A 110,339-nucleotide genomic window follows, 5' to 3' on the forward strand; every position below is an offset into this window, starting at 1 on the left:
CGCCGACGATGGACAGGGGCAGGACCACGCGCAGCGCGGCCAGGGCGTAGGGGAGGCTGGTGGGCAGGCGCAGCTTCAGCAGCACCTCCAGCCGCGAGGCGTGCAGGGTCCGGAAGACGTGCAGGACCGGGCCCGAGACCGATCGCAGACCCGTGGTGACGTTGATCAGCACGGGGAAGAAGGTGACGATCGCGGTGACCACCACCTTCGGGGTCATGCCGAATCCGAAGGCCACCACCAGCGCCGGGGCGAGGGCGACCACGGGGGTGACGTTCAGGACCACGGCGAGCGGCATGACCGCCCGCCGCAGGACGGGGATCTCCGACATCAGCAGGGCCAGGACGAAGGCCGTCCCCGCGCCCCAGGCCACGCCCAGCAGCGCGATCTGGAGGGTGGACCAGGCGTTCTCCACGAACAGCACCGGGTCGGAGACCAGGGTCCGGCCGACCTCGCCCAGCTCGGGCAGGATGTAGGGGTTTCCGGCGGCGACCCACGACCACGCGGCGCCCACCAGGGCGATCGCGACGACGGTGGGCAGCCACACGCGGGGGGACAGCGGGGAGCGGCGCTTCCGGCCGCTCCTGCGTCGCCCGCGGGGCGGCGGGCTCTGGGGGCGGACACGGGGGTCGTTACCTGCTGTTTTGTTGACGGTGGCCACGTTCTCTCCTCCCGTCACAGCGGGATCAGGTCGTCGGGGGCGGCGCCGCTCTCCCACGCGCCGCGCAGGGAGGCGCGGACGCGGTCCTCCAGGGCGCGTCCGCGGGGGCCGGTCACCTCGTCGCCACGCGGTCGGGGCAGGTCGACGGGGATCACCTCGTACACGCGTCCGGGGCGGGCGGACATCACCACGATCTCGTCGGAGAGCGTGACCGCCTCCCGGACCGAGTGGGTGACGAACAGGACGGTCGTCGACATCCGCTCCCACAGGCCCAGCAGGTGCCACTGGAGCGCCTCCCGGGTGAACTCGTCGAGCGCGGAGAAGGGCTCGTCCATGAGCAGCAGGTCGGGGCGCGTGCCGAAGGCGCGCGCGATGGCGACCCGCTGCCGCATGCCGCCGGACAGTTCGTTCGGGTACTTGCGGGCGGCGTCGTCGAGCCCGACCATCCGCAGCAGGGTGTCGGGGTCCTCGCCGCCCTTGCCCGCCCGGCGGTTGACCCGGGCGGGGAGGGTGATGTTGCGCCGCACGTTCAGCCAGGGCAGCAGCGCGGGCGACTGCGGGACGAACCCGACCGCCTTGGCCGCGCACATCCGGCGGGGTGTGGAGTCGAAGATCCGCACCGAGCCCTCGTCGTACTCCTCCAACCCGGCGACCACCCGGATGAGGGTGGACTTGCCGCAGCCGCTGGGGCCGATGAGGCTGACGAAGTGTCCCCGCGGGACGTCGAGGTCGATGCGGTCCAGGGTGGGCCGGCGCGGGTCGCCGCCCTCGTAGGTCTTGGTGAGCCCACGGACCTCGATGCGTTCACGGCTCACGCGGCGACCAGCCTTCGGAAGCGGCGGCCCTGGTAGACGAGGGGCGCGGAGTCGCCGCTGTGGACGCGCGCGACGTCGACCAGGATCATCGTGTGGTCCCCGGCGACGTGCCGGGAGTGGACGCTTCCCTCCAGCACGACGGCGGCACCCGGCAGCACGGGGGCGCCCAGGTCGCCGCGGACGAAGTCGGCGGCACCGAACTTGTCCGCTCCCCGGGTGGCGAAGAGCCTGGACAGGTGCTCCTGGCCGTCGGCGAGGACGTTCACGGCGAGTGTTCGCGCGTGGGTGAAGGCGGCGTGGCACTCGGCGGTGGTGGCCAGGAAGACACCGATCAGCGGCGGGTCGGCCGACACGGACACGACGCTGTTGGCGGTGAAGCCGTGGCGCCCGGTCGGGACCCGTGTGGTGATCACGCTGACGGACGTGGCCATGCGGGCGAGCCCGTCGCGCAGGGCGGACGGTTCGCGGTGGACGTCCGCGGTGTGTGGGATGGGATCGTGGGGCGTCATTCCTGCTCCTCAGGGGACGGACACGTGCGCTCGGCCGCCGCTGGTGGCGACGGCCGAGCCGGGGGACGGTGGGGTCTCGCGGATCACGTGCGTACCGGGAGTGAGTCGATGACCGAGGAGAGCGTCCGAGCGTGGCGGTCGTACCACCGCAGAGCGGGGTCCGTGTCGCTGCCCAGCTCCCCGAGTACCGCTTCCTGGAGGTACAGGGCGGGGGTGGGGCAGATGGCGGCGAGCTCGACCATGACCGGGCGCAGGGCCGCCTCGGGGGCGGAGGAGTGCGCGTCGGAGGCGCCGACCATGAGGGGGACGCAGACGGTGCCCCGCAGTGCCTCGGGCGGCATCCGGTCGAGGAAGGACTTGAGCAGGCCCGTGAACGTGCCCTTGTAGACGGGGCTGGCCACGACCAGCAGGTCCGCCGACCGCACGGTCTCGACAGCGGAGTCGACGTCGGCGGCGCGGGGGTCGAGCACCGCCGGGCCGTAGTCCGACAGGTCGACGGTGGTGACCGGCGCGTCGGAGCGGATCGCGGCCGACAGGAGCCGGGCGAGGTGCTCCGCGGCGCGGGCGGTCCGCGAGCCCGAGCGGGGGTTACCTACCAGCACGACCACATGGGAAGAGCCCACGGGACACCCTCCAGACAAGACTCCTCCGGTACGGAACCGGAGACTTCGACGGAGAGCGGGCGGAAGCAGGATTGTCGACGGCCCGCGGAGATCGTTGACCCGTCAAAGGTAGGGGCAGAAAATGTACGTTGTGTGAAGAACCGGTCACGGAGTCATCTCCATCTGTCGGACATTGTGGTCCTGGTCCAGCAGGAGGACGTCGATCCGGTGCGCGGCGAGGGCCTCGGGCAGCCAGGCGCCGCGGCCGAGGAGTCTGGTGAACGGTGTGCTCAGCGCCAGGACCGCCCGCGCGTCGGGGAAGGCGGCGCCCCGGAGCCAGGCGAGTTTGAAGGCGTCGGCGATGACCTTGTTGCGCTGGTTCGACTTGATCTGACCCCAGTGCAGACAGCACTGTCCGAGGATGGTCGTAGGATCGTCGTCCGCGCAGTCCACGCCCACTCTGATGCCGTTCGGGAGGGTGAACTCCCGGGGTGACAGTGCGGCTCCGAAGTACGCGGACAGCGTCGCGTGGGGTTCGGGGGAACCGGTACGGTCCCTGGTGTCCATCAGCGCGTGTCTCGGTGTGTGCCCCATGTGACGAGACGATAATGCACAGGAACCGGCCTGGGACAGGGCTTGTGCCCTTGTGCTCACTCTCGGCGAGATTTTTCTGGTACTTCGTCTCGTGTCGTCGCGCAGAGTCGCGAGGCACTCGTCACACGGCCTTTCTCCGCCTTGATCTCAATAAAAGTTGAGGTTTTACGGTCGGGATCGTCCGAGACCGTCCGAGCCTGGGAGAAAGACGTGGCCACCAGCACCCCCCGAAGCGCGACCTGGAGAGAGTGGCTCGGCCTCGCGGTGCTGACGCTGCCGCTCCTGATGTCCGCCACGGACATGACCGTCCTGTTCCTGGCGCTGCCCGCCATCGCCGCGGACCTGGCCCCCAGCAGCACGCAGCTGCTGTGGATCCTGCACGTGGCCTCGTTCCTCCAGGTCGGCGTGGTGCTCACCATGGGGTGGCTGGGGCCGAGGATGGGGCACCGGCGCCTGCTCACGGCGGGGGTCGCCGTGTACGGGGTGTCCTCCCTGGTCGCGGCGTTCTCCGTCGACCCCCTCATGCTCATCGCCACCCGGGCCGTCATGGGTATGGCCGCGGCGTCGCTGCTGCCGAGCATCACCTCCCTGCTGCGCGTGATGTTCACCGACACCCGGCAGTTCTCCGCCGCCATCGCCGTGGTGATGAGTTCCTTCTCCGCGGGCATGGCGGTCGGGCCGCCGCTGGGCGGCGTGCTCCTGGAGTACTTCTCCTGGGGCTCGGTGTTCCTCATCAACGTGCCCGTGGCGGTGCTCCTGCTGCTGTTCGCCCCGCTGCTGCCGCGCGTGCGGGGTGAGCGGGGGCAGAGCCTGGACCTGCTGGGCGTGGCGTTCTCCGTGCTGGCGGTCATCGCGGTGATCTTCGGGCTCCAGGAACTCGCCGACGACATGGCCAGCGGCTCCGAGGCCCCGACGTGGCCGTACCTGCTGTGCGTGGCGGCGGGCCTCGCCCTGGGCGCGCTGTTCGTGCGGCGACAGCTCCGCGCGCCGGAACCGCTCCTGGACCTGCGGCTGTTCTCCACACCCGCGTTCTCCGTGTCACTCGTGGCCATGCTCCTGATGCTGCTCGGTGTGGGCGGCTCGGACATGCTCCTGGCCCAGTACCTCCAGGCGGTGGAGGGGATGTCGCCGGGGCGGGCGGGCCTTCTGCTGATCGCCCCCGCGCTGGGCTCGATCGTGGGCGGCCTGCTGCCGACCGTCCTGAACCGGTGGGCGCGCCCCGGGTTCGTCATGGGGGTCGCGCTGCTGGTCGCCGGGGCCGGAGCCGGCGCGATGGTGTGGCTGGTCGGCGACGGAACGCTGCCGGGGATCGTCGTGGCGGCGGTGGTGATCCAGCTGGCGATCGGACCGCTGTTCACGTTGAGCTACAACCTCATCATCGCGTCGGCGCCGCTGCGCAAGGCCGGTTCGGCCGCAGCGATGGGCGACGTCGCGGGCGGTTTCGGCAACGCGCTCAGCCTGGCCTTCCTGGGCAGCCTCGCGGCGGTGGTCTACCGGCGGCTGCTGGACGGCGCGGGGCTGGAGGAGGTGCCGGCCGACGCGGTCGAGGCGGCGGGAGAGACCGTCGGCGGTGCGACGGCGGTCGCGCAGACGCTGCCCGGCGCGCTCGGGGCCGAGCTGCTGGAGGCGGCGCGGTCGGCGTTCACGGTCGCGGTGCAGACGGGCTACGGGTTCACGGCGGCGGTACTGATCCCGGTCGGCCTGGTCGTCCTGTGGGCACTGCGTAAGGTGCGTCTGGAGAACCTCGGCGGGGACGTGGAGTCCGGGGCGGCGGACGGGACGCCAGAGCCCGGGCACGAGCGCGCGGCGGAGGTCCCCACCGCCGAGCACCGTGAAGGGGACCCTGTCGTATCCGGCGACTAACGTCCTTGCGCATGAGCGAGAACGGATCATCGGGTGGGATCGGGCCGCTGCCGGACCGGGACGGCCACGTGGGCGGTATCGAGTCCATGACCATCGACGGGCGCCGGTACTACTTCGGCTTCGACTACAAGGGCGACATGGTCGTCTCGCCGCTGATCGGCGACCCGGACACGATGGCGGCGTTCGCGAGCGAGCACATGCTCCAGGCCGACGGCGCCCACGACGCGGACTACTGGAGGGGACTGGTCGACGACGCGGTGCGGGAGTCGGGGCTGTGCCGCGACCCGGACCGGGAACTGACCGCCGAACGGCTGGGCCGTGAGCCGATGCCCCCGCGCAACAGCCACCTCCGGTACCTGCTGGGCACGCTGACCGGCCACTGGGACGAGCGTCCGCCGGAGGGACCCCTCCCGGGGAACTGGGACCTGTTGTTCGGCCGCCTGGGCGGTCGGGCCTAGGCTGTGTTCTCCGGGTCCTCCGCGTGGCTTCGGACCGGGTTCGGGCGCCCCAAGGACAGGGTTGTTCCTCCTCGGCGTCGCCTGCCGCTCGTTCCTCGCTCGCGGCTCGCCTCGTCGTGCACCACCCTGTCGGCGCCCGGGTTGTGCTTGTTCTGGTCCTCCGCTTCGCTTCGGACCGGGTTCGGGCGCCCTAAGGACAGGGGTTGTTCCTCCTCGGCGTCGCCTGCCGCTCGTTCCTCGCTCGCGGCTCGCCTCGTCGTGCACCACCCTGTCGGCGCCCGAACGACAACCCCCTGCGGTGACCGTTCCAGAAAACCGGCCCTGGCCCGCCGTCTGACGGGCGTCCGATCAGCCGGTCGGGGACCGTACGGGCACCGCCTCCGGCACGTCGAGGTGCAGACCCAGGGCGCCGAGTTCGGTCCGCGAGGCCACACCGAGTTTGGGATAGGCCTTGTACAGGTGGTGGCCGACGGTCCGGGGGCTCAGGAACAGCCGCGTGCCGATCTCCCGGTTGCTCAACCCGGTGGCGGCGAGCCGGACCACCTGGAGTTCCTGTGGTGTGAGGCGGTCCAGGAGTTCCCCGGCCCGGTCCCGGGCGTCGGTGTCGGTCACCCGGGTCTCCCCGGTGGCGCGCAGTTCGGCACGGGCCCGGGCCGCCCACGGTTGGGCCCCCACCGTACGAAGTCATCCAACGCCGTGTGGAGCCGCTCCCTGGCCTCCGTCATCCGTCGGCGGCGGCGCAGCCACTCCCCGTACATGAGCCGGGTCTGGGCCCGGTCGAACGGGAGCGCGTCCGTCTCCAGAGCCGCCCGGTAGTCCTCCTCCGACCCGGTCAGGAGGGCCCGGCACCGCAGGGACACCGCACGGGTCCACGAGTGCTCCGTCGCCTCGGCCCAGGCCGAGTACCGCTCCGCCGCGTCGGCGGCCCGCTCCGGGCGCCCCAGTCGGACCGCGGCCTCGACCAGGACGGGCAGGCTGCCCACGACCCCCATCGGGCGGCCGCCACGCACGACCTCCTCCATCCGCGCCATCGCCGCCTCGTACCGGCCCTGCGCGAGGTCGAGGCGGCTGAGTGAGGCGGCGGCCTGCGCGGAGGCGGGTGCCACACCCCGTTCCAGGGGTTCGGCCGCCAGCTCCCGGCAGCGCCCGGCGTCGCCCAGAAGGGCCGCGATCTCGGCGCCGGCCGCCCGGAGCTCCACACGGGCGTGGTCCTGACCGGTCTCCGCCGCGTTCCTGAGGCCGTCGGCGACGGTGGCCCGCGCGTCGCGTAGGCGGCCCAGAAGGGTCTGAGTGCGGGCGAGCACCACCTGGACCTGGGGCAACACCGCCAGCGCCCCCTGGCGCCGACAGTCGCGTTCCAGGTCGGCGGCCAGCCGGTGGGCCCGGTCGAGGTCACCGCAGACGAGGTGCAGCCGCGCGTACAGCAGTCTGTCGCGGTGCGAACCGGGGGCGGGGGAGGATTCGGCGAGCAGCGAGCGCAGGGCCCGTGCCCCCTCGGCGACCGGACCGTCGTCGAGCCTGTTGGTGGCCAGCGCCGCACGGGCCAGCCGGTGGGCCCGCGCCCCGTCCGGGCGTTCCTCCGCGTACGCGCCGATGTCGGCCACACACCCGAAGTCGTTGGCGACCCACGCGGCGCGGACGGCGTCCACCAGCAGGCCGCCGGTCTCCGTGGCGGCCGTGCGGCTGCCGTCGGCGTCCAGACTCCCACCAGCCCCGGGGGCGCCCTCGTCCTCCTCCGCGGCCAGGACCGCCCCGAACAGGATCCGGTACGACTCGTCCGCGTCCCCCCGGGCGGCGGCGAGGACCGAGTACAGCCTGGCCGCGTCGGCACCCGAGTGGGGAGGGATCGGGCCGAGCAGGTCCGCCGCGCGGGTCAGATCCCCGGAGTCGACCGCCGCCTCGGCGGCGGCCACCGTGCGGCGCCTCCGCTCCCCGGGGACGGGGCTCAGCTCCGCCGAGCGTTCGTAGGCGGAGGCGACGGCGGACAGCCCGCCCCGTGCCCGCGCGCGTTCGGCGGCCTCCTCCAGGAGAGCCGCGACCTCCTCGTCCGGCGCGCTGGAGGCGGCGGCCAGGTGCCACGCACGGCGGTCGGCGGACTCCGGCCGTGCCGCGAACACCCCCGCCAGCGCCCGGTGCGCCGCCGTGCGCGCGTCCTGGGCCGCTCCCCGGCGGGCGGCCGACCGGACGAGGGGGTGCACGAACTCGATGCGCCGTTCCGATACCCGCAGCAGCCCGGCGTCCTCGGCGGGGCGCAGGTCACCGGGGCGGGCGCCCAGTTCCTCGGCGGCGCGCAGCACGGCGGCGGCCTCACCGGAGTCGTCGGCCGCCGCGACCAGCACCAGTGCGCGTGCCGGCTCCGGCAGGGCCGCGATCCGGTCGGTGAAGGCGCGTCGGACCCGGTCGGAGTCCTCCGGCCGCGGGACCGCAGCTCCGTCGCCCCCGGCCGCCGGCAGGGTCAGCAGGGCGAGGGGGTTCCCGTCGGCCTCGGCCAGCACGCGTTCCCGGTCCCGGCGCGGGAGGTCGGCGGCGTGCGTGCGCAGCAGATCCTCGGCGTTCGCGCGGGGGAGCCGCCGGACACGGAGTTCCTCGACACCGGGGGTGGCGAGCGGGGGAGCGTGCGGTTCGCGGACGGCCATGAGGACGGCGACCCGCTCGGCCTCCAGCCGCCGAGCGGCGAACAGCAGCGCCTCGGCCGAGGCCCGGTCCAGCCAGTGCGCGTCGTCCACCAGGCAGAGCACGGGCGCGTCCTCCGCGAGGCCGGCCAGCAGGGTCAGGACCGCCAAGCCGACGAGGAACCGGTTCGGTTCGCCGTCGTCGGACAGGCCCAGCGCGCGGCGCAGCGCCCTCGCCTGCGGTGCGGGCAGGGTGTCCACCCGCCGCGCGGTCCGTCCCAGCAGCAGGTGCAGACCCGCGTAGGGCAGTTCGCTCTCCGACTCGACCCCGGCGCCGCGCAGCACGCGCATGCCGTCGGCGCGGGAGCGGGCGTGTTCGAGGAGGGCCGACTTGCCGATTCCGGCCTCGCCGCGCAGCACGAGTGCGCCGCCGCGGCCGGACCGGGCGTCGGCGAGGGCCGCGTCGATCCTCGCCGTCTCCCCGTCACGTCCGTGCAGCACGCGCCCACGTTACCGAAGGGCCGGCGACTGCTGGAAGAACACCTCCTCACGGACGATCCGGCCGTCTCGGACGGTGTACAGCGAGATCTTGGCGTAGGTCCCGCGCAGGCCGGTCGGCCGGTAGGTGGAGTCGAGGGTGAACCGCACCGCGAACCGGTCGCCCCGTACGAGCGGCGCGTCGATTCCGACGGAGTGGATCTCCTCGGTGCCGCCGACCTCCGCCAGGTGCCGGTCGAGGTCGTCCCCTCGCAGTTCGACGGCGGGTCCGGTCATGTCGTCGGCGGCCACCCGAACGAAGTCCGGGGAGAACAGCCGCTCGGTGACCGTCCGGGAGTCGCGTCGGGAGACCGCCTCCACGTACTCGGCGGCCACCCGGGCCGTGGCCGCTGCCCCCTCCCCGCCGTCGCGGGGCGCCTCCGGCAGGAAGTCGGCCAGGTGGTCGGCCACCCACCGCCGGTAGGGGAGCGCGGGACGGCCGAGGACGTCGGCGACGTCGCTGGTCACGGGCTCGGGGACACGTGTCATCGTCGCCATCCGGGCCATGGTGTCCCCGACCGCGTCCTCCGGCAGCCAGGAGCGGAAGGCCGCGCGTGCCTCGTCGGGGGTCTGTTCCTCGAAGCGCAGGTCCAGACCGGTCACCTCACCGATGATCCGGACCCGGTCCGCCTGGTCCAGCGCCTCCGGCCCGGTGACCGCGTACACGGCGCCGACGTGGTCGTCGGTGGTCAGGGCACGGACGCCGACGGCGGCGAGGTCGGCCTCGTGCACCATCGACCTGCGCCAGCCCGCGAACGCCTCACGCACCACGCCCCGGGTACGCACCTCCTCGGACCAGGCCAGGTCGTTGCCCGCGAAACCACCGCCGCGGACGAAGGTCCACTCCACGCCCGAGTCGCGGATGAGCCGCTCGATCCTGGCGTGTGACCCGTTGACGGGGTCGTTGCGCCCGGTGTCGCCCGCCCCCACCGAGGACAGGTACACCACCCGCCGGACGCGGTCGGTGATCCGGGCGAGGACCTCGGGGGCGGCCGCGTCCGCCCGGAGGGTGGGCCAGACCAGGAACACGCGGGTCACGCCGTCGAGCGCCGCGTCCAGGGAGTCCGGGACGGCCAGGTCTGCGCTGACCACCTCCACCCCCGTGGGCAGGCGGGCCGCCGAGGGGTCGCGCACGAGGGCGCGGACGTTGGTCGCCCCGGTGTCGAGCAGTTGCCGTACCACCTGGCCGCCGACCTTTCCCGTGGCGCCGGTGACCAGGTACGTTCCTTCGTTCTTCTCGTTCATGGGGACGACGTTAGGGATCGGCCGCCGGGCACAGCATCAGTCGACCGACTGGCGTGTCCGGCCGGTCCCCGGGCGCACCGACCGCTGGGGTCGGTCACACCGACCCCCTCCCCACGGCCTTGGGCAGCCGCACCGACTGCCGGTGCCGGAACACGTCGAGCGGGTCCCAGCACCTCTTGACCTGCTGCAGCCGCGGGTAGGCGTCCTTGTAGTAGAGCGTGTGCCACGCGTCGTCGGAGGTGTTCCACTCGCCGCTGCCGAGGTCGCCGTCGGGGTAGTTGACGTAGCAGCCGTCGGTGATCTCGTTGATGGCGGGGACCCCGCCGCTGGCGGCGAACGTCGTGCGGTAGACGTCGCGGATCCACCGGATGTGCCGGTCGATCGCGGAGGCGCTCTCGGTGCGCTTCCAGTACACCTGGAACTGCATCTTCATGATGGAGTCGCGCTGGGGGACCGCGGTGTCGTGGCGCGGTCGGTTGATCGCGGAGCCGTAGGAGTCGATCTGGATGAGCGCCTCCTCGTTGCGGTAGTCCTTGTAGCGCGTGTTGCCGAGGTGGGCCCACATCCCGTCGATCTGCGCGGTGGTGAAGGGCTTGCGCATGTAGGCCGACTTGTACTTGCCGCACCGGTTCCCGCCCGAGCCGTCGAGCGCCTGCGTGGCGGTGAGCCAGGGCAGGACGCGCGGGGTGCGCATGTCCCGGATCGGCGTGTGCTCACCCATGGGGGAGCTCATCGGGCCCGCCCCGGGCCCGATCGCGCCGTCGACGGTGGCGAGGAAGCCGGACAGGGCCTCCTCGCCGTGGGGATCGTCGTCGTCCACCTGCGCGACCAGGCCGATCTCCCCGTTGCTCACGTGGTTGAGCTTGAGCATCGCGAACAGCTTCCCGGACGCCTCGTCGGGGTCCTGGTGGTCGCGGAAGTACTCACCGTAGGCCGTGACGAGCCTGCCGAACTCGGCCCTGTCGAACTCCGACCACTTCCAGGACAGGGCGGCGAGGCGGACGTTCCCCGGCGGTTCGGGCAGGTCCCGGAACCAGAACCGGGTGACCAGGCCGAAGTTCCCGCCGCCGCCTCCGGTGTGCGCCCACAGCAGGTCGCGCAGGTTGGTGCCCGGGTCGTCGCGGGTGGCGACGACCAGGTCGACCGTGCGGTTGGGCCGGACGACGGCGACCTCCACGGCGTAGAGGTAGTCGACGGTGAGGCCGTACTGGCGGGACAGGAGCCCGAAGCCGCCACCGGTGACGTGCCCGCCGGTGCCCACGGAGGAGCAGGAGCCGCCCGGCAGGACCTTGCCGCTGAGCGGATAGAGGTGACGGTGGACGTGCCAGTTGCTGGCGCCCGCCTCGACGCAGTACGCCTCCAGGCCGGGGTCGTGGTACACGCCGCACATGGGGCTGACGTCGAGGATGACGCGGACGTCGTCGCCGCAGACGAAGTCCTCGTAGCAGTGTCCGCCGGAGCGCACGGTGACGCGGGTGCGGTCGGGGTCGGCGGGGTGCTGGTTGACCGCCTCGGAGAGCGCACGGACCGCCCCGGCCGGGGAGGCCACCAGCCTCACGTACTCGGGGCGCGCGATCCAGCGTTGGTTGAAGCCGCGGGAGAGCGAGGGATAGCGCTTGTCCTGGGGACCGATGGTCGTCATGGGAGGGGGGACGTGTCCGTCGGTCATTGAGCCACCCGAGTCGAGACGGAGTACCAGGACGCGGCGGGTATACCCGGCAGCCGTTCACACGAAAAGTAGTCGCGTGGGCTCTGCGGGTCACGGGGCGCGGGGGGCGGACGCGGCGTCGGCCGCGGTGCCGGTGTCCCGGATCGGCGCGATCGCCCCAGCCGCTCCGAGGTCGAGGACCCTCGGCCCGTCCGCCGCGGGGACGGTGTCGGTCGGAGCGGGTTCGCGGCGGGCGATGCCACAGGCGCGGATCCGCGCCAGGGCCCCGGTCGATGCCGCGGAGGGCCCCTCAGCGCTCGGTTCCGTGCCCGGCGGCGGGCTCGCTGGTCTCCTCGGTCTCCCGTTCCTCACGCGGCGCGCACAGTTCGCGGCGCTGCCAGCCCGGCTGGGCTCGAAGGGTCCACATCAGGTCTCACTCGGCTTTCCCTGGAAGTTGCGGATGATCTGCTCCAGCAGGGAGTGGCGCTCGTTCTCGGCGGGCATCAGCAGCCAGGCCAGGATGTACACGAACACACCCCCGCCCAGGAGCGCGAAGGCCACGAAGGCGATCCGGACGATGGTGGAGTCGATGCCGAGGAAGGCGGCCATGCCGCCGCACACACCGGTCAGCAGACGGTCGGAGTCACTGCGGACGAGTCGTCCTTGGAGTTTCCCGTTCATGTCTCCAGCCTGCCCGTCACCGACGACGATTCCCATCGGGGAGAGCCCTGGGCCTCCCCTGACATCCCCCGGAGCCCCCGGGAGGGGGAGGGGTGAGGGAACGCTGGCGCGCCCCTCACCAGCTTGGACGGGGGCGCGACGCGTGTGGTTCCTGAGGCGTGGAGCACGTTCGGGGCGGTGGTGTACCGGGACCCCGGGGGAACCTTCGGAGCTTTAGTTAGTACACTAATTATTAGTACACAAACTAAAATCGGGCGGTGCGGGACACGAGCCGACGAGCGCGTGAGGCCCGTCCCGCGGAGCCGCCCGGCCAGGAGGAGACATGCGCCGGATGGAGCGGACCGGGTTCCGACCGAGTGGACGCGGTCCCACCGCCGCGGCGGTGTTCACCCTGATGGCCGGCGGTGCCCTCACGGGGGTCGCCGTCAGTCTGGCCGGATACCCGGGCGCCGGTGCGCTGGCCGGAGGGGCCGCGGTGCTCTGCGCCTGGACGGTCGCCCTGTTCCCCTCCCGCCGCACCGCACCGGAGGGGACGGTGGAGCTGCGCGGCGGCCCGCTCGACGGCCATCGGGTGAGCGGGAGGCGCCTGCGCGGGGCGGTCCGGGCGAACGGGATCGAGTTCGCCCACCGGAACGGCCGCGCACGGTACGTCCCGGACGCGGACGGACACCTGCGCCACGTGAACGGCCCGGCCTGACGCGGACGAGGGGCCGTGGTCCGGTACTCCCGGAACCACGGCCCGTGTCGCGGCCGGCGGGCCGTCACCCCCCGGCGTGCGGGTGGTTCAGGTCGAACGCCGGACGCTCGGACCGGATCCGCGGCAGCGACGTGAAGTTGTGCCGCGGCGGCGGGCAGGACGTCGTCCACTCCAGGGAGCAGCCGTAGCCCCACGGGTCGTCGACGGTCACCTTCGGCGCCTTCCTCGCGGTGACGTAGATGTTCCAGAAGAAGATCAGCGTCGAGGCGCCCAGCACGAACGACGACACCGAGGAGACCTGGTTGAGCCCGGTGAAGCCGTCGGTGGGCAGGTAGTCGGCGTAGCGGCGGGGGAAGCCCGCCGCACCGAGCCAGTGCTGCACCAGGAACGTGCCGTGGAAGCCCAGGAACAGCAGCCAGAAGTGGATCTTGCCGAGCCGCTCGTTGAGCATCCGCCCGGTGAACTTGGGCCACCAGAAGTAGAAGCCCGCGAACATGCCGAACACGACCGTGCCGAAGAGCACGTAGTGGAAGTGGGCCACCACGAAGTAGGAGTCGTGGACGTGGAAGTCGAGCGGCGGGGAGGCCAGGATGACGCCGGTGAGGCCGCCGAAGAGGAAGGTCGACATGAAGCCGATGGTGAACAGCATCGGCGTCTCGAAGCTGAGCTGCCCGCGCCACATCGTGCCGATCCAGTTGAAGAACTTCACGCCGGTCGGCACGGCGATGGTGAAGGTCATGAACGAGAAGAACGGCAGCAGCACCGCGCCGGTCGGGAACATGTGGTGCGCCCACACGGTCACGGACAGGCCGGCGATGGCGATCGTCGCGCCCACCAGGCTCTTGTAGCCGAAGATCGGCTTGCGGCTGAACACCGGCAGGATCTCCGAGGCCACCCCGAAGAACGGCAGGGCCAGGATGTACACCTCGGGGTGGCCGAAGAACCAGAACAGGTGCTGCCAGAGGATGGCGCCGCCGTGCTCGGGGGCGAACACGGAGGTGCCCAGCATGCGGTCGGCGCCCAGGGCGATCAGGGCCGCCGCCAGGACCGGGAAGGCGATGAGCACCAGCACGCTGGTGAGCACCACGTTCCAGGTGAACAGGGGGAGGCGGAACATCGTCATGCCGGGCGCGCGCATGCACACCACGGTGGTGATGAAGTTGACCGCTCCGAGGATCGACGCCATACCGCTGAGGACGAGGCCGAGGATCCACAGGTCGCCGCCCAGTCCCGGGGAGCGGACGGCGTCGGACAGCGGGGTGTAGGCGAACCAGCCGAAGCTGGCCGCGCCGCCCGGGGTGAGGAAGCCCCCCAGGGTGATGAGGCTGCCGAAGACGAAGAGGTAGAACGCCAGCAGGTTGAGGCGGGGGAACGCGACGTCGGGCGCGCCGATCTGGAGGGGCACGAGGACGTTCCCGAACCCCGCGAACAGCGGGGTCGCGAACGAGAACAGCATGATCGTGCCGTGCATGGTGAACAGCTGGTTGAACTGCTCGTTGGACATGTACTGAAGGTGCGGGAAGAGCAGTTCCGCGCGCATGAGCAGCGCCATGACGCCGCCCACGAGGAAGAAGCAGAAGGCGGCGATCAGGTACATGTACCCGATGACCTTGTGGTCGGTCGACGTCAGCCAGTTGACGGCGAGGGCGCCCCGGGGTCTGTGCCCCCGGCGGACGCCGGGGGCTGGGTCGGCTGTGACGGTCATGGGTGACCCTCCCTGCTGGTGTCGGGTGCCGGACGGTGCTCCCCGCCGGTGGGCACACGTCCGTCAGTTGATCGACTCGCTAATAATTAGCGCACTAAGTATTAGGGCGCTAAGGAACAGTAGGATCATCGCATACGGTCAGACGCCGACACATCGAGGTGCCCCATGGTCGAGAAGAACCCCGACCTCCAGAACCCGTTGGCCCTCGAACACCAGGTCTGCTTCTCCCTCGCGGTCGCCTCGCGAACCGTGATCGCGCTCTACCGGCCGGTGCTCGCACCCCTGGGCCTCACACACCCCCAGTACCTCGTGATGCTGGCGCTGTGGCAGTTCGCCCCCCTGTCCGTCCGGGAGCTGGCAGAGCTGCTCGAACTCGACTCCGCGACGCTGTCCCCGCTGCTCAAGCGGTTGGAGGCGGCGGGACTGATCCTGCGGGAGCGGCTCCCCGAGGACGAGAGGCGGCTGACCGTCGGGCTGACCCGGGCGGGGCGTGACCTGCGGGCGCGTGCCGAGGCGATCCCCATGCACATGATGGAGAAGCTCGGGCTGTCCCTGGAGGAGCTCCAGGAGCTCAACACCACGCTCAACCGGGTCACCGGCAGGGCCACACGCGCTTTGGCCCAGGAGGAGGAGCGGACCTGACCTCCGCCGGGGTTCCTCCGGGCACGCACGCGCCCCCGCACCGTCGACGGTGCGGGGGCGCGTGCCGTTCCTCAGGCGTGGAACCCCGGGGGGCGGCCGGGCCGACCCGGGCGGGCGGTTCGGAGTCAGGCGGCCGGGACGGTCTCCTTCTCCGGCTCCGCCTCGTTCCGTCCCCCGGCACTGGTGGCCAGGGGCACCTCCTTGACGAACCAGGCGAGCACGAAGCCGACCAGCACGATGGGCACGGCGTAGAGGAAGATCGGCGGGAGCGCCCCGGCGAAGGCGTCCACGATGAACTCCCGCACGGGTGCGGGCAGGCTCTGGAGCATCTCCGGAGTCATCGAGCTGATCCCGGCCTCGCCGCCCGCGAACTCCAGCCCGCCGCCGGGGAGTTCGGCCATGCGGTCGTTGAGGCGGGAGACGAAGATCGAGCCGAACACGGCGATGCCGAAGGACGCGCCGATCTGGCGGAAGTAGTTGTTCGCCGAGGTCGCCGAGCCCAGGTCGCGCCGGGGTGCCGAGTTCTGCACGATCAGCACGAGGTTCTGCATGACCATGCCCACGCCCATGCCCAGCACGAGCATGCCGGAGCCGTTGTAGAGGTAGGGCGTGTCCGCGTCCATCCGGGAGAGCAGGACCAGGCCCGCCGCGATGACGGCGGTGCCGATGATCGGCCAGTGCTTGTAGCGGCCGGTCGCGCTGATCAGGCGCCCGGTGGTGATGGTGCTGACGAGCATGCCGAACACCATGGGGAGCATGAGCAGGCCCGACTCCGTTGCGGAGGCGCCCTTCACCATCTGGAGGAACGTGGGCAGGTAGGAGACCGTGGAGAACATCGCGATGCCCACGGTGATGCCGATGAGCGCGGTCAGGACGAAGTTGCGGTCGGCGAAGAGCCGCAGCGGAACGATCGGCTCGGCCGCGCGCCGCTCCACCAGGACGAACAGGAGCGCGGCGATCACCGAGGCCACGCCCAGACCGATGATCTGCGGGCTGGCCCAGTCGTAGGTGTTCCCCGCCCAACTGGTCATCAGCACCAGGCAGACGCTGGTCGTCGCCAGCAGGATGGTCCCCAGGTAGTCGAGCCTGGGGCGGGGGCCGGACGGCTGCGGCAGACGGATCATCGTGGCCGCCGTGACCAGGGCGATCGCACCCAGCGGCAGGTTGATGTAGAAGATCCAGCGCCAGTCCAGGTGGTCGGTGAAGAAGCCGCCCAGCAGCGGACCCGCGATCGAGGAGACGCCGAACACGGCGCCGATGATCCCCATGTACTTGCCGCGCTCACGCGGGGAGACGACGTCGGCGATGATCGCCTGCGCGCTGATCATGAGGCCGCCGCCGCCGATGCCCTGGAGGGCGCGGAAGGCGATGAGCTGCGGCATGTTCTGGGCGAGCCCGGACAGCACCGAGCCCAGGAGGAACACGGCGATGGCGAAGATGTAGACGTGGCGGCGGCCGAAGAGGTCGCCGGCCTTGCCGTAGATCGGCATGCCGACGGTGGCCGCGAGCATGTACGCGGTCACCACCCAGGACAGGTGCTCCAGCCCGTTGAGCTCACCGACGATCGTGGGCAGGGCCGTGGCCACGATCGTCTGGTCCAGGGAGGCCAGGAGGATGGTCAGGATGATCGCGAGGAAGATCCAGCGCAGCCGGCCGCGGCTGACGTTCTCCTCGGACCGTTCTTGTGTGGGTGGCATGGAACTCCGTTCGCCTGAAGAACGAACCCCCGGGGTGCTCCGGGGCGTTATGGCTCTCCGTCAGTCTGTGGATGGGGTGTAGGCCTCGCCGACGTGGCGGAACGCGGCGCGGAGCACGGCGCGCACGTCCGAGACGCCCTCACCCTCACGGAATTGGAGGCACTTCACCGTGTGCCGGGTCACGGCCATGGCGGTCGCGGCGACCAGCTGCGGGCGTTCGTCCTCCGGAGAGGTGCCCGTCCGCTCGGCGATCGCCCGGCACAGCTCCTGCTCCACGTTGTGGAAGCGGGCGAGCATGCCGGGCACCAGCTGGGGTTCGCGCTCCATGAGCCGCTTGCGCAGGAGCATGGCCTCGCGGTGCGCGGCGAGCCCCTCCGAACTGATGAGGGAGGCGGCCAGCACGGTGATGAGGTCGTCGACGAACTCGCCGGTGGGGCCGCCCTCGGCGAACACCCTCCGGGCCTCCTCGTCGGGGGCCGGCGGAACGTCACCCAGGAGGGCCTCCTCCTTGGTGGCGAAGTAGTTGAAGAACGTGCGTGCGGAGACGTCGGCCTCGGCCGCGATCTCCTCCACGGTGACGTGCTCCAGGCCGCGCTCCAGCGTCAGCCCGACGGCCGCCTCCTGGAGGGCGCGGCGCGTGGCCTGCTTCTTGCGTTCGCGCAGCCCCATGATGTCCTCCCCGTGCACGGTCAATAATTGCATGCCGTGCAAGCTTTCTCAATGTGTATTGTTTCACTCGCCGCAACACAGAACGGCCCCACCCGAGGGCGGAGCCGTCGATCCGTGTCCTGGTGACTACATCTTCGTCGTGTGCAGGGGGCGGACGTACACGACCACCCTCTCGTCCTCGGGCCGGTGCCACGGGTAGGCGTCCTTGTCGAGGTACTTCTTGGCCAGTGCGTTGATGAAGGCCAGGTCGGCATCGTCCTCGACCCGGTCCACGACCCCGCGCACCTCCACGTACCGGTAGGGGTTGTCGGGGTCGATGGCGGAGATCGCGACGCGGTTGTCGCGGTTCAGGTTGAGGAACTTCTGACGGGTCCTGGTCTGGCTGAACTTCAGGAACTCCCCGTCCCAGTCGAGCCAGACCGGACTCGACTGGGGTTCCCCCTGCGGGCCGATGGTGGCCACGTGCCCGAACGCGCGCTTGGTGAGGATGTCCTGGCGGTCCTCGGGAACGGTGGTCATGGTGTGCTCCTCGTCGTCGGCTGAGCTGACGGTTCCGAGTAGACCAACCGGCCGGGGAGGCGCCAAGAAGGCGGGCGCGTCGGCGCGCCCCGGGGCCGCTACGGCGCGTGCATCCCCTGCACCGTCACGACTGTGGTATCCGGTAGGATGTTGGCTTGGTGGCGTACCCCCAGGTCAACTGCGGTGAGTCACGGGGCCTTAGCTCAATTGGCAGAGCAGCGGACTTTTAATCCGCGGGTTCAGGGTTCGATCCCCTGGGGCCCTACCGGTTTTCGACCTTCTCACCTGGGCGTTCCCCCGACATGGGGAGCGCCCTTCGTCGTTCCCCGGCTCCCGGGGCCGGGAGAGCCCGGAGCGCCGCCCGTTGCGTGCCGGGATCGCCGGAGGCTGTGGTGCGGACCGCTCCCCTGGGAGAATGCGGTATGAGCACACCGACCCTGGTCGTCGTCAGCGGCCCCGCGGGTTCCGGCAAGACCACGCTCGCCCACCGGATCGCGCGGGAACTCGGCTGTCCGGCGATCTGTCGCGACGAGATCAAGGAGGGGATGGTCCACGCCACCCCCGGGTTCGAGCCGAGCCCCGGTGACCCGCTGACCCGGAGGACACTCGGCACGTTCTTCGACGTGCTGCGCCTGCTGCTGGAGGCGGGCGTGACCGTGGTGGCCGAAGCGGCGTTCCAGGACCGTCTGTGGCGCCCCGGGCTCGAACCGCTCACCGACCTGGCCCGGATCCGTGTCGTCCGCTGCCGGGTGGACGCCGGCGTCGCCCGGGCCAGGATCCTCCGCCGGGCCGAGGGGAACCCCCGGCGGTCGGCGCACGCCGACGGTGATCTGCTCCGCGCGCTGGAGCGGGGTGAGCTCTCGTTGGATTCGTGGGCGCCGATCTCCCTGGAGGTGCCCACGATCGAGGTCGACACCACGGAGGGCTACGGCCCGGGGCTCGGCGAGGTGGTCTCCTTCGTCGACGGATCGACCGTGGACGGCACGCTCTGATGCCCCGTGTTTGCGGAGCGTGTTCCCGAGGAGGTCCCGCGCGGCGAACACGGTCACCGTGATCCCCGTCCGACGCCCGCGACTACGCCGCGTACGGCGTGAAGAACGGACGTTCCACCAGGTCGGCGATGGTGAACTCCGCGAAGGTGACGTCGGTCAGGACGCGCAAGAGGCACTCCGAGGCCGACATCGGCAAGGGCTGCCAGGAGCTGACCTCGGTCCGCGCCACCACCGGCCAGTCCTCTGGCGGCACCTCGGCGTCGGCGGCCCAGTAGAACTCGGTGGCCGTCTCCGACACGGCCCAGGGCATCAGGCCCCGTCCACCCGGACGGTAGAGACCGTACGGATCGAAGCCGTCCCGCGTGAACGGATATTTCTCCAGCGTCCGCCACAGCGACGCCAGCTTGTCCGCCACCTGCGAGTCGGCGCCCCCCGGAGCACCGTACACATGCAGGTAACCGCTGAACTCCCCCACCCCGAAACAGTGGCAGAGCTCCTTGTGGTCGGCGGGAAGCGCCGTACCGAGGCGCGCCTCGACCACGTCCCACGCGATGTCGACGTCTATCGACCGCCACTCCACGGCGTCGGCGATCCGGCTGACCCACGACACGGCGCCTCCCTGTCCGGCCGTCACGGCACGTCGTCGATCCGGGCCCTCAGTCCGCGGGCGCGGAGGCCTCCTCCTCGGCCGGGGCGGTCAGGGGCAGCCGTACCTGGAAGCGCGTGTCCCCCGGGACGGACTCCACCTGGAGGCTCCCGTGGTGCTTGTTCACCACGATCCGCCAGGAGATGTCCAGGCCCAGTCCGGTTCCCTCGCCCACCGGTTTGGTGGTGAAGAAGGGGACGAAGATGCGGTCGCGGATCTTTGGGTCCACACCGGTCCCGGTGTCCCCGAACTCCACCAGCAGGTGGTCCCCGTTCCGTGCCGTGCGCACGGTCAGCGTCCCCTCACCGTCCATCGCCGCGACGGCGTTGTCGATGAGGTTGGTCCACACCTGGTTCAGTTCACCCGGGTAGGCGGGGACCCTCGGCAGTGTCCGGTCGTACTCCTTGACGACGCGGATCCCGGTCCCGATCTTCTTGGAGAGCATCACGAGCGTGCTGTCCAGCAGGTCGTGCACGTCGGTGACCTGGAAGGGCGCGCGGTCGAGCTGCGAGTACTGCTTGGCCGTGTCCACGAGGTGCGAGATGCGGGTGGCGGAGTCCTCGATCTCGTCCATGAGCAGTTCGGTCTCCACCGTGTACTCCAGCCACCGGACGGCCCCCTCCAGGGTTCCCTCGTCCACGGCCTCCGCCACCCGCTCCAGCCAGTCGGTGTCCAGCCCGGCCTGCACGAACGTCGGCGCCAGGTCCCAGCCGCCCGCGATGCCGTGCTCGTCGAGCCAGTCGGCGAGCTCGTCCTCCCGGTCGGCGGCCTCCAGCGCGCTCAGCGGCTCGGCCTTCGAGACCTGTTCGGCGGTGCGCTCCTGGATGTCGACGAGCGTCTCCAGGGTCCGGCGCGTGTACGGGCCCGCCGCTATGATCCCGAGCTTGTGCCGCATCCCGGCCACCCGCCCGCGCAGCGCCGACGTGGCCCGCACGGCGGCCGCGGCGGGGTTGTTGAGCTCGTGGGTCAGGCCCGCGGACAGGGAGCCGAGCGCCAGGAGCCGCTCGCGCTGGTCGATCGTCCGCTGGGAGTTCTGGGTGCCGAAGAACATCCCCTCCAGCAGGTGGACGGCCATCGGGAACCAGTCCCGCATGATCGAGGCGAAGGTCTCGGCGGGCAGGACGAAGAACCGGGAGGGCTCCGTGACGCGGAGGGAGCCCCGGTAGCGCTGGTCCCCGTCCCCGCTCAGGTAGGCCTGCATGGCACCCGCGTACGCCCCCCGGTGCGAGGTGCGGATGGTCTCCACGTCGTCACCGCCGACCCGGCGCGACATCACCACCCGGCCCTCCAGGAGTACGTAGAAGCAGGTGGCCGGGTCGCCCTCGCGGTAGACGGGACCGGGCCCGAACTCCTCCACGCGGCCCTCGCGGCACAGCCGCGCCAGTTGCTCGTCGTCCAGCCTCTCGAACAGGAAGAGCGTGCGGAGCTCCTCCTCGTCGCAACGCGTCGGCCGCCCGCTCATGACTGCTCCAGGTAGCGGTGGACGAGCATCACGGCCATGGCGCCCTCGCCGACCGCGGAGGCGACCCGCTTGGCCGACTCCGCGCGGGCGTCGCCCGCGACGAACACCCCCGGCACGCTCGTCTCCAGGTGGTAGGGCGGCCGGTCCAGTTCCCAGCCGCCCGGCGGCCGACCGTCGACGGTCAGGTCCGGTCCGGCCGGGATGAACCCGCGCTCGTCCCGGACCACGGTGCCCTCCAGCCAGTCGGTGAGCGGGGCCGCCCCGATGAACACGAACAGCCACTGCGCGCCGACGAGTTCGGTGCGCCCGCTCTCCGCGTCGCGCAGGGTGAGCCGCTCCAGGTGGACGGAGCCGTGCGCGGCCTCGACGACCGTGCCCGTGCGGACGTGGATGTTGGGGGTGTCCTCGATCTGCCGGATCAGGTAGTGCGACATCGACGCCTCCAGCGAGGGGCCGCGCACCAGCAGGGTCACCGACTTGGCTCCGCGGGACAGGTACATGGCGGCCTGGCCGGCCGAGTTCGCGCCGCCGACGACGTACACGTCGTGGCCCTGGCAGGAGGGGGCCTCGGTGAGCGCCGACCCGTAGAACACCCCGCGCCCGGTCAGTTCGTCGAGCCCCGGGGCGCCCAACCGCCGGTAGGAGACCCCGGTCGCCAGGAGGACGCTGTGCGCGTAGATCGCGGAGCCGTCCGAGAAGCGGACGGTGCGCGAGGAACCGCTCACCTCCAGCCCCGACACCTCACGCGCGCTCAGGATCTCGGCGCCGAACTTCGCCGCCTGCCGCCTGGCCCGTTCCGTGAGCTGGGCGCCGGACACGCCGTCCGGGAAGCCGAGGTAGTTCTCGATCCGCGAGCTCTGACCCGCCTGGCCACCGGTGGCCGAGCGTTCCACCAGGACGGTGCGCAGACCCTCGGAGGCCCCGTAGACGGCCGCGCCGAGCCCGGCCGGGCCGCCGCCGATCACCACGAGGTCGTAGAACTCCTCCGCCGGTGTCGTGGCCAGCCCCACCAGCGACGCGAGCTCGGGGTCCCCGGGCTCCGCCCGCGCCGTCCCGTCCGGGGCGATCACCAGCGGCAGCCGCTCCGTGTCCTGCCCGGCGGCCTCCAGCAGCCGCCGCCCCTCCGGCTCCTCGCACGAGTACCAGCGGTAGGGCACGTGGTTGCGGGCCAGGAACTCCCGTACGTCCGACGACCGCGCCGACCACCGGTGGCCGATCACCTTGGTGGTGGCCGCGGTCCGGTGCCCGTGGGCCCGCCAGGCCGCCAGGAGGTCGTCCAGGACCGGGTAGAGCTTCTCCTCCGGGGGGTCCCAGGGCTTGAGGAGGTAGTGGTCGAGGTCGACGAGGTTGATCGCGTCGATCGCCGCGTTGGTGTCCGCGTAGGCGGTCAGCAGGACGCGGCGGGCGCCCGGGTAGACGTCGATGGCCTGTTCGAGGAACTCGATGCCGTTCATCCTCGGCATCCGGTAGTCGGCCAGGACCACCGCCACCTGGTCGCCGCGGAGCTTGAGCTCCCGCAGCGCGTCGAGCGCGGTCTCGCCGGACTCGGCGCGCACGATCCGGTACGCGTCCCCGTAGCGGCGCCGCAGGTCGCGGGCGATGGAGCGGGACACGCCCGGATCATCGTCCACGGTCAGAATGACGGTTCGTCCCGATCCTGTCGGCTGCGCCATGCGTCTCCCCTGTCCGATCGACCCGCCGCACCCTGCAACGCCGGAGCCGGGCCGTCCAGTCCGGGGTGCGACCGGTCACCGCACGGAAGAGTACGGTGTCCGCGCCGTTGCTCCCAGGGGCGGGTGGCCGGATCCCCGGGCGGGCGGCCCGTCCGGGACGCGGTCGGCCCTCCCCGCGCGGGGAGGGCCGACCGCCGGGAGACGGGCACGGGGAGGAGGCGGGCCCTCCCCGTGGGGCGGCTCAGCCGCTCAGGGCGCGGATGAGCGCCTCCTCGTCGTCGTGGGCGAGGTTGGTCTGGATGACGGTCGGGTGCAGGGGCTTGAACGCGCTGACCACCCGTTCGCGCGTGGCCGACTGCGCGAGCAGGAAGACCGCGGCCCGGCCCTGGTCGAGCTCGGAGCCGATCCGCTTGATCATGTCGTCGTCGATGCCGACGTCGCTGAGCTTGCCCGCGACCGCGCCCGAGGCGGCGCCCACGGCCATGCCGAGCAGCGGGTTGAGGAACAGCAGACCGATGAGCGTGCCCCAGAAGGCGCCGCCCAGCGCCCCCACTCCGGTGAGGTTGACGGTCTGGTGGATGCGGGGCCGCCCCTTGGCGTCCTTGTAGACGTAGGCCGCGTCCTCCAGCTTCAGCAGTTCCTGCTTGGCCAGATCGGACGCGATGTCCAGCGCCTCTTCGGCCGTCTTGGTGTCGGCCACGCCGAGCACGACGAGCTGCGCCATCCGTTCCTCCTGTGATTGCTTCGCGTGATTGGATGTTCACTCACAGTCTTTCCGGGTGGGCTTCGCCGTAGCGCCATCGTTCGGAAAAGCGAGCACCATGTTCGACCGGGCCCGGGTGTGACATGCCGGACACCGGCCGCCTCCGCGGTCCCGGGGCGCGGTCGGGCCCGGAGGCGTGTGCGCTGGGCCTTCGCGCGGGGCGGCCGTGCTCCGGGCGAACGGCCCCACCCCGTGGTGACCTGTGTGAACCGGGTGTTTCCGCTGTTGGGAGGCCGTACATTGCGCCGGGCGCCGTCCGTGTGGCCCGTCCCGGGGCGCCGTCGGACACGGCCGACGGCTTTTGGACGTTTCCCACAACGGATGCCGCCCAGAGTCCTCCGCCGACGACATGGCGCCGCCGGTCGACAGACGGGAGGATGAACTCTGCGGAGTGCCGCCATGGGGGCGGCGCGCACATCGTCGATCTCACAGAAGGACTCAATCGGGTGTTCACTCGCGTCGCCATCGTCAACCGTGGTGAGGCCGCCATGCGCCTCATCCACGCCGTACGTGACCTCGCCGCGGAGACAGGGGCACGGATCGAGACCGTCGCCCTGTACACCGACGTCGATCGCGCGGCAGCCTTCGTCCGTGAGGCGGACCTGTCCTACGACCTCGGGCCCGCGTCCGCGCGCCCGTACCTCGACCTGAAGGTGCTGGAGCGCGCGCTGGTGGAGACCGGCGCGGACGCCGCGTGGGTCGGTTGGGGCTTCGTCGCCGAGGACCCGGCGTTCGCGGAGCTGTGCGAGCGGGTCGGCGTCACCTTCGTCGGTCCCAGCGCCGAGGCCATGCGCAAGCTCGGCGACAAGATCGGCGCGAAGCTGATCGCCGAGGAGGTCGGCGTGCCGGTCGCCCCCTGGAGCCGGGGCGCGGTCGAGACCCTGGACGCCGCCCTGGAGTCGGCGTCGCGGATCGGCTACCCGCTGATGCTGAAGGCGACCGCGGGCGGCGGCGGGCGCGGTATCCGCGTCATCAACCACGAGGGCGAGCTGGCCGAGGCCTACGAGCGGACCAGCCAGGAGGCCGCCCGGGCGTTCGGCAGCGGTGTCGTGTTCCTGGAACGCCTGGTCACCCACGCCCGGCACGTCGAGGTACAGGTGATCGCCGACGGCGAGACCGCCTGGGCGCTCGGCGTGCGCGACTGCTCGGTGCAGCGGCGCAACCAGAAGATCATCGAGGAGTCGGCCTCGCCGGTCCTGAGCCCCGAGCAGACCGCCGAGCTCAAGACGTCGGCCGAGCGGCTGGCCGTCGCGGTCGGCTACCGCGGCGCGGCCACGGTCGAGTTCCTCTACCACCCCGGCGACGAGCTCTTCGCCTTCCTGGAGGTCAACACCCGACTCCAGGTCGAGCACCCGATCACCGAGTCCACCACCGGCGTCGACCTGGTCAGGGCGCAGCTGCACGTGGCCTCCGGCGGACGGCTGGAGGGCGCGCCGCCGGCTGAGCGCGGGCACGCCATCGAGGCCCGGCTCAACGCCGAGGACCCGGACCGCGACTTCGCCCCCTCCCCGGGCCGCATCGCGCGGCTGGACCTGCCCGCGGGACCGGGCATCCGGGTGGACACCGGCGTCAGCGAGGGCGACACCATCCCCGCCGACTTCGACTCGATGATCGCCAAGATCATCGCCTACGGAGCCGACCGCGACGAGGCGCTCGGCAGGCTCCGCCGGGCGATGGCGCAGACCACCGTGATCATCGAGGGCGGCGCGACGAACAAGAGCTTCGTGCTCGACCTGCTCGACCGGCCCGAGGTCATCGACGCCAGCGCCGACACCGGCTGGATCGACCGGGTCCGGAGCGAGGGCGGACTCGTCTGCCACCGGCACTCCGCCGTCGCCCTGGCCGCGGCCGCCATCGAGGCCTACGAGGAGGAGGAGCGCGTCGAGCAGCACCGCCTGCTGTCGACCGCGTTCGGCGGCCGTCCGCAGGTGCAGCACGAGAGCGGCCGGCCGCTGGACCTCAAACTGCGCGGTGTCGGCTACCGCGTGCGGGTCGCGCGCGTCGGCGCGCACCGCTTCCGCGTCGGGATCGAGGCGGGCGAGGAGGCCCGCACCGCCGACGTCGAGCTCGACCGCTTCGACGAGCACACCGGGCGGATCATCGTCAACGGCACCCAGTACCGGCTGCTCACCGGGACACACGGACCGATCCACCTGGTCGAGGTGGAGGGCGTGGCGCACCGCGTCAGCCGCGACGAGGGCGGCGTCCTGCGCTCGCCCGCGCCCGCACTGGTCGTCGCCACACCGCTGGAGGTCGGCGCCGAGGTCGAGGCGGGCGCTCCGGTCCTGGTGCTGGAGAGCATGAAGATGGAGACGGTGCTGCGGGCGCCGTTCCGGGCACGGCTGAAGGAGTGCGCCGTGTCCGTGGGCAGCCAGGTGGAGACCGGCGCCGCGCTGCTGCGCCTGGAGCCGCTCGCCGACGACGAGGCCGAGGACACCTCCGCCGCCGAGGCGGTGGAACTGGACCTGCCCCTCCCCGCCGAGGGGGTCCCCGCCCGCACGCGTACCGCGCGCGGCCACGAGGACGTGCGGAGCCTGCTGCTGGGCTTCGACGTCGACCCGCACGACGAACGCCGGGTGCTCGACGACTACCTCGCCGCGCGCGAGCAGGCCGTCGCGGAGGGCCACCGGCCGCTGGCCGAGGAGCTCCGCCTCGTCGACCTGTTCGCCGACCTCGCCGAGCTGAGCCGCAACCGCCCGGCCGGTGAGGAGGGCGGCGCGGACGACCGCCTCCACAGCGCGCGCGAGTACTTCCACACCTACCTCCAGAGCCTCGACGTCGAACGGGCCGGGCTCCCCGAGGCGTTCCAGGACAAGCTCGCCAGGGCCCTCGGGCACTACGGGGTCACCGACCTGGAGCGCTCCCCCGAGCTCGAATCCGCGGTGTTCCGGATCTTCCTCGCCCAGCAGCGCGTGTCCGCCGACGTCTCCGTGGTGACCGAGCTGCTGCGCGCGTGGCTGCGGGAGCCGCAGCCGGGCGAGTCCCTGCGCGAGACCGCCGGACGCGTGCTGGAGCGGCTGGTGGCCGCCACCCAGGTCCGCTTCCCCGCGGTCGCCGACCTCGCGCGCGGCGTCGTGTTCTCCTGGTTCGGCCAGCCGCTCCTGCGCCGCAACCGCGCCCGCGTCTACGCCAACGTCCGCCGGCACCTGCGCCACCTGGACGCCGACCCGCAGGCGCCGGACCGCGCCGAGCGCGTCGCCGAGATGGTGCGCAGCACCGAGCCGCTGGTGCGGCTGCTCGGCCAGCGGCTCGTCCGCGCCGACCTGGACAACTCCGTCATGCTGGAGGTCCTGACCCGCCGGTACTACGGCAACAAGGGCCTCACCGGGGTCCGCGCGGCCGAGGCCGGGGGGTGCACCTTCGTGGTCGCCGACCGCGCGGGGTCGCGCGTGGTCTCCTCCGCGGTGGGCTTCGACGCGCTGGGCGGTGCGCTGCGCGGGCTCGCCGAGCTGGCGAACGGCGAGCACGACATCGACGCCGACATCTACCTCGCCTGGGAGAAGCAGCCCGAGGACTTCGACGCGATGGCCGCCGCGCTGCAGGAGGCCCTCAGGGTGCACCCGCTGCCGGACCGGGTCCGCAGGCTGACCACGACCGTCGCCGGCCGCGACGGCGCGGTGATGCACCACCACTTCACGTTCCGTCCGTCGCCGACCGGGATGGCCGAGGACCGGCTGATCCGCGGCCTGCACCCCTACATCGCGCAGCGGATGCAGATGGAGCGGCTGAGCAGGTTCGACCTCACCCGGCTGCCGTCCTCGGACGAGGAGGTCTACCTCTTCCGGTGCGTGGCGCGGGAGAACCCGTCGGACGACCGCCTCGTCGCGTTCGCGCAGGTGCGCGACCTGACCGAACTGCGCGAGCAGGACGGCAGGCTCGTCGCGCTGCCGACGGCCGAGGACACCGTCGCCGCCTGCCTCGACTCGATCCGCAGGGAGCGGTCGCGGCGCCCGTCGCGCAAACGCTCCAACACCAACCGGATCGTGATCTACGTCTGGCCGCCGAGCGAGATCACCCGCGAGGAGCTGGAGATGATCGCCGGGCGGGTGCGGCCGACGGCCGAGGGCGCCGGACTGGAGGAGATCCTGTTCATCGCGCGCCAGCGCGACCCGGAGACCGGCGAGCTGGCCAAGGTCGCCATCCGCATCTCCTCCGACGCCACCGGGGCCACCGAGCTGACCATCGGCGAGCCGTCGGACGAGCCGGTCGAGCCGGTCGACGACTACCGCCAGAAGGTGCTGCGCGCGAGCAGCCGCAACACGGTGTACCCGTACGAGCTGACCGGCCTGCTCGGCGAGTTCGTGGAGCACGACCTCGACGACGACCACGTGCTCGTCCCGGTCGACCGGCCCAAGGGGCGCAACACCGCCGCGATCGTCGCGGGCGTGGTGACCACGCCCACCGAGCGGCACCCCGAGGGCGTCCGCCGGGTGGTCCTGCTCGGCGACCCGACCAAGTCGCTCGGCGCGCTGTCCGAGCCGGAGTGCCGCCGGGTGATCGCGGCGCTGGACCTGGCCGAGCGGTTGCGGGTCCCGCTGGAGTGGTACGCGCTGTCGGCCGGTGCGCGGATCTCCATGGAGTCCGGCACGGAGAACATGGACTGGGTGGCCGCGGCGCTCAAGCGGATCGTCGAGTTCACTCAGGACGGCGGTGAGGTCAACGTCGTCGTCGCGGGCATCAACGTCGGCGCCCAGCCGTACTGGAACGCCGAGGCGACGATGCTCATGCACACCAAGGGCGTCCTGGTCATGACGCCGGACTCGGCGATGGTGCTCACCGGCAAGCAGTCGCTCGACTTCTCCGGCGGCGTGTCGGCCGAGGACAACTTCGGCATCGGCGGCTACGACCGGGTCATGGGTCCGAACGGGCAGGCGCAGTACTGGGCGCCGAACCTGACCGCCGCGCGCGACGTCCTGATGTCGCACTACGACCACTCCTACGTCGTGCCGGGCGAGGAGCGGCCGCGGCGGGCCGCGACCGCCGACCCCGTCGACCGCGACGTCTCCGACTTCCCGCACACGGTGGAGGGCAGCGACTTCACCACCGTCGGCGAGATCTTCTCCGCGCAGGCCAACCCGGACCGCAAGAAGCCGTTCGACATCCGGACGGTGATGCGGGCGCTCTCCGACCAGGACCACGCGGTGCTGGAGCGCTGGGCGGGCATGGCCGACGCGGACACCGCGGTGGTGCAGGACGTGCACCTGGGCGGGATGCCGGTGTCCCTGCTCGGCATCGAGTCGCGGTCGGTCCAGCGCCGCGGCTTCCCGCGCACCGACGGCCCGGACGCCTACACCGCGGGCACGCTGTTCCCGAAGTCGTCGAAGAAGGCCGCACGGGCGATCAACGCCGCCAGCGGCAACCGGCCGCTCGTGGTGCTGGCGAACCTGTCGGGCTTCGACGGCTCACCGGAGTCGATGCGCGAACTCCAGCTGGAGTACGGCGCGGAGATCGGCCGCGCGATCGTGAACTTCCGCGGGCCCATCGTGTTCTGCGTGATCTCTCGGTACCACGGCGGCGCCTTCGTGGTGTTCTCCAAGGCGCTGAACCCGAACATGACCGTGCTCGCGCTGGAGGGCTCCTACGCCTCGGTGCTCGGCGGCGCCCCCGCCGCCGCGGTGGTGTTCTCCGGTGAGGTCAACGCCCGGACCGCGGCCGACCCGCGGGTGCGGGACCTGGAGGCCCGTGTCGCGGCCGCCTCCGGTGCCGACCGCGCCGCGCTGACCGCCGAGCTCGACGAGCTGCGCGTGTCGGTCCGGGCGGAGAAGCTCGGCGAGGTGGCCGCGGAGTTCGACCGCGTGCACGACATCCACCGCGCGGTGGAGGTGGGCTCCGTGGACGCGGTCATCAGCGCCGCCGAGCTGCGCCCGCGCGTCATCGCCGCCCTGGAGGCGCACCAGGGCGGGTGACGCCACCGCCCGAGCCCTGAGGCCCCCGGCGGGCCGGTCACCGACCGCGGTGGCCGGTTCCCGCCGGGGGCCTCCCGCGTCACGGGGGTTCGTCCCCGGGCGGACCGGTGCCGCCCCCCTCGCGCGCCGAAACCGCGGAGGGCTACGGTGGGGCGCGAACGCCCGAGCCCGTGATCCCCGGCGCGCCCGGCCGCGCCGCCGACCCCCTGGGAGACCCGTGGTCTGTGACCTGTCGTCCGTCGTCGGCTGGTTTCTGGTCGTCTTCGCGGGGATCGTCCAACTCCTGGCGGCACGGAACGCTGGCGGCAGCCCTCCCGGGGCGACCAGGGCGGGCGTGGGACTGGCCTTGGGTACGGGGGCCGTGCTCCTGCTCGCCTCCGGGGCCGCCGAGTGGTTCGGCCGCTGTCAGACCGCCTGACCCGCCTCCGCCGCCTCCCGCCTGATCCGCTCGAACTGCGCGCCCATGGCCTCGGCGAGCGCGTTGGCCCCCGACAGCGGCCGGACCATGACGGTGAGCTCCTCGATCAGGCCGTCCCCGCCCACGCGCAGGAAGTCGCAGCCCTGGACCCGGCGGCCGTTCACCGTCGCCTCGAACATGAGCGCGTGGTCGCGGCCGTCGGTCCCCTCGTACTCCCGCAGGTAGCGGAAGTCCTCGAAGACCCGCAGGACCCCGCGCAGGATCGCCGCGGTGATCGCCCGGCCCGGGTAGGGCCGGAAGACCACCGGGCTGGTGAACACGACGTCCTCGGCGAGCAGTGCCTCGACCGCGGCCATGTCCCTGGCCTCGACCGCCGCGCGGAACTCACGCATGTGCCCTCCTGGACAACTCGTTGAGTAGGTGTGTCGGACACTAGGTTGTATGCACATAGTTGTCCAGTCTTGAAATTGACTAGTCAACTTGGTTCACTCGACCCCATGGCATTGCGCGACGCGGTGATGGCCGCACTCCTGGAGGGTGAGGCGTCCGGATATGACCTGGCCAAGGGCTTCGACGCCTCGGTGGCCAACTTCTGGATGGCCACACCGCAGCAGCTCTACCGGGAACTGGACCGCATGGAGGCCGAGGGCCTGGTCCGGGCACGCGTCGTGCACCAGGAGAAGCGCCCGAACAAGCGGCTGTTCTCCCTCACCGACGCCGGACGCCGGGCCCTGCGCGAGTTCACCGCCGCGCCGCCCAGACCGGGCGCGATGCGTGAGGACCTCCTGGTCCAGGTGCAGGCGGTGGACGCGGGTGACGTCGCCGCGGTCCGGGGCTCGGTCGCGGAGCGGATCGGGTGGGCGCGCGCGAAGATCGCCCGCTACGAGCGGCTGCGCGAGCGCCTCCTCCAGGGGAGGAGCGAGGAGGAGCACCTCGTCCACGCCGAGCGGGTCGGCCCCTACCTGACCCTCCTGGCGGGCCTGGCCTTCGAGCGGGAGAACGTGCGCTGGGGCGAGCGGGTCCTGGCCGTGCTCGACCGCCGGGCGGCGCGGGCGGACACCGGCACCGAGTCCGACTCGGGACGGGGGTGAGGCCGGTGGGGTACCTGCGCTACGTCGCGGTCGGCGACAGCCAGACCGAGGGGCTGAACGACGGGGACGAGGCCACCGGGTACCGGGGGTGGGCCGACCGGCTCGCCGGGACGCTCGCCGCCCACGAACCCGGGTTCGCCTACGCCAACCTCGCCGTGCGCGGACGGCTGGCCGGGCGTATCCGCGCCGAGCAACTGGCGCCCGCGCTCGCCCTCGACCCCGACCTGGTGACCGTGATGGCGGGCATGAACGACCTGGTCCGACCGGGGTACGACGCGGACGCCGTGGCCGCCGACCTGGAGGCGATGCTGGCCGCGTTCACCGCCTCCGGGGCGACCACGGTGACCTTCACCTTCCCCGACATCGCCCGGATCGCCCCGCTGGCGGGGCGGCTGCGCCCGCGCGTGCTGGACCTCAACGACCGGATCCGCACCATGGCCCGCCGCCACGGCTCCGTGCTGGTCGACACGTTCCCGTACCCGGTGACCACGGATCCCCGGCTGTGGAGCGCCGACCGCATCCACGCCACGCCGCTGGGGCACGCCCGTATCGCGGCGGCGGTCGCCCACGCGCTCGGCGTCGCGGGCAGTGACGCCTCCTGGTCCGATCCGCTGCCCCCGCTCGCGCCCCCGCCGTCCTGGCGCCGTGCCGGGGCGGAGCTCGCCTGGGTCGCCGCGTTCCTCGGCCCCTGGGTGTTGCGGCGGCTGCGCGGACGCTCGTCGGGCGACGGCCGGAGGGCGAAGCGGCCCCGGCTGGAGCCGGTCCGCGCCGCCGACGGGTGACCCGGGTACCGGCCCTCAGGACCCGTCCGGTCCCTCCAGTACCGAGACCGTCCCCTGCGCCACGGCGCACGGGGTCTCCACCCCGTCGGCGTCCACGGTGGACAGCTCGCAGCGGCACACCACACGGGTGCGCCCGGCCCGGACGATCCGCGCGCGGGCCCGCAGCAGGTCGCCCCGGGCGGGGCGCAGGTAGTCGATGGTGAACCCGGCGGTCACGACCCGCGCGCCGACCGCGGCGCCCGCCGCGAACGTGAGCGCGTTGTCCGCCGCGTAGCTCAGCACCCCGCCGTGCACGAACCCGTGCTGCTGGCGCAGGTCGTCCCGGATCTCCAGCTCCAGCGTCGCACCCTCCTCGTCGAAGGCCGTCAGCCGGGCGCCGAGCAGGACGCTGAAGGGCTGGGCCTCCAGCACCTTCCGCGCCACCGTCAGGTCCAGATCACCGCTCACACCGCACCCCTGTCCCGTGGGTCCCCTCGGTTGGTGCATCGACCCTCCTGCGCCCCGGACCGGGCTGTCAAGGGGAAGTGACCCGCGGGTCAGGCGACCTGGGGGAGCGCCGCCGCGACCGCGTTCCGGTCACCGCGCGCGGGCAGGGGGAAGACGATCCGCAGCCCCTGTCCGTCGCCCGGCGCGAAGACGTCGAACGAGGAGTTGAGCACCCGCTCCCTGATCGCCGAGCGGACCAGGCCCTCCCGGGGCAGGGTCATCAGGTGCCCCCGGGGTCGGGAGAACACCGGGTCCGCCTCGAAGACGAAGAGCCGGCGGTCGGTCATCGCCAGGTACATGGGGGTCGGCGTCGGGACGACCGCGAAGGCTCCGCCGCTCATGATCGCCGAGGCCGCGCCGAACACCGCGGTCCGGCCCACGGACACCGAGGACAGGTTGACGACGGTCGTCACCTCCACCCGCTCCCCGGGTTCGAGCAGGGGCTCCAGTGCGGCCAGGAAGTGGCGGCGGCGTCTTCCGTTCACGGGTGTGTTCCTTCGGCGCTGGTCGTGAACCGGACGGGGCAACCCGCCCGACGGTGTGACGGCCCGGCCTCCGGGGCGCCGTCGGGAGGCCCGGGGCGCGGTGCGGGTCGTCGGCTCAATATCGCACACGCCCGTGGGTACCTCCTTCCGGGATCCCCGTGAAAGCGGAGGTCACGGGGTGTGCGGATGCGGGCCACCTGGGACCGGTACGGGCGGTTCCCCGCCGACGGGGGTTCGTGCGACGTGCTTGTGCGTGACGTCAGTTGCGGCCTCCTCGCCCTGGCGGGCATCCCCGGCGGGCGCCTGACGGCGCGGTACCCGCGCGAAGCCCCCTGCCGGAGCCCGAACCAGCCCCCCTGGAGTGACCGCTCCGGGGAACAGGCCCTAAGCGGTCCGCTCGGTCTCGTTCATCCGCTCGATCGTGGGACCGGCGGCCCGGGCCCACGGGATCGAGAGGAGGGCGGCGGCCGTGATCCCCAGCGCGCCGGCCACCACGATGACGGTCCCGGTGCTGACGAACTCCGCGAAGAACCCGGCGACGAGGATGCCCACGCCCTGGGCGACCTGGAGTCCCGCCGCGACCAGCCCGAAGGCCAGGGCCCGGCCCTCCTTGGGCACGCACAGGACGAACGCCGCGTTGGCGACGAACTGGTAGGAGCCGGCGACCCCCACCAGGGCGAGGGCGGTGACCATCAGCCACAGCGGCGGGTCCAGCAGCCACAGGAGCAGCGGCACGGAGGTGAGCACGGCCAGCGGGCCGAGCAGTCGCATCCGGGTGGGCGGCGGGATCAGCCGGGTGAGGACGAGTCCGCCGATCAGCGCTCCGACCGCGGAGCCCGCCATGATGAACCCGGTCGCCGCGTCCCCCGCGCCGATCTCGGCGGCCATCGGCTTGGCGAGGCCGTACGGGATCGAGTACAGGCCGGCGAGCCAGGCGAGCAGCGCCAGGGTGCGCAGGCGGGAGTCGCCGAAGACGAGCTTGGCGCCGTCCCGGGTCATCGCGAGGAAGCCCGGGCGGTCCTCGTCGCCGGAGCGGGCGGCGGGGCGGGGGCGGACACCGACCAGCACGATGAGCGTGGACAGGACGAAGACGGCGCCGTTGGCGGCCACGGCGACGTGCGGACCGATGAACCCGACGACGACTCCGCCCGCGACGAGGCCGATCAGCATGCCGACCTGCGAGGTGAGCTGGATGATGGCCGTGCTGGCCACGTACCGCTCGCCCTGGACGATCTCGGTCATGAGCGCCGCGCGTGCGGCGGCGAACGGGATCGACGGCAGGACGGAGCAGAACAGCAGCGTCCAGATCGCCCAGACCGGCATCCCCGGAACGGCGATGAGGAGCACGACCAGGGCGCGGACCAGGTCACACACCACCATGACCTGGCGGCGGGGGAAGAGGTCGGCGAGTCCGGACAGCAGCGGCCCGGCGATGAACGGGGGCAGGAAGGTGACCGCGAGCGTGACACCGGTCGCGAAGGCGGACCCGGTGAGCTGGTAGACGAGGATGCTGGTGGCGATGTTCAGCACGTTGGTGCCGATCATCGAGAGCGCGTGGGCGAGCCAGATGGAGCGGAACTCGCCGATCCTCATGACCTCGCGGTAGCTGCTCCGCCAGGACTCGCTCGGGGGGTTGGGGGTCTCGTGGCCCCCGTCATCAGATGATTTGTCGAGGCTCGGATTCGACACCCGGCACTCCCTCGTTTTTACAGGGTTGAATTCACGCTGTGTCGCGTCCCGATGACCAACCGTTCCCGACGTGGCGGCTCGCCGCAAGCCGCTTTGAGGATTTCGTGTCTGATTCGTTGCGCTGGGTTAGGGTTTTCCCGCGCGTTCGGGTGCACCCTGACCTGCTTCTCGGCGTATCGGGGGCGCGGTTCGGGGGGAGATGTACGGGAGCGCCGGAATGAACCTGGAATTCCAGGTTGGCGCCCCCTGGTGTCGATTCGACTTTCCGGGGTAGGGCAAATCAGGCACTTCGTCCTTCTGTGTCCCGTTCCTGGGCTGTCAGGCCCAGCCGAGCTCGTCGAGCCGGGCGTCGTCGATGCCGAAGTGGTGTGCGATCTCGTGGATGACGGTGACACGGACCTCCTCCACGACCTCCTCCGCGGTCTCGCAGATCGCGCAGATGTCGCGCCGGTAGATGAGGATCCGGTCCGGCAGCACCCCGAAGTAGGCGTCGCCCCGCTCGGTCAGCGGCACACCCTCGTACAGCCCGAGCAGACCGTCCGGCGACTCGTCCTCGACCGTGATGACCACGTTGTCCATGAGTCGCGCCAGATGAGAGGGGATCTCGTCCAGGGCGTCCGCGACCAGTTCCTCGAATTGCGCGCGCGTCAGTTCCACCACACCAGCCATTGTGCTGCCTGGCCGCGGGTGCCGGAAGGGAGCTGGAAGAGACATAACACTCTGGACGGGAGGAAACATTGGGAACGGTCCGCGGTGGCGGCATCATGGGGGAGTGGTGTCTTGGGAATCAGTCCGCGCATACGACTACCGGGGAGCCTTCCAGCGTGTGCGGGCCGGACGTACGTGGCGTTGGGCCTGCGTCGTCGTGGCGGGGCTCGTCGGGGGGTGGCTGGGGCTTGCCCTCGGGGGGCAGGTCGTCACCCCGATCGGCCCGGCCGACGTCACGTTCAGCCTGGTGCCCCAGTGGCACGGTGAGACGGTCGTCGACGTCGCCCCCTTCGGGCAGCTCGCCTTCGACACCCACCGGGCCCCGCTGCGGTTGGAGGCGACCATCTCCGACATCCGGCTGTCCGCGGCCGAGGAGATGTTCGCCGACCCGGAGTCCATCAACCGCATGGCCGCGGGTATCGGCGAGGACCTGCGCACCGGGGTGACCGCGCTGCTGGTCCGGGGGGTGCTGGCCGCCGGCCTGGGGGCGCTGCTGGTGGGGCTGGTGCTGTTCAGGAACGTGTGGCGGGCCCTGTGCAGCGCGGCGACGTCGCTGGCGGTGCTCGCGGCCTCCGGGGCCGTCGCCGCGGCCACGTTCAACCCGAGCGCGATCGCCGAGCCCCGGTACACGGGCCTCATCGCGGGGGCACCGCAGGTGGTGGGTAGCGCCGAGGCCGTCGTGAGCCGTTTCACGCAGTACCAGGAGCAGCTCGCCGGACTGGTGGGCAACGTGTCGAGGCTCTACGAGGCGACCTCGACCCTGCCCGTGTACGAGGAGGACGAGTCGGTCATCCGCGTCCTGCACGTGTCCGACATCCATCTCAACCCGGCGTCGTGGGCCATCATCGGCACCCTCGCGGACCAGTACGGGATCGACCTGATCGTGGACTCCGGCGACCTGACCGACCGGGGAAGCGCCGCCGAGGACGCCTTCGCGGACGAGATCGCCGACCTGGAGGTGCCCTACGTGTGGGTGCGCGGACGGCACGACTCCATGGGGACCCAGCGGGCGGTGGCGGCGCAGCCGAACGCCGTGGTGCTCGACGGGGAGGTCCGGGAGGTGGCGGGGCTGACCCTCTACGGGGCGGGCGATCCGCGGTTCGTCCCGGACGCGACCCGGCTCAACCCGAGTCCGCGGGAGGTCGCCGAACTGGGCGAGGAGCAGGCGGAGGCGGTGGCCGACTCCGGGGACGAGGTGGACGTGGCCGTGTTGCACACGCGTGCGCAGGCGGGGCCGTTCGACGGTGTGGCGCCGCTCGTCCTCATGGGGAACGAGCACCAGCGGTCCACACGGCTCGGATCCGAGGGCACACGGTTCCTGGTGCAGGGGTCCACGGGCGGCGCGGGCCTGGGTGGTCTTGATCACGCCGCGGGGCGGCCGATCCCGTACCAGGCGTCGGTGCTGTACCTGGACGCGGAGACCGGGCGTCTCCAGGCGCGCGACGACATCGACCTCGGTGGGATCGGTCTGACGTCCGCGCAGGTCGAACGGCACGTCGAACCCGACCCCGACCGTCGGGTGGGGGAGTCGGGCGGGGGCCCCGACGCGTCGGCGAGCCCGTCCGGGGAGTGACGTTCCCGCAGGCGGAGACCGTCCGCGATGGGCGGGCGAATCGCTTTGGAGTTGGTGGGAATCTCCCCTATGCTTGACCTGTCACACGGGCCCCCATCGTCTAGCGGCCTAGGACGCCGCCCTTTCAAGGCGGTAGCGCGGGTTCGAATCCCGTTGGGGGTACGAGGCGGTCAGACCACTGTCGGACATCTGGCAGAATGAGTACCGCAGCAACGCGCCGGGTCCTCGGAACCGGCGTGACAACCGAACAAGGTCCTGTGGAGCAGTTAGGAGTGCTCGCCACCCTGTCAAGGTGGAGGCCGCGGGTTCAAATCCCGTCAGGACCGCAGATGCCGCCGAGCGATCGGCGCGCATGGCTAGGTAGCTCAGTTGGTACGAGCGTCCGCCTGAAAAGCGGAAGGTCGGCGGTTCGACCCCGCCCCTAGCCACCCACCCTGAACAGGGAACACGCCCGGAGGCCACAGGCCCCGGGCGTTTTTTGACAGCAACGTGACAGCAACCGGCTCAGCCGAGCGCGTTCCCCAGCTTCCCGAGCGCCCGCCGCTTGTCGTCCAGCGAGGCGTGCGCGTAGATCGTCATCGTGACTCCGATGTCGCTGTGTCCGACGATCTCCCGGACCACCTGGGGCGGTACCTCCAGGTTGAGCAGGAGCGTCACGCAGGTGTGCCGCAGGTCGTGGAAGCGCATCCCGTCCAGGCCCGCCGCCCGACGCAGCGGTTCCCAGCTCCGCCGCAGGTTGTCCGGCTCCAGGGGAGTGCCCCGGCGAGATGGGAAGACGAGCCCGTGTTCCTCCCAGCCGGGGAAGGCGTCCGAGCGTTCGATGAACTGCCGCTTGCGGTGCGCCTTGAGCGCGTCCACGCAGATCCCAGGGAGCGGTACCGTTCGAGCCGAGCCCTCCGTCTTGGGAGGGACGAGGGTGAGTTTGCCGGAGACCCGTTGCAGGGTGTGGACGACCTCCAGGCGCCCCGCGTCCAAGTCGACGTCACACCAACGCAGCCCGAGCAGTTCCCCGCGCCGCAGGCCCAGGCAGAGCGCCAGGACGTACAGGGCGTGGAACCGGTCGTTCTCCGACGCCTTGAGCAGGCGGCGCGACTGGGCGACGTCCAGGCCCCGGTTCACCGCGTAGCGCGGCGGCGAGACCTTGACGAGGGACGCCACGTTGCGCGGGATCACCTCCTCGCGGACGGCCGTCTGGAGGGCGTTGCGGAGCACGGCGTGGATCGACTGCACCATGCGCGCCGACAGGTGTTGCTTGCAGCACCGGGGTTCGGGGAGCGCGCAGCACTGCGGCTTGTCCCGAGCGGCGTCAGTGCCGTTGCGGCAGCACTTGCAGAGTTGCCGAACACCCGTGACGAAGGTCCGGACGTCCCGAGCGGTGAGCTTGGCCAGCCGCTTCCTCCCCAGGCCGGGGACAAGGTAGCGGCGAACGACACCTTCGTAGCCCTGGACCGTCTTGGGGCGGCGTTCGGCCCGCACGACGTGTTCCAGCCAGTAGTCCAGGTACTCCGCCACGGTCCAGTTCTCGGAGGCGACGGGGATACCCCGGTCGGAGTCGGCCAGAAGCTTGTTCAGCTTCGCGCGGGCGTCGTCGTGGTCGCGTCCGTAGCCCTGGACACGCTTGTACGTGCCGTCAGTGGTCAGGACGTACCCAGCGAAGGCGTAACGACCGTCTTTGCGCTGCCAGATGCTTCCCTCACCGTTGGCACGCCTGCGCCCCCTGCGGCGGCGGTTGTTGCTCTCAGAGGCGCTCACGCGGCGTCCTCCAGGGCTTCGAGGCACTCGGAGAGCGCGGCGACGGGGATGAGACGGCGACGCCCGATCTTGACGGTGCGGAGCGTGCGGGAGCGGATGAGGTTGTAGACCATCCAGCGGCTCACTCGCAGGCGTTCGGCGGCCTCTTCGACGGTCAGGAGGAGTTCGGTCATGGTCACGCTGCTTCCTGCTCAGGGGTTGCCGAAAGTTCGGAGGTTCGAGCGGCGTTGAGTTGGGCGCGGCGTTTGAGGGACTCACCGACCGCCCGGAGTAGTCGGCGCTCCCGGGGAGCCACGTCCGGATCGGTGGGGCTAGCCAGTTCCCACGCGAACTGTCCGGAGTTGACCGAGGTCAGCGCCGGTGAGCGGGGGTCGTTCTCGTCCTCCTGGCCCTCGTTGTTCGGGTCGATCCCGAGCGCGTCCAGGACCCAGGCCAGCCGGTCCGCCTTGTGGTCGGCGAGGGTCTTGCCCGACCACTTCCGGGAGACGAGCACGCGGCGTCCGGCGTAGCCCAGGTGTTCGCGGCGGTGCGCTTTGGAGCGACAGAACCCGGGGCGGAGTCCCGCCTTGGGTTGGTCGGGTTGGATGCCGTAGCGGAGCCAGTTCGCGCACCGGGGCGAGCACGGTTCGAACCGCAGCGCGTCCAGCAGCCGGTCCACGTGCTGTTCCTGGGAGATCGTTTCGACCTCGTGGCACTCGGCGATGTCCTTGGTCAGGTACTTGGCCAGGTAGCGCACGCATCGGTCAGCGTCCGCCGAACCAGCCACGACCCCCTTGGCGTCGACCTGTCGGCCGAACCGCACCACGTGATGGGGTTCGGCGTCGGGATCCTCGTCCAGGGCGTCCAGCGCCTCGTCCCAGGTGGGCAGGAGTTCGCCCGTGGTCGGGTCGAGGTAGGTTCCGGCTTCCTCGTCCCACACCGGCAGGTGGTCACCCTCGAAGCGAACGGTGTCGGCGTTGGGCCACCACACCTGGTGGTAGGTCGCGGCGGCGATCTGGCGCAGCTCGGCCCGGGGGATCGTGCCCCGGGTGGCCATGTGCAGGTGCGGAGCCAACCGCCGTTGGGGTTCCACGGCCGCGAAGTACTGGACATCGAACCCGGCGACCCGGCGCAGGTTCTGCACGAACCGATCGACCAGCTTGGAGAAGTGGAGGGCGTCCCGAGCAGCCCGCCGGTAGTCGTAGGTCGCCGGGTCGACGGGGGTCCCGTCCGAGCGGACACGGCCGTAGGAGTCGAGGGTGAGGGTGATGAACAACGACGGCCGGAACGTCCGGCCGGTGTTGGGGTCGGTGTAGGCCCGCCCGACCGTCTTGCGGGTCATGGGTCGCTTGGGAAGGTCGGGCACGTCCTGACGCCGCTTGGTGGAGCGGACCCGACGCGACCCCGACGAGGAGGAACCCGAGCGGGTCACCGAGCCACGGAGCCCGGAGGCGGTGATCTCCTCATCCAGGTCCGAGATAGCCGCGTCCAGTGCGGCCAGGTCCTCAGCCGACGCCGAACCTGTGGAGGCGAGTTGTTCCCGTTCGGCGGTGACCACGGCCCGTTGTTCCACCCAGGAGCGTTGCACCTCCGAGGGCGGGTCAGGTTCCACCACGGGTTCCTCAGCCAGGTGCCAGCCCTCCTCACACTGGGTCCGCCGTAGCGACCGCTTCCGCTTGGCGCAGGCGGGACACCGGGATTCGAGGGTGGACCCACACGGCACGTCAACAATCTCGGTGGCACCAGTGGCGATGTCAGTGCGTCGAAGGGAGACCGGGCGGATGCACACCCCGTGGTCAGCGGCGACCTGTTCGGCCACCTCACGCGCCAGGGGTTGCGCGAGCCGTTCGGCACGCGTGGTCTTCCCGGTCGGTGTGGGCATCAGGCCACCTCCGACCCGTAGACCTCGGCCATGGCGGTGATGTCGTCGTCGGACACGTAGGCGGCCCGCACCCGGACCGGAGCCGGTGAGCCTTCCATGCGGACGTAGCCCACCCCGGGAAGCCCCGGGTCGATCAGATGCGCGTTCGCCCCACGGTCCCGGGCGCCCTCCCCCAGGATCATGTCCACCTGGGACGCCTCGTCCAGGCGCAGGGCGACCTTGTCCGGGAACAGGTTCCTAAGGTTCATGACCTCTTTCCGGGGGTCCTGGAGAGCGGCGAGCACCGAGAAGCCGACCGAACGGCCCTGGGAGGTGAGGGTGGCTATGGCGTTCTCGGCGCGGCGGCGCACGTCGCGGTCAGGGTGGTAGGCAGTCAGGAACGCCACCTCGTCCAGCACCACCAGGACGAACGGATCCGTGTTCGTGGGGACGTGGGAGCGCTGGCGACCGGCGTAGCGGCGTGCCCGGTCCTGCATCTGGCTCACGGCCAGTTCGAGGACGGCCACCGCGGATTCGCCATCATCGGCGTAGCGGGCGAACAGGCCCCGGCCGTAGGACAGCTCCATCCGCTTGGGGTCGATCGCCCACACCTGCGCGGTGTTGTCAGCGACGGCGGGGAGCATCGCGCGGATGGCGGACCAGATCACCGACCCCTTCCCCGACCCGGTCACCCCCGCCACCAGGACATGCGTCCCGTGCAGGCGAAGCCGCCACTCGGAACCGTCTTCGGTGACGCCGACCGGCAGTGCGGACAGATCCGCCTCGTCCGTAACGTTGAAGGCGTCCAGGGGTGCGGCCAACGTGTCGTGTCGGGGGAACTCCAGGGTGATCCGTCGAGGCCCCTCCACCACCACACGACAGGACGGGGCACCGAACCCGTGCGCCAGCTCGGCCACGCGGGTTTCGAAATCGACCGGGGAGGTCCCGGCCACCAAGGTCACCCGGACCCGGTCGGCCCAGGAGGTGCAGGAGACACGGCGGATGCGGGGGAGGTAGCGGCGTTCCTGGTAGGACTCGGCCAGCCCGGAGATGACCAGGACGGGTTGCCAGTGCCGGCGGTAGACCACCACGTGCCGCCACCACGCCAACAGACGCAGCGTCACCCACTGACGGTAGGAGTCCGGCCACACGCGCCACCACACCAGCGCGGCCACCGTGGCGGTTGCCCACAGCACGGCCAGGCCCAGCCAGCCGAACCACCACCACACCGCAGCGCAGGAGGCCAGCGAGCCGACCAAGACGGGGAACCGGAACGGCAACGTGACCAGGAACCGGAGCAGCCGCCACACCCACGAGGCGAGCACGACGATCCCGGGGGTCTCCACGATCGGGGTCGTCCATCGCACCCCCTGGGCCGGAGACGGCAGAGTCGGGGACGTCTGAGTGGCACCCACCTTGGACGGCATCAGACGTCACCGCCGTCCATGGCCTCGTGGAGGACCCGGTCCCGGTTGGTGCGCGCCCGTTCGGCGGCCTGGGCCGCATCGGGGTTGCCGTCCCGGTCCGCGATGAGCGCGAACACACGGGCCTTGAAGTCGAAGAACTCCGCCCACTCACCAGGGGTGGTGCGGGGGGTGTCCACCGCTTCCAGGAACAGCCGAACCAGCCGTGCGCCGGAGAGCCCGGACAGGTCGGTGGGGTAATCGGACATACTTGAAGACACCTCTTCACGAAGCTTTCGCAGGGTTCGAGTAGGGGTTTGAAGGGGCGGCTAGGTGTTGGCGCACCAGGCCGCCCCGCTTCACGTTCAGGCAGGGGTCAGGCGGCGTCCTTGCTCTGGGAGCGACGCCCACCACCGGCACCAGGAGCCTTCACCCCGCGCGCCCGCAGGGAGTAGGCCACCCGGGGGCGACGGCCGTTGTCGTCCACGTACGGCATGACCGCCATCTGCTCGAACTCCACCGGGCGGAACGGCAGCCCGGGCACCTCGTCCGGCAGCGTCGGGCACACCTCAGCTGCGACCTTGACCTTCACCGACTTGGCCTTGCCCCGCGCTTCCGGATCGGCGTCGATCACGTCCACCGCCCACAACGGCAACCCCGAGTCCTTGTCCAACTGCGGACGCTTGGTCTCGAAGTCCGTGATCGCTTCCACCCCCAGAGCGAAGGCCCCGTGCGGGAACACCGTCCCGAACTCCACCGGCAACGCACCCTGAATAGCCATGTCCATCCCCTTCGATTGTCGACCCCCCTAGACAGTCGCAGCGAGAGTCCGCCGAAGATCACTGTCTAGGGGTCTACGCAGAAGAAGATAGCAACCGAGGCAAGTCCTTGTCTAGGGGTCTACTCAGGCGGGTGTCCAAGCGACGACCGTCGCGTCGTCACTGTGCTTTCCGCGTGGGTATCGCACCTGGTCAGGGTCGATTCGTTCCTGTTGGCGCACGTGATCGATGACCGCGTGCGGACCCTGTTCGGCGATCAGGTCGAAGCAGTGAGCCCAGGTCATCGAGGTGAACAGGTCGATTCCTCGTGTGGCCCCATCGGTCAGGACGGCGAACGCCCGAACGTCGGCCAACGGGAGCGTTCCGGTGATGGCCTCGTCCGCCGCGCGAGGGTCGACGCCAGCGGTCCAGAACCCTCCGGGGACGTTGCGCTGAGACTGAATGGCCCGGGCGCGCTCCTGGGGGTCGGCCTCGTTGCCCACCCGGGCCTTGACGTCCTCCAGGCGGTCATCCGTGATGGCGTGGATCCCGTCGCCGTTGCCTTGCACGGCCAGGACCGAGTCCGACAGGACCAGGTACTCCAGGTCCGTGTCCGCCATCCGGACCATGACGACCGTTGCCGACGGAGTCTGTTGGTTGGTCAGGTCGCAGGTGTCGGAGTGCAGTGGGGCAGCCGTGGTGATGGCGTCGGCCAGGGCCTCGCGCAGAGGGAGCCAAGCGTCCAGGTTGGCGGCCAGGAGACCGCCCAGGCGGCGCGTGTACCAGGCCACCCCGTGCGAACACCCCGTGTCCCACCCCTTGGGGGCGCTGACACCGTCCAGCAGTACAACGCCGGAGGCGACCACGGCCGCGAAGTCCTCGTTGTCGCGTCCGGGGTGGGCGGGTTCCGTGGCCAGCCGGAAGGGCATGCGCTAGTCCTGGTCGTGGCGGTACAGGGGGGTGATCAGCTCGGTTCTGGTCGGTTCGTGCGTGTTTGGGTCGTACTCGGTGCGCACCAGCGCCGAGAAGCGATCGGTACGGACCTGTCCCCAGAGTGAGGCGATCTCCTGGGACAGCAAGTGTGCGACACCGCGTGAGCCCTGAGGATGGATGCCCGCGATGGCCAGGAAGGTGCCGTTGCCGTCAGGACGCGGGAGCCGACCGACGTACGCGACGTCCATAGGGAGTTGGGGATCCATCTCCTGTCCGGAACGGTAGCTCTCGCCCGTCTGGGTGTCGGTGAGCAGCCACAGGCCCGGTTCGGGGTTCTCCCACCGGAGCACGGGATCCGTGGCGTAGGCCGAGCGCATCACTTCGGACATGGCAGGGCCACACACCACGATCAGGTTGGGGCGGTTGAGGTCCACACGCCCGTCCACGGTGACGTGGTCGGGGTTCACCTGCATGTCGAAGCCGCGCACCAGCTGTTCCAGGGCTTGGCCGGTCGCCATGTCGTCCAGGGACAGCACGGGCCGGTCCTTGACCTGGTCGTGCCGCAAGGGCGTCGCGATCGTCACCGTGCCTACGCCGAGGAACGCAGCCTCAGGAGAGGGTCCCGTGTGGCGGATCTGGTGAATGCGTCCACGGCTCAGTCCCGCCTTGTCCGCGATCTGGGCATAGGACATCCCCTGCGCGTGGAGGTCCTGGATGAGACGCCGCCGCAGGCGGGAGAGCTCGGTGACCTCTTGTTGGGCCTCGGCCAGGCGTTCTGTGGCCGCACGCAGGAGGAGGAACGGATCCTCGATCTCCGCGATGCGTTCGTACTCGCCCGGCATAGTCACCCCCTCGGCTGTGAGACCCGAGTCTAGAACTCTAGACAGTGCGGGAGAAACACCGGGTGGCGAGAGGAGGGCCTTTGTCGAAGGACGAGGGGAGACGTCCTCACCGGTCAGGGCATCCACCGTGCGCAGGCGAGCCCGCCGACGGGGCATGCGAGGAGTCACAGCTTGCCGAAGGAGGGCAGGTCCGCCCAGACACACGTCCCCACCGGCTCCGGAACGGCTCCCCACTCCTTGGCCAACTGGTCGACGAGGAGCAGCCCGCGACCGTGTTCGGATGTCGCGGTGGAGCCCGAGGGGTTGATGTGCGGCGTCTCGTCCTCGCTGCCGTAGTCCACGACGGAGATGCGGACGCGGTCGCCGAAGTCGCGCACCCGGACGATGAACATGCCCAGATGTCCACGGCTTCGTGTGTGCAGGAGCGCGTTCGTGGCCAGCTCACTGACGACCAGTTCGGCGTCCTCGACGGCGGGATGTCCTTCGAGGAGCGCGCGCACGAAGGCGCGGGCTTTGGCTACTTCATCGACTTGTCCAGGGAACATGCGTGCCCAGCTACGCACATCGACCACCGCCGTCTAGAGGGGTATACACCTTGCTTGACGGCAGGCTACGCCAAGAAGCGCAGTCTATTCAATGAGTTCACTGCATAAGCTTGGTGATGTCCGAGGACACGCGCTCCACCAGCGACCGGCAGACATCCCCGCCAACCGCCACGGCTTCGAGCTGGGCGAAGGCGTCCCGGTACGCCGACACGTGGTCGGTTCCGGTCAGGGTCATCTCGGTTGTGTAGGTCTCCACCAGGACCCCGGCTTGGTCGCAGACTGTGAACCCGTGCGGAGGCAGCACCGGCAAACCAGTGCCCCACGGGATGACCGCTAGCGACAGGTTCGGCCTCTCCGCCACCTCCAGGAGATGAGCAAGCTGAGCGGCCATGAACGATCCCGACCCTGGCCAGGTGCGCAACGCCGACTCAGTGACGACGAACCGGAAGCTCTTGCCTCCATCGGTGAGTAGTTCAGCGAGGTCACCCACAGACGCCCCGGGGCCGTTGCGAGCCCCTGAGTAGTCGGCTGTCTGGAGGAGCGAAGGAATCATGGCGTCCTGGAACGCCCACACCTCAGCTGCGGTCACGAGGAGCTTCCGCCCGGCCCCGGCGACGAGGGACACGCCCGCGTCCACCCTCTTCTCTGAGGCGGTGGCGGCGTACATCTCGCGCCACTCGGCGGTCAGTCGTTCCGCCTCCCCTTGGGCGAAGGGCAAGGCCCGGATGATCTTCACGACCGCATCCACGCTGGAGACCCGGCGTCCGTTCTCCACTCGGGACACGGTCGGCTGTGTCACCCCCGCACGCGATGCCAGCTCGGCTCCCGAGAACCCCGCCCGCTTCCGAGCCTCGCGCAGTGTCTGCCCCGCGGCCTTCAGTCGTCCATCAGCCATAGGCAAGGTCTACCGCAGCTGAGGGGGGAACGTCAGTTGGCCCCAGCGGGTCATCGAACCAGGGGGCGCGCAGGGTAGAGGAGAGAGGCTACTGACTAGCGTTCCCCCGTGCTCCTGATCGGGGCTCCGGAGACTGTTCAAGCTGCTGTTCTCTCTTTCTCTGCTCGTTCTTTATCTCTTCTGCTCTCTCTGCGAATATCCGAAGCTGCTTTACAGAGCTCTCTTCACCGTCTCGCGAGTAATCATTAATCCCAATTTCTACAGAATTGAACTCCCTTTCAAGTTCGTCGGCAGTTCTTTGTAGATTCACTGCCCGTTCGCGATATTTGAAGTATCCAGTAATTCCGGTGGCGGATGCGACAAGGAAGCTGAGGATCGCGGCCCCCCATTCAAGCCCGGGGATGCTCGTGGATGCGGTTACCATGAGGGTTACCAGGGAGGAGGCAATGATGATAAAAAATTGAAAACGGTTGTGGATCGTCCTGTATTTCCGGGCGCTGCTCCTGTATTCGTCAATAGTTGAAGCCACTTCAGCATGGTAGGACCAGAGTACTGCGCTCCAGTTGTTGTCGGTCGACTGCTCTAGCTTTATTCGTGCGTATTTTCGGCGATCGCGCAGCTCCGAAAGCTCCTGCTTCCACTCATTATCCGCCTTGGTACCTTGATGCAAGCAAACGAAACCAAAAGCAGCAATACCTCCAAAAATAACTGACGCTACTACGTGAACAATGATTGGAGCCAGTAGGAAAGGTGTCAAAACAAGGGAAGCAGATGCAATGGAGAGCGTCGTAAATATAATGATTGCGCCAACGGCAATGCGCTCAATGTTGCCGTTGTATTCAAGTGCATTCTTGCATTCCTCTATTTTTCTTCTTAGCTCATCTATTTCGACGATCTGTGTTTCTGAAGATTCGCGGTCAATGTCTTCGCTCATTTTCGCCTATCTGACTCTTTGCTGAATTGGGCTGTATGGAATCAAGGCGACGGCGCGAGCGCCGTCGCAGCGGCCTCCGGCCGCCGCTCGGGCTGCGGGCTGCCGCCCGGTCCCGAGCGCGGCCGATGGCCGTCCTGATTGGCATTTTGACGCGACCCGCCGACGAACGGTTGCCGTTCCGGAGAAATCGGTTGATGACGTGCTCAGATCCCGAGGCACCCGATAGCGGATTGCGTCTGTCTCGGGTAACCGACACCAGCGCTATCGGGCACCTCGGCCCGGAACCGTGGTTGCCGAAGTTCTGGGGCTGGGGAGTGGTGGCGGGCGGAGGAGCGCACGCGCGGTGCCGCTGTGGTGGGCCGTCTTCCCCTACGTCGAGGCCGTGGGTGGCGACAGCAGCGTGACAGCAACGACAGCAACCGGGGGTGATCGACGGTGAACGCTGGTGGACACCCTCACAGGTGTGAATCCGCAAGTCACGCCACCTGCCCCGCCTGAAAAGCGGAAGGTCGGCGGTTCGACCCCGCCCCTAGCCACCTCTCGCAGACACGCGAAAACGCCCCGCCACCTGGGAAGACAGGCAGCGGGGCTCTTTGCTGTGCCGGTGGTCGTCGGTGGACCGTGGCGGGTGCTGGTGGATGGCTGCGGCCAATGCGCGGCCGTGTTCGGGAGCGGTCTGGTCCCGAACACGACTACACGTCCCCAGCCTGGTGCGGAGCCTAGTTGCAGAAGTCGTCGGTCACGATGACCTGGTTGGACGTCGACGAGTAGTAGCCGGCCCAGTCGATGCACTGGTTCGGCGCGTGCACGTACACGGGGCCGGCGTAGGTGGTGTACGCGTCGTCGTCGATCACCCATGTGCTGTCGCTGCTGCGTTTGACGGCCGCACCCATGTTGACCGCGCTGCCGGGTGTGTTGCGGACGGTGGTCACGCAGTTGTAGCCGTTGGAGTAGTTGTAGGTGACGTACACGGTCGCCCCCGAGATGTTGCGGCTGTCGAGCACCTGGTATCCACTGCCGCAGGCTCCGTTGTAGGAGGCGGCCGAGGCGGTGCCGGACGCGAGACCGACCGTGGCCGTGCTGACCATGGCCAGTGCACCGAGGTAGACGAGGGACTTGCGAATCCGGGACACAGGACTCCGTTCGTCGTCGTGCGTATCGCTCCTTGCGGCGCTTCGTTCGTTCACCCCAACCCACGCCGCTTGCCTTCCGCTTGCATGTGGGTTGTGTGCGCCGCTCGGGCCGTGAGGGGGCGCTGGTGGGTCGGTGGGGCCCGGCCGCCCTCCGCCGCTCACCGCCTGTCGTAGGTCAGGACGACCGTGCCGCTCTCCAGGGGGCGGGCGTTCCTGAGCGTGAGGCGGGTCGGTGAGAAGTCGGCCCGGAACAGCGGGACGCCCGTGCCCAGTACGACCGGGTAGACCTTGACGACCAGCGAGTCGATCTCCGGGAGCAGGGCGCCCGCCAGGTGGCCCCCTCCCGCCAGGTAGACGTCCCCCTCCTCCCCGGACTCCTCGGCCTTCAGCTCCCGGACCCGCTCCACGACGTCCGTGGCGATGACCTCCACCGAGGGGTCCCCGCTCTCTCCGAGGCTCCCCGACACCACGTACTGCCTCAGGTGGGCGTACGGGCTGGTGATCCCCAGCTTCAGGGCGGGTTCGTAGGTCGACCGGCCCTGGACGACGACCGCGAAGTTCGGGTTCGGGACGTCCACTCCCAGGTGTTCGCGCACGTGGGTGGGCAGGGTGTCCGGGAAGTCCTCGACGATGAGGTCGATCACGTCCTGGGTCACCGGGAAGTCGTCGATCTCGTCCCCGGGGCCCGCGATGTAGCCGTCGATGGACATGCCGACGTAGTAGACGAGCTTGCGCACAGGCGTCCTCTCTCCGTGGTCGGACGGGCGCGCGGCCCCTCTTCTCACGTTGCTTGTAGTACTTCGTGTGGAGTGGTTTAAATGTAGTACTACGTTTGAAGTGATGTCAATCCGACTGGAGGAGAATCGTCATGCGCAAGAATCCCGAGCGCCGGGCCGCCCTGCTCGACGCCGCCATCGAGGTGCTCGCCCGTGAGGGCGCGCGCGGCCTGACCTTCCGCGCCGTGGACCAGGAGGCGGGCGTCCCGGTCGGCACGGCCTCCAACTACTTCAACAACCGCGACGACCTGCTCACCCAGGTCGGCCACCGCTTCTACGAACGGCTGGAGCCCGGGGTCGACCTCCTCGCCGCCGCCCAGGAGGGGCCGCACGACCGCGCCCGTGTCGCCGAGCTCATGCACGAGACCGTGGGCCGGGTCAGCGACTTCCGCTCCGGCTTCCTCGCCCAACTCGAACTGCGGCTGGAGGCCACGCGCCGTCCGGAGCTGCGCCGCCTGCTCACCGAGCGGGTCCGCGCGGACCTCGACGCCAACATCGACTTCCACGTCCGTACCGGCTTTCCCGGGGGCGACACCTCCGTCACCCTGCTCTACCTGGCGCTGAACTGGCTGATCCTGGACCGGCTGACCCTGCCCGAGGTCATCTCCGAGGAACGCGCCCGCGAGCTGGTGGACGCGGCGGTCGAGCGCGTCGTTCCCGGGGGCGACGGCTCCGCCTGACGACGGTTCCGTCCGGAGGGGTTCGCGCGGGGGTGCGGCGGCTCCTGCCGGGGTCCGCCGTGCCCGTCACCGACGGTGACACCGCCCCCACCTGCGGGGACGCGTCCAACGAGGTGGGGGCCGGGTCACGGCGGGCCAGAGGTTTTGTTAGCCTTGCCTAACCAGCCCTCGCCATGCCGCCGACGGTCGGCGGAGGTTCGGCCACGCCCATGTTGAGGAGCCCTTTCGCATGCCCGCAGTACACCTGCCCAGACCCGCACGGTACGCCGCCGCCGGGCTCGCCCTGACCGCTCTCCTGTCCGCCTGCTCCGGAGGCGACACCGAGGACCCGGCCGCCCCGGACGGCGGCGGCGACGGCGCCTTCCCCGTCACCATCGACAGCGCCCTCGGCGAGGCGGTCATCCCCGAGCAGCCCGAACGCGTGGTCACCTGGGGATGGTCCGCCCAGGACGTCGTCCTCGCCCTCGACGTCATGCCGGTCGCCATGCCCCGCAACGACTACGGCGGCGACGAGAACGGCATCTTCCCCTGGGACGCCGAGCGGATCGCCGAGATCGGCGGCGAGAGCCCCACCGTCCTCACCGGAGCGCACGCCGACGCCCCGCCCCTGGAGGAGATCGTCGAGGCCCGCCCCGACGTGATCCTCGCCCCCAACTCCGGGCTCACCCAGGAGGACTTCGACCGCCTCTCCGAGATCGCCCCCACCGTCGCCTACCCCGACCAGCCCTGGGCCACCACGTGGCAGGAGCAGGTCGACATCGTGGGCAGGGCGCTCGGCATGGAGGAGGAGGCCGACGGCCTCCTGGCGCAGACCCGGGAACAGGTCGAGGGGCTCGCCGCCGAGCACCCCGTCCTGGAGGGCACCACCTTCTTCTACGCCGCCGCGAACGAGGCGGACGTGCTCAACGTCTACCGGGAGTACGACCCCCGCGTCGAGATGCTCACGGACCTGGGGATGGAGCCCAGCGCCAGCGTGACCGGTCTGGACGCCGACCCCGACGACTCGTTCTTCTTCCAGGTCTCCTACGAGAACCTCCAGGAGATCGAGGCCGACGTCCTGGTCATGTACTTCGCGGACGAGGCCGCCCTGGAGGAGTTCACCTCCGACCCGCTCGTCGCCGCCATGCCCGCGATCCGGGAGGACCGCTTCGCCCCGATCGTCGGCGAGGACTTCGTGATGGCCAGCAGCGCCCCCACCGTCCTGTCCATCCCCTGGATGCTCGACCGGTACGTGCCGGAGCTGGCCGCCGCGGCCGAGAACGTCGAGTAGCACGGACGCCGACATGACCACCACGACCGGGGGCGGGACCGGAACCGCCCCCGCCGTCCGACCACGCGGTCGGTTCCGCGCCCCGCTGGGCTTCGTCCTGCTGGGCGCGGGACTCGCGGCCGCCGCGGCGTGCAGCCTCGCGGTGGGGGCCAACCCCCTGCCGCTCCACGTCGTCGCCGACGCGCTGCTCAACACCGACCTGTCCGACCCGGAGCACCTGGTCGTCGTCGACCGGCGGGTGCCGCGCACCCTCGTCGGGCTCGCGGCGGGTGCCGCCCTGGGCATGGCTGGCTCGGTCATGCAGGGACTGACCCGCAACCCCCTCGCCGACCCCGGGCTGCTCGGGATCAACGCGGGGGCCTCCCTGGCCGTGGTGGCCGCGATCAGCCTCCTCGGTGTGGCCTCTCCGGGCGGATACGTCTGGTTCGCCTTCGCGGGCGCCGCCCTGGCGGCGACGGTCGTGTACGGGGTGTCGAGCCTGGGCCGCGAGGGCGCCACCCCGGTCAAGCTCGCACTCGCGGGGGCGGCCGTCACGGCCGCGTTGACCTCGATCGTGACGGCCGTCCTCCTCATCGACCAGTCCACCCTCGACCAGATGCGGTTCTGGCAGGTGGGCGCGCTGGCCGCCCGCGACCTGCCGGTGTTCCTGCGCACCGCGCCGTTCGTCCTGGCGGGGGCGGTCGTCGCCCTGAGCCTGGGGCGGGCCCTCAACGGCCTCGCCCTCGGCGAGGACGTGGCGCGCGGACTGGGCCAGAACCTGGTCCGCACCCGCGGACTGGCCGCCCTCGCGATCATCGCGCTGTGCGGCGCCGCCACGGCGGCCGTCGGGCCGATCGGCTTCGTCGGACTGCTCGTGCCGCACGCGGCACGGTTCGTCGTCGGCCTCGACTACCGCCTGATCCTGCCGTTCAGCGCGCTCGCCGCGCCGACCCTCCTCCTGGCCTGCGACGTCCTCGCGCGTGTGGTCGCGCGGCCCGGGGAACTCCAGGTGGGGATCGTCACCGCGGCGATCGGCGCGCCGCTGTTCATCGCCCTGGTCCGACGGGGAAGGGCGGTGCGGCTGTGACACGCGACCCGGGGACCGTGCGCGGATCGTCCGCCCCCCGGCCGACCCCCGACCGGCCGCCCGCCACCGTGCGGGGCGGCGCCGTCCGCGCCGTCCGCCTGCGCGGGAACCGGCGCGAACTCGGCGTCACACTCGTACTCCTGGTCATGCTTCTGGGGCTCATGGTGCTCGGGGTGAGCATGGGCCGGGCGTCGGTGTCCCTGCCCGAACTCGGCGAACTCCTCACCGGACACGCCGACCAGGTCACCCGCTTCGTCGTCGTGGAGCTGCGGCTGCCCCGCCTGCTCACGGCGGTGGCCGCCGGGGCGTGCCTGGGACTGTCCGGCGCCCTGCTGCAGAGCATCGTCCGCAACCCCCTGGCCAGCCCGGACATCATCGGTATCACCCACGGGGCCAGCGCGGCCGGGGTCGTCGGCGTGGTCTACCTGGGGATCAGCGGGCTGGCCCTGACCGGGGTGGTCTCCCTGGGCGGTGTCGGCGCGGCGGTCGCGATCTACCTGCTGGCCTGGCGGCGCGGCGTGGTCGGATACCGGCTCCTGCTCGCGGGCATCGGCGTGGCCGCCCTGGCCACGAGCGTCGTCTCCTGGGTCCTCACCCAGACGGACGTCCGCGACGCGACGGTGGCGCTGACCTGGATCACGGGCAGCCTGGCCCGCGCCGACTGGCCCACCCTGAACCCGCTGCTGGCCTGCGCCGGGTCCCTGGTGGCGCTGTTGGCCGTCCTGGGTCCTCGACTGCGCTCGTTGGAGCTCGGCGACGACCCGGCGGCCGCCCTGGGCGTCTCCGTGGAGCGCTCACGGCTCTGGCTGCTGCTGGTCTCGGTGGCGCTGGCCTCATCGGCGGTGGCGGTCACCGGACCGGTCGCCTTCGTCGCCCTGGTCAGCGCACCGATCGCCCGGCGTACCGTGGGGTCGGGGCGATTGGCCCTGGTCCCCGCGGCGCTGGTCGGCGCCGTGATCATGCTCGCGTCCGACCTCATCGCGCAGTTCACGATCCCCGGGATCACCCTCCCCGTGGGCGTGGTTACCGGTGTCGTGGGCGCTCCGTACCTTCTCTGGCTCCTCATGCGGACCAACCGGTCCGGGGCGGGTGGTTGACATGACTCTGACCGACAGCGGGAGGGCGGCGCAGCCGACCGGCGCCTTCACCTCCCTGGAGACCGAGGGGCTGACGCTCGGCTACGGGGAGGACCCCGTCGTCCACGACCTCACGGTCAGTGTGCCGCCGGGCGTGGTCACCTCGATCGTCGGCGCGAACGGCTGCGGCAAGTCCACGCTGCTGCGCGGCCTGGCCCGGCTGCTGACCCCGCGTTCGGGAAGGGTACTGCTCAACGGCTCGGACATCCACGGCCTGGCCACCCGCGACGTCGCCCGGGTCGTCGGGCTGCTGCCGCAGAACCCGGTCGCGCCCGAGGGGATCACGGTCGCCGACCTCGTGGGCCGGGGGCGCTATCCGCACCAGGGCTGGTTCCGCCGCTGGACGGCCGAGGACGACCGGGCGGTCCAGGACGCGTTGGCGGCCACGGACACGCTGGACCTCGCGGAGCGGTCCGTGGACGAGCTGTCCGGCGGGCAGCGGCAGCGGGTGTGGATCGCGATGACCCTCGCCCAGCGCACCGACCTGCTGCTGCTGGACGAACCGACGACCTTCCTCGACATCGCCCACCAGGTGGAGGTCCTGGACCTGCTGCTGGAGCTGAACCGGACCCAGGGCACCACGGTCGTCATGGTCCTGCACGACCTCAACCTGGCCGCGCGCTACTCCGACCACCTGGTGGCGATGCGGGAGGGACGGGTCTACGCCTCCGGGAGTCCCAGGGACGTGGTCACCGAGGAACTGGTCCGCGACGTCTTCGGGCTGGCGGCGAAGGTGTATCCGGACCCGGTCGCCGGTACCCCGTGCCTGTCGCCGCTGGTGCGCAACCCCGAGCACCTGCCGGGCTGAGGGGTGGCCCCGTGGCGCTCCTCCTGGGCGCCGGCCTCGTGGCGGCGGCCTCCGCCCGCACGGCGGCCGTCGACCGTGCCGGGTTCGGGCGGTCGCCCGCTCCCGGGCGCCGCGCACCGCGGCCGGACCGGTGCGGTGTGACCCGGACCGCGGCGCGTTCGCGGCCGCTGGGGTAGTGTCCGCGCACGTGAGCCACGCGATCGCCGCAGACGGCACCCGGATCTGGTACGACACCCTCGGTGGGGGTGAGCCCCTGCTCCTCGTCCACGGACAGTCCCTCGACCACACCATGTGGAACGGGGTCGCCGAGAACCTCGCCCGGCACCACCGGGTCGTCCGGATGGACCTGCGCGGTACCGGCGGCAGTGACGCCCCGGTCGACGCGCCCTACACGATGGACCTCCTCGCCCGCGACGCCGTCGCCGTCCTGGACGACCTCGGTGCCGGGCGCGCCCACGTCTACGGCTTCTCCATGGGCGGCAAGGTCGCGCAGACGCTCGCCGCCGCCTTCCCCGAACGGGTCGGAGCCCTCGTCCTGGGCTCGACCGCGCCGGGAGGCAAGCACGAGGTCGAGCGCCCCGCCGAGGCGTCGATGGCGCTGCGCAGGGCCAACACCGAGGAGGGGCGCGGGCTCATCGCGCACCTGTTCTACACACCGGCCTGGGCCGACGCGCACCCGGACACCGTCGCCACGATCGTGCCGCACAACCCCCTGCGCGCCCAGCGGCGGCACTACGAGGCCAGTCTCCACCACGACGGCTGGGACCTGCTCCCCGGCATCACCGCGCCGACCCTGGTCCTGCACGGCGAGGACGACGAGCTCACCCCCGTCGCCAACGCGAAGCTGCTGGCCGACCGCATCCCCGGCGCACGCCTGTCGGTCCTGCCCGGGGTCCGCCACGGATACCCGCACGAGGCGGAGCCCCAGGCCAGCCGGGAGGCCCTCGGCTTCCTGGCGCGACACCCGCTGACCCGCTGACCCGGGACCGGCGCCGTGCCCGAGGTCAGGCGGGCGGCCCCTGGTCGGTGCGCAGCCTGTCGAGCTGGCGCCGGTCGCGCTTGGTCGGACGGCCCGCGCCCCGGTCCCGCCGGATCACGGGTCCGGTCGCCTGGGGCGGAGGGGCGGGTGTCCTGTCGACGTAACACCGCGTCGCGATGGGTGCTCCGACCCTCTTGACGATGACATGGCTCACGTCGACCAGCCGCGTCGCGCCGTGCAGGCGGACGCGGACCTCGTCCCCGGCCTTCACCGCGGTGGCCGCCTTGGCGGGGCGGCCGTTGACGCGGACGTGGCCGCCACGGCAGGCCTGGGCCGCGTCCGACCTGGTCTTGGTGAGGCGGACGGCCCACAGCCAGCGGTCGACCCGGGTGGTTTCGGGTCCGGGCGGCAGGGGCGCCGACGGGTCGCTCACACCGTCTCCTCTCGGTCTCGTCGGGCGTTGTGAGTCACTTTAGGCGGCTGGCGGTACGAAGTACTCCGAAGTCGCGCTAGAGTTGTTCCTGCAACGAGGTCCTGTGGAGCAGTTAGGAGTGCTCGCCACCCTGTCAAGGTGGAGGCCGCGGGTTCAAATCCCGTCAGGACCGCAGCCGGAGCCCGGCACCGTGAGGTGCCGGGCTCCTGTCGTTGTGGGGTGGAACCCGCACGAGGGGGAAGGTCCCCCTCGGAGGCGACGACACCGGGCACGGAAGGATGACGGCACGTTGGGCTACCGGTACGCCACCGAGCGGGCGGACCACTCGGCGTTGGCGAGCGGCCAGGTACTGCGTTCGGCGCCCGGGTACCCGGGCTTTCCCGTGCGGCTGGCGAGTGAGCTCTTCCAACGCGCGCTGGCCCACGTACACGACACCCCGGTGCGCCTGTGGGACCCCTGCTGCGGCGGCGGCTACCTGGTGACGGTGCTGGGGCTGCTCCACCGCGACCGGATCTCCCACGTACGCGCGTCGGACGTGGACGCCGACGCGGTCGAGCTCGCGGCGCGCAACCTGGAACTGCTGACGGCCTCCGGCCTGGCGGAGCGTGAGGCGGAGCTGCGCAGGTCGGCCCGGGACTTCGGGCGGGTGGCGTTCGTGGAGCGGGCCGAGGCGGCGGCCAACCTCGCCGCCGGTCTGGCCGCGATGGGCGGTGACCTGCCGCACGACTCGGCGGTGGCCGACGTGTTCACCCTCGACGAACCGGCGGACGCCGACCTCGTGGTGACGGACGTGCCCTACGGGGAGATGACCCGGTGGTCCGGTGCCGTGCCGGGGCAGGACCCGGTGGGCGCCCTCCTGGCCTCGCTCGGCCGCGTCCTGCCGGAGCGGGCCGTCGTGGTGGTCACGGCGCGCACGCGGCGGATCGCGCTGCCCGAGGGGGTGCGCGCGCTCGAACGCGTGCGGGTCGGCAACCGTTCGGCGGTCCTCGTCCGCGCCCGCGACGTGGCGTCCTCCACCTCCGTCTGAGAACCGATTGCCGCCCACTCCGGAGTGGGAAACGTGACATCCGTGCCGGATCAGGCATATTCAGTTACGGAACGTGGCCGGCCTGGGGTGCGGTCCGCCGGGGTACGCAGAGGCGAACGGGGGTTGTCCTCATGACGGCACGAGGCGAGGGCGGGGTCTTCTGGGGGCGTCCGGCGCGTCCGGCCCACGGAGTGAACCGCGTGGGACCCTGCTCCAGGGAGGTCCCCACCGAGGACGGGACCGCCCTCACCCGGATGGACGACTATCCGGCCGTCGTACCGGACCGCCCCGTGCGCGGTCGGCACGGGTACCCGCACCGGCCGAGGTGAGCGCGTCCCACCGGGACCGAGTCCGCACCGCAGCCCAGTCCAGAAGGCACCACCCAGGAGACCCGGCACCATGGAGCTGTTCCCGCCCTTCCCGCTCGAGGCGTGGTCCGACACCAAGCAGACGCTGCACCGCTTCGCGCAGATCGTCGGCAAGGTGCGCCTGCGCCACAGCCCGCGCCGCAACCACTGGTGGCACGTGCCCTTCCACCTGACCGGTACCGGGATCACATCGCGTCCGATGGGGATGGTGGACGGGAACCCCGTGTTCACCGTCGACTTCGACTTCGTCCGCCACCAGCTGGTCGCGTCGAACATCGACGGGACCCGGGTGTCCTTCCCGCTCCAGGGGAACAGCGTCGCCTCGTTCTACCTGCGGTTCCAGTCCGCGCTGGACAGCCTGGGCGTGGACGGGAGCATTCCGGAGGCGCACCCGTTCGACCTTCCCGACGCCGGGCGGCCGTTCGCGGAGGACCACGAGCACGCCACCTACGTGCCCGAGCAGGCCACGCGGTACTGGCAGATCCTCAGCCAGGTCAACCTCCTCCTGGAGGAGTTCTCGGCCGGGTTCTCCGGCAAGACCAGCCCCGTGCACCACTTCTGGCACACGTTCGACATCGCGGTCACGCGTTTCTCCCCGCACCCGGTGCCGCAGCCGCGGGAGGCGGGTGAACTGATCCGCGAGGCCTACTCGCGGGAGGTCGTGAGCTTCGGGTTCTGGTTCGGGGACGACAACACCCCCGAACCGTGCTTCTACTCCTACACCGCCCCCGAACCCGCAGGGCTCACCGAACGGCGGCTCGCGCCCGCGTCGGCGGAGTGGGTGGAGAGCGGCCACGGGCACCTGGCGCTGCTGCGGTACGCCGACGCGCGCAAGGCACCGGACCCGCACGCCACCGTCCTGGAGTTCCTGGAGAGCGCCTACCGGGCGGGGGCGGAGCTGGCCGGGTGGGACATCGACGCGCTGGCCTGTCCCGGGGGGATCACCGACCCGTACCCGGCGGGCCGCTGAGGGACGCCGGGGCCGGAACCGGGGGCGTCGCCGCTCCCGAACGGGAACACCTCGCGATCTTGACCCGTTCTTTGGTGTGTGCGGAGTTTCTGGGGGAATGTGGCCCCGGAAGCGGAACGCGCGCAGAGCGCCCGCTGAGGGCACCCGGAGCGGGGGAGTGGCATGGACCTGACCGTCGTCGACGCGCCGGAGCGGTCGAGATACGAGGTGAGCACCGACGGGCGGGTGGTGGGCTTCTCCGCCTACCACCTCATCGAGGAGGGGGTGCTCGCCCTGCCCCACGTGGAGGTGGAGTCCTCCTTCGAGGGCAGGGGGGTGGCCAGCACGCTCGTACGCGAGTCCCTCGACGACATCCGGGCCCGCGACCTCAAGGTCGTGCCGATCTGCCCGTTCGTCCAGGCGTTCCTGCAGCGGCACCCGGCCTACGGGGACCTGGTCCAGGGGGCCTGAGGCCGATCCGTCCGGAGCGGACGCCGCGCACGGACGGACAAATCTACGCGTAACAGAACAATTACCTTCCCGCGACGGTGTGGAGCCACGGGTGAGTAGCCCGGGGTCGGGGGTATACGGCAACGACTGTCCGTTTCCCCGGAGCGAAGGAGCTCACCCGTCGTGTTAGTCGCAGACGCATCCCCCACCCTCAACGAACGCGTCACCGGCGCCATCGGGGACTTCAACAACGACATCCTCTGGGCCTGGGGCGTGATCCCGCTCCTGGTCGTCGTCAGCCTGTACTGCACCATCGGGTCCGGCGCGGTCCAGCTCCGGATGCTGCCCGAGATGTTCCGGGTGCTCAGGAGCAGCCCGGAGACGGCGCCCGACGGCAAGAAGGCCGTGTCCTCGCTCCAGGCGTTCATGATCTCGGCCGCGACCCGCGTCGGCACCGGAAACATCGTCGGTGTGTCGGTCGCGATCGCGCTGGGCGGTCCCGGCGCCGTGTTCTGGATGTGGCTGATGGCGACGGTCGTCGGCGGTGCCAGTTTCGTCGAGTCGACGCTCTCCCAGCTGTACAAGGTGCGCGACCGGTCCGGGTACCGCGGCGGCCCCGCGTACTACATGGAACGCGCGCTCGGCCAGCGCTGGCTGGGGGTCCTGTTCGCGGTCATCCTCCTCCTGACCTTCCCGATGGTGTTCAACGCGGTGCAGAGCAACACCATCGCCGGGGCGGTGAACAACTCCGCCGAGACCCTGGGCCTCGGTGCGGGGGCGGGGCTGTCGGCCGCTGTGGGCGTCGTGCTCGTCGTGTTCACCGGCCTGGTGATCTTCGGCGGCGTCCGCCGGATCGCGCACACCGCGCAGGCGCTCATCCCGTCCTTCGCCGCGCTGTACGTCGTGATCGGCCTGGTCATCATCGCGATGAACTACCAGGCGGTCCCGGCCGTGTTCGCCATGATCTTCGAGCACGCCTTCGGCCTGCGCGAGTTCGGCGCCGCCACGCTCGGCACCGTGATCATCCAGGGCATCCGCCGGGGCATGTTCTCCAACGAGGCGGGGCTGGGATCGGCCCCGGTGGCGGCGGGCAGCGCGTCGGTGACGCACCCGGTCAAGCAGGGCCTCGTGCAGACGCTCGGCGTGTACTTCGACACCCTGGTCCTGTGCACGGTCACCGCCTTCATCATCCTGTTCGCCTGGGAGGGGTCGTTCGACAGCGGGCTGGAGGGCGACCTGGCCCAGCAGGCGGTCATGACGTCGCTCGGCCCGTGGGCGCTGCACCTGATGACGCTGATCATCCTGCTGGTCGCGTTCACCTCGGTGCTCGGCAACTACTACTACGGTGAGTCCAACGTCGAGTACCTGACGACCAACCGGGGTGTGCTGTTCGGGTACAAGGTCGTGTTCCTGACGGCGACCTTCCTGGGGGCGCTGGGCTCGATCGACCTGGTCTGGACGCTGGCGGACACCACCATGGGCGCCATGGCGCTGACCAACCTCGTGGCCATCACGCCGCTGGCACTGATCGCGTTCCGCCTGCTCAAGGACTACAACCAGCAGCGTCGGGAGGGGCGGGACCCGGTGTTCACCCGGGACCGGACGCCCGACCTGCGCGGGATCGAGTGCTGGGAGTCGGAGGAGGCGGTCCTCTCCGGCGTCCGGAGGCAGGGGTCGGACTGAGCCGTCCGCGCCGACTCCGGGCGGGGGCGGCGGCCGGGCCGAGGGCCGGGTCGCCGCCCCCGCCGCAGGCGCGGGGCGAGTGGGTCCGGCGAAACGTGCGCATCACGACGAAGCACGGAAACCCCCTTGTTTAACGGCATCCGTGTTCTTTCGGTTACGAAGACGAAGCGCTAGTGTTCTGCATCACAGTTGTGGCGCCCGTGTGTCTCGCCGAGGGAGTCGGATGTCCATCGTCTCGATCGAGCCCGCCACCGCCGAGAGGTGGTCGGACCTGGAGAACCTGTTCGGACCGACCGGAGCCTACGGGCACTGCTGGTGCACGTTCTTCCGCAGACGCGCGAAGGACCACACGGCGAGCACCTCGTGTGAGCGCTCCCAGCGGGGCGTGGACAACCGGGGGGAACTGCGCCGGCTGACCCTGGAGGGGCGCGTCCCCGGGCTGATCGCCTACGACGACGACGGGCCCTGCGGGTGGGTGTCGGTAGCTCCCCGGGAGGACTACATCCGGCTCTCGCGGTCCAGGTCCCTGCGGCCCGCGGACCCGGGCGAACCGGGGGTGTGGGCGCTGGTCTGCTTCTGGCTGCCGCCGAGGCGGCGGCGCAGGGGGCTCGGCAGCCGCCTGCTCGACGGCGCCATCGAGTACGCCAGGGCGGGCGGAGCGCGGGTGCTGGAGGCCTACCCCGTGGACACGGTGGGCGGTCGGGCTCCCAGCGCGGAGGTCTACACCGGGACCGTGGAGATGTTCCGGAGGGCGGGGTTCTCACTCGCCCCGCACCACGCCAGCGAGCGGCTGGTGGCCCGGCTCGCGCTGAAGGCGGACTGAGGCCGGACGGCGCGGACGGTGCCGAACCGACGGTGGCGGAGCCGACCGGAACGCCGCCGACGAGGGCGCCCGGGAACCGGGGGAGGGTATCCCGGCGGCGCGCGGGCGGAGGTCGGCGCGGTCGATCCACGCGACGGTCCGGTGCGCGGACCCGACCCGTATCCTCCGGAACCGGGAGCTGACGACCGCCTGTCCGTGGTCGGCCCGATCGTCGGTGACCGCCGCGAAGAGTACTGAGGACCAACCGCGCGGACCCCCGTCGGCGGTGCGCGTGCGGGCGGCGGGCGGCGGGCGGGGGAACGGCCGGGGCGCGGGAACCCGGGGCGGGTATCCCGGTCCGGGCGCGGCCGGGGATGCGGGACGCGGGGCCGACGGCCCGTTCTTGCCCGCGGGCCCCGGGTGGGTGGCCCCGCTGGGTGCCACCTCGCCTCACGGGCGGCGTACAGCCAGGTGGGCGGGCGGTTGAGTCCCGGTGCGGTCCTTTTCGCGGGAGGGTGTCCTGCCACGCCTTTTTACCCCCCTGGGGTAATCTCGGGCACAGGGGTCGACGACCGTTCCGTGGAACTTGACGGATTAATACCCCTGGGGGGTATAGTTGTCCTCAGATGGAGCGGCCCGGTATCGGGTCGCCGGGATGTACACGTACTCAGGAGGCGACATGGCCACCACGACCACCGCGGTCTACGAAGTTGACGGCATGAGCTGCGGCCACTGCGTCAACTCCATCACCCAGGAGGTCACCGGCGTCGGGAACGTCACCGGTGTCCAGGTCGACCTGGAGAGCAGGAAGGTGACCGTGACCAGCGACGGCCCCGTCGAGGACGCCGCGGTCCGCGCCGCCATCGACGAGGCCGGCTACGAGGTGCGGAACTGACATGAACGTGACCACGAAGCTCGGGCTCTTCGCCCTCGGGCTCGTGGCCGTGTTCGCCGCGATGTTCGGGGTCGGCTCCCTGGCCGGCCCCCTCCTCCCCGACGGCGTCACCGGCCAGGCCGGGACCACGGCGGAGGATGCACACGGCGGAGCGGTCCGCGAGGACCACTAGAGCGAGCTTTTGGAACGGCCGTCCGAAGGGGTTGCCGTCCGGGCGCCGCCGAGGAGGAAGCACCCCAGTCCTCAAGGCGCCCGAATCCGGTCCGAAGCGCGGCGGAGGACCACGACAAGCACGGTTCGGGTGTTGGCGGGGTTGTGCACGACGAGGCGAGCCGCGCAGCGAGGTACGAGCGACAGGCGTGGCCGAGGAGGAAGAATCTCCGCCTTCCGGGCGCCCGAATCCGGTCCGAAGCGCGGCGGAGGACCACGACAAGCACGGTTCGGGTGTTGGCGGGGTTGTGCACGACGAGGCGAGCCGCGCAGCGAGGTACGAGCGACAGGCGTGGCCGAGGAGGAAGAATCTCCGCCTTCCGGGCGCCCGAATCCGGTCCGAAGCGCAGCGGAGGACCACGACAAGCACCGCCTAACAGCGGTTGGAGCGTTGAATTGAGTACCAGCGAAACCCGGGCGCGACGCCCCGAGACGGCTCCGGTCGAACTCGCCATCGGCGGGATGACCTGCGCCGCGTGCGCCAACCGCATCGAGAAGCGGCTCAACCGGATGGAGGGCGTCACCGCCAGCGTCAACTTCGCGACGGAGAAGGCGCGCGTGTCCTTCGAGGGCGAGCCCGTCGCCGTCGACGAACTCGTCGCCCAGGTCGAGAAGGCGGGCTACACCGCCACCGTCCCGCGGCCCGACACCGGGCCGGAGGAGGCCCCCTCCGAGCCGGTCGACCCCGCACGCGCCCTGCGCGACCGGGCGCTGGTCTCGCTCCTGCTCTCCGCCCCGGTCATCGCCATGGCGATGGTCCCGGCCCTGCAGTTCACCTACTGGCAGTGGGCGTCCCTCGCCCTCGCCGCGCCCGTCATCGTCTGGGGCGCGCTGCCCTTCCACGTCTCGGCGTGGAAGAACCTCAGGCTCGGCACGGCGACCATGGACACGCTGGTCTCCCTCGGGGTGACCGCCGCGTTCCTCTGGTCCCTGTACGCCCTCTTCCTCGGCACCGCCGGAACCCCCGGCATGGTGCACCCCTTCGAGTTCACCATCACCCGCACGGACGGCTCCGCCAACATCTACCTGGAGGTCGCGGCGGGGGTCACCTCCTTCATCCTCCTCGGCAAGTTCTTCGAGGCCCGGTCCAAGCGCCGCGCCGGTGCGGCCCTGCGCGCACTGCTCCAACTGGGCGCCAAGGAGGTCACCGTCCTGCGGGGCGAGGGGCCGGACACCCGCGAGGAGCTCGTCCCCATCGAACGGCTCGCCGTCGGCGACCGCTTCGTGGTCCGTCCCGGAGAGAAGATCGCCACCGACGGCACCGTCGAGGAGGGCACCTCCGCCGTCGACATGAGCATGCTCACCGGCGAGTCCGTCCCCGTGGAGGTCGCGCCCGGAACGGCCGTGGTCGGCGCCACCGTCAACGCGGGGGGCCGCCTGGTCGTCCGCGCCTCGCGGGTCGGCTCCGACACCCAGCTCTCCCAGATGGCGCGGCTGGTGGAGGACGCCCAGAACGGCAAGGCGCAGGTCCAGCGGCTCGCCGACCGGGTCTCCGGGGTCTTCGTCCCGATCGCGATCATGATCGCCGTGGGCACGCTCGGGTTCTGGATCGGTACCGGCGGGTCGGTGTCCGCCGCCTTCACCGCCGCCGTCGCGGTACTGATCATCGCCTGCCCGTGCGCGCTCGGCCTGGCCACGCCGATGGCCCTGATGGTCGGTACCGGCCGGGGCGCCCAGCTCGGCATCCTCATCAAGGGCCCGGAGGTCCTGGAGAGCACCCGCAGGGTCGACACCGTCGTCCTCGACAAGACCGGAACCGTCACCACCGGCCGGATGGCCCTGACGGGTGTCACCGTCGCCCGCGGCGAGGACGAGGACGAACTCCTGCGCCTGGCCGGGGCCCTGGAGAACGCCTCCGAACACCCCATCGCCCGGGCCGTCGCCAAGGGCGCGGTCTCCCGGGTCGGCGCCCTGCCCAACCCGGAGGACTTCGCCAACATCGAGGGCCGCGGCGTCCAGGGGATCGTCGACGGACACGCCGTCCTGGTCGGCCGGGTGGCCCTGCTGGAGGAGTGGTCGCAGACCCTGCCCGGGGAACTGGCCGCCGCGGTCGCCGACGCCGAGTCCGAGGGGCGCACCGCCGTCGCCGTCGGCTGGGACGGGCGGGCACGGGGGGTCCTGGTCGTGGCCGACACCGTCAAGTCCACCAGTGCCGAGGCGGTCCGCCAGTTCCGCGACCTGGGGCTCACCCCCATCCTGCTCACCGGTGACAACACGGCCGTGGCCCGCGCGGTGGCCGCCGAGGTCGGCATCGACGAGGTGGTCGCCGAGGTCCTGCCCGAGGACAAGGTCGACGTCGTCCGGCGGCTCCAGGACGAGGGCCGCACCGTGGCGATGGTCGGCGACGGGGTCAACGACGCCGCCGCGCTCGCCCAGGCCGACCTGGGGCTGTCCATGGGAACGGGTACGGACGTGGCGATCGAGGCCAGCGACCTGACCCTGGTGCGCGGGGACCTGCGCGCGGCGGCGGACGCGGTCCGGCTGTCGCGGCGGACCCTGGCCACCATCCGGGGCAACCTGTTCTGGGCCTTCGCCTACAACTCGGCGGCGCTGCCCCTGGCCGCGCTCGGCCTGCTCAACCCGATGCTGGCGGGGGCCGCGATGGCGCTGTCGAGCGTGTTCGTGGTGACCAACAGCCAGCGGCTGCGCCGGTTCCGACCGCTCACCGACCACGCCACCGCAGCCTGATCCGGACACCGGCTCGACCGGTCCGCCCACCGCCCCGGGACCCGCGTCCCGGGGCGGTCGCGTGTCCGGTGCGGATGTCCCCGCGAAAACCCTGATCGACGGTGAGGTGGGATGACCCGGTGTGCATCAGGTCTCGCGTTCCGCGAGGGCGGGCGCTAGGGTGTGGCCGGTGGACGCGCCCCGGGTTTCGTACGGAGCCCCACACGGGTTCCCGTGCCGATCCGCGTGGTACCCCCAGCCGTATCCTCGTGATCCGAAGGACGGAGACCAGCCCCCAGGACCGACGCCGCCCCGCCCCCTCGCCACCTTCCTCCCCCTTCCCCGAGGCCCCCGTGACATCTGGATGCCCGTACGCCACGTTCCAGCGGAGTGAACCGCACCCGGACCCCTACGCCGTGTACGCCGAACTGCGCGAGGAACACGGCCCGGTGGTCCCCGTCGAGCTCGAACCGGGCGTCCACGGGTGGTTGGTCACCGACTACGAGACCCTCATCTCCTGGTCCAGGGACACCACCACGTTCACCCACGACTCACGGGTCTGGCGGGACTTTCGCGAGGGCAGGGTCGACCCCGACTCCCCGCTCCTGCCGATGATGGCGCCCCGGACGAACGCCCTGTTCGTCGACGGGGCCGAGCACCAGCGCTACCGTCGCGCGATCACCGACAGCCTCGGCGCCGTCAGCGACGCGGACCTGCGCGGGACCACCCGCCGCTACGCCGACGGCCTCATCGACCAGTTCTGCGCGCGCGGCGAGGCCGACCTGCTCGACGAGTACGCGCGCACGCTTCCGCTGCTGGTCTTCAACGACCTGTTCGGCTTCGACGAGGACCAGGGCCTGCGCTTCGCCACCGCCATGCGCAACATGTGGATGGGCGTGGACGCCGAGCGCTCCAACACCGAGGCCGAGCGCGCCCTGTCCGAGGTCGTCGGCGCCAAGCACCGCGAGCCCGGTGACGACGTGACCACCCGCCTCATCCAGCACCGCGCCGGGCTCACCGACGAGGAGGTCATCATGCAGATGCTCCTCATCGTCGGCGCCGCCAACGAGCCCACCGCCAACCTCATCGGCGCCGCCGTCCGCTCCGCGCTGGCCGATCAGGTGACCGCCCCGGACCGGGTCCCCTCCGACGCGGCCCTGGCCGACGTCGTCGACCGCGTCCTGTGGCTGGAGCCGCCGATCATCAACTACCCGGTGATCTACCCGCGCGTGGACGTGCCCCTCGGCGGCGGCCGGACGATCCGGGCGGGCGAGCCGGTCACGCTGAGCTTCGCCGCCGCCAACCACTTCTACCGCAGGGAGAACGCCGAACGCCTGGAGGAGGCGCCCAACCGCGCCCACGTCGCCTGGGGGGCGGGGCCGCACCGGTGCCCCGGTCGCGACGAGGCCACCGTCATCACCACGATCGCGCTGCGCACCCTGCTCGCCCGGCTCCCGGGGCTTCGCCTGGCGGTGCCGCGCGAGGACCTGCGCTGGCAGATCACCGCCCTGTCCTGCATCCCCCTCCAGCTCCCCGTCCGGTTCACCCCCCAGTCCCCCCTGCCCCCCACCGATGTGGAAGGACCCTCATGGAGCCCGTCCGACTCGCCCCGGGAAACCTCCGATCCCAAACAGCCCACCTCCGCGCGCTCGGGCCTGTCGTCCCTGTCGAACTTCCTGGTGAGGTTGCTGCGTGGGTCGTGACCTCCCACGCGGCGGTCACCGAGGCGCTCGCCAGCCCCCACGTCCAGAAGGACAAGCGGCACTGGCGCGCGTTCAACGCCGGTGAGATCCCGCCGGACTGGCCGCTCATCTCGTGGATCATCGCCGAGAACATGCTGACCAGTGACGGCGACGAGCACACCCGGCTGCGCAGGCTCGTCTCCAAGGCCTTCACCCCCCGCAGGATCGAACTGCTGCGCGGCGGCGTCGTCGCGATCATCGACCGCCTCCTGGACGGTGTCGAGGAGGCGGCCGCGAACAGCGGGGACGGTGTCGTGGACCTGCGGGCGCTGCTCGCCCAGCCCCTCCCGATGACGGTCATCAGCGACCTGTTCGGTCTCGACGAGTCGATCCGGCCGAAGCTGAACCGCCTGGTCGGCCAGTTCTTCGACCAGAGCGTCACGCCCGAGGCCGCGATGGCGGCGTTCACCGAGATCGGCGAGGTCCTCACCGCGCTGGTCGCGGCCAAGCGCGAGGAGCCGGGCGACGACCTGACCACCGCCCTGATCGCGGCCCGCGACGAGGACGACCGGCTCAGCGAGACGGAGCTCATCTGGAGTCTGATCCTCATCATCAGCGCGGGCTACGAGACCACGATGAACCTCATCGCCAACGCCGTCCGAGCCCTGGTCACCCACCGCGACCAGCTCGACGTGCTCATGGGCGGCCGCGCGCCGTGGTCCGCGGCGGTCGAGGAGGTCCTGCGCTGGGACGGCCCGGCCGAGTACATCCCGATGCGCTACACGACCCGCGACCTCGAGCTGGCCGGGGTGCACCTTCCGGCAGGCGAGCCGCTGCTGATCGGTTACGGCGGCGCCGGCCGGGACGAGGAGCGGTACGGTCCCACGGCGGGGGAGTTCGACATCACCCGTGAGGACACCTCGCACCTGGCCTTCTCCCACGGGCGGCACTACTGCCTGGGGGCGAACCTGGCCCGGATGGAGGCCGTGGAGGTCCTGCCCCGCCTGTTCGAGCGGTTCCCCAAGCTCGACCTGGCCGTGCCTCCGCAGGAGCTGAGGCCGCTGCCGTCGATCATCGTCTCCGGGGTCGAGAAACTGCCGGTGCGCCTGCGCTGAGAGTGACGCCGGGTGGGACACGCCCGGCGGCCACGGTCCCGCGAGAAGGGGTTTTGATCCCCCTTCTTGCGGGATCGTCGCATTTCAGAGGCTGTGCAACCGATGTCGGGTCGGTGGTCGGCCCTTCGCCGCACCGCCGCCGCCCGTGCCAACGCCGCCGGAGGTCCCTAGACTCGGAGATGTCCCCCGTGCCCCGCCGCGCCCCGTTCCCGCGGTCCCCCTGCCACGTCCTCCCCTCCCCTTCAGAGGAATCGCGTCACATGAACAGTTCGGCAGCCGAACCCGGCCGCTCCCTGGTCGACAGGTACCGCCTGGACGAGGTCATCGGTGAGGGCGGCATGGGCCGGGTCTGGCGGGGAACCGACACCCTCCTCGACCGGCCGGTCGCGGTCAAGGAACTGACCACACCGCCGGGTCTCCCGGCACACGAGGTGGAGGTTCTGCGCACCCGGATGCTGCGCGAGGCGCGCAGCGCCGCCCAGCTGAGCCACCCGTCCATCATCACCGTGTTCGACGTGGCCGAGGAGGACGGCCGTCCGTGGATCGTGATGGAGCTGGTCCAGGGGCCCTCCCTGGCCGACCTGGTCCGCTCCGGGGAACCGCTGTCCGTGCGGCGGGTCGCCGACATCGGCGAACAGATGTGCGCCGGCCTGGCCGAGGCGCACGGGCGGGGCATCGTGCACCGCGACATCAAGCCCGGCAACGTGCTCATCGCGGGGGAGAACCGCGCGGTCCTCACCGACTTCGGCATCGCCCACCTGGACGGTTCCACCCACCTGACCAGTACCGGCCTGCTCATCGGTTCCCCCAGCTACCTGGCGCCGGAGGTCGCGCAGGGGTTCCAGGCCAGCTCCGCCTCGGACGCGTGGGCGCTCGGCGTCACCCTCTACCAGGCGGTGGAGGGGGCACTGCCCTTCGACCGGCCCACGCCGATGGCGACGCTCACCGCCATCTGCACGCAGGACCTGCCCGAGCCGGTGCACGCCGGTCCGCTCCGCCCCGTCCTGGAGGGGCTGTGCGCGAAGGAACCGGGGGACCGGCTCTCCATCGCCGAGGCGCGCGCCCTCCTGCGCGGGATCCGGGACACCGAGGAGGCCGCCTCCGCGGGTGTCCCGCCCACCCTCACGACCACCCGGCCGACCGAGGGTCCCGGACCGGCGGACGCGGCGGACGCGGAGCCGGACCGCGGGTCCGACCACGCGGACGCCGTGACCGGAGCCACCGGCGGAACGGCCGGTGTCGCGTGGGCCGCGGTCCCGTCCGTGCCGACCGGGAGCGCCTCCGGGGACGGCGGGCGGCAGCGGCGGACCAGGGCCGTCCTGATCGTCGCCGCCGTGGTCGTGCTGCTGGTCGCGGGCGCGGCCACCAGCGCACTGATCAGCATGAACCGCTCCCAGGGTGCGGCCGGGACCCAGGGGGGACCCGTCGCCGGGGCGGGTGCCGACGACCCCGGGGACGCCGACTCCACGACCGGCGCCTCCGCGGAGCCCACCGACCCGGACGCCGACCGCCGGGACGGGGAGGACGGGGACGCGGCGGCGGAGGAGGACGACGACCGCTGGGACTTCCTCAGCCGCCACGAGGACACCACCGGCTTCTCCGTCGACGTCCCCGAGGACTGGACGGTGGAGCGCAGCGGCAGCAGCGTCTTCTTCCGCAACCCCGACGGCGGGTATCTCCAGGTGGACCAGACCGACGCGCCCAACCCCGACGCCGGTGACGACTGGCGGGAGTTCGAGCCGGTCGGCAGCCGGAACTTCCCGGGCTACTCCCGCATCGGGATCACGGACGTCGAGGACGACTGGGCCGACGCCTACGTCAGCGCCGCCGACTGGGAGTTCACCTTCGACGGCGGCGGCGGGCGGATGCACGCCGTCAACCGCGGCTTCCACACCGAGGACAAGGGCTACGCGCTGTTCCTCGTCGCGAGCGACGACGACCCCGAGGCCAACCACGAGCTCCTGGACCGCATGGCCGAGACCTTCGAGCCCGCCTCCTGACCGTCGGCGGTCCCCGGTCCGGCGGCTCAGAACACCGAGCACCGCGTGATGTCGGTGAAGGCCTCCAACGCCAGCGCCCCCGCGACCGAGTTGCCCTTGGGGTCCAGGCCCGGGGCCCAGGCCACCACCGCGTACCGGCCGGGCACCACCGACAGGATGCCGCCGCCCACCCCGCTCTTGCACGGCAGTCCGACGCGGTAGGCGAACTCGCCCGCCGCGTCGTAGGTCCCGCAGGTGAGCATCACCGCCATGATCCGGCGGGCGTCCTCGCGGCTCATCAGCCGGGTGCCGTCCGCCCGCACCCCGTGCCTGGCCAGCACGAGCCCGGCCCGGGCCAGGTCCTCCGCGCTGATGGTGACCGAGCACTGGCGGAAGTAGTGGTCGAGCGCCCGGGGGACGGGATTGCGCATGTTGCCGAAGCTCGCCATGAGGTAGGCCAGCGCCCGGTTGCGATGGCCGGTCTCGGTCTCGGAGCGCGCGGTCACCGCGTCCACGTCCAGTCCCGGGTTGCCCGTCTCCTCGCGCAGCAGGTCCCGCAGGGCCCCCAGCGCGTCGCCCGTGTCGCTGAGCAGTTGGTCGGTGACGACGATCGCGCCGGGGTTGATGAACGGATTGCGGGGGATCCCGCTCTCGAACTCCAGCTGGTACAGCGAGTTGAACGCGTTGCCGGACGGCTCCCGGTGCACGCGCCGCCAGATCCCGTGCCCGGACCGGCTCACCACCAGGGCGAGCGTGAACAGCTTGGAGACGCTCTGGATGGAGAAGGGCACCGCCGAGTCGCCCACGGCGTGCACCTGGCCGTCGACGGTGGCCACCGCGAACCCGAACTGGTGCGGGTCGACCTTGCTGAGCTCGGGGATGTAGTCGGCGTCCCGGCCCGCGCCGATGTGCGGCTCGACCCGCTCCAACACGGCGGCGAGCACGCGGGGCAGGTCGACGCGGCGGGTCACGGCACCCCTCCCACGGTGTGTGTCACGGTCTCCTCACCCACAGTATGCGTGCTGGCGTCCGGAGAACGGGGGAAGCTTGCCCGGTCATTCCGTCCCGTCGAGCAGCTGGGCGTCGTGCACCAGCAGGGCGATCTGCACCCGGTTGTTGAGTCCGAGCTTGGTGAGGACGCTCGACACGTGTGTCTTGACCGTCGGCAGGCTCAGGAACAGTCGCGACGCGATGTCGGCGTTGGACCGGCCCTGTCCCACCGCCACGGCCACGTCGAGTTCGCGCGCGTTGAGCTCCGCGAGCCGGTTGCGGGCCCGTTCCGCGCGCTCGCCGTGGTCGTTGGCGGCCACGCGGTCGATGAGGCGGCGTGTCACGGCGGGGGACAGGACGGGCAGGCCGCGGGCCACCTGGCGGACGGACTCCACGATCTGGGCGGGCGGGGTGTCCTTGAGGAGGAAGCCCGCCGCGCCCGCGCGCAGGGCGCGCAGCACGTGCTCGTCGGCGTCGAAGGTGGTGAGGACGAGCACCTCGGGAGCGTCGGGGCGGGCCCGCAGGCGCTCGGTGGCGGTCAGCCCGTCCACCGTCGGCATCCGGATGTCCATCAGCACCACGTCCGGGGAGTGCTCGTCGACCAGGTCGAGGACGGCGCCCCCGTCCTCCGCCTCGGCCAGGACCCGGATGTCGGGCGCACCGCCCATCATCATCACCAGGCCGACCCGCACCAGCGCGTCGTCGTCGACGATCAGCACACCGGTCTCGCGGCTGTCCCGCTCCGTCTCGCTCATGTCGGCCACGGTAGCCACGTGGACAGACACCAGCCACCACCGTCGGTCGGTCCGTACTCCAGGCGGCCCGACGCCAGCGACACGCGTTCGGCCAGCCCGACGAGCCCCTGCCCGGCACCGCCGACCGGGCCGGGCGGCCGGGGCGCGGAGGCGGGGCCGTTGCGCACCTCCACGGTCAGCCCCGCACCGGGCGCGCCCGTGACGCGGACGAGGGTGTCGGCCCCGGACGCGTGCTTGCGGACGTTGGTCAGGGCCTCCTGGACGACCCGGTAGGCGGTGCGGCCCACCCGTTCGGGAACCGGGTCCTCGTGGTCGCGTACCAGCTCCACCCGGGCGCCGACGTGGTCCGCCTCCTCCACCAGTTGGTCCAGGTCGGCCAACGTGGGCTGGGGCAGCTCGCCCACGGGGGCGCGCAGCACACCGATCACCTCCCGCAGGTCCTGGAGCGCCTGGTGGGCGCTCTCGCGGATCACCGACGCCGAACGGGCGACCTCCTCGGGGGAGGCGTCGGGCCGGTACTCCAGGGCGCCCGCGTGCACGCTGAGCATGGACAGCCGGTGGCCGAGCACGTCGTGGATCTCGCGGGCGATGGCCTCGCGAACCTGGTGCTGGGCCTGCTCGGCCCGGAGCCGGGCCTCCGCCTCGGCGTGGACGGCGCGGTCGCGCAGCGACTCCACGAGCTTCCTGCGGTGGTGGACGGTCAGCCCCCACCCGGTGACGGTGCCCAGGATCGCCACCCCCAGCAGGAAGTCGACGAAGAGCGGGACGAAGGGGTCCGGCCAGAGGATCGAGTGGAGGAAGGACGCCCCGACCGCGATCCCGAACACCGACAGGCTCACCTTCGGCGGCCGGTGCACGGCCAGGGAGAGGAGCGCGATGAGCATCGCCCCGGCGATGAGCGCGGACACGCTCGACAGCACGGCCAGGACCACGGCGATCCCGACCGGCCACCGCCGCCGCCACCACAGCGCCACGCAGCCCGCGAGGGCGACCAGCTGCTCGGCGGTCGCCAGCCAGAGGGGGAGGTCGCGGCGTGCGTCGGAGGCGACCGGGCCGTGCGGGGGCTCGCCGATGTTGGCGGTGACCATGAGCCCGAACCCGACGGCGAGCAGGAACATCGCCAGGTCCACGACCCAGTCGCGCGCGCTGCGCCGTCGTCGCGGTTCGGGGGGCGTGGAAGCGTCCATCGCCCGGAGTCTACGGTCGGTCCGGTCCCCCGGGGCACCGCAGGCCGGAGCCGGGGACCGACGTCGGCCGGGTCCATACTTTGGTCGGTTCGCGGGGCGCGCCGGTCAGCCGGCGGGTGCTCCGGATCCGCACCTTTGGCGGCGCGTCCGGGCACCGACGTCCGATGCGCGGGCACCGCGCCCTCCCTACCGTGGGGCCATGCGAAAGATTCTCCGGGGCGCCGGCGTCCTCGTCCTCCTGATCGGGATCAGCGGAGCGATCGACCACCTCTGGTACCAGCCGTTCTTCGGGGTCGTCCTCAACTCGTTCAACCGCCTCGTGATCCCGAACGCGGCGTTCCTCCAGCAGTACGCGCTGTTCGCCAACCTCGCCGTCGCGGTCGTCGGCGCGGTTTTGGTCCTGGCGGCCGGGGCGCTGTCCCCGGGGCGCCGCCGCTGAGGGGACACCCCCGGAACTGGAACGTTACGCGCGGTGCTCGCCGGTCGGTACCGTGGGGCCCGAACGGGGCGCGGAGACCGGCGGGAGACGCCCCCCGGAGCGAACCGATCGTGGGGGGTCGATCCGATGAGCACACTCGTCACCGGAGCCACCGGGATGGTGGGGCGGCGCGTCCTGACCGAGCTGCGCCGGCGCGGAGTGGCGGCGACGGGGGTGTCGCGGACCTCCGAGACCCGCCTGGACTGGACGGACACCTCCAACTGGGACGACGTCCTCAGGGGTGTGGAGAGCGTCTTCGTGGTGACCCCCACGGGCAGTGGGCTGGGCAGCCGGGTGGCGGGGTTCCTGGACCGGGCCGCGGAGGCGGGGGCGGGCAACGCCGTCGTCCTGTCCTGCATGGGCGCGGGGGTCGCCTCCGACCAGGGCGTGGTCGAGCGCAGGGCGAAGGAGCGCTTCCCCCGGTGGACGGTACTGCGTTCCAACTGGCTCGACCAGGACCTCACCGAGGGGGCCTTCGCGCGCATGGCGCGGTCCCGGAACGGCCGGCTCGAACTGCCGGTCAAGAAGCGGACCGCGGTCAGTTTCGTGGACGCGCGGGACGTGGCCAACGCGGCGGTCGCGGCCCTGCTGGAGGACCACCACGGCAGGGAGTACACGCTGACCGGGCCCCAGGCGCTCACGTTCCGCGAGGTGGTGCGCATGACGAAGGGGACCGACAGCCCGGTGTGGCGGTTCAAGTCGGTGGACGAGTCGCGGTTCTACTTCCGGGCCACGGACCGGGGCTGGGGCGAGCGGTACGTGGACACGCTCAACGAGCGGTTCGCCGCCGCCGTCGCGGGCGGGGCCGCCGAGGTCACCGAGGACGTGCGCGCGGCGCTGGGCCGGGACCCGATCCCCTTCGCGCGGTTCGTGCGCGAGTCCACGGTCTGAGCGAGGCCGCGCCTCACCGTGGACCGGGCGGCAGAGCGGCCCCTGCTGGGCACCTCTGACGGAACACGGACGGAGTGGAGCGACGGGTACACGGGACAGGCCCCGGCCGTCCCCTCTCCCCTGGGCGGGGCGGGACGACCGGGGCCCGTGTCGTTCCCGCGGCCTACTTCAGGAGCTGGCGGGCCATCACCAGGCGCTGGATCTGGTTGGTGCCCTCGTAGATCTGGGTGATCTTGGCGTCGCGCATCATGCGCTCCAGCGGGAAGTCCTTCACGTATCCGGCGCCGCCCAGCAGCTGCACGGCGTCGGTGGTGATCTCCATGGCCGCGTCGGAGGCGTAGCACTTGGCGGCGGCGCCGTAGAAGGGCAGGTCGTCGTCGCCGCGCTCGGACTTGGCCGCGGCGACGTAGACCATCTGCCGGGCGGTCTCCAGCTTCATCGCCATGTCGGCCAGCATGAACTGCACGCCCTGGAAGTCGGCGACGGCCTTGCCGAACTGCTTGCGCTCCTTGACGTAGGCCACGGCGTGGTCCAGGGCGCCCTGGGCGATGCCGACGGCCTGCGCGCCGATGGTGACCCGGGTGTGGTCGAGGGTGCGCAGGGCGATCTTGAGGCCCTCGCCGGGGGCGCCGACCATGCGGTCGCCGGGAACGCGCACGTTGTCGAAGAACAGCTCGCGGGTGGGGGAGCCCTTGATGCCGAGCTTGCGCTCGGGCTCGCCCAGGGTGAAGCCCTCGTCGTCGGCGTGCAGCACGAACGCCGAGATGTTGCGGCCGCGGGCGCCCCCGGGGTCGGTCACGGCCAGGACCGTGTAGTACCTGCTGACCCCGGCGTTGGTGATCCACGACTTCTGGCCGTTGAGGATCCAGTCGTCGCCGTCGGCCACGGCCTGGGTGCGCATGCTGGCGGTGTCGGAACCGGCCTCGCGCTCGGACAGGCCGTAGGAGAACATCGCCGCACCGCTGGCGACCTTGGGCAGGTAGCGCTGCTTGACCTCCTCGGACGCGCCGAGGATGAGCGGCATGGTGCCGAGCTTGTTGACGGCGGGGATCAGCGAGGAGGAGGCGCACGCGCGGGCGACCTCCTCGATGATGATGCAGGTCGCGAGGGCGTCGGCGCCCACGCCGTCGTACTTCTCCTCGATGTGCGCGGCGTGGAAGTCCGTGGCGACCAGCGCGTCGTGCGCGGCCTGGGGGAAGGAGCTGGTCTCGTCGACCTCCGCCGCGTGCGGGGCGATCTTGTCCTCGGCGACGGCGCGCACGGCCTCGCGCAGCTCCTCGTGCTCCTCGCTGGTCTTGAACAGGTCGAAGTCGCTCATGTCCGTTCCCTCTCCGGCGGCGTGTCCCGGCCTTTGGCACTGCGTGCCTGTGTATGGCATCCAGTGCCAGGGTAGGGGGTGAACAGGACGAAGTACACAGACGCGGTCGGATACCTTCGGGGTGTCGTCCCAGACGGACGGACCACGACGCCGAGGCGGAGGGGGTGGGCCCATGGCCGGGACGGGTGCGCGGGAGCGCGCCGAGGGACGGGCCGGCGCGGTGCGCGCCGACACGCGCGACGTGGTGCTCGCGGCGGTCCGGCTCTTCAGCGACGACGGTTTCGAGGCCACCACCATGGAGGGCATCGCCGCGGCCACGGGGGTCAGCCGCCGCAGCCTGTTCCGCCGGTTCGGCTCGAAGGAGGACATCCTCTTCGCCGAGCACGACGAACTCTTCTCGACCGTGGTCCGCTACCTGGAGGCGTCCCCGGACGATCCGCTGAGCTCGGTGTGCGCGGCCGCGCGGCTGGTCCTCCAGGGGTACCTGCGCGACCCGGAGATCACCGTCCCCCGGTACCGGCTCGTGCGCGCCCACCCGAGGCTGCGCGACCGCGAGGTGGCCATGACCGCCCGCTACCAGGCGGCGTTCACCCGGTACCTCGCCGCCGGTCGCGGGGAGGGGCACTCCCTGGAGGCCGGTGTGGTGGCCGCCGCACTGATCGCCGCGCACAACCACGTCCTGAGGTCGTGGCTGCGCGCCCCCGACCAGGACTCCGGGCGGGTGTGGGAGCGGTTCGACACCGCGACGGACCTGGTGCGCCGGACGGCGGAGACCGTGTTGGAGGCCGGAGGGCGGGGGGAGGACCCGGGCGGTGGGCGGGCGGCCGCGGCGCCGCCCGCGGGCGAGAGCGTGCTGGTCGCGGTCTACCCCAGCGACACCGGCCGCGACGAGCTGCTGCGCCGGATCACGGCGGCGGTGGGGGAGCCGCGCGCCACGTCGTGACCGGGGTGTCCACAGGGCGCTCCGGGGACTCCGCCACCAGGCGTACTCTGGACGGGGCCGGGAAGTAGCAGCGACGCGGGACGGGCAGCGGGAATGAGCGTGGATCAGGCGGGAACGACACGGCAGGAGGCCGAGGTCGCGCGGGAGGCCGGGCGTCGGCGGACGTTCGCGGTGATCTCGCACCCCGACGCCGGTAAGTCGACGCTGACCGAGGCGTTGGCGCTGCACGCGGCGGCGATCTCCTCGGCCGGTGCCGTGCACGGCAAGGGCGACCGCAGGGGGGTCACCTCGGACTGGATGCAGATGGAGCAGGACCGGGGGATCTCCATCACCTCGGCCGCTCTGCGCATCGACTACTCCGGTCAGGTGCTGAACCTGCTGGACACCCCCGGCCACGCCGACTTCTCCGAGGACACCTACCGGGTGCTGTCCGCGGTGGACTGCGCGATCATGCTGCTGGACTCGGCCAAGGGCCTGGAGCCGCAGACACTCAAGCTGTTCGACGTGTGCCGGGCCCGGAGGATGCCGGTCATCACGTTCGTCAACAAGTGGGACCGTCCCGGCCGCGAGCCGCTGGAGCTGCTGGACGAGATCGAGCAGCGGATCGGGCTGCGGCCGACCCCGTTGAACTGGCCGGTGGGCATCGCCGGTGACTTCCGCGGCCTGATCGACCGCGCCAGCGGTACCTACACGAAGATGACCCGCACCCCCGGCGGCGCGCAGAAGGCGATCGAGGAGACGCTGGAGGCGGACGAGGCGGCCCGGGTCGAGGGCACCGAGTGGGAGCAGGCCCGCGAGGAGATCGAGCTCCTGGAGGCCCTGGGCGCCGACTACGACGAGGCGTCCTTCCTGGCCGGGGAGTCCTCCCCGGTGCTGTTCGGCGCCGCGCTGCCCAACTTCGGGGTCGGCCAGCTGCTGGAGGCGGTCGTGGGCCTGGCGCCCGCCCCGGGGCCCAAGGCCGACGCCGGGGACGTGCCGCGCCCGGTGGACTCCCCCTTCTCCGGCCAGGTGTTCAAGATGCAGGCCAACATGGACAAGAACCACCGGGACCGGATGGCGTTCGTCCGGGTCTCCTCGGGGCGGTTCGAGCGCGGGATGGTGCTCACCCACGCCGCGACCGGGCGCCCGTTCGCCACCAAGTACACCCAGGCGGTGTTCGGGGCGGACCGGTCCACGATCGACACCGCCTACCCGGGTGACGTGATCGCGCTGGTCAACGCCCAGGCGCTGGCCGTGGGCGACACCCTCTACGACGGCACCAAGGTCACCTTCCCCGCGATCCCGAGCTTCGCCCCCGAGCACTTCGTGGTGGCGCGGGCGCAGGACGCGGGCAAGTACAAGCAGTTCCAGCGCGGGATCGCGCAACTGGACGCCGAGGGTGTGGTCCAGGTGCTCACCTCGGACGTACGCGGGGAGCAGGCTCCGGTGCTGGCGGCGGTGGGACCGCTCCAGTTCGACGTGGTCAAGCACCGCATGGAGCAGGAGTTCCGCTCACCGATCGAGACCTCGCCGCTCGACTACTCGGTGGCGCGGCGCACGGACGCCGAGTCCGCGCCCGAGCTGCACGCCCTGTCCGGGGCGGAGGTGCTGCGTCGGCGGGGTGACGGTGAACTGCTGGTGCTGGTGCACAACAAGTGGCGGCTGCGCGTGATCGAGCGTGACCACCCCGGACTGTGCATGGAGCCGCTGCTGGCCGGAGGCGTCGAGGAGGAGTAACCCGACTGTGACGAAAAAGCCGTCAGTCCAGGGTTTCACTTCTACGTTTTCGGGGCAATGACATCCCCCGCATTGGAGTGCCGACACGTCGGCGTCCGCGCGAATCGGGACCATCGGCCCGATGGCCGTGTCACGTGCTGTTTACCGAAGTTCTCACGTGCCCTCCGGTGCGGCTGTGAACTCACGTGCTCTCCGTACCACCCTCGAACACGTTCGGCGCGCCGGTGTGTGGCCAGAGTGACCACAGGGGTCGCGGGGGGCTTCGCAGAGGCCAAGATCACCGAACTGTCGGTGCCCCTCCCCGACCCGCGTGATCAGCGCGAAGGTACCCTGTGGGAAGGCCACTAGGGCGCGTACGGACACCCCGTCGCACCGGGCTTCGCGGCACCTGTCCACATCTGTGAAGGGTGTCCGGGGAGTACCGGTCGGGCGGGTGGCGGAGTGCTCAGGGGACCGGTACAGGAGGCCGGGCGCCATCGGGAGACCCCCGGTGTCGTCCACGACGCCTCAGGGCGATCACGGAGTAATCGACGGTCGGCAAAGTTTGTAAATCTTCACCGTGCGGTAATTCTGCCCCCGTGTGGGTATGTGTTGCATGTCACCTGTTCGTGAATCGGTGAAACTTATATGATTTTGCTTAACCGTCGTTTAACAAAACGGAACAATAACGAGTGAATCAAGAACGCGGCGGCTGACCGCCCCGCGTCTGAGCACCTCACGTATCCCCCGCCTGGAAAGGTTGACCTCGGGCATGAGCGAAGACGAGAAAGAGCGCACGGTGGAGCTCCACTACGAGGGCGGCGTGCTGAAGCTGCCGGTGTTCACCGGTACCGAGGGTGAGCGCACCATCGAGCTGAAGACCCTGCTGGGCTCGACCGGTATGACCACCCTGGATCCGGGGTTCGGCAACACCGCTTCGTGTAGCTCGAAGATCACCTACATCGACGGGGCCGCGGGCATCCTGCGCTACCGCGGGTACCCGATCGAGGACCTCGCCGTCGGCGCGACCTTCCTCGAGGTCGCCTACCTGGTGATCTACGGCGAGCTGCCGGAGGCCGGCCAGCTCAAGGAGTTCTCCGACAAGCTGCGCGAGAACGCCGACATCCCGGCCGACATGGGCACGCTGATCGACGCGATGCCCCGCAACGGCCACCCGATGTCGCTGCTGGCCAGCGCCGTCAACACCCTTGCGGCGTACTACGACGACAGCGTCGACCCCTCCGACGAGAACCAGGTGGAACTCGCCACGATCCGGCTGTTGGCCAAGCTGCCGACGATCGCGGCCCGCATCTACCGCAACTCCATCGGTGAGAAGCCGATCGCCCCGGACGACTCGCTCGACTACGTCGAGAACTTCATCCGGATGACCTTCGGCGACAACGCCCCCACCGGCAACCTCGGCGACCTGTTCAACAAGGCCGTCGGGATGCTGCTGGTCCTGCACGCGGACCACGAGCTGAACTGCTCCACCGCCACCGTGCGCGTGGTCGGCTCCTCCCAGGCCGACATCTTCGCCAGCGTCGCCTCGGGCATCAACGCCCTGTCCGGCCCCTCCCACGGCGGTGCCAACCAGGCCGTCCTGGAGATGCTGGAGGGGATCCGCGACTCGGGCACCAGCATCGAGGACTTCCTGGAGCGCGTGAAGGCCCGCGAGGTCCGCCTGATGGGCTTCGGCCACCGCGTGTACAAGAACTTCGACCCGCGGAGCAAGGAGATCAAGGTTCTGGCCAGCCAGATCCTCGACCACGACGACAACCCGGACGAACTGTTCAAGCTCGCCCTCAAGCTGGAGGCCGCCGCGCTCGCGGACTCCTACTTCACCGAGCGGAAGCTCTACCCGAACGTCGACTTCTACACCGGCGTCATCTACCGCACCATGGGCTTCCCGAACAACATGTTCACCGTGCTGTTCGCCCTGGGCCGCCTGCCCGGGTGGATCGCCCACTACCGCGAGCAGCTGCACGACCCGGCCTTCCGGATCGCGCGCCCGCGTCAGCACTACATCGGTTCCGCCGAGCGCCGCTACCCCGGCCAGGACTGATCCCGCGACACGCACCGCCCGCTCCCGTCCACCGGGGGCGGGCGTCGGCGTGTCCGGACCCGGCACGCGTTCCTGCCGTCCCTTGCCTGGCATTTTGCCCGCCGTCTGTCGTGGGGGAGCGGCCCCCGGGGAAGTTGCATCCGTAAGGCCCCGTGATCACGGGTGACCGCGAGGGGCTCGGGAGGCTGAAATGGTCCCGTACGCGTTGGCCGGCGACATGCTCGGAGAGATGAGCCGGAACTGGTGGGTGGTGGTCCTGCGCGGCGCCGCAGCCGTGCTCTTCGGGCTGCTCGCCCTGTTCTGGCCGGGGCTCACCTTGGTCGCCCTGGCCGTCGTCTTCGGTGTGTTCGCGCTCATCGACGGTGGCGCGCTGGGGGTGGCCGCCTTCCGGGCGACACCGGGCACCAGGGCGTCGACGGTCGTTCAGGCGGTCATCAGCGTCATCATGGGCCTCATCGCGCTGATCTGGCCCCTCGTCGCGGTTCTGGCGCTGGTGTTCGTCATCGGTGCCTGGGCGATCGTGACGGGTGTGGCCGAGATCGTCACCGCGGTCCGCCTGCGGGCGCACATCAGCTCGGAGTGGCTGCTCATCTTCGTCGGCGCGCTGTCGGTCGTGTTCGGCCTGCTGCTGTGGTTCTGGCCCCTGGAGGGCGCACAGGCCATCGTGCTCGTCGTGGGGGTCTACGCGATCATCTTCGGCGCGGTGCTCGCGGTGGCCGGCTTCCGGCTGCGCGGGGTCGCCGAGGCCTTCGCCCCGCCCGGAAACCATGTGCGGGGGGAACCCGGGGGGACGGAGCCGGACGGGGGCGAGGAGCCACCGGGGCCCGTCGCCACCTGACGGTGTCTGCCTGGGGCCTCCGCTGCGCTTCGGCCCGTGTTCGGGCGCTGCCGAGGGCAGGGTTCTTCCTTCTCGGCTTCGCCTGTCGCTCGTTCCTCGCTCGCGGCTCGCCTCGTTGTGCACAACCCTGTCGGCGCCCGAACGTCTGCCTGGGGCCTCCGCTGCGCTTCGGCCCGTGTTCGGGCGCTGGCGAGGGCAGGGGTTCTGCCCGCCCGTCGCCCGCCACCGCCCTCAACGGACGCCTGCGGCGCGGTTCAGGGGCCGCCGACGACGCGGGTGCCGAGACGGTCGACCTGGCTGCCGGGAACGACCAACGCGGCCTTCTCCTCCTGCCAGGCGAGGAAGTGCGGCGCCCGGCGGTGCGCTCGGAGCGCCTCCTCGTCGGCGAACACCTCATAGACCCAGAACACGTCCGGGTCCGCCGCGTCCCGGGAGACCTCGAACCGCAGGCACCCGGGCTCGTCCCGCAGCGCGGCGGCGGCGTTGCGCGAGATCCCGGCGAGGAAGTCCTCCCGGCACCCCGGCGACACACGGATCGAGATGACGAGCGTCACCGCACGGTCGGCCATGGTTCCTCCGAAGTTTCCGGCACTGGGGTTGGTGGCCCGAGGGTAGACCCCCGTGGCCGGTCGCGGCCGAACACCGGGACGCCCTTGTGGTTCGGGAGGGCGGCCGCCAGACTCGTATCTGGACACCGGGAGCACTGGGCCGTTCACGTGTATCGGACGTGGGCGCGTGACACGGGGAGTGATAGGGAAGGTGGGGAGCGCGCCAGGGGCACGGATGCCTCCGATGAGCTGGGAGGGCATCGACCACGCGCTCAACCGCGTGCGCGGTGAGGCCGACCGGATCACCCTCCAGCGCACCGACCTGGACGGCCACGTCGGCCACCGCCTGCTCAGGGAGGCGGACCTGGTCGGGCGCACCAGGCAGCGCTGGGAGCGGGCGGACGTGCGCGTCCGCAGCCTGTGGGCGGTGCACCCCCTCGTGCGGGACGTGGTCGAACGCGCCACCGACCTGCGCGCCTCGGGCGACCCCGACGCCCTGGACGAACTCACCCGCCTCCTCGGCGGCCCCTCGGTGGTGCTGCCACCCGCCGAGGCGGGCCCGGGCGCAGCCGGGGAACGGATCACCCTCGCGGAGGCCATCGCCCGGGTGACGGCCGACTACGAGGAGGTCACCGAGGCCATCTCGGCGGTCGAGACCGCCTGGGACGCGCTCCATCCCCGGCTCGGCGAGCTGGAGTCCATGTGGCACGAGATCTGCACGTACGCCGACATGGTCGGCCTCGGCGAGGACGAGAACGAGGACCTGCGCGCCGACCTCTTCCGGATCGGTGAGGTGATCCGCCGCGATCCACTGTCGCTCGTCGTCGACGGGCGTGTGGTCACCGCGGAGATGGAGCTCCTGCGCGGGCGGTTGGAACGCACCCGGGGCCAGCTCCGCGACGCCCTCCGCATGCGCGACTCCTACCAGGAGACGGTCGAACGCCTCCGTTCCGCCGTCGACGACGTCGAGAGGGTCGTCGAGCGGGCCCGCCGCCTGCGCACCCGTGTCGTCAGCAAGGTCTCCTCACCCGAGGTCCGCGACATCCCCGACCCGGTCCCCGGCCTGCGCTCGGCCGTGGCCGAGCTGGACCTCCTCCGCGCCGACGGACGCTGGCGCGACCTCGGCGCCCGTCTGGGCGAACTCCAGGGAGCCGTCCACCTCGCCGCCGACACCGCCCGCGACCGCGAGGTCGGGCTCACCCGCCTGTTGGAGTGCCGGGCCGAGCTGCGCGGCCGCCTGGACTCCTTCCGCGCCCTCGCCGTCCGGCTCGGTCTGGCCGGTGTCCCACGGCTCGCCGCGCTGCACGGCGCCGCGCACTGGGAACTGTGGTCGGTCCCCTGCGACCTGCGCGCCGCCACCGTCGCGCTGGCCTCCTACCGCGACGCGTTCGAGGAGGTGTCCGGGATCGACCTCCCCGATATCGGAACCCCCTCCGAGCTCGAAGAACCGGACGGTGGAAGTGAGGGCGGTGTGAGCACATGACGATCACGTGCACGGAGCCCGGCTGCGACGGCCGGGTCGAGGACGGCTCCTGCCGCACCTGCGGCGAGGAGCCGGTCGACGCACTCCACGCCAGGACCGAACAGGTCCTCCTGAACCCCCCGCACGCGACCCGGCCGACCCCGGGGACGCGGTCCCCCGGTCCCCCGCCGTATCCCCGCGTACCTCCTCCCCAGGGGGCGCCGACCGCCGGTCCGCCACCACCGGGCGCGGTCCCCGACGTTCCGGTGCCGCGTCCGACGCCGGGATCCGACGCCGCGGCACCTGCGCCGTCCGGCGGCACCACGGGTACCGGGAGAGTGCGCGGCGCGGGCGCGCAGTCGGTCCTGACCGGCCGCCGCTCCACGCGCGGCATGCTCGGCATGGGCATGGTCCAGGTGCCCATCGTCCCCTACCGGGACCCCGCCGAGGCGGTCATGACCGAGCCCGTCGTCGCCGAGAAGAACCGTTTCTGCGGGGTCTGCAACGAGCGCGTCGGTCGTTCCCGCGACGGTCGTCCCGGTCGGACCGAGGGGTACTGCCGCTGTTGCGGAACCCCCTTCTCCTTCACGCCCAAGCTCGCCCCCGGAGACCTGGTCGGCGGGCAGTACGAGGTGCTCGGCTGTATCGCGCACGGCGGACTCGGCTGGATCTACCTGGCCAGGGACCGCAACGTCAACGACCGCTGGGTCGTGCTCAAGGGGCTGCTCAACTCCGGGGACGCGGAGGCGCACAAGGCGGCCGCCGCCGAGCGCGCGTTCCTGTCGGAGGTCGAGCACCCCAACACCGTCAAGATCATCAACTTCTCCCAGCACCCCGATCCCGACACCGGCATCCCCTCCGGCCACATCGTCATGGAGTACGTCGGCGGCAAGACGCTGCGGCAGCTGCTGACCGAACGCGGCGAGCAGGGTGACGGCAACGGGGTCCTGCCCGTCGAACAGGTCATCGCCTACGGCCTGGAGAGCCTGCGCGCCCTCGGCTACCTGCACAGCAAGGGCCTCCTCTACTGCGACTTCAAGCCGGACAACGTCATGCAGAGCGAGGAGCAGATCAAGCTCATCGACCTGGGCGGCGTCCGGCGCAGTGACGACACCTCCAGCTCCGTCTACACCACCCCCGGCTACCGGGTGCCGGAGGAGGAATTGCGCTCGCCCGGTCCCTCGGTCGGCTCCGACCTCTACTCCGTGGGACGGAGCCTGGCCGTCCTCAGCTTCCGGTTCGACGCCAGACACGAGCACGCGCACACGCTCCCGCCGGCCGACACGGTGCCGCTGCTCAGGCGGCACGAGTCCTTCGACCGGCTGCTGCGCCGCAGCACACACGCCCAACCGGAGCACCGCTTCCGCGACGCCGACGAGATGTCCGTCCAGCTCACCGGTGTCCTGCGCGAGGTGCTCTCCGACAAGGACGGGGTGCCGCACCCGGCCCCCTCCAGCCTGTTCGGCGGGGAGAACACGGTCGGCGCAACCGAGGTCGGCGCGTTCGACGCCGACCGGCTGCTCACCCCGCCCCCGCCCGTCGAGGCCGCCGCGCTCCTGCCCAGGCCCGCCATCCACGACGACGACCCGGCGGCCCAGCACCTCCGGGGCTTCTCCTCCCTGACCGACGAGGAACTGATCCCCATCCTCCAGGGCATGGCCGCCCCCTCACCCGAGACCCTGCTCATGCTGTGCCGCGCGCTCATCACGGCGGGCCGCCACAGCGAGGCCATGGACGTCCTGAACCGCTTCAGTGAGAGGGTTCCCGGCGACTGGCGCACCAGGTGGTACCTCGCCGTCGCCGCGCTGAGCGACGGCCGCTTCGGTGAGGCCGGTGCGCACTTCGACCAGATCTACGACTACCTGCCGGGGGAGAGCGCCCCCAAACTCGGCCTGGCCGTCGCCAGTGAACGGGTCGGCGACCACGCGACCGCCGCCCGCCAGTACCGGACGGTGTGGAACACCGACCACTCGTTCGTCAGCGCCGCCTTCGGCCTGGCGCGGATCCGCCTCGCCCAGGGCGACCGGGGGGCGGCGATCGCGGTCCTGGACACCGTGCCCGAGCTGTCCAGCCGGTACGTGCACGCCCAGACCGCGCTCGTGGCCGTCCTGTCCGCCCGGCACCGCTCCAACGGAGCCAAGGAGTTCCTGGAGGCGGGCCAACGCCTGGAACGGCTCGGTCTGGACGGGGAGTCCACCGACCGGCTCGCCGCGCGGGTCCTGGAGAACGTCCTGGCCTGGCTCGGTGAGGGCGGCCGGGCCCCGGTGGACCGGGTGCTCCTGGGCGCGCCGCTCTCGGAGGACGGCGTGCGTGCCAATCTGGAGCGGCGCTACCGTACTCTGGCTCATCGCGCCGCCTCGGTGCGTGAACGCCACGAACTCGTGGACAAGGCCAACTCCCTACGCCCCGTGACGCTGCTGTGAGAATCGAAGGTACGTCGATGTCCAAGGTGCGGACCTGTCCTGCCTGCGCCGACAGAGTGACCGCTGGTGACAGCTTCTGCGAGGGGTGCGGCCGCACCCTCCCGAGCGACATCAGGGACGCTCCCGCCGAGAACCCCGACAGGGTGCCCACCGCACCCCAGGCGAGCATGTCGGGAGCGATCCCCGGCCCCCAGGACGGGGGACGCCCCGGTCTCACGCCCGAGGAGGGTGCGCCCACCGCTCCCCAGGTCAGCCTGTCCGGCGCGACCCGCCCGAGGTCCGACGACGGCGGACGCCCCGGCCTCACCCCCGAGGAGGGTGCGCCCACCGCCCCCCAGGTCAGCCTGTCCGGCGCCACGCGCCAGAAGTTCGACGACCGCGCCGACGCCCTGGCCACCCAGCCCCTACGGCGCGACGCCGTCCTTCCCGTCCGGGGGAGGGAGCGCCCCGGCCCCGCCGATCCCCGGGTCCCCGCCGGGACCTCCGGACCCCCCAGACCCGCGGGTCCACCCGAGCGGTCCGCCCCGGCCGCGCCGGAGTGGCCGCCGCCCGCCAGCGGCAGCGTCCCGGTCACCCCCACCAACCCCGCCCTCTGCACGTGGTGCCCGGGCCGGGTGCGTGACGGGTACTGCACGACGTGCGGGCTGCTCCAGCCCACCGGGCGCGACCACGTGGAGATCTCCACCCAGAGCGCCGCGGGCGTCAGCGACCGCGGGCTCCGGCACAAACGCAACGAGGACGCCATGGCGGTCCGCGTCCTGCCCGCCGACGACCCCCACGCGCCCGGCGCGGTCGTCGTCGTGGTCTGCGACGGCGTGTCCACCTCGCCCCGGCCCGACGAGGCCTCCCGGGTGACCGCCGAGGCCGGTGTCGCCGTCCTCACCGAGCGCATGCGCCAGGGAGCCGACCCCCGCGAGGCCACCGGCGCGGCGATGACCCGCGCCGCCCGCGCCGTGGCCGCGATCGCCGAGTCGCCCCGCTCCGCGCCCGCCTGCACGTTCGTCTCCGCGGTCGTGCGCCCCGACACCGGCACCGTCACCGTCGGGTGGGTCGGCGACAGCCGCGCCTACTGGCTGTCCGGCGGCCCCGCCGCCAGCGCGTCCGCCCTCCTCACCAGGGACGACTCCTGGAGCGAGGCCATGGTGCAGATGGGCATGCTGTCCCGGGACGAGGCGATGCGCTCGGCCAACGCGCACGCCCTCGTCGCCTGGATGGGTGCCGACTCCGGTGAGGTCGACGCGCACGTCTGTACCATCACCCCCACCGGGCCCGGTGCCGTCGTGCTCTGCACCGACGGCCTGTGGAACTACTACCCGGAGGCCGCCGACCTCACCGCCGCCGTCCCCGGTGCCGGAACCGCTCCCCTGGAGGCCGCCCGCAGGTACGTCGACCTCGCCCTCGAGGCCGGAGGCAGGGACAACGTCACCGTGGTGGTCGTACCGGTGTCCGCAGGACAGGGGGGACCCCGTGCCGGACAGGTCTGACCACCCCGACAGACCCTCCCGCCGCGCCCAGGCCCCATCCTGCGACGCCCCGGGCGCCGGGTAGGAGGGACCATGCCGAGCTGTCCCTCCGGCCACAGGTCCGTCACGGCCGATGTCTGCGACGTCTGCGGCCTGCGGCTGCACCCGACCCTGCCGACCTCGCCCCACCGGCCGCATCCCGCGGAGCCCCACCTCGCCGCGGCGCCACCGTCCCCCGGGTCCGTGATCGAACCCCGGGGCGGCCCGTGCCCGGCCTGCTCCACGTCCCGCACCGGCCGCTTCTGCGAGGAGTGCGGGTTCGACTTCGCCTCGCGTTCCGGGGGCCGCCGAGGCCGTCCCGGACACGAGGACCCCGACCACGGGGTCCCGTGGATCGCGATCGTGACCGCCGACCCCGCCTACTACCAGTACCTGGCCGACCAGGGCAGACTCGACCCCTCCCAGCTCCCCTTCCCCGCACACCACCGGCAGCGCCGCGTCACGCTCCAGGGCGAGCGCGTGCACATCGGTCGGCACAGCGCCAGACGGGGGTTCACCCCCGAGATCGACCTCGGCGGCCCCGGCGGGGACCCCGCCATCTCCCGCGTCCACGCCATCCTGCTCCCCGCGTCGGGTGGGACCTGGGCGGTCCTCGATCCGGGGTCGGTCAACGGCACGACGATCAACGGGGCCCTCAACCCCATCCCCCGCAACGTGGAGGTTCCCCTGAATGACAGTGACCGGATCTACGTCGGCGCGTGGACTGCCATCACCGTGCAGAAGGGGTGAGCCCCGGTGACCGACCGCGCCACGGGGAGCCCGCCCCGGTCCGGGCGCCGCCGGTTCCGGCCCAACTCCACCCCGGCCCGGGTGTGGACGTTGACGGTGGTGTGCGTCGTCGCCGTGGCGGGGCTGTTCGCCTCCGCGCACACCACCCTCGGCCAGGCCCGGTCCGGGCTCGACGTGCTCGGCCGTGACGCGGGTCCGCGCGCCATGGCCACCACCGACCTGTACCTGGCCCTGGCCGACATGGACGCGCGCATGGCCGACGTCCTGCTCATGGGGACCGACCACGGGCTGGGGTCCGGGCGGGCCGACGCCCTGGACCGCTTCGAGGCCAGCCGGCGCCAGGCCAACGAGGCCCTGCTCCACGCCGCCTCGCTCACCGAGGGCGACAGTGTGGAGGAGCGCACCGTCCAGGCGCTCCTGGACGGGATGGGCTCCTACGAGCGGCTCGCCTCCCGCGCCCGCCTGCTCAACGACGAGGCGCAGGCGCCGCCGGGGAGGGTGGACGACGAGGCGCTGGAGGAGTACCGGCGGGCCACCCAGCTGATGCACACGGAGTTGCTGCCCAAGGCGTTCAACCTGGGACTGGACTCCTCCGCGATCGTCCGGGAGAACCACGAGGAGGGGCAGCGCTCGGTCGCGCAGGGGATGCTGACGGTCGGCGCGGTCGGCGCGGCCGCGATCGCGGCGCTGGTCGCGCTCCAGCTCTACCTGCGCGTGCGCTTCCGCCGCCGCCTCAACATCCCCCTCCTGGCCGCGACCGCGGGGGTCCTCGTCCTGACCGTCGGCGTCGTCGTCACGCTCGAACTCAGCAACGGACACCAGCGCGCCGCCAAGGAGGAGGGGCTGGACGCGGCGATGGCGCTGGCGCGGGCCGGGGCGATCGCCACCGACATGCAGGCCGACCAGAGCCGCTTCCTCGGCGACCCCGAGCTGGCCGACAACTACCAGCAGGTCTACCTGGAGCGCGCCCAGCAGGTGCTGTTCCGGCCCGCCGAGAACCTGGACCAGTACTACGCGGCGGTCGACGAGGTCGCCGAGGCCTACCCCGAACTCCCGGGGGCGCAGGACCCCGACGACGATGACCCGGGCACCCTCGGGTACCTCGGCGAGCGTGCGCAGGGGGCACTGCTGCCCGGGCAGGAGGACGCGCTCGCCGAGGTGCTGGAGACCTACGACCGGCTGCACGCGGCCGACCGCGACCTGCGCGCCGCCGCCCGCGACGGCGACCTGGCCACCGCCGTCGAGACCCGCATGGCGGTCGCCGACTCCCGCGACGGCACCTTCCCGGCCTACGTCGCCGCGCTGGACGGACTGACCGACCTGCACCGGGAGGTCTTCGTCGAGGGCATCGCGCGCGGTGACTCGGTGCTGTCCCCGTGGCGGGCGGGGCTTCCGGTGTTCACCCTGGCCGTGCTCGTCCTGATCGCGCTCGGGGTCCGTCCCCGGCTGGCCGAGTACCGCTGACGACCGAGAGAGGAACGGGCCGATGAGGTTGCGACAGCGCCCCGCCGCGGTGGCGGCCGCCCTGGTGCTGGGGTTGTCCGCGTGCTCCGAGGCACTGGGCGAGGACGCCTCGGTGCTCGACGCGGAGTCGATCACCGTGGGCGTCAAGTACGACCAGCCCGGCACCGGTCTGCGGGGCCCCGGCGGCGAGCTGACCGGTTTCGACGTGGACGTCGCCCACTACCTGGCCGAGCGCCTGGGCTTTCCCGCCGACCGTGTGGAGCTGGTGGGGGTCACCTCCGCCGAACGCGAGGACATGCTCATCAGCGGTGAGGTGGACATGGTCGTGGCGACCTACTCCATCACCCAGGCCCGCAAGGCCGAGGTGACCTTCGGCGGGCCGTACTACGTGGCCCAGCAGGACCTGCTCGTCCGGGCCGAGGACACCGACATCGGTGACGTGCGCGACCTGGAGGGGCTCCGTCTGTGCCAGGGGATGGGGTCGAACTCGGCGCGGCGGATCACCGAGGGGCTCGGAATCCGGGTCGAGCAGACGGACGCCCCCAGTTACGGCGCGTGCGCCGACGCCCTGCGCGAGGGGGAGGTGGACGCGATGTCCACGGACAACCTGATCCTCGCGGGTTTCCTCGCCCAGACCCCGGACACCTTCCGTCTGGTCAACAACCCGTTCACCGAGGAGAAGTACGGCGTCGGGCTGCCGCACGGCGACGTGCGCGCGTGCGAGGCGGTCAACAAGGCGATCACCGAGATGTACCAGGACGGAACCGCCGCCCGGCTGCTGGAGACGTGGTTCGGCGAGACCGGCCTGGACCTCGTCACGAGCGTTCCGCAGTTCGAGGGCTGTCCCTGAGGGTGAGTGGATCGTCACAGGACGATGGCGGATACTGGGCCGGGTGCAGGGCCGTACGGTGACCGGAGGGGAGTCGTTGCGTTGACCATCGTCGAGTTCCTCAACGCGCGTCTGGACGAGGACGAGCGCGCGTCGAGGGCCGTCCCCGCGGGAGCCCGCGGCCGGGACCGGGCGCTGGCCGAGGTGGCGGCCAAGCGCATGATCGTGGAGGGGTACACCAGGGCCCACACCGCCAGCATGCGCACCCTCGAACCCGGGCCCGTCCCGTCGGCCGGGGGCGGCGGCGACCCGTGGTCGGAACTGCTCGCCTGGCGCCGGGCGGTGAAGTACCTGGCCACCGTGTACCGGAACCACCCCCAGTACGACCGGTCCTGGGAGGAGTGAGGACGGGGCGATGGGACGGCCCCTAACGCCACGGGTCGAGGGCGAGCTTGCCGCGGGTCCGGCCCGCCGCCAGCTCCCGCAGCACCGCGGGTCCCTCGGCCAGGGGACGCACCTCCGGGGTGCCGGGCGGGTACACACCGTTGGCGATGAGCGCCTCGATCTCGGTGAGCAGCGATCGGTACAGTGACGGGGCCTCGGCCGCCAGCGCGCCGATGTGCAGGCCCCTGACCTGGACCCGGTGCCTGAACACCAGGTCGTGCGTGGTCAGGGCGGCGTCGCCGGACGCGGCGCCGAACACCACGACCCGCCCGGTGAAGGGTTTGGTGACCGACAGGCTGGCCTCGAACGTGGCCCGTCCCACGGACTCCAGGACCAGGTCGACGCCACCGGTCAGGCGGGTGATCTCGGCGGCCAGATCGGGGCGCGCGCCGTCCAGGACCTCGTCGGCGCCGAGCGCCCTGACGGTGTCGTGCTTGGCCGGTGAGGCCGTGGCGATCACGCGGGCGCCGTAGTGGCGGGCGAGGCGGACCGCGGCCTGCCCCACGCCCCCGGCAGCGGCGTGGACGAGGACCGTGTCACCGGCCCCGGCCCCGCCCACCGTCGTCAGCGCGGCCAGCGCGGTCGCCCAGTTCAGCACCATGCCGAGCGCCTCGGCGTCGCTCCAGCCGGAGGGGACGGGGAGCACACCCGCCGCCGGCATCGTCATGTGCTCCGCGAAGGCCCCCGGACCGGTCCCGACGACGCGGGTGCCGGGTGGGAGCGGGCTCCGGACGTTTGGTCCGACGCCCACGATCTCCCCGGCGGCCTCGAAACCCGCCACGTACGGCGCCCGCGGGCCGTCCCCGTAGGCGCCGCGGGCCTGCATGACGTCGGCGAAGTTGACCCCGGCGGCGCCGACGCGGACGAGGTACTCACCGGGGCCCGGGGCGGGGCGGCGGTGGTCGGTGGTGAGGACCAGGTCCTCCGGACCCCGGTGCGACCGCTGGACCAGTGCCCGCCCCGTGTGCTCATGCGTGTGTCGCTGCTCGTCGATCTCCATACACCGGAAGGTAGGACCCTCACACTTGCGTCAGGGTCAAGCGGCGGTCATCGGCCGGAGCGGTGGGCCTCGCGCAGATAGGCGTCCAGGGCCGCCCGCTGGTCGCTGAGGACGGTGATACGGGCGTCGAGCCGGTCGCGGTGCCGCCGCACCTCGTCCAGGAACTCCGCGCACGACACGCCCGCGTCGGCGCCGGGTTCGTCGGCGAGTCCGGGCAGCACCTCCCTGACCAGCCGCACCGGCAGCCCGGACTCCAGCAGCGAGCGGATGACGAGGACCCGGTCGATGGTGGAGCGGCAGTAGTCCCGGTACCCGTTGCCGTGGCGGCCGGGGACGATGAGTCCCTCGTCCTCGTAGTACCGCAACGACCTCACGCTCACGCCGCTGGCCCTGGATGCCTCACCGATCCTCATATCCGGAGGCAACGTCCGTGCGCCGCCCGCTCTTCCGGCGGATCACCGTCCCCGACGGGAGGTCCAGCAGAGCCTCCACCACCCGGTCGAGGTCCCGGCCGGACACGTCCGGCTCCGGGAACACCGCCGGGAAGCGGCCCTCCAGGTGGGCCGACCACCCGGTCACCAGTCCGGCGCGCGCCGCGCCGCCCACGTCCCACCCGTGCGCGGTGACCAGGCCGAGTCCGCCCGGCTCGACCCCCAACTCCCGCGCCGTCGCGAGGTAGGGCGCCGCGGCCGGTTTCCAGGCGCCCGCCGACGCGCCGCCGAACACCCCGTCGACCAGGTCGAGCAGCCCCGCCCGCTCCAGCAGCTCCCGGGTCGGGCGCTCGTCGCCGTTGGCGAGGGTCACCACCCGCAGGCCCGCCTCGCGCGCCGCGGTCAGGGCCGCCGCGGCCTCGCGCCGGGGTTCGAGCCGCGACATCCCCTCGATGACGGCGTCCTCCGCCGCCGGGGCGATCTGGTGCCCCGTGATGTCCCTGAGCGACCCCCGGGCCACGTCCTCGAACGAGCGGTGGCCGCCCAGGAGGGCCAGGGCGAAGGCGTCACGCAGCACGTGGTCGCTCCAGCGCGTCATGAGGACGCGGGGGATCCCCGCCTCGCGGAACCGCCACTCCAGCGGGCCCAGCGGGAACAGGGTGTCGAGGACGTCGAAGGCGAGGGCGACGGGGCGAGATGGCATCTGCTCTGCTCCTACCGGGGGAGGGGACGCTGAACACCGTCCTACCCGCAGAACCCGCAGCTGTGCTTGCTTTGGGCCTCCGCTTCGCTTTGGCCCGTGTTCGGGCGCCCCGAAGGCAGGGATGCCTCGTCCTCGTCCTCGCCTGCCGCTCGTTCCCCGCCCGCGGCTCGACTCGTCTTGCGGCACCCTGCCGGCGCCCGAACCGTCACACCAGGGGAACCGGCCCCGCGGCGCCCAGGGAGGGGATCTGTTCGGCGGCCCACGGGCTGATCGCCCACGGGGACCGCGTGGCGAGCGCCACCAGGTCGGGCCACTCCACCCACGCGTACTCGGCCACCTCGTCGGGATCGGGAGAGGGCTCCCCGGCCGTGCGGGCCCAGAACACCGGGCAGAACTCGTTCTCCACGATCCCCTCCGCCGACACCGCGCGGTAGCGGAACTCCGGGAGCGCGGGCCGGACCTCCGTCAGCTCCAGACCCAGCTCCTGGCCGACCCGGCGCCGTACGGCCTCCTCCATCCCCTCGTCCGGTCCCGGGTGGCCGCAGCAGCTGTTGGTCCACACACCCGGCCACGTGGTCTTGGCCAGCGCGCGCCTGGTGACCAGGACACGACCGTCGGGCCCCAGGACGTAGCAGGAGAAGGCCAGGTGCAGCGGGGTGTCCGCGCCGTGCACGGTGGCCTTGTCGGCCACACCCACGGCCCGGTGTCCTTCGTCGAGCAGGACCACGAGTTCGGGCGTGCCGCCCGTGTCCTCGGCCCGCACGTCACTGGTCGCTCTGTTCACGTCTTTCCTCTCGTCCCACGGCACCCGCTCACCTCCATGGTCGCCCCCGTCCCACACCGGATCGTTCCCCGCCCGGTCCCCGGGTGCGCATATGGTTCCTTTTGGCCCCACTCCTGGGGCAGTGGAGGACAGCGGTGGAGTCAGCGGTGACGGAAGACGTGACGGAGACGACGCAGGCCGGAGTCGACCCGGAGCACCTGCGCGTGTGTCTGGACGTGCTCGAACAGGTGGAGCGGCTGCCCACGGACCACCCGGACTCGCTGGTACTGCAACGGGCCTCCGCCAAGCTCTTCAAGATCGTGAAGGAGCAGCGGCGGCGCGCCCGCCGTGCCGCGGTGAAGGCGCACGACGACGCCGTGCTCGCGGCGACCGCCACCGCCGCCCCGGACCGGATCGACGACGAGACCAACGGCCGTGCCCTGACCAGCGGAGCCGAGGGGGCTCTGGCCGGTGTGCTCAGGAAGGCCCGGCCCTGCTACGTGTGCAAGGAGAAGTACACGCGGGTCGACGCCTTCTACCACCAGCTGTGCCCCGCGTGCGCGGACCTGAACCGGGAGCGCCGCAACGCGCGCACCGACCTGACCGGGCGGCGCGCCCTGCTCACCGGCGGCCGCGCCAAGATCGGCATGTACATCGCGCTGCGTCTGCTGCGCGACGGTGCGCACACCACCGTCACCACCCGGTTCCCCAAGGACGCCGTCCGCCGGTTCTCCGCGATGCCGGACAGCGACCGGTGGCTGCACCGGCTCCGCGTGGTCGGCGTCGACCTGCGCGACCCCGCCCAGGTCCTGCGGCTGGCCGACAGCGTGGCCGAGCAGGGGCCGCTGGACGTCCTCATCAACAACGCGGCGCAGACGGTGCGGCGCTCGCCGGGCTCCTACGGTCCGCTCATCGCGGCCGAGGCCGAACCCCTCACCGGGGAGGGCCTGCCCGAGCCGCTGGTCCTGGGGGGAGTGCGGTCCCGCGCCCTGGAGGGTGCGCAGGACCGGGAGGCGGACCTCCAGGTCGCCCCGCACGCGCTCACGCCGGAGATGCTCACCTCGCTGGCCCTGACCACCGGTTCGGCCTCGATGGAGCGGGTGCGGGCGGGCAACGCCATCGACGCCGGGGGGCTGGTGCCGGACCTGGCCCCCGTCAACAGCTGGACGCGGAAGGTCGGCGCGGTCGACCCCGTCGAGATGCTCGAGGTGCAGCTGTGCAACGTGAGCGCCCCGTTCATGCTCGTCGACCGGCTGCGCCCCGCGCTGGCGGCCTCCCCCGCGCGGCGTACCTACGTCGTCAACGTGTCCGCCATGGAGGGCGTCTTCGGCCGCGGTTACAAGGGTGCGGGCCACCCCCACACCAACATGGCCAAGGCCGCGCTCAACATGCTCACGCGGACCAGCGCCCAGGAGCTGCTGGAGTCCGACGGCATCCTCATGACCAGCGTCGACACGGGCTGGATCACCGACGAGCGGCCGCACCCGGACAAGGAGCGGATCGCCGACGCCGGGTTCCACGCGCCGCTGGACCTGGAGGACGGGGCGGCCCGCGTGTACGACCCCATCGTCCGCGGCGAGCTCGGCGAGGACCTGTACGGCTGCTTCCTGAAGGACTACGCGCCCGCCCAGTGGTAGGAGCGTCAGGGGAACGGCCGTCCGCGTTCCGGGTGAACTCACGGATCAGGAGAGTGCGCGGCGGAGATCCTTCATCAGCAGTACGAGGTGCATCGGATCGCTCGGGCTCCGCTCGAACTGAGCGAGGCCGAGGTGGAACCGTCGTGCTGATTCGCTCTCGCAGTGGATGAGGAGAGCGCGGACACCGATCGTTTCGGAAGCCACCGCGACCCGACGCAGCGCATCGACGACGAGGGCCTTGCCGAGCCCCGTCCCCTGGACACGGATGTCGACTCCCAGCCGGGTCAGGATGACGACGGGCTGGTGGTACCTGCCAGCTCCGCGCAGGAGCCGGCTGGGAGCCACGGAGGGAGCGATGCTTGCGGCGGCCAGGGCGTAGTAGCCGACCACCGGGCGATCCGTCCCCGAGCCTTCGTCGCCTACGACATAGACGCGCGACCCACCGGAGCGGTGCGCTTGGAGCGCATGTTCGGTCAGCCAGTCGGATCGGGCGTGTGATCCGCAGTCGAAGTCGGCGGTCGTGTGGTGCGCCGTGAGCGGCTCGACCGGTCCGAACCTCGGTTTCACGTGTCGTCCTCATGGCGCTGAGAGCTGTTCTCGTCGAGCACGGTGGGTCCGGCCAGTAGCTCTCGCAACCCAGGGATGTCGCGGGCGGGGCGCTCCAAGGCCGAGTCGAAGGCGGCCCACTCCTGTTCGTTCAACGTGAAGACACGTCGGTCCGCCAGTATGTTCGCCGCTGCTTCGGTGGCCGCACCGAGGACGAAGGCCGAGACCGTGTTGCCCGAGGCGGTGCTCGCGGCCTCAAGCAGAGCCTTCTGCTGGTCGTCGACTCTCAGGTGGATTCTCTCTGCCTTCATGGTGGTAGTCGTACCCCAGATCGTACGCACAATGTGTGTACGCGTCGGCGTTTTCGTCAAACGGCGACGTACTCCTCGCCGGACCTGGAGGACGGGTCGGCCCGCGTGTACGACCCCATCGTCCGCGGCGAGCTCGGCGAGGACCTGTGCGGCCGCTTCCTGAAGGACGACGCGCCCGCCGCCTGGTAGGTCTAGTCCACATGGCCGCCGCGGTAGGCCCAGGCGGCGATCTCGACCCGGTTGCGCGCCCCCAGCTTGTTCTGGACGCTCGCCAGGTGCGTCTTGACCGTGCTCACCGTGACGTGCAGCTCCGCGGCCACCTCGGTGTTGGTCAGCCCGCGCGCGACCGCGCGCACGGTGTCCAGCTCCCGGCCGGTCAACCCGGCCGTGTCCCTCCGCGGGCGCGGGCCCGTCTCGGCGAAGTGCCGCAGCAGCCGGACGGTGATCCGCGGGGAGACCATGGCGTCGCCCCGGGCAGCCGCGCGCACCGCCTCGATCAGCAGTGCCGGCCCCGCGTCCTTGAGCAGGAACCCGACGGCCCCGCCGGTCAGCGCCGCGTGGACGTACTCGTCCAGGTCGAACGTGGTCACCACGACCACGCGCAGCGGGTCGGCCACCCCCGGCCCGGCCAGTCGCCGGGTGGCCTCCAGGCCGTCCACCCCCGGCATGCGGATGTCCATGAGCGTCACGTCCGGGCGCAGGTCCCGCGCCAGCCGCACCGCCTCGACCCCGTCGCCCGCCTCGCCCACGACCTCGATGTCGTCCTCGGCGTCCAGCATGTAGCGGAACCCGGTCCGCACCATCTGCTGGTCGTCGGCGAGCAGTACCCGAATCGTCACGCGTCCTCGTCTCCGTTCCGGCCGTCCGCCCTTCCTCCGGGCAGCGGCAACCACGCCCGTACCACCCACCCCCGGGCCTGTCCCAGCGGTCCGGCGGTCAGTTCCCCGCCGACCAGTCTGGCCCGCTCGGCCATGCCGACCAGACCGTAGCCGCCGCCCACGGGGACCGCGCCGCCGTGCCCGTCGTCGTGCACGCGCAGGCGCACACCGTCGTCGAGGACCTCCACGACCACGCTCACCCGCTCGGCGCCGCGCGCGTAGCGCAGCGCGTTGGTCACCGACTCCTGGGCGATCCGCAGGACCGCCGTTCCGGCGGCGGGCGGTAGGCCGCCCAGGTCACCGCTGACGTGCACACAGACCTCGGGGCGCCCGGGGCGCGCGGGGGCGGCCAGCCGGGTGAGCGCCTCCGCGGGGTTGGGCGCGAGGGGGGCCTCGTGGGGGTCACGCAGGCGGGAGACCAGGCCGCGCATGGACTCCAGTGCGCGCGTGCCCGCGGCCTCGATCTCCGGGAGCGCCGCGCGTACCCTCTCGGGGTCGCGTTCGGCGACGTGCCGCAGCGCCTGCACCTGGACCACGATCCCGGTGACCTCGTGCGCGACCACGTCGTGCAGGTCGCGGGCGAGGGACAGCCGCTCGTGGGCCCGGACCGCCTCGACCTGGGCCGTGTGCCGGGCCTTCCGCCACCGCATGTACAGCCCGGGGGCCAGGCCCGCCCCGACGGTCACCAGGAAGAGGGAGAGCTGGTTCGACCAGTACGGTTCCCGCAGGTACTCGGACAGGAGGGCCGCGTACGCCGCCACCGAGACGGCGCCGATCTGCCACACCCGGCAGCGCAGCGCCACCAGGGCCAGCAGGAGCAGCAGGCCGAGGACCTCGGACAGGTGGAAGGCGTAGCCGAACTCGCCCTTGGGCGGGGACCACAGGGCCGCGGACACCGCCGTCACCGCCAGGGCGCCGCCCAGACCGAGGAACGCGGTCGCGGTCGCCCGGGTGCGCGGTAGGAGCCCGACCAGGCAGAGGAGGACGAGCACGGTTCCGGACGCCAGCGGCAGGACGTAGAGGGTCGTGTCGGGCGGACCGGCCCAGTCCCCGGGGACGTGGAAGGACCGGACGGTGCCGACGAGGTCGAGTGACCAGGCCAGGAGCAACAGGGCCGCCGCGGCCCACGCGACGGGTCTGGGCAGTCCGCCGTCGACGTGTGAGAGGTGTCCGGTGATGCGGGCGAACGCCCTGTTCAGCGCCATGGTGATCAGGCTAGGCCGCATGGTGTCCCCTCGGCCTCGACCGAAAGGAGGAGACGGTGTGCCGCGGGGGTCGGCGGATCGGTCGATGTGCGCCGGGAGGTTCGGGGGCGAGGGTTGACGGGTGCCCACCAAGGAGGGGAAACCGTGACCGAAGTCCATGCCCGCCCCGAGCCCCAGGCGCCGCCCGCTCCCCGGGTGGCCTTCCTCGACGTCGCCCGGGGGCTCGCGATGATCGGTGTCGTCATGATGAACGTGACGGCCGTCGTGTTCGCCGCCGAGCGCGTCGGAGCCGTGCCGGTGTCCGCGCTCACCAGCGTCGTCGACACCGGTGCCACACTCCTGATGTCGGGCAAGGCCAGGGCCATGCTCATGGTGCTGCTCGGCGTGGGCACCGTGTTCGCGTGGCGCGGCGCTACCCGGCGCGGACAGCGGCCCATGGCGGTGATGCTCCGCCGGTACGCCGTGCTCGGCCTGCTCTTCGGCGTACCGCACCTGCTCGTGTTCGACGGCGACATCCTCACCCACTACGCGATCACCGCGATCGTCCTGGCCCCGCTGATGCCGCTCCTGCTGGCCGGGGCCCGGTACCGTCCGCTCGTCGCCGCCGTCGCCCTGTTCGCGGTGGCGCCCGGGGTGGAGCTGCTGGTGCCGAGGGGCGGGGAGTGGATCCTGGTCGCCCTGGTGCCGCAGACCCTCGCGTTCTTCTGCGTCGGCGTGTGGTTGGCCCGCCGCCCCGAGCTCGCTCCGGGGAACCGGGGTGGGCCCTCCCGGCTGCCGGTCCGGATGGTCTGGTCGGGGCTCGCGGGCCAGGCGGTCGGTCTGGCCACCATGTTCGCCGCCGACCTGCTGTTCCCGATGGAGGTGGACGCCGACGGCGTCCCCGTCCACCTGGGGGCCGACGGTATGCCGGTCACGCACCCGGGCTCGGACGCGCTCGGCTCCCTGGGCGGCTCCCTCTCGGGGATCGGCGGTGCCCTGTTCTACCTGGGGCTGGTCTGGTGGCTGGTCGGCCGGGGGCGCGCCGCCTCGCGGGTCCTGGGCGCGTTCGCCCCGCTGGGCCGGATGACGCTGACCGTGTACCTGGGCAGTACGGCCGTGTTCCTCCTGTCCATGTCCCCCTTCGAGGGCGGGATCACCCTCCTCGGCCAGTACGCGATCGCCACCGCCTACTTCGTCCTCATGGCCGTCGTCGCCCGGCTCTGGACGCGCCGGTTCCGACTCGGCCCGCTGGAGTGGGTCTGGCGCAGTCTCACCCACCTCCGGCCGATGCCGATGCGGTAGGGCGCCGACGGGGCTCCTCACACGGCCACCGCGCCGTCGGGCGTCCGTCGGCGGTGGTGGCGGGCGAGGACGGGGGCTCCTCGTCCTCGGGGCGTTCGCACCCGGGCCGAGGCGGAGCACAGGCCCGGGAGGGCACCGCTCAGCCGCCCGCCACCGAGGGCAGGAGCCGGACGTCGGCCCCGTCGGGGACCGGCGCCTCCAGGCCGCCGATGCCCCGGCACTCGTCCCCGTCGACGAACACGTTCACGTACCGGCGGAGCGCGCCCCGCTCGTCGCGGATCCGCCGGTCCAGACCCGGGTGCCGGTCGGCCAGGGCGTCCAGCACTCCCCGCAACCCGGTGCCGTCGGCGACCACGACCGGGACGTGGGCGGCGCCCTCCGCGTCGGCCCGCAGCAGACCCGGCAGGTGGACGGTCACGCGCATCTCACACCTCCACGGCGCGCACGCACAGGACGTCGGGCAGGTGGGCGGCCACCTGGTGCCAGCGGTCCCCGTCGTCCGTGGCGGCGTAGACGTCGCCCGTCCGGGTGCCGAAGTAGAACCCCGGTACGTCCGCGCCGTCCGTGCAGGCCGCGTCGCGCAGGACGATCCCGAAGTAGGGGCCCTGCGGCAGGCCCTCGGTGAACGGACGCCAGCCGTCGCCGCCGTCGTCCGTCCGGTAGACGCCCAGGCGGTTGCCGGGCGGCAGGTGCACCTCCTGGCTGAGCACCGGGAAGGTGAGCGCGGTGTCCGGCCGACCCGGGTGCGCGACCACGGCGAACCCGAAGTTGGAGGGCAGGCCCCCCTCGATGGACGTCCACCCCTGCCCGGCGGGGTCGGCGCTGCGGTAGACCCCGTGGTGGTTCTGGAGGTAGAGGACCCCGTCCGGCGCGGCCGCGACCTTGTGCACGCACTGGCCGAACTCGGGTTCCTCGTCCGGGAGGAACACGGCCGAGACGCCCTTGTTGGCGGGTGCCCAGGTCGCCCCGGCGTCGCGGGTCTGGTAGACGCCGCCGGTGGACATGGCGACGGTCATCGCCTCCGGGGAGCGCCCGCCGGAGCCCAGCAGTCCCGGCAGGATGGTGTGGATCGCGCCACCGCCCGCGCCGGGGAACCAGTCCGTGCGGTGGGGGTGGTCCCAGAGGGGGCGCACCAGTGTGAAACTCAGCCCTCCGTCCGTCGACCGGAAGAGGGCGTGCGGCTCGACCCCCGCGTACACCGTGTCGGGCTCGGAGCCGAAGGCGAACTGCCAGACGCGGGTGAACGAGGCGTCGGTGTCCTCGGGGAAGGCGATGGGGGCGGTGTCCGGTTCGTGCCACGACGCTCCGTTGTCGTCGCTGTACCAGACACTCGGGCCGAAGTGCGAGCTCTCGGCCCCGGCGAGGATGCGGCCGGAGCGGGGGTCGACCCCGACGGCGTACACCGAGCTCATACTCGCGTAGTCGGCCGAGTCGAGCCGGTGGGGGCCGGTCACCTCCCAGGTCCGCCGATCCTCGCTCCCCGCGGTGAAGAGCCCCTTGCGCGTGCCGATGACCAGGAGGTACGCCATAACCAACTCCAGGGTGTGAGCCAGGTCTCCCACTGTGGCACAGGGTGGTGTCATTCGGCGGGAGGCCGTGCGAACTGTCGCACACCACTACGGTTAGGAGACTTAACCATTATGTTGGGCGTAGAATTTCGGTCGCCTGGCAGAATGGCCTGTCAGCTGGTGGCATAACCTTCGTGAGTGGGGAACCACATTCCACGTCGGCGTCGGCCGGCGTCCGGAAGGCGGTTGTCATCCGGCGCCGGTTCTGCAATAAAATTCCGGGCCAACCGGAACATGCGCGTGGGGCCCCCGGTCGAGCCCGACGCCCGTGTCCGCAACCAGATCGGCCGAACGACTTCCCGCTACCCCGGTGCCCACGAAGCGTTTCGGGACCAGAGTCCTTATGGTCCCGCGTCTCACGGAGAGCCGGGTTCCCACTCGATAGGGTCGCCTCATGCACCACCCCCCGGACACCCTCCACGCCCGTAAACGGCGCAAGGCCCGCGCGTTGATCGTGTCGGCAGCCTTCCAGCTCTTCGCCGAGCGCGGATTCGACAACGTCACCGTCGCTGAGATCGCCGAACGTGCTGAGGTGGGGCGTACCACCTTCTTCCGGTACTTCGGGGACAAACAACAGGTCCTGTTCGCCGACGACGCGGACGAGGCCGACCGTGCGTGCGCCCACGTGCGGGAGAAGGCGTCCACGCCGGTGGGGGACGATCTCGGCGCCGCGGTCGCGCTCCTGCGCGAGGCGGGTGCCCGGCCGCACGCCGGTCTGTCGTCCGACCACGCCGCGGTGCTGATGCGGCTGCTGCGCGAGAGCGGGGAGCTCAGGTCCCGCTACCTCCTGGTGCGGCAGTGCCGGGCCGACAAGCTGGCGAACGCGCTCGTGGAGACCGGCACGACGGAGGTCGTCGCCGTCCTGGCCGCGCACGTCGCGATGGCCTGCGAGCTCACCGCGATGCGCCTCTCGGGGGCGCCGGAGGCCGTCCCCGCCCACCTGGACGAGGCCCACGAGCTCCTCGCCGGACTGGACCGGTAGCACTTCCGGGTGGGGGTGCGCAGGCGCGTGCCCGGCCGTGTTCCCGCCGTCCCGGGCCGTCGGGGTCCGGTCCCATCCGCACCACCGTCCACTCGTGTGGCCCGGGTCACACTCATGGGGCTCTGGATTTACTTGGACGTCCAACTATATGGTGGGCGTCACAGAGCCGCGGTGCAGGGAAGCCGGTGAGAGTCCAGCACGGTCCCGCCACTGTGTCCGGGAAGTGCTCTCCCAGGTGATGCCACTGGCGTCAGCCGGGAAGGCGGGGAGAGCGCGCTGATCCGGGAGTCAGGATACCGGCCGCGGCTGTCGACAACCGTGTGATCCACGAGGATGGAGCGAGCACGCATGGCACCGGTACGTGCCCACGCGACCCGGTCCGGGCACGGAACACCGCCCGGGCCCGCGATCGGGCACGACCGCTGAACCCGGCGACCCGACACCACGGGCCGCCCGGCCGGCCGCGCACCATCGCGGCCCCGTTCCCCGTGCCCCCGTGCCCCGCTCCACCTCCAGACGAGAGCTGGTGCGCCATGGTCAGTGAGAACCACGAACCCAACGAGCCCCGCGAACTCACGCACTTCGTACATGGAAAGCACGTCCCCGGGCGGTCGGGTGCCTTCGGCGACGTCCACGACCCCAACAACGGCACCGTCCAGGCCCGCGTCCCCCTCGCGGACCGGGCCGAGACCGAGGCCGTCATCGCCGACGCCGAGGCCGCCCAGGCCGAGTGGGCCGCCTGGAACCCCCAGCGCCGCGCCCGCGTCCTCCTGCGCTTCCTCCAACTGGTCGAGGGCGAGCGCGAGACCCTCGCCCGGCTCCTGTCCGCCGAGCACGGCAAGACCGTCCCCGACGCGCACGGCGACATCCAGCGAGGACTGGAGGTGGTCGAGTTCGCCGCCGGGATCCCGCACCTGATCAAGGGCGAGTTCACCGACAACGCCGGGACCGGGATCGACGTCCACTCCCTCCGCCAGCCGCTGGGCGTCGTCGCGGGCATCACCCCGTTCAACTTCCCCGCGATGATCCCGCTCTGGAAGGCCGCCCCCTCCCTCGCCTGCGGCAACGCGTTCATCCTCAAGCCCTCCGAGCGCGACCCCTCCGTCCCGCTCCGCCTCGCCGAACTCTTCCTGGAGGCGGGGCTGCCGCCGGGTGTGCTCAACGTCGTCAACGGCGGCAAGGAGACCGTCGACACCCTGCTCACCGACCCCCGCGTGGCCGCAGTCGGGTTCGTCGGCTCCACCCCCATCGCCGAGTACGTCTACACGACCGCGACCGCGCACGGTAAGCGGGCCCAGTGCTTCGGCGGGGCCAAGAACCACATGATCGTCATGCCCGACGCCGACCTCGACCAGGTCGTGGACGCCCTGCTCGGCGCCGGTTACGGATCCGCGGGCGAGCGCTGCATGGCCGTGTCCGTGGCCGTCCCGGTCGGACAGGAGACCGCCGACGCGCTGGTCGCCCGACTCACCGAGCGCATCGGGACGCTCCGGGTCGGTCCCTCGCACGACCCCGACGCCGACTTCGGACCGCTCGTCACGCGCGAGGCCCTGGAGCGGGTCGAGAACTACGTGGACCTCGGTGTCGAGGAGGGCGCGGAACTGGTCGTGGACGGGCGCGGGCACACCGTCCCCGGGTACGAGGACGGGTTCTTCACCGGCCCCAGCCTCTTCGACCGGGTGACCACCGACATGCGGATCTACCGCGAGGAGATCTTCGGCCCCGTGCTCTCCGTCGTGCGCGCGGACACCTACGAGGAGGCCCTGCGCCTGCCCAGCGAGCACGAGTACGGCAACGGCGTCGCGATCTTCACCCGTGACGGCGACACCGCCCGCGACTTCTCCCAGCGCGTCAACACCGGCATGGTCGGCGTCAACGTGCCCATCCCGGTCCCCGTCGCCTACCACACGTTCGGCGGCTGGAAGCGGTCCGGGTTCGGCGACCTCAACCAGCACGGCCCCGACTCGATCCGCTTCCACACGCGGACCAAGACCGTCACCTCCCGCTGGCCCTCCGGGGCCAAGGAGGGCGCCAGCTTCACGATCCCGGTCATGCGCTAGGCGGCCGCAGTTGAACACACTCACCGAGGACCAGCTCATCCTGGCCGAGACCGCCCGCGACTTCGCCCGCGAGCACCTCGCGCCGCACGCCGTCGAGTGGGACCAGGCCAAGCACTTCCCCGTGGACGTGCTCCGCAAGGCCGCCGAACTCGGCCTGGGCGGCGTGTACGTCGGCGAGGGCTCCGGGGGCTCCGGCCTGACCCGCCTCGACGGCGCCATCGTCTTCGAGGCCCTGGCCACCGGCTGCCCGTCCATCGCCGGGTACCTGTCCATCCACAACATGGTCGCCTGGATGGTCGACCGCTACGGCTCCGACGAGCAGCGGGCCCGCTGGCTGCCCGACCTCTGCTCCGCCCAGACCCTGGGCAGCTACTGCCTCACCGAACCCGGCGCCGGCTCCGACGCCGCCGCGCTCGGCACGCGCGCCGAGCGCGACGGCGACCACTACGTCATCACCGGCACCAAGCAGTTCATCTCCGGCGCGGGCGCCTCGGAGGTGTACCTGGTCATGGCCCGGACCGGGGACACCGGGTCCTCCGGCGTGTCCGCGTTCGTCGTCCACCGCGACGACCCGGGACTGTCCTTCGGCGCCAACGAGACCAAGATGGGCTGGAACGCCCAGCCCACCCGCCAGGTGATCCTGGACGGCGTCCGCGTCCCCGCCGACCGCCGTCTGGGGGAGGAGGGCGACGGGTTCCGGATCGCGATGCACGGCCTCAACGGCGGCCGGCTCGGGATCGCCGCCTGCTCGCTCGGCGGGGGCCGGGCCGCCCTGGAGGCCAGCACCGCCTACCTGGCCGACCGGGAGGCGTTCGGATCACCGCTGATCAACGCCCAGGCGCTGCGGTTCCGGCTCGCCGAGATGGCCACGGAGCTGGAGGCCGCCCGCTCCCTGCTGTGGCGGGCCGCCGCCGCCCTGGACGCGGGAGACCCCGAGGCGCAGCAGCTGTGCGCCATGGCCAAGCGGTTCGCCACCGAAGCCGGGTACACCGTCGCCGACGAGGCCCTCCAGCTGCACGGGGGGTACGGGTACCTGACCGAGTACGGGATTGAGAAGATCGTCCGCGACCTGCGGGTGCACCGAATCCTGGAAGGAACCAACGAGATCATGAGCCTGATCATCGCTCGCGGACTCACCGGGGCCGCCTGATGTCCCAGACACCCGGACCCGCCGCCACGTCCACCGGAGCCGCACCGCCCACCCCGCCCGACGCCGAGGTTCTGGCGCGCGTCGAGGGCGGGCTCGGCCGACTCACCCTGAACCGGCCCCGCGCGATCAACGCCCTCAACCACGCCATGGTGCGGGACGCCGAGGCCGCCCTCACCGCGTGGGAGGGCGACGACACCGTGGCCGCCGTGCTCATCGACGGGGCGGGGGAGCGCGGCCTGTGCGCGGGCGGCGACATCCGCTCCATCCAGGCCAGCGCCAGGGCGGACGGCCGCGAGGCCGCCGCCTTCTGGCGCGACGAGTACCTGCTCAACGCCCACATCGCCCGGTTCACCAAGCCCTACGTCGCCTTCATGGACGGCGTCGTCATGGGCGGCGGGGTGGGGGTGTCCGCGCACGGGAGCGTCCGCGTGGTCACCGAGCGCTCCACCGTCGGCATGCCCGAGGCCACCATCGGGTTCGTGCCCGACGTCGGCGGTACCTTCCTCCTGTCCAGGGCCCCCGGGGAGACCGGTACGCACCTGGCCCTGACCGCCGGCTCGGTCGGCGCCGGGGACGCCGTGTACACCGGGTTCGCCGACCACTTCGTCCCGTCCGAGCGGCTGGCCGACCTGGCCGACGCGCTCACCAAGGCCGCCTCCGCCGGGGACGTCGCCGACGCCGTCGGCCGGTTCGCCGAGACCGCCCCGGCCGGTGACCTGGCCGGTTCCCGGCACTGGATCGACGCCTGCTACTCCGCCGACACCGCCGAGGAGATCGTCGACCGGCTGCGCTCCCACGGTGACAAGGACGCCGCGCGCGCCGCCGACGTCATCGAGAGCAAGTCGCCCACCTCGGTGAAGGTCGCCCTCGCGGCGCTGCGCCGGGCCCGGGAACTGCCCACGCTGGAGGCGGTCCTGGAACAGGAGTACCGGGTCTCGTGCGCCCTGCTGTCCTCACCCGACCTGGTCGAGGGCGTGCGTGCGCAGGTGATCGACAAGGACCGGAACCCGACGTGGACGCCGGACCGGCTGGCGGAGGTGTCCGACAGCCACGTGGCGCGGTTCTTCACGGCCGCGCCGGACGGACCACTGGGACTCATCGACGAGGGGAGCCGCGCATGACCGCCGTCGCGTTCGTCGGACTGGGCAACATGGGTGGGCCGATGGCCGCCAACCTCGTGACCGCCGGGCACACGGTCACCGGGTTCGACCTGGTGCCCGAGGCCCTCGCCAAGGCCGCCGAGGCGGGCGTCCGCGTCGCCGACAGCGCGGTGGACGCGGTCGCCAAGGCCGACGTGGTCGTCACGATGCTGCCGAGCGGCCGACACCTGCTCGCCGCCTACCTGGGCGCCGACGGGGACGCGGGGCTGCTGGCCGCCGCCCGCCCCGGGACGCTCTTCGTCGACTGCTCGACCGTGGACGTGGCCGACGCCCGCGCCGCCAACGCCGAGGCCGTCGCCGCCGGTCACCGCGCCGTGGACGCCCCGGTCTCGGGCGGGGTCGTGGGCGCGACCGCCGCGACGCTCACCTTCATGGTGGGGGCGGAGGGCGCCGACTTCACCGACGTGGAGTCACTGCTGTCGGCGATGGGCCGCAAGGTGGTCCACTGCGGCGGGCCCGGCGGCGGGCAGGCCGCGAAGATCTGCAACAACATGGTGCTGGGCGCGTCGATGATCGCGGTCAGCGAGGCGTTCGTGCTCGGCGAGCGGCTGGGGCTCACCCACCAGGCGCTGTACGACGTGGTCTCGACCGCGTCCGGCCAGTGCTGGTCGCTGACCACCAACTGCCCGGTGCCGGGGCCGGTCCCGACCAGCCCGGCCAACCGGGACTACCTGCCCGGGTTCGCCGCGTCGCTGATGGCCAAGGACCTGGGCCTGGCGGCCAACGCGCTGCGCGACACGGGGGTGGAGGCCGAGATCGGGCTGCACGCGGCCCGGATCTACTCGGCCTTCGCCGAGGGGCTGGAGACCGAGCGGGACTTCTCCGCGATCGTCAACGCCATCCGCGAGCGCTCCGGTCAGTCGGACGTCGCCGGGGCGGACGGCGGCCCGGAGGGTGCGCCGACCGGCGGTTCCTGACCGGACCGGGGTCCACGAACGCCTCCGCGTGCTCGGCGCGCGGGGGCGTTCCGCCGTGTCGGCGGAGGGGCGAACTTTACGGAACGGTAGACACACGGGGAGTGTCCAAACGGGTGCAACGTCATCTCCCGTGAGAGTGAGCTCCATGACCCCCCTGCTCCCCATGCCCGGAAGCCTCAAGGCGGTCCGGGTCATCCTCGCCGTCAGAGTGGTCCTGGCCGTCCTCGTCTACGGTGTCGCGACGCTGGGACTGGCCGCGGCGTCGGGCGACCGACGTCTCCAGAACGCTCTGGAGGCCGAGGCCGGGATGCCCTACGGAGCCGTCGCACTGTTCATGGCCATCGGAGCAGCGATGGTCGCCTTCGAGGGCTACGTGCTGGTGACCATGGGTCGGGGAGGCGCCAGGACGCAGACGCTCCTGCGCCTGCTGGTCGGGATCGGTCTCGTGAGCGCCGTCCTGAACCTGCTGACGGGGCAGAACGCGGTCCTGGGCATCGTCCTGTTGGTCGTCGTCGTGATCCTCGTCGAGGGTCAGGGCGCCAAGGAGTGGTTCCACACCACGGAGAGCTCCGTCGGCTGACGCCGGGCGCGGCGGCGGGCGGCGACGACGTCGCCCACGCGGCGGCGGGTCACCCGGTCGCCCACCCACCAGGTCCGGTCCCCTTCCGGTAGCCCGCCACTGTTCGGGGTTCCTCTCCCGCGCGGCGCGCACGGCCGCCGCCCGCCCCGGAACGCTCGGGAGACCCGGATCATCCGGGATCGGCCGGGCCGGGGCCGGGCCCGCCGGGGATCACGCCGACCGGCGCCGCCAGTAGGCGACGGTGACCGCGCCCAGGAGGGGACCCCACAACAGGAGCGGCAGATAGGCGGCGTAGAACGCGGCCAACGGCAGGCCGGTCAGCTCCACCGTGGGGGAGTCGCCCGGCAGCGGATCCCCCTGGACGGTGACTCCGAACAGTCCCGTGATCCACACGGCGCTCCACATCACCGTCAGCACGGTCGATCCGAGCGCGGCCGGGATGACGGCGGCGGGAGCGGGCACCCTCCGGCCGCCGATGCCGGGGATCCACCGGGGGAGGGTCTCGCCCCATGCGGCGACCAACCCGACGGCGGTGAAGGCGACCACGACGGAGAAGACCGACAGGAGGACGGTGTACGCCTCCATCGGGATCCACGCGGGAATCTGTCCCCTGCCGTGGGCTCTGCCCGCCTCGGTGAAGCTTCCCAGGCTGCGCCACAGGCCGGAGGGCACGACGGTCAGGACGACGGTGTAGGCGGCGACCGCGGCCCATCGGGGCACGCCGGGGACGGGGGCGAGCAGGTCGCGCCACCGGGATCGGCCGGTCGTGGTGGGCGGGGTGGGATGGTCGGTCGGGCGAACGGCCATGGTGCGGCTCCTCGGGAGGGTGGGGAGGGACGGGCGGGCCCACGCCCAGAGTCCCGGTGGCGGTGGCCCGGTCGCCTCACCCGTGCGGCGGAACCGGCTCCCGCGCGAGGGGGAGCCGGTTCGGCGGCGCGCGCTCAGCCGGATCGGTCGAGGTGGTGGCGGATGAGCCCGGCCAGTTCGTCGAACTCACCCGGTGCCGGTCCCGCCAGGAGGTCACCCTCCGGGAATCGTGGCCGGGGGACGAGGGGGAGCACGTAGGGGCGGACGAGGGCGCCGCCGACCTCGTCGGGGTCCGGCCCGGGTTCCGGGGCGTCGGGCTTCGCCGAGGACGCCGAGGACGCCGGGGTCAGCGCGGGGCGCGCGGGGGCCGGGGCGATCGCGCGGGGTTCGGGCCCGGGGGTTTCGGGAGTGAGCAGGTAGGCCAGGGCCGTCGCGAGCACGGCGGCGGCGAGCTGCCAGAGGCGCGCGGCGAGGGATTCGACGGGTTTGCGGTGCCGCCCGTTAGGGTGGTGCATGGTCATCCTCTTGGGGTTTCAGGTGGTTGATCGCGCCCCGGACCGGTGTTGCACTCACCGGCCGGGGCATCTCTTTTCGGCGGGTGTCCATGGCCCGAGGGCTGCGCTTCCCGCCGTGGTCTGGGGTGTCCTCAGATGTTGGGGTAGCGGTCGGGGTCGATGAGCGCCCACACGGTCAGGGAGTCGCCGGGGCGGCCGGTCCACCACCACTTCTCGGAGAGCGCGGCGACCAGCTGGAGCCCGCGTCCACACGTGTCGAGATCTTCACCCGGCCTGGCCAGGCGGGGGACGGAGATCGGGCGTCCCGCCCGCGGGCCGTCGTCGGTCACGGACAGGACGATGACGTCGCCGGGGAGCGGTTCGACGGAGACCTTCACCCGCCTGTACCGGCCACCCGACGCGGTGTGGGCGGCCGCGTTCGCCACGAGTTCGTTCATGGTGAGGACGACCGGTAGGGCGAGGTCGTCGTCCAGCCGCGACGCCTGGCCGCACCAGGTCCGGATGCGCCCGAGCTGATCGGGCGTGCCGTCGAAGTAGGCGGTGGATTCCCCCAGCCGCCGACCCCGCACGTGTACCGGCAACCCACCCGCCACCCGCCGGTCCTCGTGCTGTCCGCGCCTTGGTCGCGGAATGTCGCATTTATCCATTCAATCCTCCCTGGGGCACAAGTGATCTGATTCGAGCGCCGGTCGGCGTTGTCGGCGCTCGCCCTCCTTCAAGCATGAATGGCGAGATCTAAAACTGCAATAGTGCAGAAATAAGTAGTGAAATATGATCTAGTAAGAGATGTATTGATGCAATGTGTTACGGTTCACGTGTAATCAGGAGGTGCAGCATGGTCGCACGGCCGAGCCCGACCGCCCGCCAGCGCCGACTCATGGCGGAGCTGACCCGTCTTCGCGATAACTCGGGTCTTTCTCGCGCGCAGGTCGCCGACCGAGTCGGTATCACCGACAGCACCCTGTGGAGATACGAGACGGGCATGACACGGCCGAAGCCTGGTGACGTGGCCATTCTGCTGGATGTGTACCGCGTTCATGGGGCGGAACGCGAAGAACTCATCGAGATGGCCAAGCACGCGCGCAAGCGCGGCTGGTGGCACCGGTATCGGCAGACCCTGAAACCGGGTTTTGACAGCTACATCGGTCTTGAAGCCGCAGCGTCTGTTGTGCGGACATTCCAGACCATCGTGGTTCCCGGCATCCTCCAGACGGAGGACTACGCCCGCGCGGTGACCGAACAGACCGCCATCACGTCAGCCCCGGACTTGGTGGACGAGAAGGTGCACGTCCGGATGTCGCGCCAGGAATTGATCATGCGGACCGACGACCCCCTGCACGTGGTCGCCGTCCTCGACGAGGCAGTTCTCCGTCGTCAGGTTGGTGGTCCCGACACCATGCGCGCGCAACTCCAGCACCTCGTGACCCTCGCGGAACTGCCCACCGTCACCATTCGGGTGGTGCCGTTCTCCCGTGGTGCCCACGCTGGCATGGACGGGCCGTTCTACCTCCTGGAGTTTCCTGAACAGGCAGATCCCGACGTGGTCTACCTGGAGCAGGCCGGTAGTGGTCTCGTTCCGGAAGATCCGGAGGAGGTGCGCCGGTATACGCTGATGTTCGGGAGCCTGCTGGCCAGGGCGCTTGAACCTGATGAGTCGACCCTCCTCATCCGCGGGCTCCTGAGTAACGATCGTTAGGCCCCTCGGAGAAGCGGAGGCACGGAGATGACCGCGCCGCACAACCCCATCTGGCACAAGAGCAGTTACAGCACCAACGGTGGCGAGTGTGTGGAGGTCTCTGAGGGGTGGAGCGTGCTGGTTCGGGACACGCAGAACCGGGAGTTGGGGAACTTGGCGTACCCGGGCGTTGAGTGGACCGGTCTGCTTGCCGCCCTCAAGCTATAGGTGCTTCTAGGCGCCTTTGGATTATTTGAGGCGTATGGATTTTATGTCTGTTTATCGACAACTTGCAGATTCGGTGCTGCTGGCGGGTTAGATGCCCAGGTCAGGAACTGCTCCCCGCGCACGCGGGGATGGACCCTTGTGTCAGGCACCCCCGAACGCGGCCAAGCCCTGCTCCCCGCGCACGCGGGGATGGACCCACACCCACAGACACACCCTCCGTCCGGTGGTGCTGCTCCCCGCGCACGCGGGGATGGACCCTCGCCGTTGGACAGCATCGCGGGGATGGAGTCCTGCTCCCCGCGCACGCGGGGATGGACCCGCGGAGTTGTACCTGTGCCCGTGAACACTGCACTGCTCCCCGCGCACGCGGGGATGGACCCACGAGCCATGACAACCCGTTTGCCGTAGCGTTCTGCTCCCCGCGCACGCGGGGATGGACCCGGGTCGGGGAAGGACACCGGGGGGCGTCCGGACTGCTCCCCGCGCACGCGGGGATGGACCCGCCCGCTGCTCGTTCACGGTCATCCA

106 protein-coding genes, 6 tRNA genes, 1 pseudogene, 1 CRISPR repeat array and 1 riboswitch are annotated in these 110,339 nt (G+C 71.6%); of the genes and pseudogenes, 58 read left to right on the plus strand and 55 right to left on the minus strand.

Annotated features, from left to right (window positions below):
- The 5 genes from ACTVAJ_RS27940 to ACTVAJ_RS27960 all read right to left on the minus strand — a co-directional run.
- Nucleotides 1-658: ABC transporter permease (locus tag ACTVAJ_RS27940; RefSeq protein WP_470391279.1), on the minus strand; the 658-nt coding region annotated here is incomplete at its 3' end.
- A 14-nt stretch (nt 659-672) separates the two neighbouring features.
- The gene (locus ACTVAJ_RS27945; RefSeq protein WP_470391280.1) at nt 673-1,473 is read right to left on the minus strand and encodes an ABC transporter ATP-binding protein; all 801 of its coding nucleotides are present in this window, start codon (nt 1,471-1,473) and stop codon (nt 673-675) included.
- Entirely contained in the window at nt 1,470-1,982 is a 513-nt protein-coding gene (locus ACTVAJ_RS27950) for a flavin reductase family protein (protein ID WP_470391281.1), read from the minus strand. The genes ACTVAJ_RS27945 and ACTVAJ_RS27950 overlap by 4 nt, the downstream gene beginning before the upstream one ends.
- A gap of 83 nt (nt 1,983-2,065) precedes the next feature.
- Entirely contained in the window at nt 2,066-2,584 is a 519-nt protein-coding gene (locus tag ACTVAJ_RS27955) for an NADPH-dependent FMN reductase (RefSeq protein WP_470391282.1), read from the minus strand.
- Nucleotides 2,585-2,749: 165 nt separating this feature from the next.
- Complete coding sequence (locus ACTVAJ_RS27960) at nt 2,750-3,151, minus strand: hypothetical protein (protein WP_470391283.1); 402 nt, start codon at nt 3,149-3,151, stop codon at nt 2,750-2,752.
- 237 nt (nt 3,152-3,388) lie between these two features.
- On the opposite strand from ACTVAJ_RS27960, the gene ACTVAJ_RS27965 reads away from it, so the two are divergent.
- Together ACTVAJ_RS27965 and ACTVAJ_RS27970 are read left to right on the plus strand one after the other, a co-directional pair.
- On the plus strand, nt 3,389-5,041 hold the full coding sequence (locus tag ACTVAJ_RS27965; RefSeq protein WP_470391284.1) for an MFS transporter: 1,653 nt from the start codon (nt 3,389-3,391) through the stop codon (nt 5,039-5,041).
- 11 nt (nt 5,042-5,052) lie between these two features.
- A complete protein-coding gene (locus ACTVAJ_RS27970) occupies nt 5,053-5,499 on the plus strand; it encodes a hypothetical protein (RefSeq protein WP_470391285.1) in 447 nt (148 codons plus the stop codon).
- Between the two features lie 348 nt (nt 5,500-5,847).
- Here the strand turns inward: ACTVAJ_RS27970 and ACTVAJ_RS27975 are convergent, their stop codons facing one another.
- From ACTVAJ_RS27975 to ACTVAJ_RS27995, 5 genes are all read right to left on the minus strand, one after another.
- Complete coding sequence (locus ACTVAJ_RS27975; protein ID WP_470391286.1) at nt 5,848-6,111, minus strand: helix-turn-helix domain-containing protein; 264 nt, start codon at nt 6,109-6,111, stop codon at nt 5,848-5,850.
- Nucleotides 6,108-8,612: an ATP-binding protein gene (locus tag ACTVAJ_RS27980; protein WP_470391287.1), complete on the minus strand. Its 2,505-nt coding sequence runs from the start codon at nt 8,610-8,612 to the stop codon at nt 6,108-6,110. Before ACTVAJ_RS27980 ends, ACTVAJ_RS27975 begins: the two co-directional genes overlap by 4 nt.
- 9 nt (nt 8,613-8,621) lie before the next feature.
- Nucleotides 8,622-9,893: an NAD(P)H-binding protein gene (locus tag ACTVAJ_RS27985; RefSeq protein WP_470391288.1), complete on the minus strand. Its 1,272-nt coding sequence runs from the start codon at nt 9,891-9,893 to the stop codon at nt 8,622-8,624.
- Between the two features lie 94 nt (nt 9,894-9,987).
- Complete coding sequence (locus ACTVAJ_RS27990; protein ID WP_470391289.1) at nt 9,988-11,535, minus strand: FAD-binding oxidoreductase; 1,548 nt, start codon at nt 11,533-11,535, stop codon at nt 9,988-9,990.
- Nucleotides 11,536-11,967: 432 nt separating this feature from the next.
- The gene (locus tag ACTVAJ_RS27995; RefSeq protein ID WP_470391290.1) at nt 11,968-12,222 is read right to left on the minus strand and encodes a PspC domain-containing protein; all 255 of its coding nucleotides are present in this window, start codon (nt 12,220-12,222) and stop codon (nt 11,968-11,970) included.
- A 322-nt stretch (nt 12,223-12,544) separates the two neighbouring features.
- On the opposite strand from ACTVAJ_RS27995, the gene ACTVAJ_RS28000 reads away from it, so the two are divergent.
- A complete protein-coding gene (locus tag ACTVAJ_RS28000; protein WP_470391291.1) occupies nt 12,545-12,919 on the plus strand; it encodes a hypothetical protein in 375 nt (124 codons plus the stop codon).
- A 64-nt stretch (nt 12,920-12,983) separates the two neighbouring features.
- Here ACTVAJ_RS28000 and ctaD read toward each other — a convergent pair whose 3' ends face one another.
- Nucleotides 12,984-14,624 (minus strand): aa3-type cytochrome oxidase subunit I, encoded by a 1,641-nt coding sequence (gene ctaD / locus ACTVAJ_RS28005; protein WP_470391292.1) that lies wholly within the window; start codon nt 14,622-14,624, stop codon nt 12,984-12,986.
- Nucleotides 14,625-14,789: 165 nt separating this feature from the next.
- Here ctaD and ACTVAJ_RS28010 point away from each other — a divergent pair, with 165 nt between their 5' ends.
- On the plus strand, nt 14,790-15,266 hold the full coding sequence (locus ACTVAJ_RS28010) for a MarR family winged helix-turn-helix transcriptional regulator (protein WP_470391293.1): 477 nt from the start codon (nt 14,790-14,792) through the stop codon (nt 15,264-15,266).
- 125 nt (nt 15,267-15,391) lie between these two features.
- Here the strand turns inward: ACTVAJ_RS28010 and ACTVAJ_RS28015 are convergent, their stop codons facing one another.
- From ACTVAJ_RS28015 to ACTVAJ_RS28025, 3 genes are all read right to left on the minus strand, one after another.
- Entirely contained in the window at nt 15,392-16,963 is a 1,572-nt protein-coding gene (locus ACTVAJ_RS28015; RefSeq protein WP_470391294.1) for an MDR family MFS transporter, read from the minus strand.
- Between the two features lie 60 nt (nt 16,964-17,023).
- The gene (locus ACTVAJ_RS28020; RefSeq protein ID WP_470391381.1) at nt 17,024-17,632 is read right to left on the minus strand and encodes a TetR/AcrR family transcriptional regulator; all 609 of its coding nucleotides are present in this window, start codon (nt 17,630-17,632) and stop codon (nt 17,024-17,026) included.
- A 126-nt stretch (nt 17,633-17,758) separates the two neighbouring features.
- Nucleotides 17,759-18,151, minus strand: coding sequence for a PPOX class F420-dependent oxidoreductase (locus ACTVAJ_RS28025; protein ID WP_470391295.1), 393 nt, complete (start codon nt 18,149-18,151; stop codon nt 17,759-17,761).
- A gap of 192 nt (nt 18,152-18,343) precedes the next feature.
- On the opposite strand from ACTVAJ_RS28025, the gene ACTVAJ_RS28030 reads away from it, so the two are divergent.
- Both ACTVAJ_RS28030 and ACTVAJ_RS28035 read left to right on the plus strand, forming a co-directional pair.
- A tRNA-Lys gene (locus ACTVAJ_RS28030) sits at nt 18,344-18,416 on the plus strand.
- Between the two features lie 157 nt (nt 18,417-18,573).
- Entirely contained in the window at nt 18,574-19,143 is a 570-nt protein-coding gene (locus ACTVAJ_RS28035; protein WP_470391296.1) for a P-loop nucleotide/nucleoside kinase family protein, read from the plus strand.
- An 82-nt stretch (nt 19,144-19,225) separates the two neighbouring features.
- On the opposite strand, the gene ACTVAJ_RS28040 is transcribed toward ACTVAJ_RS28035, so the two are convergent.
- From ACTVAJ_RS28040 to ACTVAJ_RS28055, 4 genes are all read right to left on the minus strand, one after another.
- Nucleotides 19,226-19,753: an SMI1/KNR4 family protein gene (locus ACTVAJ_RS28040; RefSeq protein WP_470391297.1), complete on the minus strand. Its 528-nt coding sequence runs from the start codon at nt 19,751-19,753 to the stop codon at nt 19,226-19,228.
- A gap of 46 nt (nt 19,754-19,799) precedes the next feature.
- Entirely contained in the window at nt 19,800-21,251 is a 1,452-nt protein-coding gene (locus ACTVAJ_RS28045; protein ID WP_470391298.1) for an ATP-binding protein, read from the minus strand.
- Entirely contained in the window at nt 21,248-22,924 is a 1,677-nt protein-coding gene (locus ACTVAJ_RS28050; protein WP_470391299.1) for an NAD(P)/FAD-dependent oxidoreductase, read from the minus strand. The genes ACTVAJ_RS28045 and ACTVAJ_RS28050 overlap by 4 nt, the downstream gene beginning before the upstream one ends.
- Nucleotides 22,925-23,165: 241 nt before the next feature.
- Nucleotides 23,166-23,648 (minus strand): DUF1269 domain-containing protein, encoded by a 483-nt coding sequence (locus ACTVAJ_RS28055; protein ID WP_470391300.1) that lies wholly within the window; start codon nt 23,646-23,648, stop codon nt 23,166-23,168.
- A 485-nt stretch (nt 23,649-24,133) separates the two neighbouring features.
- On the opposite strand from ACTVAJ_RS28055, the gene ACTVAJ_RS28060 reads away from it, so the two are divergent.
- Together ACTVAJ_RS28060 and ACTVAJ_RS28065 are read left to right on the plus strand one after the other, a co-directional pair.
- Complete coding sequence (locus ACTVAJ_RS28060) at nt 24,134-29,593, plus strand: ATP-binding protein (RefSeq protein WP_470391301.1); 5,460 nt, start codon at nt 24,134-24,136, stop codon at nt 29,591-29,593.
- A 217-nt stretch (nt 29,594-29,810) separates the two neighbouring features.
- Nucleotides 29,811-30,011 (plus strand): hypothetical protein, encoded by a 201-nt coding sequence (locus ACTVAJ_RS28065; protein ID WP_470391302.1) that lies wholly within the window; start codon nt 29,811-29,813, stop codon nt 30,009-30,011.
- Here ACTVAJ_RS28065 and ACTVAJ_RS28070 read toward each other — a convergent pair.
- Nucleotides 29,999-30,403: a nuclear transport factor 2 family protein gene (locus tag ACTVAJ_RS28070; RefSeq protein ID WP_470391303.1), complete on the minus strand. Its 405-nt coding sequence runs from the start codon at nt 30,401-30,403 to the stop codon at nt 29,999-30,001. The genes ACTVAJ_RS28065 and ACTVAJ_RS28070 overlap by 13 nt on opposite strands.
- A 105-nt stretch (nt 30,404-30,508) precedes the next feature.
- On the opposite strand from ACTVAJ_RS28070, the gene ACTVAJ_RS28075 reads away from it, so the two are divergent.
- On the plus strand, nt 30,509-31,102 hold the full coding sequence (locus ACTVAJ_RS28075; RefSeq protein ID WP_470391304.1) for a PadR family transcriptional regulator: 594 nt from the start codon (nt 30,509-30,511) through the stop codon (nt 31,100-31,102).
- 5 nt (nt 31,103-31,107) lie between these two features.
- Nucleotides 31,108-31,884, plus strand: a complete 777-nt coding sequence (locus ACTVAJ_RS28080) for an SGNH/GDSL hydrolase family protein (RefSeq protein WP_470391305.1) — start codon at nt 31,108-31,110, stop codon at nt 31,882-31,884.
- Nucleotides 31,885-31,899: 15 nt separating this feature from the next.
- Here ACTVAJ_RS28080 and ACTVAJ_RS28085 read toward each other — a convergent pair whose 3' ends face one another.
- From ACTVAJ_RS28085 to ACTVAJ_RS28100, 4 genes are all read right to left on the minus strand, one after another.
- Complete coding sequence (locus ACTVAJ_RS28085; RefSeq protein WP_470391306.1) at nt 31,900-32,370, minus strand: PaaI family thioesterase; 471 nt, start codon at nt 32,368-32,370, stop codon at nt 31,900-31,902.
- Nucleotides 32,371-32,420: 50 nt separating this feature from the next.
- Entirely contained in the window at nt 32,421-32,855 is a 435-nt protein-coding gene (locus ACTVAJ_RS28090) for a hypothetical protein (RefSeq protein WP_470391307.1), read from the minus strand.
- A gap of 384 nt (nt 32,856-33,239) precedes the next feature.
- Nucleotides 33,240-34,544 carry an MFS transporter gene (locus tag ACTVAJ_RS28095; RefSeq protein ID WP_470391308.1) on the minus strand — a complete coding sequence of 435 codons (1,305 nt, stop codon included), beginning with the start codon at nt 34,542-34,544 and terminating at the stop codon, nt 33,240-33,242.
- Between the two features lie 318 nt (nt 34,545-34,862).
- Nucleotides 34,863-35,213, minus strand: a complete 351-nt coding sequence (locus tag ACTVAJ_RS28100) for a metallopeptidase family protein (protein ID WP_470391309.1) — start codon at nt 35,211-35,213, stop codon at nt 34,863-34,865.
- 106 nt (nt 35,214-35,319) lie between these two features.
- On the opposite strand from ACTVAJ_RS28100, the gene ACTVAJ_RS28105 reads away from it, so the two are divergent.
- The 4 genes from ACTVAJ_RS28105 (at nt 35,320) to ACTVAJ_RS28120 (ending at nt 37,253) form a co-directional block, all read left to right on the plus strand.
- Nucleotides 35,320-36,825: a metallophosphoesterase family protein gene (locus ACTVAJ_RS28105; RefSeq protein WP_470391310.1), complete on the plus strand. Its 1,506-nt coding sequence runs from the start codon at nt 35,320-35,322 to the stop codon at nt 36,823-36,825.
- Between the two features lie 89 nt (nt 36,826-36,914).
- Nucleotides 36,915-36,987 (plus strand) — tRNA-Glu (locus ACTVAJ_RS28110).
- A gap of 89 nt (nt 36,988-37,076) precedes the next feature.
- Nucleotides 37,077-37,151: transfer RNA gene (locus ACTVAJ_RS28115), tRNA-Asp, on the plus strand.
- Nucleotides 37,152-37,179: 28 nt separating this feature from the next.
- Nucleotides 37,180-37,253: transfer RNA gene (locus tag ACTVAJ_RS28120), tRNA-Phe, on the plus strand.
- 76 nt (nt 37,254-37,329) lie between these two features.
- On the opposite strand, the gene ACTVAJ_RS28125 is transcribed toward ACTVAJ_RS28120, so the two are convergent.
- From ACTVAJ_RS28125 to ACTVAJ_RS28175, 11 genes are all read right to left on the minus strand, one after another.
- Nucleotides 37,330-38,577 (minus strand): tyrosine-type recombinase/integrase, encoded by a 1,248-nt coding sequence (locus tag ACTVAJ_RS28125; RefSeq protein ID WP_470391311.1) that lies wholly within the window; start codon nt 38,575-38,577, stop codon nt 37,330-37,332.
- Nucleotides 38,574-38,750 carry a helix-turn-helix domain-containing protein gene (locus ACTVAJ_RS28130; protein ID WP_470391312.1) on the minus strand — a complete coding sequence of 59 codons (177 nt, stop codon included), beginning with the start codon at nt 38,748-38,750 and terminating at the stop codon, nt 38,574-38,576. Before ACTVAJ_RS28130 ends, ACTVAJ_RS28125 begins: the two co-directional genes overlap by 4 nt.
- A 2-nt stretch (nt 38,751-38,752) precedes the next feature.
- Complete coding sequence (locus tag ACTVAJ_RS28135) at nt 38,753-40,438, minus strand: replication initiator (RefSeq protein ID WP_470391313.1); 1,686 nt, start codon at nt 40,436-40,438, stop codon at nt 38,753-38,755.
- Nucleotides 40,438-41,844 (minus strand): FtsK/SpoIIIE domain-containing protein, encoded by a 1,407-nt coding sequence (locus ACTVAJ_RS28140; protein WP_470391314.1) that lies wholly within the window; start codon nt 41,842-41,844, stop codon nt 40,438-40,440. The genes ACTVAJ_RS28135 and ACTVAJ_RS28140 overlap by 1 nt, the downstream gene beginning before the upstream one ends.
- Nucleotides 41,844-42,089 carry a hypothetical protein gene (locus ACTVAJ_RS28145; protein ID WP_470391315.1) on the minus strand — a complete coding sequence of 82 codons (246 nt, stop codon included), beginning with the start codon at nt 42,087-42,089 and terminating at the stop codon, nt 41,844-41,846. Before ACTVAJ_RS28145 ends, ACTVAJ_RS28140 begins: the two co-directional genes overlap by 1 nt.
- Nucleotides 42,090-42,196: 107 nt before the next feature.
- Nucleotides 42,197-42,601: a plasmid replication, integration and excision activator gene (locus tag ACTVAJ_RS28150; RefSeq protein WP_470391316.1), complete on the minus strand. Its 405-nt coding sequence runs from the start codon at nt 42,599-42,601 to the stop codon at nt 42,197-42,199.
- Between the two features lie 123 nt (nt 42,602-42,724).
- Entirely contained in the window at nt 42,725-43,507 is a 783-nt protein-coding gene (locus tag ACTVAJ_RS28155) for a protein phosphatase 2C domain-containing protein (protein ID WP_470391317.1), read from the minus strand.
- A 3-nt stretch (nt 43,508-43,510) separates the two neighbouring features.
- Entirely contained in the window at nt 43,511-44,353 is an 843-nt protein-coding gene (locus ACTVAJ_RS28160) for a sigma-70 RNA polymerase sigma factor region 4 domain-containing protein (RefSeq protein WP_470391318.1), read from the minus strand.
- Nucleotides 44,354-44,517: 164 nt separating this feature from the next.
- Nucleotides 44,518-44,898 carry an ATP-binding protein gene (locus ACTVAJ_RS28165; protein ID WP_470391319.1) on the minus strand — a complete coding sequence of 127 codons (381 nt, stop codon included), beginning with the start codon at nt 44,896-44,898 and terminating at the stop codon, nt 44,518-44,520.
- A 97-nt stretch (nt 44,899-44,995) separates the two neighbouring features.
- Nucleotides 44,996-45,793 carry a helix-turn-helix domain-containing protein gene (locus ACTVAJ_RS28170; RefSeq protein ID WP_470391320.1) on the minus strand — a complete coding sequence of 266 codons (798 nt, stop codon included), beginning with the start codon at nt 45,791-45,793 and terminating at the stop codon, nt 44,996-44,998.
- Between the two features lie 88 nt (nt 45,794-45,881).
- Nucleotides 45,882-46,727 carry a DUF4231 domain-containing protein gene (locus ACTVAJ_RS28175; protein WP_470391321.1) on the minus strand — a complete coding sequence of 282 codons (846 nt, stop codon included), beginning with the start codon at nt 46,725-46,727 and terminating at the stop codon, nt 45,882-45,884.
- A 457-nt stretch (nt 46,728-47,184) separates the two neighbouring features.
- Here ACTVAJ_RS28175 and ACTVAJ_RS28180 point away from each other — a divergent pair.
- A tRNA-Phe gene (locus ACTVAJ_RS28180) sits at nt 47,185-47,263 on the plus strand.
- Nucleotides 47,264-47,446: 183 nt separating this feature from the next.
- Here ACTVAJ_RS28180 and ACTVAJ_RS28185 read toward each other — a convergent pair.
- A complete protein-coding gene (locus ACTVAJ_RS28185; RefSeq protein ID WP_470391322.1) occupies nt 47,447-47,860 on the minus strand; it encodes a spore-associated protein A in 414 nt (137 codons plus the stop codon).
- A gap of 158 nt (nt 47,861-48,018) precedes the next feature.
- Nucleotides 48,019-48,597 (minus strand): dihydrofolate reductase family protein, encoded by a 579-nt coding sequence (locus ACTVAJ_RS28190; RefSeq protein WP_470391323.1) that lies wholly within the window; start codon nt 48,595-48,597, stop codon nt 48,019-48,021.
- 131 nt (nt 48,598-48,728) lie between these two features.
- Here ACTVAJ_RS28190 and ACTVAJ_RS28195 point away from each other — a divergent pair, with 131 nt between their 5' ends.
- From ACTVAJ_RS28195 to ACTVAJ_RS28220, 6 genes are all read left to right on the plus strand, one after another.
- Complete coding sequence (locus ACTVAJ_RS28195; protein WP_470391324.1) at nt 48,729-49,316, plus strand: TetR/AcrR family transcriptional regulator; 588 nt, start codon at nt 48,729-48,731, stop codon at nt 49,314-49,316.
- Nucleotides 49,317-49,545: 229 nt separating this feature from the next.
- Nucleotides 49,546-50,586, plus strand: coding sequence for an iron-siderophore ABC transporter substrate-binding protein (locus ACTVAJ_RS28200; RefSeq protein WP_470391325.1), 1,041 nt, complete (start codon nt 49,546-49,548; stop codon nt 50,584-50,586).
- A 13-nt stretch (nt 50,587-50,599) separates the two neighbouring features.
- The gene (locus ACTVAJ_RS28205) at nt 50,600-51,652 is read left to right on the plus strand and encodes a FecCD family ABC transporter permease (protein ID WP_470391326.1); all 1,053 of its coding nucleotides are present in this window, start codon (nt 50,600-50,602) and stop codon (nt 51,650-51,652) included.
- Nucleotides 51,649-52,749 carry a FecCD family ABC transporter permease gene (locus ACTVAJ_RS28210; RefSeq protein ID WP_470391327.1) on the plus strand — a complete coding sequence of 367 codons (1,101 nt, stop codon included), beginning with the start codon at nt 51,649-51,651 and terminating at the stop codon, nt 52,747-52,749. Before ACTVAJ_RS28205 ends, ACTVAJ_RS28210 begins: the two co-directional genes overlap by 4 nt.
- A gap of 1 nt (nt 52,750) precedes the next feature.
- Nucleotides 52,751-53,596, plus strand: a complete 846-nt coding sequence (locus ACTVAJ_RS28215; protein WP_470391328.1) for an ABC transporter ATP-binding protein — start codon at nt 52,751-52,753, stop codon at nt 53,594-53,596.
- Nucleotides 53,597-53,783: 187 nt separating this feature from the next.
- Nucleotides 53,784-54,575, plus strand: coding sequence for an alpha/beta fold hydrolase (locus ACTVAJ_RS28220; protein ID WP_470391329.1), 792 nt, complete (start codon nt 53,784-53,786; stop codon nt 54,573-54,575).
- Between the two features lie 25 nt (nt 54,576-54,600).
- Here the strand turns inward: ACTVAJ_RS28220 and ACTVAJ_RS28225 are convergent, their stop codons facing one another.
- Nucleotides 54,601-55,008, minus strand: coding sequence for an RNA-binding S4 domain-containing protein (locus ACTVAJ_RS28225; protein WP_470391330.1), 408 nt, complete (start codon nt 55,006-55,008; stop codon nt 54,601-54,603).
- A 97-nt stretch (nt 55,009-55,105) separates the two neighbouring features.
- Here ACTVAJ_RS28225 and ACTVAJ_RS28230 point away from each other — a divergent pair.
- The 13 genes from ACTVAJ_RS28230 to ACTVAJ_RS28290 all read left to right on the plus strand — a co-directional run bounded on the left by ACTVAJ_RS28230 (nt 55,106) and on the right by ACTVAJ_RS28290 (nt 68,856).
- Nucleotides 55,106-55,180, plus strand: a tRNA-Asp gene (locus ACTVAJ_RS28230).
- Nucleotides 55,181-55,297: 117 nt separating this feature from the next.
- Nucleotides 55,298-56,035 (plus strand): rRNA methyltransferase, encoded by a 738-nt coding sequence (locus tag ACTVAJ_RS28235; RefSeq protein WP_470391331.1) that lies wholly within the window; start codon nt 55,298-55,300, stop codon nt 56,033-56,035.
- 131 nt (nt 56,036-56,166) lie between these two features.
- Nucleotides 56,167-56,364 carry a hypothetical protein gene (locus ACTVAJ_RS28240; protein ID WP_470391332.1) on the plus strand — a complete coding sequence of 66 codons (198 nt, stop codon included), beginning with the start codon at nt 56,167-56,169 and terminating at the stop codon, nt 56,362-56,364.
- Nucleotides 56,365-56,434: 70 nt separating this feature from the next.
- Nucleotides 56,435-57,373, plus strand: coding sequence for a DUF5996 family protein (locus ACTVAJ_RS28245; protein ID WP_470391333.1), 939 nt, complete (start codon nt 56,435-56,437; stop codon nt 57,371-57,373).
- Nucleotides 57,374-57,535: 162 nt separating this feature from the next.
- Complete coding sequence (locus ACTVAJ_RS28250; RefSeq protein WP_470391334.1) at nt 57,536-57,823, plus strand: GNAT family N-acetyltransferase; 288 nt, start codon at nt 57,536-57,538, stop codon at nt 57,821-57,823.
- A gap of 162 nt (nt 57,824-57,985) precedes the next feature.
- Nucleotides 57,986-59,485, plus strand: coding sequence for an alanine/glycine:cation symporter family protein (locus ACTVAJ_RS28255; RefSeq protein ID WP_470391335.1), 1,500 nt, complete (start codon nt 57,986-57,988; stop codon nt 59,483-59,485).
- Nucleotides 59,486-59,708: 223 nt separating this feature from the next.
- The gene (locus ACTVAJ_RS28260; protein ID WP_470391336.1) at nt 59,709-60,308 is read left to right on the plus strand and encodes a GNAT family N-acetyltransferase; all 600 of its coding nucleotides are present in this window, start codon (nt 59,709-59,711) and stop codon (nt 60,306-60,308) included.
- A gap of 658 nt (nt 60,309-60,966) precedes the next feature.
- Nucleotides 60,967-61,182, plus strand: a complete 216-nt coding sequence (locus tag ACTVAJ_RS28265) for a heavy-metal-associated domain-containing protein (protein ID WP_470391337.1) — start codon at nt 60,967-60,969, stop codon at nt 61,180-61,182.
- Between the two features lies 1 nt (nt 61,183).
- Nucleotides 61,184-61,354, plus strand: coding sequence for a hypothetical protein (locus ACTVAJ_RS28270; protein WP_470391338.1), 171 nt, complete (start codon nt 61,184-61,186; stop codon nt 61,352-61,354).
- 434 nt (nt 61,355-61,788) lie between these two features.
- Nucleotides 61,789-64,080: a heavy metal translocating P-type ATPase gene (locus ACTVAJ_RS28275; protein WP_470391339.1), complete on the plus strand. Its 2,292-nt coding sequence runs from the start codon at nt 61,789-61,791 to the stop codon at nt 64,078-64,080.
- A 395-nt stretch (nt 64,081-64,475) separates the two neighbouring features.
- A complete protein-coding gene (locus ACTVAJ_RS28280; protein ID WP_470391382.1) occupies nt 64,476-65,762 on the plus strand; it encodes a cytochrome P450 family protein in 1,287 nt (428 codons plus the stop codon).
- On the plus strand, nt 65,759-66,856 hold the full coding sequence (locus tag ACTVAJ_RS28285; RefSeq protein WP_470391340.1) for a cytochrome P450 family protein: 1,098 nt from the start codon (nt 65,759-65,761) through the stop codon (nt 66,854-66,856). Before ACTVAJ_RS28280 ends, ACTVAJ_RS28285 begins: the two co-directional genes overlap by 4 nt.
- 260 nt (nt 66,857-67,116) lie before the next feature.
- Complete coding sequence (locus ACTVAJ_RS28290) at nt 67,117-68,856, plus strand: serine/threonine-protein kinase (RefSeq protein ID WP_470391341.1); 1,740 nt, start codon at nt 67,117-67,119, stop codon at nt 68,854-68,856.
- A gap of 26 nt (nt 68,857-68,882) precedes the next feature.
- Here ACTVAJ_RS28290 and ACTVAJ_RS28295 read toward each other — a convergent pair whose 3' ends face one another.
- From ACTVAJ_RS28295 to ACTVAJ_RS28305, 3 genes are all read right to left on the minus strand, one after another.
- Entirely contained in the window at nt 68,883-69,806 is a 924-nt protein-coding gene (locus tag ACTVAJ_RS28295) for a glutaminase (protein ID WP_470391342.1), read from the minus strand.
- Nucleotides 69,807-69,890: 84 nt separating this feature from the next.
- The gene (locus ACTVAJ_RS28300) at nt 69,891-70,580 is read right to left on the minus strand and encodes a response regulator (protein ID WP_470391343.1); all 690 of its coding nucleotides are present in this window, start codon (nt 70,578-70,580) and stop codon (nt 69,891-69,893) included.
- Entirely contained in the window at nt 70,577-71,767 is a 1,191-nt protein-coding gene (locus ACTVAJ_RS28305; protein WP_470391344.1) for a sensor histidine kinase, read from the minus strand. The genes ACTVAJ_RS28300 and ACTVAJ_RS28305 overlap by 4 nt, the downstream gene beginning before the upstream one ends.
- A gap of 199 nt (nt 71,768-71,966) precedes the next feature.
- Here ACTVAJ_RS28305 and ACTVAJ_RS28310 point away from each other — a divergent pair, with 199 nt between their 5' ends.
- Both ACTVAJ_RS28310 and ACTVAJ_RS28315 read left to right on the plus strand, forming a co-directional pair.
- A complete protein-coding gene (locus ACTVAJ_RS28310) occupies nt 71,967-72,206 on the plus strand; it encodes a hypothetical protein (protein ID WP_470391345.1) in 240 nt (79 codons plus the stop codon).
- 126 nt (nt 72,207-72,332) lie between these two features.
- Nucleotides 72,333-73,136 carry an NAD-dependent epimerase/dehydratase family protein gene (locus ACTVAJ_RS28315; RefSeq protein WP_470391346.1) on the plus strand — a complete coding sequence of 268 codons (804 nt, stop codon included), beginning with the start codon at nt 72,333-72,335 and terminating at the stop codon, nt 73,134-73,136.
- 163 nt (nt 73,137-73,299) lie between these two features.
- Here ACTVAJ_RS28315 and ACTVAJ_RS28320 read toward each other — a convergent pair whose 3' ends face one another.
- Nucleotides 73,300-74,454: an acyl-CoA dehydrogenase family protein gene (locus ACTVAJ_RS28320; RefSeq protein WP_470391347.1), complete on the minus strand. Its 1,155-nt coding sequence runs from the start codon at nt 74,452-74,454 to the stop codon at nt 73,300-73,302.
- Between the two features lie 172 nt (nt 74,455-74,626).
- On the opposite strand from ACTVAJ_RS28320, the gene ACTVAJ_RS28325 reads away from it, so the two are divergent.
- From ACTVAJ_RS28325 to ACTVAJ_RS28340, 4 genes and pseudogenes are all read left to right on the plus strand, one after another.
- Complete coding sequence (locus ACTVAJ_RS28325; RefSeq protein ID WP_470391348.1) at nt 74,627-75,397, plus strand: TetR/AcrR family transcriptional regulator; 771 nt, start codon at nt 74,627-74,629, stop codon at nt 75,395-75,397.
- 93 nt (nt 75,398-75,490) lie between these two features.
- On the plus strand, nt 75,491-77,113 hold the full coding sequence (locus tag ACTVAJ_RS28330; protein WP_470391349.1) for a peptide chain release factor 3: 1,623 nt from the start codon (nt 75,491-75,493) through the stop codon (nt 77,111-77,113).
- A 751-nt stretch (nt 77,114-77,864) separates the two neighbouring features.
- Nucleotides 77,865-79,154, plus strand: coding sequence for a citrate synthase (locus ACTVAJ_RS28335; RefSeq protein WP_470391350.1), 1,290 nt, complete (start codon nt 77,865-77,867; stop codon nt 79,152-79,154).
- Between the two features lie 190 nt (nt 79,155-79,344).
- Nucleotides 79,345-79,971: pseudogene (locus tag ACTVAJ_RS28340) on the plus strand (HdeD family acid-resistance protein); the annotation flags it as partial.
- A 275-nt stretch (nt 79,972-80,246) separates the two neighbouring features.
- Here the strand turns inward: ACTVAJ_RS28340 and ACTVAJ_RS28345 are convergent.
- Nucleotides 80,247-80,561 carry a putative quinol monooxygenase gene (locus ACTVAJ_RS28345; protein WP_470391351.1) on the minus strand — a complete coding sequence of 105 codons (315 nt, stop codon included), beginning with the start codon at nt 80,559-80,561 and terminating at the stop codon, nt 80,247-80,249.
- Nucleotides 80,562-80,784: 223 nt separating this feature from the next.
- Between ACTVAJ_RS28345 and ACTVAJ_RS28350 the strand changes: the two genes are divergently transcribed.
- The 7 genes from ACTVAJ_RS28350 (at nt 80,785) to ACTVAJ_RS28380 (ending at nt 89,375) form a co-directional block, all read left to right on the plus strand.
- Nucleotides 80,785-82,023 (plus strand): hypothetical protein, encoded by a 1,239-nt coding sequence (locus tag ACTVAJ_RS28350; RefSeq protein WP_470391383.1) that lies wholly within the window; start codon nt 80,785-80,787, stop codon nt 82,021-82,023.
- Nucleotides 82,020-84,425, plus strand: coding sequence for a serine/threonine-protein kinase (locus tag ACTVAJ_RS28355; protein ID WP_470391352.1), 2,406 nt, complete (start codon nt 82,020-82,022; stop codon nt 84,423-84,425). The genes ACTVAJ_RS28350 and ACTVAJ_RS28355 overlap by 4 nt, the downstream gene beginning before the upstream one ends.
- A 17-nt stretch (nt 84,426-84,442) precedes the next feature.
- The gene (locus ACTVAJ_RS28360) at nt 84,443-85,909 is read left to right on the plus strand and encodes a PP2C family protein-serine/threonine phosphatase (protein WP_470391353.1); all 1,467 of its coding nucleotides are present in this window, start codon (nt 84,443-84,445) and stop codon (nt 85,907-85,909) included.
- Between the two features lie 72 nt (nt 85,910-85,981).
- Nucleotides 85,982-86,677 carry an FHA domain-containing protein gene (locus tag ACTVAJ_RS28365; RefSeq protein ID WP_470391354.1) on the plus strand — a complete coding sequence of 232 codons (696 nt, stop codon included), beginning with the start codon at nt 85,982-85,984 and terminating at the stop codon, nt 86,675-86,677.
- 6 nt (nt 86,678-86,683) lie between these two features.
- Complete coding sequence (locus tag ACTVAJ_RS28370) at nt 86,684-88,141, plus strand: hypothetical protein (RefSeq protein ID WP_470391355.1); 1,458 nt, start codon at nt 86,684-86,686, stop codon at nt 88,139-88,141.
- 22 nt (nt 88,142-88,163) lie between these two features.
- The gene (locus ACTVAJ_RS28375) at nt 88,164-88,991 is read left to right on the plus strand and encodes a glutamate ABC transporter substrate-binding protein (RefSeq protein ID WP_470391356.1); all 828 of its coding nucleotides are present in this window, start codon (nt 88,164-88,166) and stop codon (nt 88,989-88,991) included.
- Between the two features lie 81 nt (nt 88,992-89,072).
- Nucleotides 89,073-89,375 carry a DUF6221 family protein gene (locus ACTVAJ_RS28380; RefSeq protein ID WP_470391357.1) on the plus strand — a complete coding sequence of 101 codons (303 nt, stop codon included), beginning with the start codon at nt 89,073-89,075 and terminating at the stop codon, nt 89,373-89,375.
- A gap of 22 nt (nt 89,376-89,397) precedes the next feature.
- Here ACTVAJ_RS28380 and ACTVAJ_RS28385 read toward each other — a convergent pair whose 3' ends face one another.
- From ACTVAJ_RS28385 to idi, 4 genes are all read right to left on the minus strand, one after another.
- Entirely contained in the window at nt 89,398-90,414 is a 1,017-nt protein-coding gene (locus tag ACTVAJ_RS28385; RefSeq protein WP_470391358.1) for an NADPH:quinone oxidoreductase family protein, read from the minus strand.
- A 47-nt stretch (nt 90,415-90,461) separates the two neighbouring features.
- Entirely contained in the window at nt 90,462-90,794 is a 333-nt protein-coding gene (locus tag ACTVAJ_RS28390; protein WP_470391359.1) for a MerR family transcriptional regulator, read from the minus strand.
- Between the two features lie 19 nt (nt 90,795-90,813).
- Nucleotides 90,814-91,548, minus strand: a complete 735-nt coding sequence (locus tag ACTVAJ_RS28395; protein WP_470391360.1) for an HAD family hydrolase — start codon at nt 91,546-91,548, stop codon at nt 90,814-90,816.
- Nucleotides 91,549-91,753: 205 nt separating this feature from the next.
- Nucleotides 91,754-92,332 carry an isopentenyl-diphosphate Delta-isomerase gene (idi, locus tag ACTVAJ_RS28400; protein WP_470391361.1) on the minus strand — a complete coding sequence of 193 codons (579 nt, stop codon included), beginning with the start codon at nt 92,330-92,332 and terminating at the stop codon, nt 91,754-91,756.
- 146 nt (nt 92,333-92,478) lie between these two features.
- Here idi and ACTVAJ_RS28405 point away from each other — a divergent pair, with 146 nt between their 5' ends.
- On the plus strand, nt 92,479-93,948 hold the full coding sequence (locus tag ACTVAJ_RS28405; RefSeq protein ID WP_470391362.1) for an SDR family NAD(P)-dependent oxidoreductase: 1,470 nt from the start codon (nt 92,479-92,481) through the stop codon (nt 93,946-93,948).
- Nucleotides 93,949-93,993: 45 nt separating this feature from the next.
- On the opposite strand, the gene ACTVAJ_RS28410 is transcribed toward ACTVAJ_RS28405, so the two are convergent.
- Nucleotides 93,994-94,515, minus strand: coding sequence for a GNAT family N-acetyltransferase (locus ACTVAJ_RS28410; protein WP_470391363.1), 522 nt, complete (start codon nt 94,513-94,515; stop codon nt 93,994-93,996).
- Nucleotides 94,512-94,805, minus strand: coding sequence for a type II toxin-antitoxin system TacA family antitoxin (locus tag ACTVAJ_RS28415; RefSeq protein WP_470391364.1), 294 nt, complete (start codon nt 94,803-94,805; stop codon nt 94,512-94,514). The genes ACTVAJ_RS28410 and ACTVAJ_RS28415 overlap by 4 nt, the downstream gene beginning before the upstream one ends.
- A 33-nt stretch (nt 94,806-94,838) precedes the next feature.
- On the opposite strand from ACTVAJ_RS28415, the gene ACTVAJ_RS28420 reads away from it, so the two are divergent.
- Nucleotides 94,839-94,994 (plus strand): hypothetical protein, encoded by a 156-nt coding sequence (locus ACTVAJ_RS28420; RefSeq protein ID WP_470391384.1) that lies wholly within the window; start codon nt 94,839-94,841, stop codon nt 94,992-94,994.
- 2 nt (nt 94,995-94,996) lie between these two features.
- Here ACTVAJ_RS28420 and ACTVAJ_RS28425 read toward each other — a convergent pair whose 3' ends face one another.
- Together ACTVAJ_RS28425 and ACTVAJ_RS28430 are read right to left on the minus strand one after the other, a co-directional pair.
- A complete protein-coding gene (locus ACTVAJ_RS28425; RefSeq protein WP_470391365.1) occupies nt 94,997-95,644 on the minus strand; it encodes a response regulator in 648 nt (215 codons plus the stop codon).
- Nucleotides 95,641-96,888: a sensor histidine kinase gene (locus ACTVAJ_RS28430; RefSeq protein ID WP_470391366.1), complete on the minus strand. Its 1,248-nt coding sequence runs from the start codon at nt 96,886-96,888 to the stop codon at nt 95,641-95,643. The genes ACTVAJ_RS28425 and ACTVAJ_RS28430 overlap by 4 nt, the downstream gene beginning before the upstream one ends.
- Before the next feature lie 144 nt (nt 96,889-97,032).
- Here ACTVAJ_RS28430 and ACTVAJ_RS28435 point away from each other — a divergent pair, with 144 nt between their 5' ends.
- On the plus strand, nt 97,033-98,169 hold the full coding sequence (locus ACTVAJ_RS28435) for a DUF418 domain-containing protein (protein ID WP_470391367.1): 1,137 nt from the start codon (nt 97,033-97,035) through the stop codon (nt 98,167-98,169).
- A gap of 139 nt (nt 98,170-98,308) precedes the next feature.
- On the opposite strand, the gene ACTVAJ_RS28440 is transcribed toward ACTVAJ_RS28435, so the two are convergent.
- Both ACTVAJ_RS28440 and ACTVAJ_RS28445 read right to left on the minus strand, forming a co-directional pair.
- A complete protein-coding gene (locus tag ACTVAJ_RS28440; protein WP_470391368.1) occupies nt 98,309-98,593 on the minus strand; it encodes a MoaD/ThiS family protein in 285 nt (94 codons plus the stop codon).
- Nucleotide 98,594: 1 nt separating this feature from the next.
- Nucleotides 98,595-99,698: a WD40/YVTN/BNR-like repeat-containing protein gene (locus tag ACTVAJ_RS28445; protein ID WP_470391369.1), complete on the minus strand. Its 1,104-nt coding sequence runs from the start codon at nt 99,696-99,698 to the stop codon at nt 98,595-98,597.
- A 433-nt stretch (nt 99,699-100,131) separates the two neighbouring features.
- On the opposite strand from ACTVAJ_RS28445, the gene ACTVAJ_RS28450 reads away from it, so the two are divergent.
- From ACTVAJ_RS28450 to ACTVAJ_RS28475, 6 genes are all read left to right on the plus strand, one after another.
- Nucleotides 100,132-100,719: a TetR/AcrR family transcriptional regulator gene (locus tag ACTVAJ_RS28450; RefSeq protein ID WP_470391370.1), complete on the plus strand. Its 588-nt coding sequence runs from the start codon at nt 100,132-100,134 to the stop codon at nt 100,717-100,719.
- 132 nt (nt 100,720-100,851) lie between these two features.
- Nucleotides 100,852-101,038, plus strand: a riboswitch (cobalamin riboswitch).
- A gap of 214 nt (nt 101,039-101,252) precedes the next feature.
- Nucleotides 101,253-102,779, plus strand: a complete 1,527-nt coding sequence (locus ACTVAJ_RS28455) for a CoA-acylating methylmalonate-semialdehyde dehydrogenase (protein WP_470391371.1) — start codon at nt 101,253-101,255, stop codon at nt 102,777-102,779.
- 10 nt (nt 102,780-102,789) lie between these two features.
- The gene (locus ACTVAJ_RS28460) at nt 102,790-103,929 is read left to right on the plus strand and encodes an acyl-CoA dehydrogenase family protein (RefSeq protein ID WP_470391372.1); all 1,140 of its coding nucleotides are present in this window, start codon (nt 102,790-102,792) and stop codon (nt 103,927-103,929) included.
- Nucleotides 103,929-105,050, plus strand: coding sequence for an enoyl-CoA hydratase/isomerase family protein (locus ACTVAJ_RS28465; protein WP_470391373.1), 1,122 nt, complete (start codon nt 103,929-103,931; stop codon nt 105,048-105,050). The genes ACTVAJ_RS28460 and ACTVAJ_RS28465 overlap by 1 nt, the downstream gene beginning before the upstream one ends.
- Complete coding sequence (gene mmsB / locus ACTVAJ_RS28470) at nt 105,047-106,006, plus strand: 3-hydroxyisobutyrate dehydrogenase (protein WP_470391374.1); 960 nt, start codon at nt 105,047-105,049, stop codon at nt 106,004-106,006. The genes ACTVAJ_RS28465 and mmsB overlap by 4 nt, the downstream gene beginning before the upstream one ends.
- A gap of 145 nt (nt 106,007-106,151) precedes the next feature.
- Nucleotides 106,152-106,586: a hypothetical protein gene (locus ACTVAJ_RS28475; RefSeq protein ID WP_470391375.1), complete on the plus strand. Its 435-nt coding sequence runs from the start codon at nt 106,152-106,154 to the stop codon at nt 106,584-106,586.
- Between the two features lie 210 nt (nt 106,587-106,796).
- Here ACTVAJ_RS28475 and ACTVAJ_RS28480 read toward each other — a convergent pair whose 3' ends face one another.
- The 3 genes from ACTVAJ_RS28480 to ACTVAJ_RS28490 all read right to left on the minus strand — a co-directional run bounded on the left by ACTVAJ_RS28480 (nt 106,797) and on the right by ACTVAJ_RS28490 (nt 108,501).
- Complete coding sequence (locus ACTVAJ_RS28480; RefSeq protein WP_470391376.1) at nt 106,797-107,393, minus strand: hypothetical protein; 597 nt, start codon at nt 107,391-107,393, stop codon at nt 106,797-106,799.
- Nucleotides 107,394-107,527: 134 nt separating this feature from the next.
- Entirely contained in the window at nt 107,528-107,908 is a 381-nt protein-coding gene (locus ACTVAJ_RS28485; protein ID WP_470391377.1) for a hypothetical protein, read from the minus strand.
- Nucleotides 107,909-108,039: 131 nt separating this feature from the next.
- Entirely contained in the window at nt 108,040-108,501 is a 462-nt protein-coding gene (locus tag ACTVAJ_RS28490) for an ATP-binding protein (RefSeq protein ID WP_470391378.1), read from the minus strand.
- Between the two features lie 284 nt (nt 108,502-108,785).
- Between ACTVAJ_RS28490 and ACTVAJ_RS28495 the strand changes: the two genes are divergently transcribed.
- Together ACTVAJ_RS28495 and ACTVAJ_RS28500 are read left to right on the plus strand one after the other, a co-directional pair.
- Entirely contained in the window at nt 108,786-109,604 is an 819-nt protein-coding gene (locus ACTVAJ_RS28495) for a helix-turn-helix domain-containing protein (RefSeq protein ID WP_470391379.1), read from the plus strand.
- Between the two features lie 27 nt (nt 109,605-109,631).
- Nucleotides 109,632-109,811: a DUF397 domain-containing protein gene (locus ACTVAJ_RS28500; protein WP_470391380.1), complete on the plus strand. Its 180-nt coding sequence runs from the start codon at nt 109,632-109,634 to the stop codon at nt 109,809-109,811.
- 107 nt (nt 109,812-109,918) lie between these two features.
- Nucleotides 109,919-110,313: a CRISPR direct-repeat array (repeat unit 29 nt; unit sequence CTGCTCCCCGCGCACGCGGGGATGGACCC).
- Nucleotides 110,314-110,339: the final 26 nt, after the last annotated feature.

The sequence above is a fragment of the Nocardiopsis sp. KDC1DS13DA1 genome, from assembly GCF_055632325.1.

Bases quoted from the DNA above. Each gene is read 5' to 3' on its own strand.
- ACTVAJ_RS28075 (WP_470391304.1), top strand. From the start codon at position 30,509: ATGGCATTGCGCGACGCGGTGATGGCCGCACTCCTGGAGGGTGAGGCG.
- ACTVAJ_RS28130 (WP_470391312.1), bottom strand. From the start codon at position 38,750: ATGACCGAACTCCTCCTGACCGTCGAAGAGGCCGCCGAACGCCTGCGA.
- ACTVAJ_RS28465 (WP_470391373.1), top strand. From the start codon at position 103,929: ATGTCCCAGACACCCGGACCCGCCGCCACGTCCACCGGAGCCGCACCG.
- ACTVAJ_RS27960 (WP_470391283.1), bottom strand. From the start codon at position 3,151: ATGGACACCAGGGACCGTACCGGTTCCCCCGAACCCCACGCGACGCTG.
- ACTVAJ_RS28335 (WP_470391350.1), top strand. From the start codon at position 77,865: ATGAGCGAAGACGAGAAAGAGCGCACGGTGGAGCTCCACTACGAGGGC.
- ACTVAJ_RS28450 (WP_470391370.1), top strand. From the start codon at position 100,132: ATGCACCACCCCCCGGACACCCTCCACGCCCGTAAACGGCGCAAGGCC.
- ACTVAJ_RS28270 (WP_470391338.1), top strand. From the start codon at position 61,184: ATGAACGTGACCACGAAGCTCGGGCTCTTCGCCCTCGGGCTCGTGGCC.
- ACTVAJ_RS28395 (WP_470391360.1), bottom strand. From the start codon at position 91,548: ATGCCATCTCGCCCCGTCGCCCTCGCCTTCGACGTCCTCGACACCCTG.
- ACTVAJ_RS28305 (WP_470391344.1), bottom strand. From the start codon at position 71,767: ATGGACGCTTCCACGCCCCCCGAACCGCGACGACGGCGCAGCGCGCGC.
- ACTVAJ_RS28330 (WP_470391349.1), top strand. From the start codon at position 75,491: ATGAGCGTGGATCAGGCGGGAACGACACGGCAGGAGGCCGAGGTCGCG.
- mmsB (WP_470391374.1), top strand. From the start codon at position 105,047: ATGACCGCCGTCGCGTTCGTCGGACTGGGCAACATGGGTGGGCCGATG.
- ACTVAJ_RS28495 (WP_470391379.1), top strand. From the start codon at position 108,786: ATGGCGGAGCTGACCCGTCTTCGCGATAACTCGGGTCTTTCTCGCGCG.
- ACTVAJ_RS27985 (WP_470391288.1), bottom strand. From the start codon at position 9,893: ATGAACGAGAAGAACGAAGGAACGTACCTGGTCACCGGCGCCACGGGA.
- ACTVAJ_RS28215 (WP_470391328.1), top strand. From the start codon at position 52,751: ATGACTCTGACCGACAGCGGGAGGGCGGCGCAGCCGACCGGCGCCTTC.
- ACTVAJ_RS28475 (WP_470391375.1), top strand. From the start codon at position 106,152: ATGACCCCCCTGCTCCCCATGCCCGGAAGCCTCAAGGCGGTCCGGGTC.
- ACTVAJ_RS28480 (WP_470391376.1), bottom strand. From the start codon at position 107,393: ATGGCCGTTCGCCCGACCGACCATCCCACCCCGCCCACCACGACCGGC.
- ACTVAJ_RS28155 (WP_470391317.1), bottom strand. From the start codon at position 43,507: ATGCCCTTCCGGCTGGCCACGGAACCCGCCCACCCCGGACGCGACAAC.
- ACTVAJ_RS28175 (WP_470391321.1), bottom strand. From the start codon at position 46,727: ATGAGCGAAGACATTGACCGCGAATCTTCAGAAACACAGATCGTCGAA.
- ACTVAJ_RS28150 (WP_470391316.1), bottom strand. From the start codon at position 42,601: ATGGCTATTCAGGGTGCGTTGCCGGTGGAGTTCGGGACGGTGTTCCCG.
- ACTVAJ_RS27950 (WP_470391281.1), bottom strand. From the start codon at position 1,982: ATGACGCCCCACGATCCCATCCCACACACCGCGGACGTCCACCGCGAA.
- ACTVAJ_RS28260 (WP_470391336.1), top strand. From the start codon at position 59,709: ATGTCCATCGTCTCGATCGAGCCCGCCACCGCCGAGAGGTGGTCGGAC.
- ACTVAJ_RS28430 (WP_470391366.1), bottom strand. From the start codon at position 96,888: ATGGCGCTGAACAGGGCGTTCGCCCGCATCACCGGACACCTCTCACAC.
- ACTVAJ_RS28000 (WP_470391291.1), top strand. From the start codon at position 12,545: ATGCGCCGGATGGAGCGGACCGGGTTCCGACCGAGTGGACGCGGTCCC.
- ACTVAJ_RS28245 (WP_470391333.1), top strand. From the start codon at position 56,435: ATGGAGCTGTTCCCGCCCTTCCCGCTCGAGGCGTGGTCCGACACCAAG.
- ACTVAJ_RS28045 (WP_470391298.1), bottom strand. From the start codon at position 21,251: ATGAGCGGGCGGCCGACGCGTTGCGACGAGGAGGAGCTCCGCACGCTC.
- ACTVAJ_RS28170 (WP_470391320.1), bottom strand. From the start codon at position 45,793: ATGGCTGATGGACGACTGAAGGCCGCGGGGCAGACACTGCGCGAGGCT.
- ACTVAJ_RS28355 (WP_470391352.1), top strand. From the start codon at position 82,020: ATGACGATCACGTGCACGGAGCCCGGCTGCGACGGCCGGGTCGAGGAC.
- ACTVAJ_RS28205 (WP_470391326.1), top strand. From the start codon at position 50,600: ATGACCACCACGACCGGGGGCGGGACCGGAACCGCCCCCGCCGTCCGA.
- ACTVAJ_RS28160 (WP_470391318.1), bottom strand. From the start codon at position 44,353: ATGCCGGGCGAGTACGAACGCATCGCGGAGATCGAGGATCCGTTCCTC.
- ACTVAJ_RS28440 (WP_470391368.1), bottom strand. From the start codon at position 98,593: ATGCGCGTGACCGTCCACCTGCCGGGTCTGCTGCGGGCCGACGCGGAG.
- ACTVAJ_RS28415 (WP_470391364.1), bottom strand. From the start codon at position 94,805: ATGAAGGCAGAGAGAATCCACCTGAGAGTCGACGACCAGCAGAAGGCT.
- ctaD (WP_470391292.1), bottom strand. From the start codon at position 14,624: ATGACCGTCACAGCCGACCCAGCCCCCGGCGTCCGCCGGGGGCACAGA.
- ACTVAJ_RS28050 (WP_470391299.1), bottom strand. From the start codon at position 22,924: ATGGCGCAGCCGACAGGATCGGGACGAACCGTCATTCTGACCGTGGAC.
- ACTVAJ_RS28020 (WP_470391381.1), bottom strand. From the start codon at position 17,632: ATGGGGCTGCGCGAACGCAAGAAGCAGGCCACGCGCCGCGCCCTCCAG.
- ACTVAJ_RS28165 (WP_470391319.1), bottom strand. From the start codon at position 44,898: ATGTTCCCTGGACAAGTCGATGAAGTAGCCAAAGCCCGCGCCTTCGTG.
- ACTVAJ_RS28375 (WP_470391356.1), top strand. From the start codon at position 88,164: ATGAGGTTGCGACAGCGCCCCGCCGCGGTGGCGGCCGCCCTGGTGCTG.
- ACTVAJ_RS28025 (WP_470391295.1), bottom strand. From the start codon at position 18,151: ATGACCACCGTTCCCGAGGACCGCCAGGACATCCTCACCAAGCGCGCG.
- ACTVAJ_RS28365 (WP_470391354.1), top strand. From the start codon at position 85,982: ATGCCGAGCTGTCCCTCCGGCCACAGGTCCGTCACGGCCGATGTCTGC.
- ACTVAJ_RS28300 (WP_470391343.1), bottom strand. From the start codon at position 70,580: ATGAGCGAGACGGAGCGGGACAGCCGCGAGACCGGTGTGCTGATCGTC.
- ACTVAJ_RS28325 (WP_470391348.1), top strand. From the start codon at position 74,627: ATGGCCGGGACGGGTGCGCGGGAGCGCGCCGAGGGACGGGCCGGCGCG.
- ACTVAJ_RS28265 (WP_470391337.1), top strand. From the start codon at position 60,967: ATGGCCACCACGACCACCGCGGTCTACGAAGTTGACGGCATGAGCTGC.
- ACTVAJ_RS27990 (WP_470391289.1), bottom strand. From the start codon at position 11,535: ATGACGACCATCGGTCCCCAGGACAAGCGCTATCCCTCGCTCTCCCGC.
- ACTVAJ_RS27970 (WP_470391285.1), top strand. From the start codon at position 5,053: ATGAGCGAGAACGGATCATCGGGTGGGATCGGGCCGCTGCCGGACCGG.
- ACTVAJ_RS28290 (WP_470391341.1), top strand. From the start codon at position 67,117: ATGAACAGTTCGGCAGCCGAACCCGGCCGCTCCCTGGTCGACAGGTAC.
- ACTVAJ_RS28195 (WP_470391324.1), top strand. From the start codon at position 48,729: ATGCGCAAGAATCCCGAGCGCCGGGCCGCCCTGCTCGACGCCGCCATC.
- ACTVAJ_RS28385 (WP_470391358.1), bottom strand. From the start codon at position 90,414: ATGGAGATCGACGAGCAGCGACACACGCATGAGCACACGGGGCGGGCA.
- ACTVAJ_RS28500 (WP_470391380.1), top strand. From the start codon at position 109,632: ATGACCGCGCCGCACAACCCCATCTGGCACAAGAGCAGTTACAGCACC.
- ACTVAJ_RS28310 (WP_470391345.1), top strand. From the start codon at position 71,967: ATGCGAAAGATTCTCCGGGGCGCCGGCGTCCTCGTCCTCCTGATCGGG.
- ACTVAJ_RS28055 (WP_470391300.1), bottom strand. From the start codon at position 23,648: ATGGCGCAGCTCGTCGTGCTCGGCGTGGCCGACACCAAGACGGCCGAA.
- ACTVAJ_RS28015 (WP_470391294.1), bottom strand. From the start codon at position 16,963: ATGCCACCCACACAAGAACGGTCCGAGGAGAACGTCAGCCGCGGCCGG.
- ACTVAJ_RS28035 (WP_470391296.1), top strand. From the start codon at position 18,574: ATGAGCACACCGACCCTGGTCGTCGTCAGCGGCCCCGCGGGTTCCGGC.
- ACTVAJ_RS28240 (WP_470391332.1), top strand. From the start codon at position 56,167: ATGACGGCACGAGGCGAGGGCGGGGTCTTCTGGGGGCGTCCGGCGCGT.
- ACTVAJ_RS28070 (WP_470391303.1), bottom strand. From the start codon at position 30,403: ATGCGTGAGTTCCGCGCGGCGGTCGAGGCCAGGGACATGGCCGCGGTC.
- ACTVAJ_RS28315 (WP_470391346.1), top strand. From the start codon at position 72,333: ATGAGCACACTCGTCACCGGAGCCACCGGGATGGTGGGGCGGCGCGTC.
- ACTVAJ_RS28145 (WP_470391315.1), bottom strand. From the start codon at position 42,089: ATGTCCGATTACCCCACCGACCTGTCCGGGCTCTCCGGCGCACGGCTG.
- ACTVAJ_RS28100 (WP_470391309.1), bottom strand. From the start codon at position 35,213: ATGGCTGGTGTGGTGGAACTGACGCGCGCGCAATTCGAGGAACTGGTC.
- ACTVAJ_RS28140 (WP_470391314.1), bottom strand. From the start codon at position 41,844: ATGCCGTCCAAGGTGGGTGCCACTCAGACGTCCCCGACTCTGCCGTCT.
- ACTVAJ_RS28445 (WP_470391369.1), bottom strand. From the start codon at position 99,698: ATGGCGTACCTCCTGGTCATCGGCACGCGCAAGGGGCTCTTCACCGCG.
- ACTVAJ_RS28010 (WP_470391293.1), top strand. From the start codon at position 14,790: ATGGTCGAGAAGAACCCCGACCTCCAGAACCCGTTGGCCCTCGAACAC.
- ACTVAJ_RS27995 (WP_470391290.1), bottom strand. From the start codon at position 12,222: ATGAACGGGAAACTCCAAGGACGACTCGTCCGCAGTGACTCCGACCGT.
- ACTVAJ_RS28135 (WP_470391313.1), bottom strand. From the start codon at position 40,438: ATGCCCACACCGACCGGGAAGACCACGCGTGCCGAACGGCTCGCGCAA.
- ACTVAJ_RS28360 (WP_470391353.1), top strand. From the start codon at position 84,443: ATGTCCAAGGTGCGGACCTGTCCTGCCTGCGCCGACAGAGTGACCGCT.
- ACTVAJ_RS28250 (WP_470391334.1), top strand. From the start codon at position 57,536: ATGGACCTGACCGTCGTCGACGCGCCGGAGCGGTCGAGATACGAGGTG.
- ACTVAJ_RS28085 (WP_470391306.1), bottom strand. From the start codon at position 32,370: ATGCACCAACCGAGGGGACCCACGGGACAGGGGTGCGGTGTGAGCGGT.
- ACTVAJ_RS28350 (WP_470391383.1), top strand. From the start codon at position 80,785: ATGAGCTGGGAGGGCATCGACCACGCGCTCAACCGCGTGCGCGGTGAG.
- ACTVAJ_RS28485 (WP_470391377.1), bottom strand. From the start codon at position 107,908: ATGCACCACCCTAACGGGCGGCACCGCAAACCCGTCGAATCCCTCGCC.
- ACTVAJ_RS28455 (WP_470391371.1), top strand. From the start codon at position 101,253: ATGGTCAGTGAGAACCACGAACCCAACGAGCCCCGCGAACTCACGCAC.
- ACTVAJ_RS28200 (WP_470391325.1), top strand. From the start codon at position 49,546: ATGCCCGCAGTACACCTGCCCAGACCCGCACGGTACGCCGCCGCCGGG.
- ACTVAJ_RS28320 (WP_470391347.1), bottom strand. From the start codon at position 74,454: ATGAGCGACTTCGACCTGTTCAAGACCAGCGAGGAGCACGAGGAGCTG.
- ACTVAJ_RS28345 (WP_470391351.1), bottom strand. From the start codon at position 80,561: ATGGCCGACCGTGCGGTGACGCTCGTCATCTCGATCCGTGTGTCGCCG.